Consider the following 114,247-nt stretch of genomic DNA (forward strand, 5'->3'; position numbering starts at 1 on the left):
CACGGGGAGAGCGTACGCCGACCGGCAGGCATCAGTTCGATCAGCTCTGCGAGGAGCTAGGCATTGAGCATCGCCTGACCCGCCCAAAACACCCGCAGACCAACGGCATGGTTGAACGCTTCAACGGGCGCATCGCCGACATCCTGCGCACCCATCACTTCCATTCCGGCGAAGAACTTGAGGCCACCATCCTGCGGTATGTCTGGCTGTACAATCACCAACTGCCACAGAAAGCCTTGGGGCATGTCAGCCCCATCCAGGCCATGAAACAATGGCAGCGATCACACCCCGAACTGTTCAACAGACGTGTTACCAATCAGCCGGGACACGACAGCTATGAAAACACGCAGCGCAGGGCTGTTTGAACGCGCGTTTGTGCGCGTTGCAGTGGTTCTGGTCGGTGTCGCGGGCCCGGTGCTGGCCCAGACCGATACGTTCGACCGGGTGATCGGTACCGTTGAGCAGACCCAGCGCGCGTCGGTGCAGTCGCAACAGCGCATCGACCGGCTGGACGACCAGACGCGGCAGATGCTGGAACGTTACCGTGCAGCGTTGTGGCAATCCCAGCAGCTCAAGGTCTATGCGGCGCAGATCGAGGAGCTGGCCAAGACCCAGGCCAGCGAGCGGGAATCGCTGCAGCGCCAGCTCGCGGAGATGGAGCGGGTCGAGCGCGAACTGTTGCCGCTGATGCTGCGCATGATCGAGGGTCTCGAATCGTTCATCGAGCTGGATTTGCCGTTTCTGCGCGAGGAACGCCGAGGTCGCATCGCCGATCTGCGGCGCATGATGGCCGATCCCGAGGTCGGTACTGCAGAAAAGTTCCGCCGCATTCTCGAGGCTTATCGCATCGAAGTCGAATACGGCAACACGCTGGGAGCCGAGCGTGTCGAGATCGACGGGCAGCTGATGGATCAACTGCATGTCGGCCGCACGGCATTGTTCGCGCTGGCGCTCGATGGCGATAATGCGTTGCGCTGGGATGCCAGCCGCGCGGCCTGGCAGCCGTTGCCATCGCGTTACATCCCGGCGATACGCAATGGTTTGCGTATCGCGCGCGAAACCGCGGCGCCCAGCCTGCTCGTGCTGCCGATGCCGACGGCGACGGCCGCATCTGGAGAAACGCCATGAAACGTCGGTTTCTCGTGATTGGTCTGATCGGCATGGGGCTCGTCACTGCGGCACAGGCCCAGCAACCCAAAGGTCTCGACGAGCTGCTCAAGCAGGTGCGTGAGGCGCAAGTGCAGTCCGGTCGCATCAACCAGGAACGGGAGCAGCGCTTTTTGCGCAATAAAAACGAACAAGCGCAACTACTTGCGCAGGCCGAGGCTGAGCTCGCGGCAGCCAAGTCCCGTGCTGATGCCGCGCGTGCGCGCTTTGACGCTGCACAGCGCGACATCGCCGCACTCAAGCAGCAGTTGCAGGAACGCGCCGGCGATTACATCCAGGTGAACGCCGCCGTACGCCAGCTCGCGGGCGAGTTTCGCGCGCTGGCGGCCGATTCGCTGGTCACTGCGCAGTTCCCTGAGCGCATGGCTTTTCTGGACAAACTCGCGCGCAGTCCGGATCTACCAGGCGTCGGCGAGCTCGAAGAGCTGTGGTTTACGCTGCTGCAGCAGATGACCGAGAGCGGCAAGGTCGCACGCTTTGCCGCCGAGATCGTCGATGAGCAGGGTGCGCGCCGCAAGACCGAGGTCGTGCGCGTGGGCACGTTTACGGCGATGGCCGACGGCCAATACCTCGCGGTCAGCAATGACGGCACCCTGCTTACGGCGCTGGCGCGCCAGCCGAGTGGCGGCCTGCAGCGTCTGGCCAAGGATTTCGCCGCCAGCGATGAGCCGGTGGCGCCGATATTGGTCGATCCTTCGCGCGGCAGCTTGCTGTTGCTCGAAGGCGAAAAACCAAGCCTTAGCGAGCGCATCCGCCAGGGCGGTCTGGTTGGCTACGTCATTATCGCGATCGGCGTTGTGGGCCTGTCGATGGCATTCGGGCAGATGATTTATCTGGAACTGGTGCGGCGACGCATGCATGCGCAGCTACGTGCGCTGCATGCTCCGCGTGACGATAACCCTCTCGGTCGGGTGCTGCGCGTGTTCAGCGATGATCCCACACACCGCGACGACGATCCTGAATTGTTGGAACTGCGTCTGTCCGAGGCGGTATTGCGCGAGATGCCGCCGCTGGAGCGTGCGCAGTCGATTCTGCGCCTGTTCGTTGCTGCTGCGCCCCTGCTGGGTCTGTTGGGCACCGTCACCGGCATGATCGTGACGTTTCAGACGATCACGATGTTCGGCACCGGCGATCCGAAGTTGATGGCCGACGGTATTTCACAAGCCCTGGTGACGACGGTGCAGGGGTTGGTCGTCGCGATTCCGTTGTTGTTCCTCAACTCGCTGCTGGCTACACGCGCCCGCGCGCTGGTGCAAATCCTCGACGAGCAGTCCGCCGGTCTGCTGGCGCAGCGGCTGGAGGCCGCACGTGCTTGAGCTGTTGCTCGACGGTGGTGTCTTGCCGATTGGCCAGTTCATGGCCGCTGGCGGATTCATGCTGTGGTGGATTTTCGCGGCAGCGACCGTGCTGTGGACGCTGATTCTGGAACGTTACTGGTTTTTCTGGCGCATCTGGCCGCGGCGTAAGGCCGCGGTGCGCGCGCTCTGGATGGCGCGGCCGGAGCGCAGCTCGTGGAGTGCGCGGCGTATTCGTTCGGCGCTGATCTCGGCGCAGGTGGCGTCGATGTCGGCGACCCTGCCGTTGATCCAGATGATGATCTCACTCTGCCCATTGCTGGGCTTGCTCGGCACCGTGACCGGTATGATCGAAGTATTCGACGTCATGGCGCTCAAGGGCACCTCCGACGCGCGGGCAATGGCAGCCGGTGTGTCGCGTGCGACGATTCCGACCATGGCCGGTATGGTCGTCGGTCTATCGGGTCTTTTGTCGATCAACCGTTTCCGCAAGCGGGTCAAGATCGAAACCGAGCGGTTGGGTGACGAGCTTGCTTATTCCGGATGAGGGGCCAAGATCGTGGAGATGACTCGCGTATGAAAGTCCACCGTCACGCCGCACCGCCGGAGGATACCGGCATCGATTTGACGCCGATGCTCGACGTCATCTTCATCATGCTGATTTTTTTCATCGTCACGACGACATTCGTGCGCGAATCCGGCATCAAGATCAACCGGCCGGCAGCGAAGACCGCGGTCAAGCAGGAGCAGACCAATATCCTGGTTGCGATTTCGCCGCAGGGTGAGATCTGGATCGACAAGCGGCGCGTGGACATTCGCGAGCTGCGCGGTCTGATCCAGAAACTCAAGTCGGAGAATCCGGAAGCTGCGGTCATCATCCAGGCTGACCGCGATGCCCGTGCTGGCCTGTTGGTCCAGGCGATGGATCAGGCGCGCCTCGCCGGCGTTCGCGATGTCGCCGTTGCTGCCCAGCAGCCATGAACCCAGCATGAGACCGGCGATCCAGCTCCGATTGGCGGTCTATCTCGCCGTTTTGCTGGGCGTGCTTGGTTGGATGCATGTGCGCACGCGCGCTCCGGCGCCGATCGACATCGTCGTCGGTGAGGGGCGCATCATGGTTTCAGGTGAGCCGCTGACGCTCGATGCGCTCGCATCCCATGTGTCACACGCGCGCCAGCATGATCCACGCCGCCAGGTGCGGATCAGCGTCGATGCCCGTGCACCGAGTATGGTGCTGATTCCAGTGCTCGAAACGCTGCAGCGCAGCGGCATCGGCTTGGATGAAATTCAGGTGGTGGCAGACCCGTGATGCGCTGGATCACAACGCCACTTGCGGCCTTGCTGGTCGCGTTCGCTCTGTTTCTGCTGATGCAGTGGCTGATCCGGCCGCCGCAGGAGCCGGAAGAGTTGCAGCGTGTTTTACCGGAGATCGAGATCGTGCGGCCGACACCAGAGGCCGAGCAGCAGCCGGATTTCGCGAGTCCGGATGCCGCGCCGCCACCGCCGCCGGCAGCTCCGCCGTCTCTCGCACGTCCCGATCTGCCTGCACTGGAGATTCCTGCAATCAATGCCGTGCCGCTCGATGTCGGCCCGATCGCAGTGCCCACACAGCTGTCCGGTGGCGGCCCCAAGCTTGGCAGCAGTGGTGCGTTCGGGGGATTCGTCGGTGGGCGCGGAAGCGGCGCCGGAGGCGGCGCGGGAGGGGGGGGATACGGCACCGGTCAGGGCTTCAAGGGGCGCACCTTGATTCCGTTGTCGACGGCACGCCCGCAGATGCCGGAATGGGCCTGCAAACAGGGCATTCGTGGCTGGGTCGAAGTCGTCTTCACAGTCTTGCCGGACGGCAAGGTCACCAACGTCCGGCTGGTTGACGCCGATCCGCGCGGGGTCTTCGAGGCAGCGGCGATCGAAAGCGTCGCGCACTGGATTTATCCATCGTACCCCAAGGCTCGCGAAGTCAAACAGCGCGTCGAGATGGATCCGGCCGACTGCGCATACAACTGGCAATGAGAGGATTCCGGGGTTTTTGCCTGTGGACTGTGTTGCTGGCGCTCGCGCCAGTGGCGGCCATACGCGCCGAGCAATACCGCAGCGAGACCCGCGAGCTCGATCAGGTGCCGGCGCCCGTCGAGCAAAAGAGCACCGAAGAGCTGCTGCGCACGACGACCGATCCGTATGCCAAGGCTTTGCTGCTGCGCGATCTCGCCGCGCAGGCCGCGCAGAGCGGCAACGTGGCCAAGGCAACTCAGTATCTGGAGCAGGCGCTGGCGACCAAAGCGTTGTCGGGCCTGGCCGTACAGCAGATGCGCGAGCAGTTGTCGCAGCTCTATCTGGCGAGTGGTGATTACCAGAAAGTGATCCCGCAGCTCGAGGCGCAGGTCAAAGCCGGCAACCCGCCGCCAGAGATTCTGATGGCGCTGGGATCGGCCTATCTGCAGCAGAAACGTTACAAGGATGCCTTGCCGTTGTTGCAGCAGGCAATGCAGCAAGCGGCTGCAGCCAAGCGTGTGATCGATCCTTCGTGGCGGCGTGCGTTGGCGGCCGCACTGCTCGCCACCGGACGCGACCGTGAGGCCTTGCCGCAGCTCGAGCAGCTTCTGAAGGAAGATCCGAGTCAGCGTGACGATTGGATGCGTCTGGTCGCGATTTACATCAAATCCGGTGACAAGGCGCGTGCCGCGGCGGTGCTCGAGATCGCCGGGCGTCTGGGTTTCCTGCAAAGCCGTGAAGAGCGGCTGCGTCTGGTCACGCTCACCGCCCAGCTTGGGGCCCCATTCGAAGCGGCCTCGACCCTGCAGACGATGATGGAACGGCGGGAGCTACCCGCCGACGCGGACAACTGGAAACTGCTTGCCTCGCTATGGATCGCCGCGCGTGAATCCTCCCTGGCGTTGCGCGCGCTCGACGAGGCGCTACGCCTGGCGCCGTCGGCACAGCTGTATCAGCAGCGCGCGCAACTGCACATGGATCGCGAAGAATATCCAGAGGCCGCGCGTGCGCTCGAAGCGGCGATCCAGCGCGGTGCCACGGATGGTGCGACGCTGATGGCGCTGGGCATGGCGCGTTACCAGCAGGCCGACATCGAGGGCGCCTTGCAGGCATTCCGGGATGCCCAGGCGCATGCTGGTTCGCGCAAGCTCGCACAGGAATGGATCAAGTATCTCGAATCCGGCAAGGCACGCGAGCAGGCTTTGGCCGCTGCATCCGAGCGGCGCCGCCGTGATGAGGAATCCATCCGCCTCGGTGGCCGGCTCGGCGGTGCGCCGATTGCGGTCGAGGCTTTGAAACGCTCCGCGGATGCTCCCCGCGCCCTTGCCGGCGGGTTGACACCGATCGGCGCCGAAGCCGCCGGCAATGCCGACGGCACGATTCCGCCCTGGACCGGAGGGCTTGCGCGCAACGACTGGCCTGCGGGATTCACCAAAGGACAGCGCCTGCAGGACCCGTTTCCACAGGACCGACCCTTGTTCACCATCACCGCGGCCAACGTCGCTCGCTACCGCGACCGTCTGAGTCCCGGACATCAGGCCTTGTTTGCGCGCTATCCGAGCTACTCGATGCCCGTCTATGCGACGCGGCGCAGCGTCAGTTATCCGCAGGCGATCTACGAGGCGAGCCAGGCCAACATCGGCCGCGCCAAGCTGCTCGGCTCGGATGCCTTGTCTGGCGCGAGACTCGGCGTGCCTTTCCCCAAACCGCAGTCCGGTGTCGAGATCATGTGGAACCACCGCACGCGTTTCCGCGGCAACTCGGTGGAAGTGCAGACCACGCAGGCTGTCGTCCCGCCCCGGGGCTCGCCGCAGTATCTCAAGCAGACCGAGCGTGTGTATTTCCGTTACGGCAACATCGCCGATCCGGTCGATCTGTCCCAGCAGAACATCCTGCTTTACTACCTGACCTGGTTCGGCGCGACGCGCAACGAGGTCGATTTTCTTGCGCTGGTTCACGAGACGGCGAATTCGCTCGAGGATGCGCGCGACATCTGGGTGCTTCCGCCCAAAATCCGGCGCATGTTTCGTATTCCACCGGTGGGGTACGACCAGCCGTTCCCGGGCGCGGAAGGCCTGATGTTCATCGACATGCTCGATATGTACAACGGCGCTTTCGATCGTTACGTCTGGAAGCTGATCGGCAAACGCGAGCTTTATATCCCCTACAACGGCTTCCGCATCAGCGATGGTAGCCGCACATACGCCGAGCTGCTCAAGCCCTACCATTTCGAGCAGTCGGCGACCCGCTACGAGCTACACCGCGTCTGGGTGATCGAGGCGACCGAGCGCGGTGGCAAGCGGCACAGCTTCGGCAAACGCACGTTCTACGTCGACGAGGACAGCTGGAATATCGTGCTGGTCGAGAACGAGGATCACGCCGGACAGTTGTGGCGGTTCCAGGAAGGCCACCTGCTGCCGTTTTACGATATCCAGGCGGCCAATACCGCGCCGATGCTGGTGTACGACCTCAAGGATGGGCGCTACTTCGCGAGCCGGCTCTCCGCCGAGGACGATCCACCACGCTACGATGTGCCGATGCGCGAGGGTGATTTCTTGCCGGCGGCCGTCAAGGCCAAGTATGGAAAATGAGAAGAACCGAGGGGGCGGATCGGTTGTTCACGCGGCGCCGGGGGGCTGCCGGCGGGCGGTGCGCCAGGGACGGCGGCCGGGGATGTCGAGCGGATTCCAGTGCAATTGTCTGACCAGCTTGGAGACAGGCAGGGTATGGTGTGCCCGTTCCGCTGCCCGGCTGCGCCAGAATGGGCCCGATCCACGCCATGCGTCATATAGCGCGCGCAAGTAAGCGATGCGCGCAGCGGAATCACCAGCCAGCAAGGCCTTGAGCAGCGTCAACGATGCGTGACCGAGCAACGGTAACGGCAGCAGCGCCGACGGCATGTTCTTGATGTAGGTCCAGAGCAGGTTGCGGTAGCCGTGGTAAATCGCAAAAGGATGAACGCCGTGCGAGGTGGACGTGCTGCTGGCATGCAGGACGCAGGCATCGGCCACGTGCCAGCAGCGCAGGCCACGCAAATTGGCGCGAAAGCACAGATCGACATCCTCCGCGTAACAAAAGAAGCGTTCATCGAAACCGCCGAGCGCGAGGAAATCGCGGCGACGGATCATCAGCGCCGCACCGCATACGCTGAACACGGGGCCGCTTGGAATGCGTTCGCGTCGTTCCAGATAGCGTTTACGCCAAGCCACGCCGAGCGCGGACACCTCGTCGCCCGTACCATCGAAGCGGTGCCGGTCGTGTGCACATAGCTGGGTGCAGCCGAAAATGGCATAGTCGGGCCGACGCTGCGCCTCGGCGAGTAGCCGTTCGAGCCAGCGGCGTAGCGGTATTGCGTCTGGATTGAGCAGCACGATCCACTCGGTGGATGCGCGTTCTACCGCCCGGTTGTTGGCAGATGCGAATCCCAGATTGGTATCGGAGCGAATCAGTTCGACACGATCAAACGCGGCGCAGATGTCTGCGGAGGCATCAGTCGAGGCATTGTCGATGACCAGCGTCGCAAATCCCTGCACTGATTGCCGTGCCAGGCCGCGCAGCGCGCGTCCGAGCCATGGTCCGGAGTTATAGTTGACGATGACGACCGTCACCGTGGTCGCATCGATGTCATTGCGACCGGCTGTCCGTGCATCCGCAGCAGTCATCGGTATGCCGCCCATCGACGAAGATCCGGGGCCGCACGGCGACATGTCGAATCAGGACACCCGCCGGGCCAGACCCAGCCGCTCGCCGCGATAGCCACGCGCCTGGATCGCGCGGCACCAGTCACGGTTGTTCAGATACCACTGCACGGTTTTTCGCAAACCGGTTTGGAATGTCTCGCGTGGTTTCCAGCCGAGTTCGCGCTGGATCTTCGAGGCATCGATCGCGTAGCGGCGGTCGTGGCCGCGACGATCCTCGACAAAAGTGATGAGCCGATCATGCGGCCGGTGCGGTGACTGCGGGAGCATTTCGTCGAGCAGCGTGCAGAGCTCTCTGACGAGGTCGATGTTGCGTTTCTCGTTATGCCCGCCAATGTTGTACTGCTCGCCGATGCGGCCGCGCTCGAAGACGTCGCGCAGAGCGCGGGCATGGTCATCCACGAACAACCAGTCGCGCACGTTGGTGCCGGTGCCGTACACCGGTAGTGGTTTGCCCTCGAGCGCATTGAGGATCATCAGGGGGATGAGTTTTTCCGGGAATTGATAAGGCCCGTAGTTGTTGGAACAGTTGCTCGTCACCACTGGCAGGCCGTAGGTGTGGTGCCAGGCGCGGACCAGCAGATCCGAGCTGGCCTTGCTCGCCGAATACGGCGAGTTGGGTGCATACGGTGTCGTTTCGGTGAAATAGCCGGTGTCTCCGAGCGAGCCATAGACCTCGTCCGTGGAGACGTGGTGAAAGCGGAAGGCGGCGCGGGCGTCGGCGCCGAGCTGCTGCCAGTACGCGAGCGATGCCTCGAGCAGATGGAACGTCCCGATGATATTGGTCTGCATGAAATCGGCAGGGCCATCGATCGAGCGATCGACGTGCGACTCGGCGGCGAGATGGATCACTCCGTCCGGCCGGTGTTCGCGGAACACCCGTTCGAGCGCGCTGGCATCGCAGATGTCCACGCGTTCGAAGGCATAGCGCGGATTTTGCGGTGCATCTTCCAGGGACTCGAGGCTGGCGGCGTAGGTCAGCTTGTCCACGTTGACGATGCGGTAATCGCTCTCGCGCAGCAGATAACGGATCAGTGCCGAGCCGATGAAACCAGCGCCACCGGTGATGAGCAGGGTCTTGGACATGGATTCTCGTTCGTTTACGGAAGTGTGCGACTAAAAACCGCGGCGAGTCGGGTGCGCGTGAATCGACGGGTATCACGATTCCCGGGGCATCCTATTTGCGCTTGTAGAGGTCGTCGAAGCGCACGATATCGTCCTCGCCCAGATACGCGCCCGACTGCACTTCGATGACTTCCAGCGGGATCGTACCCGGATTTTCGAGCCGGTGACGGTGTCCGAGCGGGATGTAGGTGGACTGGTTCTCGGTGAGCAGGGTCACGGTGTCCTCGCAGGTGACACGCGCGGTTCCGCGCACGACGACCCAGTGCTCGGCGCGGTGGTGGTGCATTTGCAGCGACAGTTTGTGTCCGGGGTTGACGCAGATGCGCTTGACCTGGAAGCGCTCGCCCGACGAGATCGTTTCATACCAGCCCCAGGGGCGATAGCAGCGCGGAGGGTCGTCGGCCTCCTTGCGTCCTGCTTGCTTGAGTCGTTGGACGATGGCCTTGACGTTCTGGGCCTCGTGCTGGGTGGTGACCAGTACGGCGTCCGCTGTCTCGACGACGATGTGATCGCTGACCCCGACCAGCGCCACCAACCGGCTGCTGGCGTGCACCCTATTGTTGTGCGCACGTTCGACCATTACATCGCCCTGCAGCACGTTGCCATCGGCATCGTCGGCGGGCAGATCGACAAGAAAGCGCCAGCTGCCGACGTCGTCCCATCCGGCATCGAGCACCACCAGCGCGATGCGGTCGGTTTTTTCCATCACTGCATAATCGATGGACTCGCTGCGGCAGGCCGCAAACGGTGTTGTGGCCAGGCGCACGAAGTCGAGATCGCACTGGGCCTGGGCGAGCGCCTCACCGCTGAGCCGATGCATCTCCGGTTCCAGCCGCTGCAGCTCGGCGAGGAACGTGGCTGCGTCGAACAGGAACATTCCCCCGTTCCAGTAATAGCCCCCTGTGTCGAGATAGCGCTGTGCCGTGCTGGCATCGGGCTTCTCGACGAACCGGACGACCTCGAAAAGTTTATCGCCGAGCGGCCGTCCGGTCTGGAGATAGCCATAACCGGTTTCCGGGCGGGTAGGGGTGATGCCGAAGGTGACAATGCGGCCGTGCGCGGCGGCCCGTGCGGCGGCAACCGCACGCTGGAAGGCCGCCTGCTCTGCGATCGCATGATCCGCAGCCATCAGGAAGACCTGCGTGTCCGGTCCGTATTCGCGTGCCGCAAAGTGGGTTGCCACGGCTGCAGCCGGGGCGGTGTTGCGGGCCGTGGGTTCGAGCAGGATGCGGGCATTGCCGATACCGGCCTGCCGCAGTTGCTCGGCGACGATGAAACGATGCTGCTCGTTGCAGATCACCAGCGGCGGCAGTGCGCCGGGAATGGCCTGTGCACGCAGCGCCGTGTCTTGCAGGAGCGAGCGTTCGCCCAGCAACGTGAGGAACTGCTTGGGATAGTGCTCGCGCGACAGCGGCCACAGCCGGGTACCAGAGCCGCCGGCGAGCAATACGGGGAGGATGTTGTGCGTCGAATGGGTCATGCCTCACCCCTCGGGATCCGAGGTTCGTGCCGAGGAAACGTATTTTGAGGATGGCCGCGCGGGCATGCACGCGCCATGCGGCGGTGTGTGTCCCGCGCGGCGGATAGTTCAGGTGCGCGAGATCGCGTCGATCGCCGCGAGCAATTCTTCGGTTCTGCGTCGCATCAGCTCGGTGTCATCGCGGGCTTCGACGTTCAGGCGCAGCACTGGTTCGGTGTTCGAGCCGCGCAGGTTGAAACGCCAGTCTGCGAACTCGATGCTCACGCCATCGGTGTGATCGATGGATGCGGCGGCGGGGGCGTATCGCCGTTCGATCGCGGCAATGACATCGCCGATGTCGTGCACTCTGCGGTTGATCTCGCCGCTTACGGGATAGCGGCGCTGGCGTTCGCCGACCAGGGCCGATAGCGCTCGCTCGCTCGTGCTGATGAGCTCGGCGACGAGCAGCCAGGGAATGCTGCCGTTGTCGCAATAGCCGAAGTCGCGGAAATAGTGATGGGCACTCATTTCGCCGCCGTAGATCGCGTTCTCCGCGCGCATGCGTTCCTTGATGAAGGCATGTCCGGTTTTCGACTGGATCGGCGTGCCGCCGGCGGCACGCACCAGCTCGATCGTGTTCCACGTGAGCCGTGGGTCGTGAATGATCTTGCCGCCCTCCTCGCGCGCGAGGAGGGCGCAGGCGAGCAGTCCGACGATGTAATACCCCTCAATGAAAGACCCGGTTTCATCGAACAGAAAGCAGCGGTCGAAATCACCATCCCAGGCCACACCCAGATCCGCGCGGTGCGCGCGCACCGCCTCGGCGGTCACGCTGCGGTTTTCTGGCAGGAGCGGATTGGGAATGCCGTGGGGAAAGCGGCCGTCAGGCTCGTGATGCAGCTTGATCAGCTCGAACGGCAGCGCTGGTTCGAGGGCGTCGATCAGCGGACCGGCCGCTCCATTACCGGCATTGACGACGATGCGCAGCGGTTTGAGCCGGGTGCGATCGAGATAGCCGAGCAGATGGCGCACGTAGGCATCGCGGAACGAGACGGCTTCCATGCGCGGTGTTGTCGTGGGCGCGCGTGCATCGAGCGCGGCGACACGGCGTTCGAGATCGCGCAGGCCACTGTCGCCGGAGACTGGCACGGCACTGGCACGGACCAGCTTCATGCCGTTGTAGTCGCTTGGATTGTGGCTTGCGGTGATGGCGATGGCGCCATCGATCCCCGGTTGCTGGGCGGCCCAATACACTTCCTCGGTGCCGCACAGACCGAGGTCGAGCACGCGCACGCCGCGGGCGATGAGCCCATGGGCGAGGGCCTGCAGCAGGCCTTCGCCGGAAGGCCGCACGTCGCGCCCGAGAGCGACGGTGCGCGGGTGGAAGTGCTCGGCATAGGCGATGCCGAGCCGGTAGGCAAGGTCCGTATTCAGTTCGTCCGGGACCCGTCCGCGGATGTCGTAGGCCTTGAAGCAGGGCAATGACATGGGGCTGGTGGGTTTGGGATGCGCGAGTTGCGGTTTCAAGCCGCGGCGCGGCGTGTCGCGAGCAGATCGGAGAGCGCGCCAACGAGATGTACGTTGCTGGCCAGCACGTTGCCGCTCGCAAGGGGATCATCCCCGCCATCGAGCGCGCGGACGACGCCGCCGGCCTCCTGCACGAGCACGATCCCTGCGGCGATGTCCCAGGCTTTGAGGTTGAGTTCCCAGAAACCTTCCAGCCGGCCGGAGGCGACGTAGGCGAGATCGAGCGATGCGGCACCGGCCCGGCGCACGCCGGCGGTATGCGCGGCGATGTTGTGCAGCATCGGCAGATAGCGGTCCAGATGTTCCTCGCGCAGCGGCACGCCAGTGCCGATCAGGGCCTGGGTCAGTTCCCGGCATGGACTGACGCGGATTCTGCGGCTGTTGAGCACCGCGCCCTGGCCGCGGCTCGCGCAATAGAGATCCTGCGTGCACGGCGCATAGATCACCCCGTGCTCAAGCCGGTTTTTCACCCTTACCCCGATCGATACGGCGAAATGCGGGATCCGGTGCAAGAAGTTGGTCGTGCCATCGAGCGGATCGATGATCCAGGTGACTTCGCCATGGCCTTGTGCGCCCTGTTGCGCTCCGGATTCTTCGGCGAGGATTCCGTGATCCGGGTAGGCCTTGCGGATCGTGCGGATGATTTCGGCTTCGGCGCCGCGGTCGACCAGGGTGACGAAATCGTTGCGGCCCTTGCGTTCGATCGCGAGCTGATCCGCCCGCTCGAAGTGGCGCATGATGAAGGTGCCGGCCGCACGCGCGGCCATGACGGCGATGTTGACCAGCGGATGCATGGCGGGCCAGAAGACTCGTTGGAATAAGGAGCAGGGGGCGGCAGGCCGTTAGAATACCGTATGTACGCTCCGCACACCGCGGTCATCCATGCCGCCGGTTTCGCCCATCCCACGCCATGACCGCCGAAACTCCGTTCGACCCGCTGTCGCGCATGCGCATCGTGCTGGTGTCCACCCAGCATCCCGGTAATATCGGAGCGAGTGCGCGCGCGATGCTGACGATGGGTTTGACCGATCTGGCCCTGGTCAAGCCGGACCGTTATCCGCACCCGCAGGCCCGGGCCACTGCCGCGCACGCCTTGTCCGTGCTCGAGCGCGCCCGCGTCGTCGAACGCCTGCAGGATGCCGTCGCCGATTGCGGCTGGATCGTGGGTTTATCCGCGCGTCCGCGTCATCTGGGGGATGAGCCGCTGCGACCTTGGCAGGCGGCCGAACGGGCCATGGCACTCGCCCCCGAGGCACCCGTCGCGTTTGTTTTTGGCTGCGAACGGACCGGTCTCACCAACGAGGAGATCGATCAGTGCCATGCCACGGCCTTGATCCCGGCCAATCCGCATTACAGCTCGCTGAACCTGGCGCAGGCGGTACAGGTGATGGCCTACGAGCTGCGCCGCGCAGCGCACCCGGAGAGTCCCGCCGTCGCAGCCAAGAAGAGACATCCGTGGTATGCGCCGCCGTCCGCCGAGGAGATGGAGCATTTCTACGCGCATCTGGAGCGGGTTTTGCTGTCCACTGGCTTTCTGGATCCGGGCAATCCGCGCATGCTGATGCGCCGCCTGCGCACTTTCTTCAACCGCGCATCGCCCGATCGCAACGAGCTCAACATCCTGCGCGGCATCCTCACCTCGGTCGAGAAGCCGAAGACCCGACGTGCCCCGCCTCCATGACAAAACCGTGTGCGCCGGCAATCTGGACTTAAATGGTCTAATATAAACCTTGCGGTTCCACTGACGAGATTCACTTCATGTTTGCCCGCATCCGTGAAGACATTGCCAGCGTATTCGAGCGCGATCCTGCGGCGCGCACGACCTGGGAAGTGCTCACGTGTTATCCGGGTCTGCATGCGGTGTGGGCGCACCGGGTCAGCCACTGGCTGTGGACGCATGGGTTCAAGTGGCTGGCGCGGCTGAACTCGAATCTGGCGCGCTGGCTGACCGGCATCGAGATCCACCCTGGTGCGCGGATCGGCCGCCGGCTGTTCATCGATCACGGCATGGGTGTGGTCATCGGCGAAACGGCCGAGATCGGCGATGACGTGACCCTCTACCAGGGTGTGACCCTCGGCGGTACCAGCTGGAACAAAGGCAAGCGTCACCCGACGCTCGGCAACAACGTCGTCGTCGGCGCCGGGGCCAAGGTGCTCGGCCCGTTTACGGTCGGCGATGGTGCCCGCATCGGCTCGAATGCGGTCGTCGTCAAGGAAGTGCCGCCGGGAGCGACGGCGGTGGGTATCCCGGCGCGCATCACGCGCGAAAACGTTCCTACCGAGTCGATGAAGGCGATGGCACAAAAGCTCGGATTCGACGCCTACGGCCTGACGCGCGACATGCCGGACCCGGTTGCCAATGCCGTATCGGCGATGCTCGCGCATATCCAGCAGCTCGACGAGCGGGTGACTGAACTGTGCCGGGCGCTGCACCGGCTCGACTCGCGGATGCCGGAGAATGGCCTGCCCAAGCTGGAGCTACCGGAATTTTGCTCACAAGCGACCAAATCCGACGAATAAATCTGCGGAGGGATGATGAGGATTCTGGTGGCGGGTGGTGCCGGCTACATCGGCGCGCATATGTGCAAATGCCTGCATGAGGCCGGGCATACGGTCGTCGTGCTCGACAATCTCGCCACCGGTCATCGCGCGGCGGTGAAATGGGGGACGCTGGTCGAGGCTTCGGTGGCCGATACTGCGGTCGTCCTGGAAACCTTGCGCAGCCACCGGATCGATACGGTGATGCACTTTGCCGCGAGCTCCCTGGTTGGCGAATCGATGGCCGCGCCGTATGCGTATTACGAGAACAACGTATCTGCGACCTTGCGTCTGCTGCAGGCGATGCGGGCATCCGGTGTGCAGCGGTTCGTGTTTTCATCGACGGCTGCCGTGTACGGGCAGCCGCGGTCCGATGTGATCGATGAAAACCATCCCCGTGACCCGATCAATCCCTACGGCAGGTCCAAGCTCGCCGTCGAGCTGATGCTCGAGGACGCTGCGCGCGCCTACGGTTTGTGCGTCGCTGCCTTGCGCTATTTCAACGCCGCTGGCGCCGAGCCCGCTGCCGGCATCGGCGAGTCGCACCAGCCCGAGACCCATCTGATTCCACGCCTGCTGCGTTGCGCGGCCGGCGAGGCCCTGGAGGTCCAGATTTTCGGTACCGATTACCCGACCCCGGACGGCACCTGCATACGTGATTACATTCATGTCACCGATCTGGTCGACGCACACCTGCGCGCGCTGGAGTACATCACTCGCCAAGGTGGTTTCCATGCCTTCAATCTGGGCAATGGCGAGGGCTACAGCGTGCGCCAGGTGGTCAAGGCCGTCGAGGATGTCATCGGCCATACCCTCGACATTCCGGTGGGGCCACGCCGTGCCGGTGATCCTGCGATCCTCGTCGCCAGCAGCCGCAAGGCGCGCGAGGTCCTGGGCTGGATGCCGCAGTACCCGGACATCCGCCGCATCGTCGCCGACGCCTGGGCCTGGCACCGCGCACCGGCGTACTGACCATGCCCGTTTATCTCGACCACAACGCGACTACGCACCTCGACGCGCGTGTGCTCGAGGCGATGCTGCCGTATTTGACCGGCCCGTACGGCAATGCGTCCTCGCTGCACCGGTTTGGCCGAGCCGCGCGCGATGCCGTCGAACGGGCGCGGGAGCAGGTTGCGCAGCTGGTCGGTTGCCAGCCGGGTGAGATTATCTGGACATCCGGTGGCACCGAGTCGAACAACCTGGCGATCAAGGGCGTCACCGCAGGTATGGCGCCCGGCGTCGTGTTGTACGGGGCGACCGAGCATCCGGCGGTCATGGAGGCCGCCCAGGCGCTGAAGTTGACCGGCTGGACGGTCGAACCGATCCGCGTCGATGCTTCGGGGCGGATCGATTGGCCGACGTTCGAGGCCCAGTTGCGTGCGCATCGTGTGCAGCTGGTTTCGCTGATGCGCGCGAACAACGAAACCGGCGTGATCCAGGACGTCGCCCGCGCCGCCGGCCTCGTGCACGCCGCCGGTGCCTGGCTGCACGTGGATGCAGTGCAGGCGGCCGGCAAGATTCCGGTGGACTTCCAGGCGCTGGGCGCCGACCTGATGAGTCTGTCCGCGCACAAACTCTACGGGCCCAAAGGGATTGGGGCGCTCGTGCGCAAGGCCGCAGTGGATCTGTTTCCGCTGCATCACGGTGGTCCGCAGGAACGCGGTCTGCGCGGTGGGACCGAGAACGTCGCCGCCATCGTCGGTTTTGGCGTAGCGGCCGAGCTCGCCCGGCAAGAGCTCGAGGTACGCACCCGGCATCTGCGTGCGCTGCGCGAGCGCCTCGAAGCCGGTTTACGCAGCCTGCCGGGTGTGTGCATCTTCGGTGCCGACGCCGAGCGTCTGCCCAACACCGTGCAGTTTGCACTCCCGGGTTACGACGGCGAGGCCTTGTTGATGCAGCTCGACCGCCGGGGTTTTGGTGTGTCCAGCGGCTCGGCCTGCGCGAGCGGCAAGGGCGAGCCCAGCCATGTATTGCTGGCCATGGGGGTGCCGCGCGAGATCGCCCGCGGGGCCATCCGCGTCAGCCTCGGCCGTGAGAACAGCGAGGCCGACATCGACGGATTCCTGGCCGCGCTCAAGTCACTCGCTGCGGAGCGCGCATGATTTATCTCGATCATGCCGCGACCACGCCGCTGGATCCGCAGGTGCGCGAGGCCATGCTGCCGTGGCTCGACGATGCCGTGGGCTACGGCAATCCCGCTTCGGACCATGCGCTCGGTCGGCGCGCATGGGCAGCGGTCGAACACGCGCGCGCGCAAGTGGCCGCGCTCGTGGGCGCGATGCCCGCAGAAATCATCTGGACCTCGGGCGCGACCGAGTCGAATAACCTGGCGATCAAGGGCGCGCTGGAATTCCGCGGGCACGCAGGTGCGCATCTCGTCACCAGCCGTATCGAACACAAGTCGGTCGTCGATACGTGTCGTCATCTCGAGGCTCGTGGCGTGCGGGTGACCTGGCTCGTGCCGGAGGCCAATGGCACCATCGGTGTCGAGCAGGTGCTCGCCGCCGTGCGTCCGGAAACGGTGCTCGTCTCACTGATGTGGGTGAATAACGAAACCGGCGCGATCAATCCGATCCATGAGCTCGCGCCGCATCTGCGCGAGCGCGGTGTGCTGCTGCATGTGGATGCTGTCCAGGCGGCCGGCAAGCTGCCGATCGATCTCGATACGACACCGATCGACCTGCTCTCACTCTCGGCGCACAAACTCCATGGACCCAAGGGTATCGGCGCGCTGTTCGTGCGCAAGCGTCCGCGCGCCCGTCTCGCTCCGCAGATTCACGGTGGCGGACACGAGCAGGGCATGCGTTCCGGCACGCTGGCGACGCATCAGATCGTCGGCATGGGCTGCGCCTGTGCGCTCGCCGCGCAGCGTCTGGCGACGGATGCGCCGCATCTGGCCGCGCTGCGCGAGCAGTTGTGGCAGCGGCTGCGGGTGCTGCCGGGTGTGTACCGCAACGGCGACCCTGCGCACAGCGCACCGCATATCCTCAACCTGAGCTTCGAAGGGGTCGAAGGTGAGAGCCTGCGCGCACGCCTCGGCGATCTCGCCATCTCCAGCGGTTCGGCCTGCTCGTCGGCCACGCGTGAACCCTCCTATGTGCTGCGTGCGCTGGGGCGCGATGATGAGCTGGCCGGCGCGTCATTGCGCTTCTCGGTCGGGCGCACGACCACGTCGGAGGACATCGACAGGGCTGCTGCCCGGGTGCTGGCCGAGGTCGGCGCGCTGCGTGCGCTATCACCGCGGTGGGGCACATGAACGAAACCGACAACGTATACGCTTATCCGCAGGCCGTGTGGATGCGGTTCCGCGATCCCCGGCATGCGGGGGTGCTCGAAGGTCACGACGTCAGGCGTGTGTATGCCCGCACACCGGCGGCGTCTGCCGTGATCGAGTTGAGCATCGCCGTGGGGCCGCCGCTGCGGGTGCGGTTTCGTGCCCATGGCTGTCCCTATACGATCGCCGTCGGCGAATGGCTCGCCGAAACGCTCGAGCGCGAGGGGTTGGCCGATCTCGACCGCTGGCAGGCCGGGTCGATCCGTCAGGCGCTTGAAATTCCGGAGGAGCGGACCCATTGTGCGCTCATGGGCGAGGATCTGATCCGCGCCCTGGAGTCGGTTGTGAAGTCATCTCACCCGTCATCATGAGTATCCAATTGACCGAAAGCGCCGCCCGGCGCATCCGCCAGCAGCTCGAAAAGCGCGGGAGTGGTCTGGGTTTGCGCGTCGGCGTCAAGAAATCGGGTTGTTCCGGCTACGCTTACACGCTGGACTACGCCGATGCGGTCGAGGCCGACGACGCGGTCTTCGAACAGCACGGTGCCACCGTCGTCGTGCGCCGCGCCGACCTGGCTGTGCTCGACGGCATGACCCTGGACTTTCAGAAGCAAGGGCTCAACGAAGCCTTCAAGTTCATCAATCCGAACGCCAAGGCATACTGCGGCTGCGGCGAAAGCTTTACCACCTGAGCTGACCGGATTGACAGCCGGGTGCGGCGCTGCCGTCACCGCTCGATGACACCGATCGATGATAGGGTTCCCTTCCGCGACGTCAACGTGGGGGAGAGCCATCGTGCGCGCGTATTCCAAGCTGCGCTACGCGGCGCTGTATCTATTGTCGATGAGTGTGATGGGTGTGCTGGCCCCGGCTGGAGCGGCCGTGCCCGAGCGCGAGGCGGCCCGCCTTCAGGACGAGCTGAGTCCGGTCGGCGCCGTGCGGGCAGCAGGACAGCTCAGGCAAGCCGAGGTCCCCCGAAGATCCAAGCGCGGATTGAGCGATCTTGCCGACGAGTTCGAGGAGATCGTCGATCCGCCAACCCGCGTAGGCGCCTGGCCCGATCTCGCGGATACCGCACAGTTGCGCTCCGAGGCGCCCCTGTTTGCGATCACTGCGGCGACGCTCAATCGCTACCGTGACTACCTGACGGCGAGCCATTTCGCACTGTTGCAGACCAACCCGAATACGTTCTTCATGAACGTGTATCCGTCGCGACGTACGGTGCGTTGGCCAGAGGCGATCGAGCGTGCGACGATTGCCAATGCGACGCGCTGCACGCTCGAGGGGACCGATACTCCGGTCGGATGCCGGCTTGGTTTTCCGTTCCCGATTCCGCAGTCCGGCGCCGAAGTGATCTGGAATCACAAGCTGCGTTGGCGCGGTGATGCGATCTCGCAGATCAATAGCCAGCTCGTCGTGCGCCCCGACGGCAATCACAGCATCACGCGCCTGGCCGAGGATTTCGTCTTCGACTACGCCAACCTCGCGAATCCTGGGCGGCTCGATCGGGAGCGGCGCAGCATCTACCGTTATCTGTCGCGCGTGCTGTCACCCCCGCGCATCGCCGGTCATGCGGTGCTGATCCATGAACGTAGTGGCGTCGGCAGTTATGGCCGGATGGCCTGGCAGTACCGGCCTGGTGATCCCCGCCAGCGGCGTGCACCCGAGGCTGCCTTCGATCAGGTCTACGAGGGTGCCGACGGACTGCAGTTTTTCGACCAGATCGACGTGTTCAATGGCGCGTTGGAGCGCTACGACTGGACGCTCGTCGGCCGGCGCGAAATCTTCGTGCCCTACAACGCGGTGCTGCTCGACGATGCCAGTTCGCGGCCGGAGGAGATCGTGCATCCGACCCATCTGAACCCGAAAGTTCTGCGCTACGAGCTACATCGGGTCTGGGTGGTGGAGGCGACCCTGCGGCCGGGGCAGCGGCATGCCATCCGCAAGCGGCGTTTCTACGTTGACGAGGACAGCTGGACGATTCTGTGTGTGGACATGCTCGATAACTACGGTGACGCCTACCAATTTCAAGAGGCGCACATCGTCTATGAGCCGCAGATGCAGCGCCCGCGATTGGTCGCGAACGTCATCTACAACCGGGAATCCACGCGCTATCTGGTCAGCGGCTTGCGCCTGGACGGCCCGCCGGTCGATGCGCCGGCGTTCGCTCCCGGGCATTTCGAGCCGGCGACGCTGGTGAGCCGGGGTTCTGCGGCGACGGCGAAGCGCTGACCGGGCGCAGGCTGGGTCGGACATCCATTGCCGCGCTGCAGCAGCGGCGGCTATAATCCACTGATTTCATTGGCCCTGCCGGAGACCTCGGCGGGCTTTATCTTCCTTTTGCTTTTGAAGGAGTTTCGTTGTGTCGGTCGAACGTACCCTCTCCATCCTCAAGCCGGACGTCGTCGCCAAGAACCAAATCGGTGCGGTGATTTCCTATATCGAAAAAGCGGGTCTGAAGATCGTCGCCGCGCGCATGCAGCATCTGACCAAGGCCGAGGCCGAGGGATTTTATGCCGTACACAAAGAGCGCCCGTTCTTCGCCGATCTGGTGCGTTTCATGACCAGCGGCCCGGTCGTCGTCATGGTGCTCGAAGGCGAGAACGCCGTCGCCAAGTACCGCGAAATCATGGGCGCCACCGATCCGAAAAAGGCCGCGCCCGGAACGATCCGTGCCGACTTTGCATCCTCGATCGACGAGAACGCCTGTCACGGTTCCGACAGTCTCGAAAACGCGAAGATCGAGATTGCCTATTTCTTCCGCACCACCGAGCTGTGCCCGCGCACGCGCTGACGGGCAGCCACCCACCGAGTCATCCGGCATGACGCACGCAGCGATCGAAGGCAGTCCAGCGGCAGTGGCCGGACCCGCTCCAGCCGCTTCGCGGTCTGCCGACCGCTGCACGAATCTGTTTGGCCTGGATCGTGAGCAGCTGCGCGCACGCTTTTCCGAAATGGGAGAGGCACCCTACCGGGCCCACCAGGTGATGCAATGGATCTATCGGCGTGGCAAGGCGAGCTTCGATGAGATGTCGAATCTCTCCAGGACGTTGCGCTCGCGGCTCGCTGCGCAGTTCGAGATCCGCACGCCGGAGCTGGTCACCGAGCAGGTGTCGGCCGACGGGACCCGCAAATGGGTCCTGCGGCTGGATGGCGGCAACGCGATCGAAACCGTCTATATCCCGGAAGAGGGTCGCGCGACGCTGTGCATCAGCTCGCAGGTCGGTTGCGCGATGGATTGTTCGTTCTGCGCGACCGCACAGCAGGGTTTCAACCGTAATCTGACAACGGCTGAGATCATCGCCCAGGTGTGGTTTGCCGCGCGTACGCTCGGTGGCGATTTCCAGAACGAGCGCGTCATTTCCAACATCGTTTTCATGGGCATGGGCGAGCCGCTGGCCAACTACGGTGCCGTGTTGCCCGCGATCCGCATCTTGCTCGACGATTTCGGCTTTGGCCTGTCCAAACGCCGGGTGACGGTCTCGACTTCCGGCCTGGTGCCGTTCATCGACCGCCTGCGCGAGGATGTGGACACCGCGCTCGCCGTTTCCCTGCATGCGCCGAATGACGCTTTGCGTGACGAGCTGGTGCCGATCAATCGCAAGTACCCGATTGCCGAGCTGCTCGATGCCTGCCGCCGTTATACGGCAGGCAAGGATCGCAAGACGCACATCGTCTATGAATACGTGATGCTCGATGGCGTCAACGACCAGCCCGAGCATGCACGCCAGCTCGCCAAGCTGCTCGGCGGCATGTCGGCCAAGGTGAATCTGATTCCGTTCAACCCGTTTCCGCAGACCCGCTACCGGCGCTCCAAGCCGGAGGCGATCCAGGCCTTTGCCAAGATTCTGCGCGACAAGCACATCCTGACGACGACGCGCAAAACCCGCGGCGACGACATCGATGCGGCCTGCGGGCAGCTCGTCGGCCGGGTGCAGTCGCGGCAGAAGAACCGGCTGGGCGGTATCCCAGTGGTGGTGCGATGATCCGCAGGCCGCTGACGCGCGCGCTGGTCGCATCCCCGCCTGACGGCGGGGCCCCTGCTCGGGCGCTTGCGCGTCCCTGCGGGCAGCTCGTCGGCCGGGTGCAGTCGCGGCAGAGGAACCGGCTGGGCGGTATTCCGGTGGTGGTACGATGATCCGCAGGCTGATGCGCGCGCTGGTCGCATCCTCACCCCGTGGCGCTGTGGTGGTGCTGCGCGCGGTCTGGATCGCGGGTCTGCTCGTGCTCGCAGCCTGCAGCGGTGCCGGCGTGCGCAACGACAAGGACGCCGCGCGCATCAACACGCAGCTCGGGATCAATTACGCGCAGCGCGGGCAGTATGCAGCGGCTCTGGAGAAGCTCAAGCGTGCGCTGGCGCAGGATGATGCATTGCCCGGCGCACACGCCGCCATCGCTTTCGTCTATCAGAACATGAACGAGTCGGCGAAGGCGGAAAGGCACTATCGCCGCGCGCTGGAGCTGCAGCCCGATGATCCGGCACTGAAGAACAACTTCGGGGTCTTTCTGTGCAGCCGCAAGCGCAGCGAGGAAGCAGAGCGCCTGTTTCTCGAGGCGGCGCGCGATCCACGCTATGGCACGCCGGAGGCCGCCTGGACCAATGCCGGTATTTGTCTGAAGACCCAAGATCCCGGAAAAGCCGAGCGTTACTTCCGCGAGGCATTGCAGATCAAGCCCGATTATCGCGAGGCCCTGGCGCAGATGGCCGGCATCGCGTTCCGCCAGCAGGACTATTTACGTACGCGCGCCTTTTTGCAGCGTTACGATTTGAACAAATCCGCGACGGCCGAGTTGTTGTACATGGCCGTGCGGACGGAAGCCGCATTGGGCGACCTGAGTGCCGCGAAAGCATTTGCGCGGCGGCTCAAGCTCGAGTTTCCCGAGTCGGAAGAGGCCGCATCCACATTCCTGAATCTCGAATGATCACCGAAACGCCGGACGCTCCCTCGTCCACCGATGTCCCGCCACCGCCCTCACCGCCCCCCAGTCCGGGAGCGATGATTCGCGAGGCGCGCGAGCGTGCGCGCCTGTCGCTGGAAGATCTCGCAGCGCACACCAAGCTGGCGCGCAGCACGCTCGAAGCACTGGAGTGCGACGACTACACCGCGCTGCTCGAGCCGGTGTACGTGCGCGGTTATTACCGCAAATGCGCCAAGGTGCTCGAGATCGATGAGGCGCGCCTGATTGCGGCATACAGCGCACGCGTGTCACCCAAGGCCCCCGAGCCGCCTTCGAAACTGCGGCTTGCCTCCGGAACCGAGCTCGGCTCATCCAGTCGGCTGCCGGTGTCGATGGCGGTACTGGCGGCATTCGTCGCCGTCGTCGTCTGTGCGTTGTTGTGGTTTGCGCGCGACGGTTTCGAGCAAACCGTGCCTTCGGCGCCGGTGGTGACGCAGGATCACGCGCCCACTCTGCCGCCGACGCCGGTACCAGAAGTGCCGGCGACCGGTGCCACGAGCGGTTCGGCCGATGCTCCGGCGCCCGTGGTCGAGGCCGCGGGTGCGCAGCAGGACACGCCACAGCCCGCCGCTGCGGGCGCGCCTGCACCGACGGTTGCGCCTGCGAGCGGGACTGTACGCCTGCGCTTCATCCAGGACTCCTGGGTGCGCATCGACGATGCCACCGGCAAGACTCTCGTCAACGACATGCGTCGTGCAGGGACCATACAGGCTTTCGACGGTGCACTGCCGCTTACCGTGTTTCTCGGCAATGCCCCCGGCGTGCAGGTCGAGTACGAGGGGCGCATCATCGATCTGACCCCGCACGTGCGCAGCAACAACACCGCGCGTTTGGTCGTGCCGCAATAGGGGCAAGGCGATGGCGATGACCAGTCATCACCGGATCCTGCGCCGCAAGTCGCGGCCGCTGCGTGTCGGTCGCGTCACCGTCGGCGGCGATGCGCCGATCGCGGTGCAGACGATGACCAACACCGATACCGAGGATGTGTCCGCGACGGTGGCGCAGATCAAGGCCTGTGTGAAGGCCGGCGCCGACATCGTGCGCGTTTCGGTGCCGACGCTCAAGGCAGCCGAGGCGTTTCGCGAGATCAAGAAACAGGTCGGCTACGTGCCGCTGGTGGCCGACATTCACTTCAACTACAAGTGCGCGATCGCCGCGGCCGAAGCCGGTGCGGACTGTCTGCGCATCAATCCCGGCAACATCGGCGGCGATCGCAAGGTTGCCGAGGTCGTGGCCTGCGCCAAGCACCACGGGATCCCGATCCGCATCGGCGTCAATGCCGGCTCGCTGGAGGCCGATCTCCAGGAGAAATACGGCGAGCCCAATGCGGACGCATTGGTCGAATCGGCGCTGCGGCACATCGAGATCCTCAAGCGCCACAACTTCGAAGACTTCAAGGTCTCGCTCAAGGCGAGCGAGGTCTTCATGACGGTGTTCGCCTACCGCAAGCTGGCGACCATGATCGACCAGCCGCTGCACCTTGGCATTACCGAGGCGGGCGGCGCGCGTGCCGGGGCCGTGAAATCGGCGATTGGCCTGGGCATGTTGCTCGCCGAGGGCATTGGCGACACGATCCGCGTCTCGCTTGCCGCCGATCCGGTCGAGGAGGTCAAGGTCGGCTGGGACATCCTCAAGGCTTTGCATCTGCGTAGCCGCGGCATCAATCTGGTGGCTTGCCCGTCGTGTTCGCGACAGAACTTCGACGTGATCAAGGCGGTGCAGGAGCTGGAGTCGCGCTTCGAGGACATCGACGAACCCCTCGATGTGGCCGTGATCGGATGCGTGGTCAACGGCCCTGGGGAGGCGCGCGAAGCGGCCATCGGCGTCGCCGGCGGCTATCCGAATTCGATCTTCGTCGACGGCAAGATCCAGCACAAGGCGCACAATGCCGAGCTGGTTGATGTCCTCGAGCGCCTCGTGCGTGAGAAAATCGCGCAGCGGCGCGCCGCGCGTGCCAATGGCGGCGAAGCGCAAGAGACGCGGGCAGCGGATGCCACGCGCCCATCCGATACCCAACGATGAACAAATTCCAGTCGGTCCGCGGCTTCAACGACGTGCTGCCGCCGGACACCGCGCTGTGGCAACACCTGCACGCGGTGGCCGCGCGTACGTTTGCATCCTATGGTTACGGCGAGATCCGTCTGCCGCTCGTCGAGCATACGGCGCTGTTTGCGCGCTCGATCGGCGAGGTCACGGACATCGTCGAAAAAGAGATGTTCACCTTCAAGGACCGGGAAGGCGACAGCCTCACCCTGCGCCCGGAGGGTACGGCCGGCACGGTGCGCGCAGGTCTGGAACACGGGCTGCTGCACAATCAGCAGCAGCGGCTGTGGTATGCCGGGCCGATGTTCCGCCACGAACGTCCGCAGGCTGGGCGCTATCGCCAGTTTCACCAGCTCGGGGTTGAAGCCTTTGGTATGGCGGGTCCGGACATCGATCTTGAAGTGATCGCACTATCAGCCCGGCTGATGCGCAGCCTCGGCATCGGCGGGTTGACGCTGGAGCTGAACTCATTGGGCAGTGCGCAGACACGCACGGCGTATCGCGCAGCGCTGGTTGAGTTCCTCGAGCGTTACGAATCGTCGCTCGACGCCGATTCGCGGCGCCGCCTGCGCAGCAACCCATTGCGCGTGCTCGATTCAAAGGATCCGCAAACCCAGGAGATCCTGCGCGAGGCGCCGACACTGCTCGATGCGCTCGACGATGCGTCGCGGGCGCATTTCGACGGTTTGCGTCAGGGACTCGAGGATCTTGGGATCGCGTACACGATCAATCCGCGTCTGGTGCGCGGACTCGATTACTACAGCCGCACCGTGTTCGAGTGGACCACCGATCGGCTCGGTGCGCAGGCAACGGTGTGCGCCGGTGGGCGTTACGACGGCCTGGTCGAGCAGCTCGGCGGCGCGCCGACACCGGCGGTGGGTTGGGCGAGTGGCGTGGAACGCCTGATCCTGCTGATGAAGGCGCAGGGTTTGACAGCGCCGGATCCGGCTCCCCATGTCTATCTGTGTGCACTCGGAGAGGCTGCGCAGCGCCAAGCGCAGCGTCTCGCCGAGCGCCTGCGCGATGCCTTGCCCTGGTTACGCCTGGCGGTCAATGCCGGTGGCGGCAAACTCGCTGCGCAGCTCAAGCGCGCCGACCGCAGCGGTGCGGCGCTGGCCCTGATCCTCGGCGAAGCCGAACTTGCGGCCGCCAGCATTCAAGTAAAATCCCTGCGTGCGGCCCACCGCGAGGCCAGAGAATCCACACCCGAACAGCAGCAGGCCGTGCCCTTGGCGGAACTGCCGCAGCGGCTTTCCGGTCTGCTCGAAGCAGAACACTTGATGAGAAACCACCCGTGACCACGCATTTCGAAGACGAAGACCAGGCCGAACGCCTCAAGCAGTGGTGGAAAGAAAACTGGCTGGCGCTCGCTGGGGGTCTGGTGATCGGTCTTGCGGCGATTTTCGGCTGGGAAGCCTGGCAGTCGCATCAGGACCGTCGCGCTCAGCAGGCCTCACGCATGTACGAGGATCTCAAGAAAGCGATCGCCGATGCCCGTGCGCAAGAAGCCGTGCGCATCGGCGATGCGCTCGTCGCTGAATACGCCGGCACCCCTTATGCCGCCGGTGCGGCCTTGTTTCTTGCCGCCGAGGCCTTCAAAAACGGCAAGCCGGACGAAGCCTTGGTGCGTCTGCGCTGGGTGCGCGAGAAGGCGTCCGATCCGGGGCTGCGGCAGGTTGCGCGCCTGCGCGAGGCACGAGTGCTCTGGCAGCAGAACCAGCTCGATGCCGCGCTGCGCTTGCTCGACGGCGACATGGGTGAGTTCACCGCGCTCGCCGAGGAACTGCGCGGTGACATCCATCTCGCGCAAGGCGATCGCGCCGCTGCACGCGCGGCTTATGAGAAAGCCCTGACCGCAACCGCGGAAGATCCGGCGGCGCGCGCGGGCCTGCAGCGCAAGATCGACGATCTCGCCGACGTGGTGCAGTCGTGAGACCGGGCGTGCTGGTTCGTGTGCTGCTCGTGGCGGCGCTCGTGGGGAGCCTTGGCGCCTGTTCCAAAGACGGCAAGGTGCGCGAGCCGGCCGAGTTGCAGGACATCGTCAATCCGCAGCTGCGTTTATCCACGGTGTGGACGGCGCGCGCCGGCGAGGGGAGCGGCAAGTACCGTGCATCGCTGGATGTCACCGTCGCCGAGGATGCGGTCTATGCCGCCGAGGTGGGCGGTCGCGTTTATGCCTTCGATCCCAACACTGGTGCCCGCCTGTGGGTGACCGACACCGATGCCCGCGTGATTTCCGGGCCGAGCGTGTCCGGCAATGCGGTGCTGGTCGGGACGATGGAAGGCGAGGTCATTGCGCTCAAGCGCGCGGATGGTGCGCCATACTGGCGCAGCACGATTTCCAGCGAGGCGCTGGCCACGCCGGTTGGCGATGGCAACCTGGTCATCGCCCGCGCCGGCGATGGTCGTGTCCACGCACTGTCGGCGGTCAGCGGCTCTGCGCTGTGGATGTTCGAGCGCACGGTGCCGAGCCTGACCTTGCGCGGCCTGGGCAAGCCGGTGATCGACGGGAATCGGGTGTTCGTCGGCATGGACAACGGCCGCGTCGCGGCGCTGCGCATGGCCGATGGCCAACCGATCTGGGAGCAGGCCGTCGCTGCGCCGAGCGGGCGCAACGAGCTCGAGCGCTTGACCGACATCGATGGCGCGTTATTGCTCGATGGCGGCGAACTCTACGTGGCCAGCTACGGCGGTGAGGTGGCCTGTCTCGATGGCGATACTGGCCAGGTGCTGTGGCGGCGGGCAGTGAAGAGTTACACCGGCCCGACCCGCATCGGCGATATCATCGTCGTGAGCGACGAGTCCGGCGTGGTCTGGGGGCTCGACGCCACGACCGGTGCCGCGGCCTGGAAGAACGAAGACTTGAAGTACCGGCGGTTGTCGCCGCCGGCGGCTTTTGCCGAGCGCATCGTCGTCGGAGACTATGAGGGGTATTTGCACTGGCTGGACCCGAAGGACGGCCGTCTTGTTGCGCGTGCGCGCGCGGGCCGCGATCCGATCCAGGCGGTGCCGGTGGCGGATGGGGCGTTGTTGTATGTACTCGATACCGCCGGCCGGCTCGCGGCCATCCGCGCCGACTGACCGATTTTGCCCACTGGCGCGAGGCGGGCTCAGGCCCGCCTTTTTCGTTGAGCGTGCTTTGCGGACAATGCACCGATGAGCGACAAACTCCCCACGATCATACTCGTCGGCCGCCCGAACGTCGGCAAGTCGACGCTGTTCAACCGCCTGACCGGGACGCGCGATGCGCTGGTCGCCGATCTGCCGGGACTCACCCGCGATCGCCAGTACGGCACGGCGGTGTTTGAGCACCGTGCCTTCGTTGTCGTCGATACCGGCGGATTGATGCCGGAATCCCAGGATCCCCTCGCCGCACTGGCCGAAGATCAGGCCAGGCTCGCGCTCGACGAGGCGGATCACGTCCTCTTCGTCGTCGATGCGCGATCTGGATGTACGCCATCGGACGAGGCCATCGCGCGGTATCTGCGCAGGCTCGGCAAACCCTTGACGCTGGTCGTCAACAAGGCGGAGGGTCAGCCGCCGGCGCAGGCCGCTGCCGATTTCTTCCGGTTGGGTTTGGGTGAGCCGCAAGCGGTCTCGGCCGAACACGGCCACGGTCTGCCGGCGTTGCTGCGGCGCGTGCTGGCGGATCTGCCGGTCGTCGCGGCCGAGCCTGCGGATGAGGACGGCGTCGTACGCGTGGCCATCGTCGGCCGCCCGAACGTCGGCAAATCCACGCTGGTGAACCGCCTGATCGGCGAGGAGCGGCTGCTCGCCGCCGATGTGCCAGGGACGACACGCGATGCGATTGTCGTGCCGTTTGCGTACGAAGGGCGTCCTTACCAGCTGATCGATACTGCTGGCGTGCGTCGGCGCGCGCGCATCTGGGAGGGTGTCGAGAAACTCTCGATCGTGAAAACACTGCAAGCGATCGAACGCGCGCATGTGGTCATCGCCGTCGTCGATGCACAGGCCGATATCGGCGAACAGGATGCCCGCCTGATGGGCCTGATCGCGCAGCGCGGCCGTGCGATGGTGCTGGCGGTGAACAAATGGGATGGCCTTACCCCCGATGCGCGCGAGCAGGTGCGCTACCAGATCGGCCTGAAGCTGCCCTTCCTGGACTATGCGCCGACGCTTTTCATCTCGGCGCGGCACGGCTCGGGTCTGGGCGAACTGATGCGCGCGGTGCAGGCGGCTTACGACTCGACGATGCGCGAGCTGCCGACAGGGGAGATCAACCGGGTACTGGAACAGGCGGTCGAGGCGCATCCGCCTCCGGCGGTGCTCGGCCGGCGCATCAAGCTGCGCTATGCCCACCAAGGGGGTCGCAATCCGCCGCGCATCGTCATTCACGGCAACCAGACCGAGAAACTGCCGGCGGCGTATAAGCGTTACCTCGCGAACCGTTTCCGCGAGGCCTTCAACCTCACGGGTGTGCCGCTCCTGCTGAGCTTCAAGACCGGCGACAACCCATTCAAGGACAGGCAGAACACACTGACTGCGCGCCAGATCAAGAAAAAACGGCGGCTGATGGCACACGTCAAGCGCTGAGCATGCCCGCACGGCTCAGGCATCGAACGGCCACACCCGGGGGATGATCGCGACCGCGACGCCCCACAGCAGCAGTTGCAGAGGAATGCCGACCTTGAGGAAATCGGTGAAACGGTAACCGCCCGGGCCGAACACCATCAGATTGGTCTGATAGCCGAGCGGTGTCGAAAAACTCGCGGATGCCGCCATCATCACGGCGTAGACAAAGGGCAGAGGGCTAACGCCGAGCTCTTCAGCTGCAGCCATACAGATCGGGAACATCAGCACTGCCGCGGCGTTGTTGGTGATCATCTCGGTGAGCAGCATCGTCATCAGATACGCCAGGGCCAGAACCCACAGCGGATTCTCACCGGGAATGGTCAGCAATAACCCTGCGATCTCGGCGGCGGCGCCGGTGACTTCGAGCGCCTTGCCGAGCGCGAACGAGCAGGCGATCACCAGCAGCACCTGGGTGTCGATGCTCTTGCGGGCAGCCGTGACGCTGACGCAGCCCAGTGCGACACTGGCCGCGGCGCCGAGCAGGGCCGCGGTCACCATCTCGACCCAGCCGAAGGTCGCGGTGAGAATCACGGCGGCGAGAATCCCCCAGGCGCGCAGGGCGTGGTCGAAACGCGGAACCTCGGAGTCGGCGACGTCGCTGACGAGCAGAAAGTCTGGAGAGTGCCGGTGCCGTTCCACCCAGACCGGACGCGCTTCGAGCAGCAAGGTATCGGCGGGCTTGAGCACGACGTCGCCCAGGCCGCCGCGCACGCGTTGGCCGTCGCGGGCGACGGCGATGACGGAGGCGCCGTAATACGTGTGGAAACGGCTGTCGCGCAGGGTTTTGTTGATCAGCGGGCAGCGGGTCGAGATCACGACCTCGACGAGCTTGCGCTCCGGGTACTGTTTGGCGATCGCGGCATCGTTGCCATTGAGCGGGGTGCGCAGGCCGCGGATGCGTTGCAGCTCGACGATGGCATCGACATCGCCGGCGAACACGAGACGGTCGTTGCCCAGCAGGCGTTCGCTCGACCCAACCGCCGGAATGATCCGACCCTCGCGCTCGATTTCGATCAGGAACAGGCGGCCCAGGTGGCGTAACCCGGCCTCGGCGATCGTTTTGCCCACCAGTGGCCCGTCGTTCTCGACGATCATTTCGACCGTGTACTCGCGGGGGTTCTCGAAGGCGCTGGTGCCGGGTTTGCGCTCCGGCAACAGGCGCTGGCCGATCGTCATCATGTACAGCATGCCGACCAGCGCAGTCGGGATGCCGATCCAGGCAATGTCGAACATGCCCAGATCGGGATTGCCACGGCTGGTCCACAGGCCGTTGACGACGAGATTGGTCGAGGTCCCGATGAGCGTGCAGGTGCCGCCCAAAATGGCGGCGTAACTCAGCGGCATCAGCAGCTTGGAGGCAGGGAACTGGTTGCGCTTGGCCCAGGAGAGGATTGCCGGCAGGAAGGCTGCAACGATCGGTGTGTTGTTGATGAAGGCCGACAGGCCGACGGTAGGCGCCATGACCCGCAGCTGCGCGAGCGACAGCCGCCGTGGGCGTCCGAGCAGCTTCTGAACGACGAGATCGATCGCCCCGGTATCACGCAGTCCGGCGGCGACGACATACATCGCGGCAACGGTGATCATGCCCTCGTTGGAAAAACCACCGAGCGCCTGCTTGGGATCGAGCACGCCCAGCGCAAGCAGCGCGAGCATGGCCAGAATCAGAACCAACTCGGCGGCCAGTTTTTCGCTGATCAGCAATGCGAGGGTGAGAAAAAGTACGCCCAGCGTGATCCAGGCCTGTAATTCCATGGGTAGAGACGTGGTGGTGACGTAAAAGTCGGTGGCAAGACCGGCGCGTTACGATAACAGCTCCGCTGGGTTGTGCCCTATGCATCCGGACACTCAAGCCCTCTGCATCGACCAGACGCGGGCGAGTTCCGGCGGGTCGGATCGGCGGTCGAGCCGATGGATCAAGAACAAACAGCCGGCCGCGGAAATCACGGTTGCGCTCGCAAACAGCGCGCGATATCCCGCATGCTCGGCGAGCCATCCGCCGCTGATGGTGGCCGCGCCATGGCCAAGCACCAGCGCACAGGCCAGCAGCGTATAGTCGGTGCTGGCGTGATCGGGAGCGCAGGCGTCCATCATCAAGGTGAACAGCGCGACCACGGCCATGCCGCCGAGGAGATGTTCGGCGACGCAGGCGATGGCTACACCGGACAGTCCGCCGATTCCGAAGCTGGTGAGGGCATAAACAGCCAGCGCGCCGGCCTCCAGCAAGCCGGCAACCAGCAGAGCCGTGCGCCGTCCCAGGCGCCAGGTGAGCCAGCCGCCGAGGGCCGCGCCCGCCAGCGTGGCCGCCGAGCCGAGAGTGCCCTTGATCAGTGCGATTTGTTCCTTGCCCATGCCCATGTCGTGCAGATAGGGGCCGACCATTCCAGACCCCATCGAATTGCCGAACTTGTAAACGCAGATCAAGGCGATGAACGTCGGAATCCCAGGGCGGCGCAGGCGCATCCACCAACCGGCCATGAGCTGTCGCCATGCCGGTGGGGCCGCGCCGGGGCGATGCGCAGGCGGTGTGCGCAGACCAAGCACCGGGATCACCGTGCAGGCCAGCAGCCCCGCCATGGTCAGGCACATCGCGGTCCAGCCGTATCGTGCAAAAACCCACAGCAGCAAACCGCCGCCCAGAATCATCCCGAGCCGATAGCCGCCGACTTGCAGGCCATTGCCGAGGCCGCGCTCGACGGGTGAGAGCAGCCTCACTGCAAGTCCGTCGGTGGCGATGTCCTGGGTTGCGGCGATGAGGTTGAACACGAACAGGACGAGCAGTAAAAGACCCAGGGTGCCGGTGAGATCGAATGAGCCGATCGCCAAGGCAACGGCCACCGCGGCGAGCTGCAGCACCAGCAGCCACTGTCGGTATGTGCCGATATGGTCGACCAGCGAAGCCCACGCAAACTTCAGTGCCCAGGGTGCGAACAGCAGCGAAGTCGCTCCGATCGCAGTCAGCGACAGGCCTTGCTCACGTAGCAGCACCGGCAAGGCCTGGGTAAAGAACCCGTAGGGCAGTCCCTGGGCCAGATAAAGACTGCCCAGCAGCCAGGCTTTGCCGGCGGGGCTCATGTCGCTCTCGTCTCCACACGGGTCATTCGCGGCATGACCGGCTCGGAATGATGATGCCAAGTTCCTTTATCATGCGCGCAGGGCACGCGCTCAGAGACAGCGCCACGCAAAACGACCGATCGCGGGGCTCTCGAGCACGATACGATCACGCGGTTTGAGCGGTCCAACGCCCTTGGGTGTGCCGGTGTAGATCACATCGCCCGGCGCCAGCGCCCAAGTCTGCGACAGGATATGGATCTGGCGTGCCACCGGAAACAGCATGTCCCGGGTACGGCCGTGCTGGCGCAGTTTGCCATTGACGTGGCAGGTGAATTCGATGGCCTGCAGATCTTGCTCGAGATAGGGTTGGAAGCTGCCCAGGGGCGCGGCGCCGTCGAAGGCCTTGGCCAGTTCCCAGGGTTTGCCGTGGGCTTTGAGAGTGGTCTGCAGTTCGCGCAGCGTCAGGTCCAGGCCGAGTGTGATGCCGCCGACCCAGTTCAATGCATCGTCCAGCGGAATGTCGCGTCCGCCGCCGGTGAGCTGCACGACCAGTTCGGCTTCATGGTGGACCTCGCCGCGACCACGCGGCAGCACGATCGGCTCACCCTCGGGCACGACGCAGCTTGGTGGTTTCATGAAAACGACGCAGTCGCCGTCGGCGGCGTGTCCGAGGTGGGCCAGTTCCTGTACATGCTCAGCGTAGTTCTTGCCGATGCAAAAGATGCGGTTGATGCGCATGGCTGCCAGTCGCCGTAAAGAACAACGGCTGCCGAAGCAGCCGTCATTCGGATCACGTTGGATCTCCCGTTAGATGCGTTCTTCGATGCCGAAGTCCGCAAAGCCTTTCTTCCTGAAATTCTCGCGGAACATGTCGCGCAGCTTGATGGCCTGCGCGTCATAGGCCGCCTTGTCGGCCCAACCGTTGCGCGGATTGAGCATTTCGCTCGGCACGTCGGGGCAGGCCGTGGGCATTTTCAGATTGAGGATCGGATGCGTCTCGGTGGGTACGTCGTCGAGTTCGCCATTGAGCGCGGCATTGAGCAGGGCGCGCGTCATACGGATCGAGATGCGCTTGCCGACGCCGTAGGGCCCGCCCTGCCAGCCGGTGTTGAGCAGGATGCAGCGGGCCTTGTGCTGCTGCATTTTCTCGGCGAGCAGCCTGGCATAGACGTTCGGCTTGTGCGCCATGAACGGGCCGCCGAAGCAGGCCGAGAACGTCGGTGTCGGTTCAGTGATGCCGACCTCGGTGCCGGCGACGCGCGCAGTGAATCCCGAGACGAAGTGGTACATCACGTCCTTGGGTTCGAGGATCGCGATCGGCGGCAGCACGCCGAAGGCATCGGCGGTGAGCAGGACGATGGTCTGCGGATGCGGCCCGCGTCCATTGGGCATGACGTTCGGATTGGCGCTCAGCGGGTAGCTGAAGCGCGTGTTCTCGGCGATCGAGGCGTCGCTGAGATCGAGCTCGTCCGGGTGGCACTCTTCCATGCGCTTGCCCGGCAACGGTGGCACGTTTTCGATGATCGTGCCCGGTTTGGACAGGGCCGCGGCGATGACCGGCTCGGCCTCCTTGTCGAGGTTGATCAGCTTGGCATAACAACCGTCTTCGAGATTGCACAGACCGTTGTCGGACCAGATCGTCTCGTCGTCACCGATCAGGCGGCGGTTGGGATCTGCAGAGAGAGTGGTTTTGCCGGTGCCGGACAGACCGAACAGGATCGCGGCGTCACCTTTTGCGCCGACGTTGGCCGAGCAATGCATCGACAGGCGACCCTCGAGCGGTAGCAGGAAGTTGCCAACCGTGAAGATCGTTTTCTTGACGACACCGCAGTAGTCGGCGCGCCCGGCGACCAGGCAGATCTTGTTGCGCGTGTCGATGACGATCGCGGCTTCGGATCGGCAGCCGTCGCGTTCGGGTTCACACCAGAACGAGGGGACGTTGAGCATCGTCCAGCGACGTGCATCGGCATCTTTCACGCCGATCAACCCTTTCGGGAACATGTTGTGGGCGAACATCGCGTGTGTGGCGTATTCGCCGACGAAGCGATAGGGCACGGCGAACTCCGGATCCGAGCCCATGAAAACGTCTTGCACATACAGCGAGGCCCGCTTGGCGTTGAGGTGATCGACCACACGCTTGAGCAGGCCTTGGTACTTCTGCGGATCGTAGGGGTTGAGGTCGGCCTTGAACCAGATCTGATCGGCGACCTCGGGCCACTTCACGGCATACGTGTCTTTGGTGCGGCGGCCGGTGCAATCCGGATCGGTGTAGTAGACCAGCGGGCCGTTGACTCCGAGTTTGGTCGGAAAGGCTTTCTGCTCATTCGATGGTCCGTCGCGACGGACCCGGCCACGGTCGTTGGCGATGGCCTCGTGGAACAGCTCTTCTTTCGAGAGGTTGTATTTGTAAGTGACGGTTTTCAGTCCGAAGAGCTTTTCAAGATCAGCCTGGAAGGTCATGCACACACCTCAAATGGCGGGGAAGCCGGTAGGGTCCGGGCCCAAAAGAAGCGCAAATGGTAAGGAGGGGGGGGCGGGGAGGCAAGCGCCAAAGCGCCGGATCCGGTGGTCCGGCACGACAATGACACTGACCCCTGTGAAGGGCGGCGCTCAGCCGGTTTCAGGCAGCTTGAAGCCGGCCACCGATTCACGCAGCTTGATCGACAGGGCGTTGAGTTCCTCGACCGCGTTCGCCGTCCGGTTGGCCGACCCCGAGGTCTGGATGGCGATGTCGCGAATGACCTGCATCGTGCCGGCAATCTTGGTCGCCTGTGCGGATTCTTTGCGCGCGGCGGCAGAAATCTCGGTGATGAGCCGGGCGAGTTCCTGCGACGAGGTCTCGATCCTGGTCAGCGCCTGGCCCGCTTCCTCGGCGCTCTTGGCGCCGACGACCACGTTCTGCGTCGAGCGCTCCATCGAGATGATCGCCTCGTTGGTGTCGGCCTGAATCGTCTTGACCAGGGTTTCGACCTGGCGCGTCGCGTTGGCTGCGCGCTCGGCGAGGCGCTGGACTTCGTCGGCGACGACCGCAAAACCGCGGCCCGCCTCGCCGGCCATTGCCGCCTGGATCGACGCGTTGAGCGCGAGCGTGTTGGTCTGTTCGGCGATGTCGTTGATGAACTCGATGATGTTGCCGATTTCCTGTGAGGATTCGCCCAGGCGCTTGATGCGCTTGGACGTGTCCTGGATCTGTTCGCGCAGCGCGGTCATTCCCTGGATCGTGCGGTTCACCGTCTCGGCGCCGTTGTGCGCGATTTGCACCGATTGCTGCGCCTGCTGTGCCAGTTTCTCCGCGTTTGCGGCGACTTGCTGCATCGACTGCGAGGTGGCGGTGATGGTGTTCGTGACCGCTGCGATTTCTTTGGCCTGGCGCTCGGAAGCCTCATTCATGCGCAACGCGGTTTCCTTGGTGCTGGATGCGGCGTTGGCGATTTCCACCGAGGTCGAATTGATCGTGCCGACCAGGTTGCGCATGTTCTGCACGGTGTAGTTGATCGAGTCCGCGATTGCGCCGGTGAAGTCTTCGGTCACCGTCACGTCCACGGTCAGGTCGCCGTCGGCGAGATTCGTGATTTCATCGAGCAGCGACAGAATCGCCTGCTGCTGCTTGGCGTCGCGCTCTTCGGCAAAGCGCAGGCGCGAGCGTGTCGCGCGCACGGTGAAGACGATGAACGCGACCAGCAGCACGATGGCCAGACCGCCAGAGACGGCGACGACGATCGGCAGGATCACCTGGCGCACGCGGGTGTCGAGCAGGCGCTGCTCCAGCGCCTTGGCGGTGGCGATGACGTTGGCGGCGACACCCTGCAACTGGCCGGCGGCGATCTGCAGACGGTCGACCGCCTCGGCGTTCTCCAGCAGCGATTCGCTGGCCGTGACGACCTGGGCGAAACGTTCACCGGCCTCCCGCGCCAGCGGGCCGACTGCGGGATCGGCGAGCAGCTGCTGGTTGATCTGCATAAAGTTGCGGACCTCGGCGTCCAGTGCCTGGATCGTTGCCGCGGCATCGCGACCACGAGTCAGCACCGCGCGGGCTTCGGTGGCGATGCGTTCCAGACGTACCAACTGTGCAATGGCCGGATTCTGTCCGCCACGGCTACCCAGGCGCTCGGCGATGCGTTCGTAGATTTTGAAGACGTCGTCGCCACTGTCGGCATGGATCGCCTGGACGATCATCCCGGCGCTGGATGCAGCCTGGCGCCAGGCCTGTTCGCCGTCGAGCACGGTCTGCACCGTGCTTTTCATCTGGTTCCACGCATTGGCGACTTCGGTGACTTCCGGCTGTACCACCGCCGGCGCCGCGGGGATGCCGGCGTCGTCGTCACCCTGGATCAGGGCTTGTACCGAGAGGTCGAGATCCTCGACGCGCGCCGACAGGGTCAGGAAGTCGGGCGTCAAGCCGCGCGTCGCGGTTTCGCCGACATCGACGATCTGGCCGATGTCGTTGGAGATCTGCCGTGCGATCTCGACCCAGGTTTCATCGCGCGTATCGGTGCGCTGGATCGAATAAAAGCCGGCCATCGCGACCATCATGAGGATCACCGCGGTGATCAGCGTCGCCAGTTCGCGCCGGCTTCCCCGGACTCTTCTTTTTTCTGCCATGACTCCCCCTGGTACCAGCCAGCGTTCAGCGGCCGAGCACGATATTGATCTTGGCCAGCAGATCGGCCTCCTTGACCGGCTTGACCAGATACTCCTTGGCGCCCTGGCGCAAGGCCCAGACGCGGTCGGTTTCCTGGCTCTTGCTGCTGACCACGATCACCGGGATGTGCGCGGTCGCCGGATCCTTGGACAATGTGCGGGTGGCCTGGAAACCGTTCACGCCGGGCATGACCACGTCCATGATCACCACGTCCGGCTTTTCTGCGCGGACCCGCGCGATCGCATCTTCGCCCGTGGTGGCTTCGGACACGATGTGCCCCGCTTTCTGCAGCATGCCGCGCAGGTTCTGAACGTCGGTGGGCGAGTCATCTACGATCATCACGCGTGCCATAGTGTTTTCCCTTCCGCCGCGGCGGAGGCCTCCGGAAAGAATCGATTGGTTGCGGACTTTATACCAAGGGATGCTGCACGAGCCAAAGGGCGTGTTTTCAGCCCCGGCTGGCGGTGAAGACCTCGCGCCCCGCATGGAAGGTGCGCAGCACCCGTCCGTGCAGGCGGCGGCCGATGAAGGGGCTGTTGCCACCGGCGCTGTACATGCGGTCGCGGTGCAAGACCCAGCGAGCCTCGGGATCGACGAGAACCAGATCCGCCGCCTGTCCGACGGCGATGCGCCCGCCGTCGATGCCGGCGATCGTCGCCGGCGCGCTGGTCAGCCGCGCGAGCGCCTGCAGCGGTGTCAGCCAGCCTTCATGCACCAGCGCGAGTGAGAGCGGCAACAGGGTTTCCAGCGCCGAGATGCCCGGCTCGGTCATCGGGAAAGGGTTGATCTTGGCGTCGGCCTCGTGGGGTTGATGGTCCGAGCAGATCGCATCGATGACCCCGCTTTTGACTGCTGCGCGCAGCGCATCGCGGTCCGCGGTCGAGCGCAGGGGCGGTATCACGTGGCAGAGCGGATCAAAACCGTCCACATCGGCATCGGTCAGGTGCAACTGGTGCGCGGCGACGTCCGCCGAGACCGGCAAGCCGCGGCTGCGTGCCGATTCGATCAGCTCGGCGCCGCGTGCGGTGGACAGTCGGCAGAAATGCACGCGTGCGCCGGTGTCTTCGACCAGCGAGATCCAGAACCGCAGCGATGCAACCTCGGCGGCGACGGGGATCGGCGCCAACCCCAGGCGCGTCGCGACCGGGCCTTCATGGGCACACCCGCCGGCCGCGAGCGCCATGTCCTGCGCAAAGACGTGTACGGTCAGATTCAAGCCCTTGGCGTATTCGAGGGCGCGGCGTGCGATGCGCGAATCCGGCATCGGGCCGTAGGCGTTGCTTGCGCCGACGGCGCCCGCGGCCTTGAGTGCGGACAGTTCGGCGAGCGCTTCGCCTTTGAGATCCTTGGTCAGTGCGGCCAGGCCGTGCACGGTGACGCCGCCGTGCTGCTGGGCGATGCGCTGCAGACGGATCAGCATCGCCGGGGTATCGATCACCGGCTGGGTGTCGGGTGGGATCACGACGTGGGCGATGCCGCCGGCCTGTGCCGCTCGTGTCTCGGTCGCGAAGCTGGCCTTGTGCGTCTGCCCCGGCTCGCGGAAGCGCGCGCACAAATCGACCAGTCCCGGGATTAACCAGCAGCCGCGCGCATCCACGGCGCGGGTACTGGCATCGGCGACCGCGCCTTCGCCGATCGCGGCGATGCGCCCGTCGCGCAGCAGCACCGGCACGACCGCGTCGAAGCCGCTCGCCGGGTCGAGCACGCGCGCGTTGCGGATCAGCACCGGTCCATCGCTTGCGGCGGCCGTGCGCTGCGCGATCGCCGACCATTCTTTCATTTTCGGGACCCGGCTCATCGCGTGCTCCGGCGCCGTGGGCGTGTGCGCACACTGGCTTGGCCGAGAATCATCGCCATCACCGCCATGCGCACGGCGATGCCGTGGCGGACCTGTTGCAGAATCAGGGACTGTGGACCATAGGCGACGTCGCCCTCGATTTCGACGCCGCGGTTGATCGGCCCCGGGTGCATGATGATGGCATCCGGACGCAAGGCACGCGCCCGTGCGCGGGTGAGTCCGAAATCGCGGTGGAATTCGCTCATCGACGGCAGGTAGGCGCCGAGCATGCGTTCCTTCTGTAGCCGCAGCAGGATCACCACATCGACACCGTCGATGCCCTCGTCCATGTCGTGGTGTACGCTCACGCCCATCTGCTCGATGCCGGCCGGGACCAGCGTCGGTGGCGCGACCACGCGGATGTCGGTCGTTCCCAACGCCCGCAGGCCGTGGATGTCCGAGCGGGCGACGCGCGAGTGCAGCACATCGCCGACGATGGCCACCCGCAGCTTGCGGAAACAGTCGATGTCCGGACCTTTGTAGCGGCGGATGGTGAACAGATCGAGCAGCCCTTGCGTGGGGTGGGCGTGGCGCCCGTCGCCGGCATTGAGAATCGCAACGCCCGGCGCTGCATGCTGCGCGAAGAAATGCGCGGCGCCGGATGCTTCGTGGCGCACGACGAACATGTCGACCTGCATCGCCTCCAGCGTCTTGAGGGTGTCGAACAGGGTCTCGCCCTTGGAGGTGCTCGACGCGGCGAGCTGCAGGTTGAGCACGTCGGCCGACAGGCGTTTGGCTGCGAGCTCGAACGTCGTGCGCGTGCGTGTGCTCGGCTCGAAGAACAGGTTGACGACCGTGCGCCCGCGCAACAGCGGCAGCTTCTTGTCCGGGCCGCGTAGAGAGTGCTCGAGTTCCTCGGCGGTATCGAGGATCTCGGTCAACAATTCGGCGCCCAGACCCTCGAGCGTGAGCAGATGACGCAGGCGGCCACGGCTGTCGAGTTGGAGTTCGGGACTCATGCTGGGCGCGTATTCTGGACTTTTGCCGGGCGCAACGAAAGGCGCGCCGGCAGCGATCCTGCGCAGCCGGGCGCAGCCGACGCATGTCGCTTACCCGTGCACATCCAGCCACTGTTGCAGGATCACCCGTGCCGCCTGGATGTCCCGATCCCCTTTGCGCACGCGCCGCGTCATCCGTCCGCTGGAGCGGGCCTCGCGCAGCCAGTCGTCGGCGGCACGTGAGCTGTAGCGCTCGTCGATCAGATGTACCGGCAGGTGCAGCCGCTCACCGAGTTCGGCGGCGAAGCGACGGGCAGCAGCGGTGATGGACTGCTCGGCACCCTCTTCGTCGAGCGGCAGGCCGACGATCAGCGCGCGCGGACGCCACGCGGAGACGAGCCGGGTGATCGCCACCCAGTCGCCCCTGGCAACCGTCGCCAGGCCGCGCGCGGTGCGTGTCACGCTGTCACCGACGGCGATGCCGATGCGCTTCTCGCCATAATCGAATGCCAGATAGATCATGCCGGCAGTTTCCGGATCCAGATCCTCGGGGGCCACCCCGGTCTTTCCAGTCGGCAGCGACTGGCTGCGTGGTGGGGTCGTTTTATGCGTGTCCGGCGGCGCCGGTGAGCTGCGTGACATCGACGCCGAGCAGCCGGGTCGCCGCCTGCCAGCGGTCGCGCACCGGGGTGCGGAACAGGATTTGCTCGTCGACGGGGGTATGCAGCCAGGCGTTGTGCAGGATTTCGTCTTCGAGCTGGCCTGCCCCCCAACCGGCATAGCCGAGCACGACGAAGTAATCCGCCGGCCCTTCACCCCTGCCGATCGCGCGCAGGATGTCGCGCGAGGTCGTGATGTACAGTCCGCGCGCCAGGGTCATGCAGGATTCCCAGCCGCCCGGCTCACGGTGGATCACGAAGCCGCGCTCGGGCTGGACCGGACCCCCCCAGTAGACGAAGGCCTCGCGATCGACGTTCTCATGCTCCAGGCCCATCTGCTCCATCATCTCGACGAGCCGCAGATCGGTCGGGCGGTTGATGACCAGGCCGATCGCGCCGCTGTCGGTGTGCTCGCACAGCAGCGAGACCGTCTGGCGGAAGTTCTCGTCCTCGAGGCTAGGCATCGCGACGAGGAACTGGTTGGCGAGGAAGACCGCGGATTCGCTCATGCCTCCAGTATCCGCCGCATCGCAGGAGAGTCAAGACGGGTGCGGCCCCGCTGATCGGGCGCCACGCTGCGGCCCGGCAGGAGGGAGGTGACGCAGGATCGCCACCGTCGCGGCGCCGGTGACGAGCCCGAAGACGAACGCAGCCGTCAGCAGGGGCGGCAGCAGGCGCAGCAGCCCCGGGTGCGGGATGAAGAAGCCGTAGGCCACGGCGAACTGCCCGCTCATGTGGGCCAGCGCCGAGAGAACCGACAGGCCCAGCGCCGACAGGCGCAGCGACGGTCGGGCGGCGTTCCAGAGACTCGCGAGTGCCAGCACGGTCAGGCTCGCAACGGCGCCGGCGGCGGACAGCCAGAAGCCGGGGGCCATGAAACTGCCGACGAGCAGGCTGCCGACGAGCACGCGCAGACCTGCGACCCACACCGCCAACCGCAACGAATGGCGCAGCAGTACGATCAGCGTGATCACGTTCGCGAGTCCCGGTTTGACGCCGGGCACGGGCGACGGCAAGCCGGCTTCCAGGACGTGGATTACGATGGCGAGCGCGGCAAAGCCGGCGACGAGCCGGTCTTCGCGGTCGGGTGTCAGTGCCGATGGCGGCGTTGGCATCAGAAGCTCACCGCGTCGACAGATGCCTCGGCATCGCCCAGAAGGCTGATACTGACCCGGTTGGGCAGGCAGGCTGCGGCATCGCCGCCATGCGACAGCCAGCCGCTGTGCACGCAGACTTTGTTGCGGCACGGGCTCGCGATGAAGCGCACGCGGCCATTTTCGATACGCAGCCGCGATGGGCCCAGGCGGCCCTCGACGAGGATGTCGCGGTTGCCATCGAGGGCGTAGCGGCCACTGGGCTGGCCGGCGATGCGTACCTCGAATTGCGTTGCCGCCATCGCCGGCTGCCAGAAATGTGCGTAGGTGGCGCCCACGGCCGCCGCTGCAAGGCCGATGGCGATGACATCTGCGCGTGTCACGGCACGGTTTTGATGTGCAGGCCGTCGATGAATGTCACGCGCGGTGCCAGCGCAGCAGTGATCTCGACGTCGCCCTCGGCTGTGACCACGAACGCCTGGTCGATGCCCAGGGCGCGGGCCACTTCGCGCCAGTGTTGGGGGCCGGCAACGAACAAGGCCGTACTCGCTGCATCGGCGAGCGCGCCGTTTTGTGTGACGACCGTGACGGCCTGCAGACCCTGCGCCGGTTGCCCGCTGTGCGGATCGAGCAGATGGTGGTAGCGGTGTCCATCGAACTCGAAATAACGCTCGTAGTCACCGCTGGTGATGATCGCCTCGTCACCCGTCGATTCCAGTGTTGCCAGCAGGCGGTGCCGGTCGTCGGGGCGCGGGTGACGGATGCCGATGCGCCAGGCACGGTTGCCGCGGCGGCCGCAGGTGCGCAGATTGCCGCCAGCATTGACGATGGCGTTCGCATAGCCTTCGCTGCGTAGATGGTCGATGGCGCGATCGACGGCATCGCCCTTGGCGATCGCGCCGAAATCGAGCCAAACACCCGGCGCGGGGCCATAGGCATGGCCGTCGGGCGGCAGCGGCGGTGCCTTGGCGAGTGCGGCGACGGCTTGATTGAGCGCGACCGGATCGGGCGGGGTGCTGCGGAACTGCGTCTCGTCGTGGAATCCCCAGAGTTCGACGAGGCGGCCGATGCGCACATCAAAACGGCCAGCGCTTGCACTGCTCAGTTCGGCGGCGCGCGCGAACAAGGGTTGCATCGTCGCGGGGATCGACACGCGCTCCTGCGCGAGCCGGGCATTGAGCGCGGCCAGCTCGCCGTCGCCCCAGGCCCGCCAGCGTCGTTCGTAGTCGGCGAGGAGCCCTTCGAGGCCGGTCAGCGCGCTTTCGGCGGCTGCACGGGACTGTCCCTCGTCGAGATACAGCGAAACCGAAACGAGCGTACCCATGGCCAGCCATTCGCGCACGACGAGGCGGTCGTCGTTGTCCGGCCGGGGCCGTAGCGCGAGCCAGGCGAACAGCAGGGCAAGACCCAGCCCGAGAATCAGGCGACGCAGAAAAAGGCGCAGATGGGGGGACTCGGGCAATCTCATGTCCAGTGACGGGGATCGCTATGCGGCGCGATGTTTTGTGACATTGGTTACTGCAACCGGTGCTCGATCGCGGCGATGACCGCGCCGCCGATGTCGAGGCCGCAGGCGGCGTCGAGTTCGCGCGCGCAGGTCGGCGAGGTGACGTTGATCTCGGTGAGGTAGTCGCCGATGACATCGAGCCCGACGAAGATCAGCCCGCGCTCACGCAGCGTGGGGCCCACCTGTTCGGCGATCCAGCGATCGCGTGCCGTCAGGGGTCGTGGTTCGCCCCGACCGCCGGCGGCGAGGTTGCCGCGCGTCTCGCCAGGCTGCGGAATGCGCGCCAGTGCATACGGCACCGGTTCGCCATCGATCATCAGGATGCGCTTGTCGCCGTGCACGATCTCGGGGATGTAGCGCTGGGCCATGATGTGGCGGCGGCCATGAGCGGTCAGCATCTCGATCACCGAACCCAGGTTCAGGCCGTCGCGCGGGATCCGGAAGATACCGGTGCCGCCCATGCCGTCGAGCGGTTTGTAGATGACGTCGCCGTGTTCGGCATGGAAGGCGCGCAGGATCTGCATGTCACGGGCGATCACCGTCGGCGCACAGCACTGGGCAAACCAGCTGATGAAGACTTTTTCATTGGCGTCGCGCAGTGCACGCGGGTGGTTGACGACGAGTGCCCCCTGTTCCTGCGCGCGTTCGAGGATATAGGTGGCAGTGATGTATTCCAGGTCGAACGGTGGATCCTTGCGCATCAGGATCGCATCGAATCCGCCGAGTGGCCGCTCTTCGGGCTTGCCCAGCGCAAACCAGCGTGTGCGATCGTCGAAGACCTCGATGGGATGCGCACGCCCCATTGCGACGCCATCGCGCAGCCATAAGTCCTGCATTTCCAGGTAGTGCAGTACCCAGCCGCGCTTCTGGGCGGCGAGCATCAGCGCCAGGGTCGTGTCCTTGTGGGGTTTGATCGTGGCGATGGGGTCCATCACCACGGCAAGTGTGCGCGTCATGGTCGGGATTGCAGAGGGCTCATGCCGCCTGTGGTGCTGACGGGGCCAGCGCGCGGGCGGCTTCGATCTCGCGTGCGGCGGCGAGCGCGGCGAGGCGTGCGACGACGCCGTAGGCGTAGAAACGGTTCGGGCGATCGTCGGGTCCGCAGGCCGGGTCGGGATGACTGCAGCAGTTGTCGAAGGCCAGCGGCTCGAAGCGCATCCCCGGCGCATTGAGGTTTTCCTGGTTGCCGCGCTGTGAGTTCAGACGGTAAAAGCCGCCGACCACGAACTGGTCGATCATGTACACGACCGGTTCGGCCGTCGCGCCGTCGGGTCCGAGTTTCTCGAAGGTATAGACGCCCTCCTGGATGATCGCGCCGGTGACTTCGCGACCCTCCTTGGCGCTGGACATATGGGTGCGCGTCCTTCGATTCATGTTGCGGATGTCGTCCACGCTGCGCGCCGTCATCACCGCCATGCCATAGGTGCCGGCATCGGATTTGACGATGACGAACGGCTGCTCCTGAATTCCATATTCCTTGTATTTGGCCGCGATGTCTTCGAGCAGCAGTGCGACGTTCGCTTCCAGGCATTCCTGGCCTTCGCGTCTCTGGAAATTGATCTGCCCGCAGTTGCGGAACAGTGGATCGACGAACCAGGGATCGATGCCAAGCAAGTGGCCGAACTCCTTGGCCACCTCGCGGTAGAAGCCGAAGTGGTTGGACTTCTGCCGCGCATGCCAACCCAGGCTGAGCGGAGGAATCACATCCTGCTTGAGTCCGCGCAGGATTTCCGGGATGCCCGCGGACAGATCGTTGTTGAGCAGGACTGCGCATGGATCGAAATCGCCGACGTGCACGCGATCGCCCGTGCGTTGCAGGGGTTCGAGGCGCAGGGTGCGGCCGGAAATCTCGAGCCGAAGATCGGTGGGGGCCTGCAAGTCCGGTAGCAGCGAGCCGACGCGCACGTGAAAGCCGGCCTTGCCGATCAAGTCCACGAGCGTGGCGACGTTTTCGAGATAGAACCTGTTGCGGGTATGGTTTTCCGGCACCAGCAGGATGCGCCGGGCCTTCGGACAGATGCGCTGGATCGCCGTCTGCAGGGCCTGCACGCACAAAGGTTCGAATGCGGGATTGAGGTTGTTGAATCCGCCGGGGAACAGATTGGTATCGACGGGCGCCAGCTTGAAGCCGGCGTTGCGCAGGTCCACCGAGCTGTAGAACGGGGGCGCCGTCTTCAGCCACTGTGTACGAAACCAGGCTTCGATGTCGGCCGAGCGCTGCAGCAGCAGCGATTCCAGCTTGAGCAGGGGGCCGGTTTGCGCGGTGGTCAGGCGGGGTACGGGGGTGTGCATGGAGGGTGTGTGCCGGGGGGCTATGCGTGATTTTCGAGCCTGCATGGTAGCGCAGCACGCGGTGCGGGGCGGTGTCGGCTGTGAAGAGCGGCCGCGACTGTGCTAAAACGCGTGCAGTTGGGGATTGCGGAAACGTCATGGAGGAGTGAGTGTCCACGCAGCCGATAGCCAAGGTGATGGTCATCGACGACAGCCAGACCATCCGGCGTACTGCCGAGACGCTGCTCGCGCGCGAAGGTTACGAGGTGATCACCGCCCAGGATGGCTTCGAGGCGCTGGCGAAGATCGCCGAGCAGGCACCCGACCTGATTTTCGTGGACATCATGATGCCGCGACTGGACGGTTACCAGGCCTGTGCGCTGATCAAGGGCAATCCGCGCTTTGCGCGCACGCCGGTGATCATGCTGTCGTCCAAGGACGGTCTGTTCGACCGCGCGCGCGGCCGTATCGTCGGCTCCGACGAATATCTGACCAAGCCGTTCACGAAAGACGAACTGCTCGGTGCGGTGCGCGCGCACATCAAGAAATAAGGCAGGCGGCACCAGGGTAACGGTAACGGGGAGAGCGATGAGCGCGGATTTGAGGGCCCTGCGTGGCGATCCTTTCGAGCAATTGCTGGCGCTCGAGGCCCGTCTGCGCGCGGCGCGCATGGACGCTGCCGCCGGCGAGGCACAGAGCTGGACGGGCCTGGGGTTCCGTCTCGGTCAGACCTGGCTGGTGGCCCCGCGCGACGACGTGCGTGAAGTGATCCCGCCGCCGTCGACCACGCGGGTGCCCAACGCGCGCGGCTGGATGCGTGGTCTGGCCAACGTTCGCGGCGAGCTGCTCGCGATCGTCGATCTGCCGGCGCTACTCGGATTGCCGCAGGCCGAGCATCAACGCATGCAGCGCGTGCTCGTGCTCAATTCCAGGCGCAACCCGGTCGGCATGCTGGTCGACGAAGTCGCCGGCTACCGTCAATTCACACCGGGAGAGCAGCGCGCCGAGATGGCCACACAGGCGGGGCCATTTACGCCCTTCCTGCTGGGCGCCTTTGTGCGCGAAGGCCAGCCTTGGCTCGTGTTTTCGCTGCACAAGCTGGTGCAGGATGAATCTTTCCGCTCGGCCGCGCTATGAATGCACGACTTCGTCCGCAGCTGATCGCAGGCATCCACTGGGTGCGCGGCGAACTCGAACAGAGCATCGCCCGCGCACGCACGCTGATCGACCATTACGCCGAGACGGGCACCGATCCATTGCAGTTGCAGCAAGCGTATGTCGAGCTGCATCAGGTCCGCGGCACTGCGGTGATGATCCAGTGCTACGGTCTTGCGATCGCCGCCGGCGAGATGGCGGCCGCTCTCCAGGACCTGAGCCAGAACCGCATTGCCGAGCCACAGCCGCTGTACTCGGCATTGCTCGGCGCGACGATCCAGCTCAGCGACTATGTGCAGGCACTCGCCGAGGGCACTACCGACTGCGTGCTGGTGCTGCAGCCGACGATCAACGAGCTGCGTCTGGCCCGCGGCCAGCCGGTGCTGACGGAAGCCGAATTGTTCGTCCTGCAGATGCAGGGTCTGGACAAGCGGCTGCCCGCGCCTGGCGCGCCGGTTGCCAGCGTTAGCGAAGGCATCCAGAGAGAGGCACGCCGGCTGCTGGCGACCTTCCAGGCTTCTCTGCTGGCCTGGATTCGCGGCGGGGCCGATGCCAAGACCGGCGCCGCGCGCGTCGGCAAGATCGCTGAACTGATCGCGCAGCAGGCCACCGATGCCGCGGTGCACCAGCTCTGGCGCATCGCCGCCGCGGCCATCGAGGCTTATCTCGGCCGCGGCATCCGCGATGCGCTGGAACTCATGCGCTTGTTCGGACGGCTGGGTGTGCAGCTCAAGCTGCTGGCCACGTCGGGTGAATCCGCGGCTGCTGCGCAGATGGGCGATCTGCCCCTGCAGCTGTTGTTCTTCGTGGGGCGTTCGACCAGCCGCGGCACGCGGGTACAGGCACTGCGCACGGCTTTCGATCTGGATCATCAGCTGCCCGACCCGGCGACGCTGGATCAGTTGCGCCGCCGCATCCATGGCCCCAATACCGCGCTGCTGGTCAAGGTGGCCGAGGAGATTCGTGCCGAATTCGCACGGGTCAAGGACCAGATCGATCTGATCGTACGCACCGGTAGCGGCGATGGTGCGGCGACCGTCGCCGGGCTCAAGCGGATCGCTGACACGCTGTCGGCCTTGGGGCTTGGCCGCCTGCACCAGGTCATCGTCAACCAGTCGCGGATGCTCGCCGGCGGCGAGGCGCAGGGGAGTATCGACGCATCGGTGTGGATGGATCTCGCGACCTCGATTCTGCGCGTCGAGAACGACCTCGAGGATGCCCTGTTCAGACAGATGCAGCATGCCGACGATCCGGCGGCGCTGGACATCTCCACCGACGTTCCCGCTTCGCGCGATCTCGCCGAGGGCCGCGAGGCGCTCTACCGTGAGTTCTTGGTCAACCTCGCGCGGGTGAAGACGGCCATCGATGCTTATCTCAAGAGCAGCGGAACGGCTGCGTTGCCCGATGCCGTGCTGCTGATCGACGAGATCGCCTCGGGTTTCGAGATGCTGTCGCAGGCGCGCGCGGCCGAGCTGATGCGGCGTCTGCGGCGGTTCGCTGCCGGGCGTTCGCTGGTTCGGCTGCGCGAGGATGCCGGGCGCGCCGAGCGCTTCGCCGATGCGGTCGCAGCCGTCGAGTACTACATCGAGTCGGTGCGTTCGGCGCTGCCGGGTGCCGATGCCATTCTCGACGATCTGACCCGCGCCCTCGACGCGCTCGAAGCGGGGCTGGAGGCCGGCGAACCCGAGACGGTGGCTCCCCCGCCAGCGGCGGTCTCCGAGCCAGCGCTGACTGCGACCGCATCGCCTGCCGCGGCGGCCGCCGGGGAGGATCCCGAAATCCGCGAGATCTTCCTCGAGGAGGCAGCCGAGGTGCAGGCCACGGCGCGCAATGCTTTTGCCGCCTGGAGCCGCGATCCGCAGAACCGCGACGCGTTGACCACCTTGCGCCGTGCCTTCCATACGCTCAAGGGCAGCGGTCGCACGGTCGGTGCGACCGAGATCGGCGAGTTTGGCTGGGCGATCGAGAACATGCTCAATAAATGTCTCGACGGTTCGGTGACGATCAGCCCCGGCATCGTCGAGACCGTGGGCCGTGCGCTGGCGCTGCTGCCCGCCCTCGTCGAGGCGTTCCGCACACACGCGCCGTCGCCCGCCGATGCGGCCAGTGTCGCCGAACATGCACGCGAATACGCCGCCGGGCGGACGCCGGGTGCCGAACCCGAAGCGGACATGGTGCAGGTGTTCCGCGACGACGCCAACGAAAAACTCGCCAGCGTGGCGGCGTGGCTCGACGAGCATACGCAAGAGGGTGAGGTCGCGCCGGATGCCGGTATCGTCCGTGCCTTCCACACGATACGCGGCGCGGCCCGCATCGTCGAAGCCTCGGCATTGAGCGAGCTCGCCGGGGCGCTGGAAACCTATCTGGATCATCTGGCCGAGGCGCGGCTGCGTTTTGATGCCGACAGCCTGCAATTGCTGCGCGAGAGCACCGCCACCCTGCGTGCATGGATTGCCGAGGTCGGTACTCCTGCGGTCGCACGGCAGGATGCTGCGCCCTGGCTGGCGCGCATCGAGACCTTGCGCAGCAGTGTGCTGCCGGAAGGCGCGGCCCAGGCCAGCGCCGAACGCGAGCTCCACGAGATTTTTGCCGGCGAGGCGTTCGACCTCGTCGCCAAGATCGAGGATCAGCTGCGCGGCTGGGCGCAGGCACCAGACAACGTACGGGCCGCTGCGGAGCTCAAGCTACTGAGCCACACCTTGCTCGGTGCCGCGCAGATGTCCGGATGTAGCGGCATCGCCGAAGTGGCGCGCGCGCTGCACCGCGCCTTCGACGGCGCGGCACAGCGTGCGCTGGTGCCCGAAGCGGAGGCATTTACGCAGCTGCTCGCGGTCTGTGAGGGGCTCTACCAATACCTCGACCGTTTCCGCGAGGGCCGTCTGCAGGGGGACGACGACGGCTGGGCAGCGCGTGTCGAGGCTCTGGACTGGGCGATGTCGCTGCCGGCATTCGCCGCGGCTGCACCTGCGGTAGCCGCCCCGCCGCCGCAATCCGAGTCCATCGAACTGACTTTCGATGCGCTGCAACTGGACGCGCCGCCCGCGGTATCGGCATCGACCGATCCGCTGCAGTCTGCCCCCGCTTTGGAGGCCGTCGTACCGCCGCCGCTCGCATCCGGTGATGCGGAACCGCTGCCGGAGCGGACGATCGGATTGGCCGAGGAGAGCATCGAGATTCCGCCGGTCGAGTCGCCGGAGATGGCGACCGACGGAGTCGATGCCGAGCTGCTCACGGTGTTCCTGACCGAGGCCGAGGAGTTGCTGGAGAGCCTGGATCAGAGCAGCGCGGCGCTGGAGCGCGATCCGCACAATCTTGCCCTGCTCGCCGAGATCAAGCGGTTGCTGCACACCTTCAAGGGCAGTGCCCGGGTCACCGGGTTGCGTACGATCGCCGAGGTTGCCCACCGGCTCGAAACCCTATTCGAAAACCTCGAGGCCGGCCGTGTGCCGCCGGGCACGCATTTCTTCGCACGTGTACAGAACGCGCTCGACGGTTTGCAACTGGCGCTCGATGACATCAAGCGTGGGGTCATTCCCGAGCCACTGGCATTGCTCGATGAGCTGGCGCTGCCGCTCGCCGCCGAACCGGCGGTGCCGGCCGCTGCACCGCCGGCGCCGCAGGCACGGCCAGAACCGGCGCGCGCGTTGCCGGAAGGTCTCGACCTTGAACTGGCCCAGACTTTCGCCGGCGAAGCCGAAGAATTGATGGACATCCTGGAGTCCGCACTGCAGCGCTGGCAGGCCCTGCCGGGTGATTTCACGCCCGCGCGCGACATGCTGCGCGCCCTGCATACCTACAAAGGGGGCGCGCGCATGGCCGGGCTCGTCGCGATGGGCGACGCCGCGCACGAACTGGAGTCGCTGATCGAGGGTCTGGAGTACGCCGGCGAGCTGGATGCCGGTGCCCTGCGCGTGGTGGCTGCGGCCGTGGCGGAGCTGCGCACGCTCACCGACCGGCTGCAGCGTGGCGAATACGACACCCTCGTCGATGCGGCTCACGAAGTGCAGGCCGACGAACGATCACCCGCGCCAGTGCTTACGTCCGTCACAGCCGGTGCAGATGCGCCAAGGCAGATCAGTCGCGCGCAGCCGGAGTCTGTGCCCGTGCCCGTCGAGCCTGCGTCACCGCCGGCCGGCGTCTGGGATCCCTTGCTGTTCTGGCGGCCCGAGCAGGAGGAAGAAGGGCTGGCTGCGCAGCGCCGCGAAACCGCGCGCGTGCCGGTCGAAGTCCTCGACCGCCTGCTCAACGAGGCGGGCGAGATTTCGATCTACCGTTCGCGTATCGAGGAGCACAACACCGCGATCCAGGCCCAGCTCGAAGACATGGCGCAGGCGATTCAGCGTGTGCGCGACCAGCTGCGTCAGCTCGACATCGAGACCGAGGCGCAGATCGCCGCCCGCGGTTTTCATCAAACCGAGGGAGCCGACCGTTACGCCGGCGAATTCGATCCGCTGGAGATGGATCGCTATACGCGTATGCAGGAGTTGTCGCGTGCGCTCTCGGAATCGATCGGCGACCTCGCCGCCGTGCACGCGTCGATCGACCAGCTCGCCAGCGAGCAGACGACGATCCTGTTGCAGCAGGGCCGTGTCAACACCGAGGTGCAGCAGGGCTTGATGCGTACGCTGATGGTGCCTTTCTCGCGCCAGGTGGCGCGCCTGCAGCGGGTCGTCCAGCAGACGGCGATGGAGCACGGCAAACGCGTCGACATCGTTTTCGATGGTGTCGAGGCCGAGCTCGACCGCAACGTGCTCGAGCGCATGACCGCTCCGCTGGAGCATCTGCTGCGCAACGCGGTGATACATGGGATCGAGCCGCCGGCACAGCGCGAGGCCGCCGGCAAGCCGGCGAACGGGCGGCTGACGTTACGGTTGTGGCGTGAGGGCAGTCAGTTGTTCATCGAGCTGGCCGACGATGGTCGCGGGCTCGACCTCGCCGCAATCCGCGAGACCGCGATCCGCCGCGGTTTGATGCCCGCCGATGCCGAGATCACGGACGACGAGGCAGCGCAGTTCATTTTCGTTCCTGGGTTCTCGACCGCACGGCAGCTCACCCAGGATGCCGGTCGCGGCGTCGGCATGGACGTCGTCGCCGCCGAGGTCAAGCAGCTCGGCGGCAATATCGAGCTGGCATCGGAAACCGGCAAGGGGGCGCGGTTCAAGCTGCGCCTGCCGCTGACCCTGGCGATGTCGCAGTCGCTGCTGGTCGGCGTCGGGCACGAACTGTATGCGGCACCGCTGGCGAGCATCGAGGGCATCACCCGCGTGCCGCGCGAGCGGCTCGACGCCTATCTCGCCGACGACGGACCGGAGCTCGAATACGCGGATCAGCACTATCGCGTGCACCATCTGGCGGATCTCGTCGGTCTGCCACGGGAGGGCAGCGGTGACGGCAGGACCGCCCATGCGCTGCTGGTGCGCATGCCCGAGAGTATCGGCGGCGAGATCAGGCGCGTTGCCGTCATCGTCGATCAGCTGATCGGCAGCCGACAGATCGTATCCAAGGCAGTCGGGCCGCAGATCAGCACGATTCCCGGCATCACCGGCGCGACCATTCTCGCCGACGGCCGCGTCGTGCTCATCCTCGACATCGCCACGCTGGTTCAGGACCGCACGCGTCGCGCCCTGCGGACCCAGGTGATGTCGGCGCAGGGGGAGCCACTCGCCGAGGCCCAGCGCACGCTGATCATGGTCGTCGACGACTCGATCACAATCCGCCGTGTCACCGAACGTCTGCTCGCCAAGCATGGCTACGCCGTGATCACGGCCAAGGACGGCCTCGATGCGATGGCGCAGCTGCAGACCGAGCGCCCGGATGCGATCCTGCTCGACATCGAGATGCCGCGCGCCGATGGTTTCGAGGTGGCGACCTTCGTGCGCAACAGCGCACCGATCGCACGCACGCCGATTCTGATGATCACCTCGCGTTCCGGCGACAAGCATCGCGAGCGCGCCGCCGCGATCGGCGTCGACCGTTACCTGATCAAGCCTTATCAGGAGGACCAGTTGCTCGGTGAACTGAGCGCCGTCCTTGAGGAGCGTCGGGCATGAACCGGGAGCAGGTGTACGCCGTGTTGATGGCGCTGCACGAGGACGTGTTGCTGTTGCCCAATGCTGCGGTCGCCGAGGTGCTGGCGCGCGATGCGCTGCAGCGTGGCGATCGCGGCCATGAATGGCTGCTCGGGCACTGCGAATGGAACAACCGGCGTGTGCCGGTGGTCCGCTTCGAGGTTCTCAACGGCGGTCGTGACGCCGGCGATCCGCGTCGCGAGCGGATTGTCGTGCTCAATTCCGTGGGCCGGCATCTGCCATCCGGACAGCTGGCCATCGTCACCCAGGGTTATCCCCACCTGGTCACGCTCAATCGCGCAGCCATGCAGCCGGTCGAGCTCGACGCTGCGGACCGCAGCGACCTCGTGCTCTCGCGCGTGCGCATCGCCAATCAGGTCGCGCTGATTCCCGATCTCGAAACGCTCGAAGCCGAGATCGCGCACGCCCAGCGGGCTTGATCCACGATTGCGCCGGTGCCGCGCAACGTTTCCCCGACATGAGCGTGCGCGACACATTCGGGACGGCGACGCCGGTGTTTTTCGCCGGAGTGTCGATCGCCGCCGCCATCACGACGATGCTGCTCAAGGCCCTGGCGTGGTGGCTGACCGGTTCGGTCGGTCTGCTGTCCGACGCGCTGGAAAGCCTGGTGAATGTGAGCGCGGCCGCGGTGGCCCTGTGGATGCTGCGCATCGCCGCGCGGCCGCCGGACGATGAACACGCCTACGGACACGGCAAGGCCGAATATTTCGCCAGCGGTTTCGAAGGCGCGATGATCGCCGTCGCGGCCGTCTCGATCATCTGGACGGCTGTGCCGCGCCTGCTCGATCCGCAGCCCTTGCAGCAAACCGGCATTGGGCTTGCCGTGTGTACCGTGGCTGCCCTGATCAATGCGGCGGTGGCGCGTGTGCTGCTCGCCGCTGGCCGCCGGCACCGGTCGCTTGCGCTCGAGGCCGATGCACGCCATCTGCTGACCGATGTCTGGACCTCGGCAGGCGTGATCGCCGGTGTGGCGCTGGTGGCAGTCACCGGTTGGCTCGTGCTCGATCCGCTGCTGGCGCTCGCGGTGGCGGCCAACATTCTGTGGACCGGTTGGCGGCTGCTGCGCGAATCAGCGGCCGGGCTGATGGATGCCGCCTGGCCGCACGCCGAGCGCGCGCAACTGGAGGCGATCCTTCAGCGCTGGCGCGCCGAGGGTGTGGATTTCCATGCCGTGCGCACACGGCGCGCCGGCGCCCGCCATTTCGTGTCGTTCCATGTGCTCGTCCCCGGAGCCTGGAGCGTGCAGCGCGCGCATGATTTGGTCGAACGCATCGAGGCTGCGATCGCCGACGAGCTTTCGCCGGTGAGCGTGTTGACCCACATCGAACCGATCGAAGATCCGGTCTCCCACGACGATGCGCATCTCGATCGCCCGGCGCCCGCCGGTGCTGCGTTCGACCGCACGCCACCGTGAATGGGGCGCTTTGCGCTTCAAAACGGCGCTCTTGCCGGGGCGTGTGCCGCCGATCGTGCAACGGTCATGAAAAAGGCCGCGGGCGCAAGCCCGCGGCCCGGCAAACGCCCGTATGCAGGCGTTATCCCTCCCTCGCAGCTCGCCGGCGGTCCGATCCGCCAGGCGGGCGCGTGGTATACCTGCAGCGCGGATCGTCCGTCCCGGGAGCGCTGCAGTGAATGCAGGTCAGACGCAGAAGCAGAACATGCAGGATGTGGATCGCCTGATCCAGGCTTTCTACACGGCGGCATTCGAGCATCCATGGCAGGATTTCCGCCCGCACACGCTCCAGGCGCTGTGTCAGTGGAGTGGCGCGCGGGCAGCAGCCTGGTTGACCCGGAGCGTCAGCGATCTCCCCGGCGAATACGCGGCATGGCCGTCTGGCGTGGGCCCAGGGCGCGATGCCGTCGCCGGCATTCGCTTCGATTCCGGCGTGCGCGAGGTGGAGCTCGATCCGGTTCCGCCGCATTGGTGCCCGGCTGCGGAAACGACGGACGGCTGGGGGCTCGCGCTGGCGATCGCGCATCGCGACACACCGATGCGCAGCGTATTCGCCCTGGTGTTCGGCTCTGCGCAGCGCCCGCCGCGCGAGCTTTTGCGCCGCGCCATTGGGCATCTTGCGCAAGCCGGTACGCTCGCGCTATTGCAGTTCATCCGGCGCGACGAGTGGTTGCAGACCCTCGGCCGATTCTCGCGCGGGTGTGCCGCGCTGATCGATGCGCATGGCGGGATTTATGTCGCAAGTCCGCGTTTCACCGAATTGATGCAGACCGAGCTCCGCAGCGGGGATCACGGCCGGCTGCCGTTTCCGCTGCCGGTCGATCTCGCGGCAGCGGTTGCGTCCGACTTTAGCGTCGGCGCGCTGCATTTCCGCATCCGCCGGGAGGGGGATCTTTATCTGCTGCATGCCCGCCGCCCCCACCCGCTCGACGTTTTGTCGCCGCGTGAGCGGGAAATCGCCGGTGCGCTGGCCGCCGGCAAGACGTTCAAGACCATCGCACGGGAGTGCGATATCGCGAGCAGTACCGTTGCCAATCACGCCTCGCGGATTTACAAAAAACTCGGTATTTATCGGCGCGAGGAGCTCGTCGGCCTGCTACGCCGGTCGGCACCGCCACCGACCAAGACCGTATGAAGAGCCCGGCGCGCTTTTCTGGGCGCGCCTGCATCCGCGACAATGCATGGCCATGGCCGCCATCCTCACCGTCCGCGATCTGCGCAAGCGCTATCCCAAGGTCGTCGCCGTCGATGGGGTGAGCTTCGAGGTCGAGGAGGGGATTTGCTTTAGCCTGCTCGGTCCAAATGGTGCCGGCAAAAGCACGACCGTGGAGATGCTCGAAGGCATCTTGCCGCCGAGTGCGGGCGAGATCCGGTTTCGTGGCCGTCCGCTCGATGCCACCTACCGTGAGCGCATCGGCATCCAGTTCCAGAACACCGCGCTGCAGGATTTCCTGACCGTGCGCGAGAATCTGCGCTTCTTCCGGGCGCTCTACCGGCACGGTGCCGATATCGACGAGTTGATCGAGGTCTGCCGTCTGCGCGAGTTTCTGGATCGCGACACCCGCAAGCTCTCGGGCGGGCAGCGTCAGCGTCTGTTGCTGGCGATCGCCCTGGTCAACGATCCCGAGCTGCTGTTCCTCGATGAGCCGACCACGGGTCTCGATCCACAGGCGCGGCGCAATTTCTGGGAGCTGGTGCGCAGCATCAAGGCACGCGGCAAGACCATCGTGCTGACGACCCACTACATGGAGGAGGCATATCTGCTCAGCGACGACATCGCCATCATGGATCACGGGCGCATCATCGCGCGCGGTTCGCCGCAGCAGTTGCTGTCCGAGCATTTCGATGACAGCGTGCTCGAATTGCCGGTTAGCGCCGTCGCCGGTAAATCACTGGCGCTTCCGTTGCTGCAGCGCGGAGAATGGGTCGAGATCATCACCGCCGACGTTGGCGCTGCCGTGCGCAGTCTGCTTGCCGCCGACGTGCCGCTCGACCGGCTGCGTATCCGGCCGCGCACGCTGGAGGATTTGTTCCTGCAGCTCACCGGCAGCGAGTTGCGCACATGATCAGCCTGCGTCGTCTCGCCGCGATGGTGCAGGCGCGCACGCTCGAGTTCGTGCGCGATGTCTCGGCGCTCGGCTGGAATCTGCTGCTGCCGGTGTTCATGGTCGCCGGCATGGGCTTCATTTTCTCCGGGCCCGGCCGTCCGCTGTTCACCGTCGGCGTCGTCGGCGCTGGCTCGCTATCTGCTGCGGATCATGCGTTTCTCGGTACACCGCAGGTGCGTTTCTACGCCGAGGACGATGTCGCATCGGGTCTGCCCAAGGTGCAGCGCCATCGCATCGACATGCTGCTCGACGTGTCGGCTCAGCCGGTGCGTTACTGGATCAATGCGCAGTCCTCGAAAGGACGGCTGCTGGAGAAACTGCTCAAGGCCGACGATCCGACGGCGCAGGCACAGACTGTCAGCGGCCCGCAGATCCGTTATGTCGACTGGCTCGCCCCCGGCATTCTCGGCATGAACATGATGTTCTCGTCGCTGTTCGGCGTCGGTTACGTGATCGTGCGCTACCGCAAATCCGGTTATCTCAAACGGCTGAACGCGACACCGCTGCGCGCCGCCGAATTCATCATCGCGCAGCTATTGTCGCGGCTGGTGCTGATCGTCGGCATCACCGTCGCCGTTTTCGTGGTCTGCGACCTGTTCCTGGATTTCCGCATGGAAGGCAGCTACGGGGATCTGCTGCTGGTGACGGTGCTGGGCGCGATGTCGATGATCGCGATGGGTTTGATCGTCTCGGCGCGCTTCACCAGCGAGGAACTCGCCGGCGGGCTGCTCAACGTCTTGTCGTGGCCGATGATGATCATCTCCGGGGTATTCTTTTCGATCGAAGGTGCGCCGGAGGTGGTGGTGTGGCTCGCCCAGCTGTTTCCGCTGACGCACATTCTCGAGGCCGCGCGTGCGATCATGCTCGACGGTGCTGGCCTGACCGATCTGGCACGTCCGCTGCTGGTGCTCGGCGGCATGACCATCGGTTTTCTCCTGCTGGGTTCGATCCTGTTCCGCTGGACTCCCGAGTGAAGCGCTGATTCCGCCCATGACTGCCGACCCTACCCCGCTGCCTGCGACGATCGACTATCCCCACGGCATCGTCTGTATCGATACCTTGCAGGAACGCTGCGGCCTTGCGTGTTGCTACCTCGTCGGCCGCGACGGCGAATACGCCTTTATCGAGGCCGGTACTTCACCGGGCGTTCCGCGGCTGCTCGCGCTGCTCGATGCGCGCGGCATCCCGCGCAGCGCCGTGCGGTATGTGATACCGACCCATGTGCATCTGGACCACGCCGGTGGCGCGGGTCTGCTGTTGCGTGAATTACCCGATGCCCGTCTGGTCGTGCATCCGCGAGGGGCACGACACCTGGTCGATCCTTCCAAGCTGATCGCCGGTGCCAATGCGGTCTATGGCGTGGATGCGGTGCGGCGCATGTACGGGGAAATCGTGCCGGTGGCACAGGCACGCGTCATCGTCGCTGACGATGGGCTGCGTCTGCCGCTCGGCACCTCGGAGCTGTTATTCATCGATACGCCCGGCCATGCGCGCCATCATTTCTGTGTCTGGGATGCCGTTTCCCGCGGTTTTTTCACCGGCGATAGCTTCGGTCTGTCTTACCGCGAGTTCGATGGACCCCATGGGGTGTTTCTGATACCGACGACGACGCCGGTGCAGTTCGAGCCGGAAGCCTGGTCGCAGACGATCGAGCGCTTGCTGTCCTTTGCGCCGCAGTGGATGTACTTGACCCATTTCGGCCGCATCGGCGATGTCGCGCGCCTGGCGGACGAGCTGCGCGCGGCGCTTGCGCGCTACTGCGCGCTGGCGCGGCGTTATGCGCAGGCTCCGGACCGGCACGCCAAGCTCGTCAATGCGCTCACCGCCGACGCGCTCGCACGGCTCGAAGAGCTGCGCTGCCCGCTCGCTGCCGACCGCGCACGCGCCCTGCTCGCGTTCGACATGGAGCTCAATGCGCAGGGGCTCGAGGTCTGGCTCGAGCGCGGTATGGGGTGATGCGGCCTTGCGGGCGGGATGACCGGTCGTCAGATCCCGTCCCGGACGATCTCGTCGGGTTGGAGCAGGGGTAGGGCCACCGTTCCGCTCACCTCGAGGGGCGCGAGCAGCAGGTCGCGCGACCAACTGATCGGGTATTGCGCATGGAAGCCGTAGATCAGCAGCGCCAGCTCGTCGTTCTCCGCCAGACGCTCGGCAATGCCGTTCATCTCGATCGTGTGTGCACCAAAGCCGCGCAGCGGGGTGATCTGGTCATCGATGATGTCCCAGCGCTCGGTTCCGGCCTTGCGATGGCCGATGGCGAAAAACAGGATCGGATCACAGGCGGTGTGCAGCGGCGGTAGCGGGCACTCGTCCAGGCCGAGCCCGCCGACGGGAGAGATCTCCACCGCCAGCAGCGGGATGCCGGCGACGATGGCTCCACCGGAAGGCGCGGTGTAGAGCGGCTGCGTCGCGAGCAGCGCCTCGCGTATCGCGTTGCCGAGCACCGAGCCGGCGGCGCCGAGCACTCCCGATAGCTGGGGTGTGCTCGCATCGATGGTGAACACGGTGCCCCCACGCTTGACCTCCCGCACGGCGATTGCATCCTCTTCGGCCAGACTTATGCACACGTGACTGCCGGTCGAGAGCGCCGCATCGACCGCGCCCCGCTGGCCGCGCAGTTTTTCCTCGAACCAGGCAAACTGGACATCGTCGAGATCGAGGCTGCCGCAACGACGTGTGCCGCCGGTGTCCTGAAAATTCGGGAAAGAGATCGCGGCGTAGAACGGATCGAGTGCGTCCTCGGCGCCGGGGATCGACGTCAGACTGACGGGCAGGATATGACCGGACTGATGCGTGAGCAGACGCACGTCGCCGCCGGCACGTTTGAGGCACTCATAGTTGGCAAGTGCTTCGTTGAAATTGAACAGCGTGTCCCGGAAGCCCTGCGTCAGCAGCACGTCGGCCGGTGGCAGCGGCGTCGGCGGCACGGCGCGTGGATCGGGAACCGCGCCGGGGAATGCGAAGTTTTGTTCGCCGGCCGGCACGCCGTCGCAGAAGTAGCGCAGGCTGTGATAGCGGAAGAAGTTGAAGCCGGGTTCCGGGAATTCGTTGGTCGATGCCCCCTCGACCAGCGTTTCACGGATCACGGGGTCGGTGTCGAGCTCCGAGCCCGCCTCGCCGCCGGCTGACAGCGCCAGCGCGTAGCCGGATTTGATGACACCGTGGGCGTTGAGCGAATAGGTGAGGTCGTGCCAGGTGATGTCCGGCGCCATCACGCGCAGGCGGTGCTTGGGATCGGCGCCATGCAGCAGGAACTGGTACCCCCCGCCGTAGGAGCCGCCGTAGGCACCGACGTACATTTCGCCATTGCCGCGACGGCGCAGGCCCGGCAGGTTCTCCGCCCAGTCGAGGACGGCGATCAGGTCGTGACCCTCGAAGTCCGGCGACAGCACGCGCACGGTGCCGCTCGATTCGCCAAAGCCGCGCTGATCGATCGAGATCACGTAATAACCGGCATCGCGCAGACGCTGCGCGAACGGGCTGGGTTCGGTCATGCGGCTGCCACCATAGCCGTGGCCATGCAGCACCAGGGGGTAGGTCTTGCCGGCTTCGAGTCGGGTCGGCTCGAAGACCTGGAAGACGACGGTGTCGCCGGTCTGGGCGACGCTGATTTCCTGACGGTAGATCGTCCCGTCCCGGGTTTCGGTGACGGCGACACGGGGCGGGGTTTCATCCGCCGGCAGGGCGGCGCCACCACCGTTGCGGGAGCCGGAACCGCCGTCGCAGGCGGACAGCAAAACAACGCACGTCACCAAACAGACACGTATCCGCTGCATCGCGGTTTTTCCTCCATCGTTGTATCCGGACCGCTGGCACGCCGCACGACGGGCCGCGGTCCGATCCGGCAGCAGACTAAACTGGCCCGGTACCGTCCGTCAAGGAATAGTAACAATCGCTCTGCTGCCATGGGTATGGCGTGTCCAGTCACTGCAGCGGTGAACCGTTTTACTCGCGTGCCCGATGCGCTTCACGGATCGCCTTGAATTCCGAGCCGCTCTTCCACTGCGGCCAGGACTCGGAGTTGGCGACGATCCAGCCGACTTCCATGAGCAGGCGCATGTCCTGCGCGGCGCCGCTTAAGTCCCAATCCGGTTTTATCTCATCGCTGGGCGCGTGGTAGTCGCGGGTCGTGTAGATCTGGCGCTTGTGCGCGCCATAGTCGGCTGGCTGGCCGATGAATTCGCTGCCACCGTCGGCGTAGAGCGCCGGCACGCCGACCTTGGCCAGTTCGAAATGATCGGAGCGGTAGTAAAAGCCCTTCTCCGGTTCGGCGTCGGGTGTGATCACGCGGCCCTGTTGCGCCACCACATCGGCGAGGATGTCTTCGAGCGTGTTCTGGCCGATGCCGATGACCTGGATGTCCTTCGTCGGTCCCCACGGATTTAAGCCATCCATGTTCAGTGCCGCGACGGTTTTTTCGATCGGGTAGAGCGGGTGCGTGGCGTAGTACTTGGCGCCAAGCAGGCCTTGCTCCTCGGCGGTGACCGCAAGAAAGAGCACCGAGCGCCGCGGCGGCGTCGGCAGCCGGGCGTAGGCTGCGGCGATTTCGAGCAGGCCGGCCGTGCCGGTGGCGTTGTCCAGCGCACCGTTGAAGATCTGGTCACCGGAGAGATTTTCGTCGCGGCCGAGATGATCCCAGTGCGCCGTGTAGATCACGTGCTCGTCCGGATGCGTCGTGCCAGGCAGACGGGCGACGACGTTGTGCGACTGTACCTCGCGCAGGGTGTTGCGGATGGTGCAGCGGGCCTGGCCGTTGAGCGGTACCGGCTTGAAGTCGCGGCGCACGGCGGCGGTTTTCAGTGCATCGAAATCCTGGCCGGCGGCCCGGAACAATTCGCGTGCCTTGTCCAGGCTGATCCAGCCCTGAACCGGGACGTTGCCCTGGTTACGGTCGGCCGTGGCGAGCTGGAACTGCTCGCCACTCCAGCTGTGCTCGACGACACTCCAGGGATAGCCGGCCGGCCCGGTCTCATGGACGATGAGGGCGGCGGCGGCACCGAGCCGGGACGCGATTTCGTACTTGTAGGTCCAGCGGCCGTAATAGGTCATCGCTTTGCCGCGGAACATCGACGCATCGAGCCGGCTCGGATCCTGCGCATCGGGAACGGCCGGATCATTGATCAGCATGATCAGGGTTTTGCCTCTGACATCGACGCCCTTGTAGTCGTCCCAGCCGTACTCCGGAGCCTGTACGCCGTAGCCGACGAAGATCAGCTCGCTGTCGGCGATGCGGATCTCGGGGACGGCGCGCGAGGTCGTGGCGACGTAATCGCGGCCGTGCTCCAGGTGCAGCCGGTGCGATCCGACGCGCAGCGACAGATCCGGCGTGCCGGTGATGCCGACCAGCGGCACCTTCTGCACGTAGGTGCCGTCGGGATTGCCTGGCGCAAGACCCATGCTCCTGAACTGCTCGACCAGGTAGGCCACGGTTTTTTCTTCCCCCGGGGTGCCGGGCAGGCGGCCTTCGAACGCATCCGACGCCAGCACCCGCACGTGTGCGAGCAAATCGTCTGCCGTGATGCTTGCCAGCGCGGCGGCGTCCGGCGCATGCGGTGCACTGACGGGCTGGGGCAGCGCCACACAGGCGCCGAGAGCGGCCGCGGACAGGACGATGGCACAGCGGGAGGATGAAGAGGACGTCATCGGCATCGGCGGATCTCCGGGCATCGGCGCGAATGTGTTGTCATGGCCCGAGCCAACGCTTGAGCCAGGCCTGCACGGCTTCGTGCCACTGCACGCTGTTCTGCGGTTTGAGCACCCAGTGGTTTTCGTCGGGGAAGATCAAGAACTCGCTGGGGATGCCGCGGCGCTGCAAGGCGGTGAAGGTGGCGATGCCCTGTTCTGGCGGCACGCGGTAGTCCTTCTCGCCGTGAATCACGAGCATCGGCGTTTTCCACTGCGTGACGTGTGCGGCGGGATTGTGTTTTTCGTAGTTGGCTGGATTGAGGAAGTAAGGTCCGCCGTGCTCCCATTCGTCGAACCACAGTTCTTCGGTGGTGTAGTACATGCTGCGGTTGTCGAAGATGCCGGCATGGCTGACCAGCGCCTTGAAGGCATCGGGCCACTGGCCGGCGATCCAGTTGATCATGTAACCGCCGTAGCTCGCGCCGAGGGCGGCGGCGCGATCGCCGTCGAGAAAGTCGTAGGTCTTCAGGGCATGGGCCCAGCCTTTCTGCAGATCGACCAGCGGTTTGCCGCCCCAGTCGCCGGAGATCGAGTCGGTGAAGGCCTGGCCGTAGCCGGTGGAGCCGTGGAAGTCAATGAAGACCACGGCGTATCCCCAGCCCGAGAACACCGCCGGATTCCAGCGGTAATGCCAGCTATCCCCCATGCTGCCCTGTGGACCGCCGTGGATGATGAAGGCGACCGGATAGCGCTTGCCCTTGCGGTAGTTCCACGGCTTCATCACATAGCCGTAGACGGGCTCGTCGTTCCAGCCGGCGAACCGGAACTGTTCGTACTCACCGAAGCGCACCTGCGCCAGCGCCTCGGCATTGTGCCGGGTCAGCCGCTGCGCCGGGCTTGCATCGTGCGCCAGCCAGTACAGATCAGCCGGCTGGGTCAGGGTATCGAAGGCATAGACGATGCCGTCGGCGCCGACGGAGAAACCACCGACATGACCATCCCCGGTCAGGGCGGTGGCACGGCCGCTGGCGATGTCGATCGCAAACAGCCGGTGACTGCCGAGGTCGTCCGCCATCGTGTACAGCGTGCGGCCGTCGTGGGAGAAACGAAGGCCGTCCGCGGAGCGGTCCCAATCCGGTGCCACCTCGCGGGTATCGCCGGTCTTGAGATCGCGCAGCATGATCGCGAGGCGGTCGGCCTCGAAGCCGGGGCGTTTCATCGCACGCCAGGCGAGATAGCGCCCGTCCGGCGAGAACACCGGGCCGATGTCCATGGCCGCGTTCGTCGGGGTCAGGTTCTTGGGTGCGGCCGAGCCATCCGCAGGAACCCACCACAGATCGAGATTCGTGCTCCAGGCCTCGGTCGTTCCGGCGATGCGTGCGGTGAACACCAGATGCTTGCCATCGGGCGAGAAGGCGTATTCGCTGGCATCGCCAAAAGGTTTGGATGGGGTATCGCCGTCGATGCCGCGGCTGACGTGGACCGGATCGACGGCCTTGCCATCGGCGCCGAGCCTGAGCGTGAACAGCTGCGAGCGGGTGCCGTCTTTCCAGCTGTCCCAGTGGCGGATGAACAGCTTGTCGAAGTGCATGCCGCTGCGCTTGCGCGCGTTGCGCTCGTCCAGCCGTTTCTTGCTGCAGGCCAGATCGGGGCAGTCGGGGAAGACATCGATCGAGACGGCGATGCGCTGGCCGTCGGGGGACAGCGCGTAGGTGTTCACCGGCAGGGCAAGCTCGGTGACCGGCTGGGCATCGCCGCCGCTGGTCAGATCGAGCCGCCAGACCTGGCTGCTGCCGCTGCGCGTCGACAGAAAGTAGAGCCAGCGCCCGTCCGCCGACCAGCGCGGATCGCTGTGATTGCCGGGAGCCCGGGTCAGCGGGCGCGGTTCACCGCCAACGCTCGGCACCAGCCACAGATCGAGCATGCCTTTGTTGTTGTCCCAGTCCGTGCGGCGCAGCGTGTAGGCCACCCAGCGGCCGTCCGGCGAGAGCTGGGGATCGGACACGCGCTCGAGGCGCACGAGATCCTCGGCGGTGAACGGGCGCGGGTTGGATGGATGAGACGCGGACATGGCGGTCGTGGCGGCGACGAGGCACAGGCCCGCCAGCATACGGGCAATCATCATGGATAAGACTTTCGAAGCGGGCCGTCATGGTAGCCGCATCGATGCCGGATGCGGTTGAGGAAAACCCCGCAGGACGCCCAACCCCAGAACGAAGACGCCCCGCAAGGGCGGGGCGTCTCGGGAAACACACGCTCGACGGGCGGTCAGTGCCGCATGCGTCGGCGCACCCACAGGCCCAAGAGCAAGGGCAGGGCCAGTGCCAGGCCGAACGCACCACTGCCGAAACGGCCGGCGTCCCTGGGGCGGTCGCCACCTCCCGATGCGCCTCCACCGGTATCGCCGTCTGCGGATGCGCAGACGTCGTTGCCGACGACGCGGTAAGTGCCGACGGCGGCGGCGGAATCGACCGTCAGGCCAACGCCGTTGACCGGGTTGGTCGTCTGGCGGATCGAGGCGGCGATGTTCGACAGCTCCTGGCCGGTCTGGATGTTGAGCACGGATTTATCGAGCACCAGCCGGATCGTGCCATCGGGATCGAAGCCGCTGCTGGCATCGAGCTCGCCGAGTTCTTCGAACAGCCCGACGCCGCCGACCGCGGGGATGGTGCCGATGGTCGATTCGGTGGAGTCGCGCAGCCCGTAGATGAAGCGTGGCGCGCCTTGTACGGTGTCCATCGCGACGAAGTAGTTGTTGTCGTCACCGCTGATCTTGAAATACGCATACCAGCGGTAAGCGGGAATCGGCTGCGGATCGAGGTTGTCCACCTTGATCGTGAACACGATCTTGCCGGGTGCATCGCTTGGTTCGGCGATCCACAGCTGGCGCAGATCGTCCTGGCCGGTGGGCGTGCCGTTGCCGGTCTGCCCTGCCGGGCTGGTCGCTTGGGTCAGGCCTGGCAGCAGGCAGCTGCGTTCGCTGGAGGGGGGCGGCAGTCCGGCGTCGAGCAGCACGGTCAGCGGGCGCGCGAACATCGGCTGGAAGGCGGCGATCGCCGCCGGCACGCCGGCCGGCGAGGGCGCATAGTCGAGCACCGAGGCGTCATTGCCGACCAGGACGCGGATGTTGTGCACCGGCGTGCCGACACCGGGGAAACCGATCGCCGCATGCGGGACGAAGAAGCGGATCACGTCGCCGCTGCGTTCGGCGCTCGACGCCACGGCGGTGTTGCCGGGGCCCGCCTCGGGGATGCTCACCCCGTCGGGGTCGGCGAGAATCGCGGTGACGAAGGGTACGCCGGCGACGTTGTAGAACAGGCTGTACAGCAGCGATGGTGAGGCGCTGAAGCCATCGCCGGCGGCGACCCGCAGTTGCCAGAGGAATCCCGGCTGGCCATTCGCCCCGACCGTTTCGGTCACACTCAGCGCCACGGCATCGGCCGCGGCGTCCGGGAGCAGCGGATCGTCATCGCCATCGATCAGCAATTGCTCGCCGCCCGCGCTCGGATTGCCGGCCTTGGACACGCCCAGGGCCTCCAGGGCAGCGGGGATGTCGAGCAAGCCGCTGCCGTAACCGACGTGGATGGTTCCGCCGGGGATTTCGGGATCGGGTTCATAACCGTCGCCGATCTTGCGCGCCGTGCGGCGGATCAGCTCCTCGAGCTGGGCCGGCGTCAGTTCCGGGCGCGCCTGCAGGATCAGGCCGAGCGCGCCGGTGACGTGCGGCGAGGCCATCGAGGTGCCGGTGATCGTGCCATACCACGGCTGCCAGTCGGTTTCGGCGGCATTGTCGTCGCCGCCCGTGCAAATGACCTGACTGGGTGCGCCCTGCAGGCAGGTGGAGGTGATCAGGGTGCCGGGGGCGGCGATTTCCGGATAGGTGTCCGGCTCCCCGGACTTGCCGCGGCTCGACGAGCTGTTCAAGGGGCCGTCGCGCAGGCCGCTGCCCTTGTCATCGTAGTTGGCCACGCAGATCACGCCCGGCGTCGGATCCTTGCAGTAGGACGAGGTGCGGTCGGCGCTGCCGTCGCCGCCGTCGTTGCCGGCGGCGAACACCATCGCGATGTTCTTCTCCTGCACGATCGCCTTGATCAGGCAGGCCTGGGTCGAGCCCGGATCGTAGGGCGTGCCCGGCTCGATCTCGCCGTAGGAGTTGTTGACGGCGCGTAGCGGTGGATCAAAGGTGTCGGCGTTGTCGAGGATGTGCTGATAGGCGTTGACCGCCGACAGGACCAGCAGGCCGGCACCATTGCCCCAGTGGATGATCGAGGCTTCCGGCGCGATGCCGGCATAGGTGCCGCGCACGTTCGGCGCGGCGGCGTCCACCGGATAGCCGCCGTCGGAGGCGGCGCCGCTGCCGGCGACGGTGCCGGTCACATGCGTGCCGTGACCGCCGCCCGGGGCCTCGCTGTCGGCCTCGCCGACATCCACATAGCTCGGACCGATGCCGGTGAGGAAGTCGACCAGCCGGAAGTTGTGCAGGATGCGCCCGGCGAAATCCGGATGCGTGCCGAGCAGGCCGCCGTCGATGACGCCGAGGGTGATGCCGCGGCCGGTCAGCGGCCGGCCTTCACGGTCCAGGTAAGGACCGCCGGAGACCGCTTCCTGGGCGACGCGCACGCCGGTCGCCCACGGCCCGGTGTCACCAAAATAACGCAGCGGACGGTTGTGTTCGATGCGCGCCACCAGCGGGCTGTCGAGCAGCCTGCGGAACGCGAGCGCCGGTCCGGATGCGAACACCGAGCGCGCGTAGCGGCGGAAATCCGCCACACGGGTCAGGCCCAGGCTGGCGAGCAGCGCGTCGTGCTGCTTGTGCGTGCCGGCTTTGAATTGCACGAAGGCGCCATACGTGGCGTCGGCGGCCAACCCGGCGAGATCGCGCTGGACCGCGGCGTCCATCGTCGCCGTGGCTTCGGATGTGTCGCTGCCGATGGCGCACGGGTCGGCCGGTGCGCCGGCTTGTCCTTGCACGAACCCAATGGTCAGCGTCGTCGTCGCGCCGGCGACCGCGAAGGGCACGACATCGACGCGGATCTGGTCGGGTAGATCGGTGAGCAGGATTTGGGAGGCTTCATCGGCCGATGCGGTCGCAGAGGCCCCGAGCAGCTCGCCGGTCTGCGCGTCGCGGATGTACAGGTCGAGGTCGTCGGCGCCGCTCGGCGAGTCGGTGTCGAGCTGGAAGCGGATGGCCAGATTCGGGTTGGCCTGCCGGAACGAGGCCGGCAGATCCAGCGTGAGGTCGAAGTGATCGCAGATCGCGCCCTCGCCATCACAGACCGGATCGCCGGTGGCGGCGCCGCTGGGATTGGAAACGAGATACGGCCCGCCCTGGGCGACGATCGGATCGCTGGTTGGGGTCAGGGTGCCGCTGGGTGGTTCGAAGGCGGCGATGGCGCTGGAAAAACAGGCGAGCGCGCCGGCCAGCAGCCAGACGCGGCGTCGGTCGGGTGACAGCATGCTGAATCCTCCCCCGAGGGTTGGTATCGGAACGATCTGATACTTTTAGTCTAATCAATCCGACTTGGATGCGCCCTGAAGGATGTCCCGTATGGCGACGTCCGTTTCCAGGGACAGGAGCATCCGCCGACTGTGAGGTGCGGAAGTTTCCTGTCGGTTTCTCCTGCCGATCCTTATCGGCGCAGGCGGGTTGGGGGTAAGGCCTCAGCACCCAGCGGGATGGCATTGCCTATACTGCCGCGCGCAGATGTCTTTTTCGCGCGCATCTCGGTTTGCGCGCGGCTCGCCTTCAACCCGGGCGCCCTTGCGGGGGCGTTCTGCTCAACGACCCAAGACCACTGATGACGACTGCAGGCGCTGTGCGTTCGGACGATTTCCTGGGGCATCCCAAGGGTTTGTACATCTGCTTCTTCACCGAGATGTGGGAGCGTTTCTCGTTCTACGGAATGAAGGCTTTGCTCCTGCTGTACATCCTCAAGTACCACCTGTTCGGCGACGCCGCCGGATACGATTTGCTCGGCGCCTATGGCGGCCTGGTGTACGCCATGCCGGTGATTGGCGGTGTGCTCGCCGACCGTTATCTCGGCATGCGCAAGGCCGTCGTCTTCGGCGGCGTTCTGCTCGTGCTCGGCCATCTGGGCATGGCCTTCGAGGGCGAACAGGCGCGGATCGTCGGCGGTCAGGTCGTGCGCGACGAGGCCGCGCTGCAGGTGTTCTACCTGTCGCTGGCGCTGATCATCATGGGTGTGGGTTTCCTCAAGCCGAACATTTCGACGATCGTTGGCAAGCTCTATGCCGAAGACGATCCGCGGCGCGATTCCGGCTTCACGCTGTTTTACGCAGGCATCAATGTCGGCGCCCTGTTCGCCAGCCTGATCTGTGCCTACCTGGGTGAAACCTACGGCTGGAAGTATGGGTTTGGTGCTGCCGGGATCGGTATGGTCGCGGGGCTGGGTGTTTTCCTGTGGGGGCAGCGCTATCTGGGCGGTCATGCCGAGCCCCCCGATGCCGCCCGGCTGCGCGAGCGGATCGCCGGTGTGTCGCGCGAGGGGTGGATTTATCTGGGTGGGGTCGCTGGCGTCGCCGTGATCTGGCAGTTGATCCAGCGCACCTGGACTGTGCACGGTGCGATGCACGTGATCGCCCTGGCTTTCAGCGTCTGGTTCGTGTGGTTTCTGGCCACGCAATGCACACGTGCCCAGCGCGGCCAGATGATCGCGCTGGTGGTGCTGATTTTCGCGGTGCTGGTGTTTTTCACGCTCTACGAGCAGACCTACGGATCCTGGATCACGTTCACGGACCGCCTGCTGACCCAGGATTTGTTCGGCGCGGTCGGGTCTGCCGACGGCGAGCGCTGGCCATGGGCGATGTTTGCGCTCGCGTTCAGCCCGGTCTGGATGGTGATCGCCCTGCGCGCTGCCGATCGGGGCCGTCTGGGCCTTGCGCATGGCATGGTAATACTGATGGCCCTCGGGCTTGCGCTGGGTTTCGTGCACGATGTGATCCTGGTGCCGCAGACTGCGGGTTCGCTGACGTTCCTCGGTGCCTTTTTCATCGTGTTGCTCGCGCCGCTGTTCGCCTGGCTGTGGCCTTGGCTGGACCGCCGCGGGTGGAACCCGAGCACGCCGCTGAAAATGGTTATCGGGCTGGCCGCGGCGGGTATGTCGTTCCTGCCCTTGATGGCGGCGGCCGAGGTTGCCGCGCAGGGTGTTGCCGCCAGCGTCTGGTGGCTGGTGCTGGCCTACCTGTTGCTGGAGATTGGCGAGGTGTGCCTGTCGCCGATCGGTCTATCGGCCGTGACCACGCTGTCGGTTGCGCGCGTCGTCGGCGTGATGATGGGCGCGTTCTGGCTGGCGACCGCCTATTCCGAAGTGCTCGCCGCGCAGTTCGGCAAGCTGGCCTCGATCGAGATCCCGGACGGCGCAGCGCTGGACATGGCCGAAGCTGCAGCCAAATACGAAAGCCTGTTCGCGACGATGCTGTGGATCGGGCTGGTGGCGGCGGCAGTCGTTCTGGTACTGACGCCGCTACTCAAGCGCGCCATGCACGGCGTGCGCTGAGGCGGAGCAGGCAGGCCAGCAGCATCAGCAGGCTGGCGCCGGCCGCGCCCCCGCCTCCGCTTCCGTTACCCGTTCCGCCGCTATCTGTTCCGCCGCCGGGGTCGTGCGCACACCTGCCGCTGGGTGGGGTGTCGGCGTCCCGACCATCGAGGCTCAGGCAGCCGCTGCCGGTCGGATCCAGGTGCGCCTTGAGTTGTGCGCTGGGATTGCTGCCTGCCACCCAGGCCACATCCAGACGACCGAAGAAGTCGCTACCCCCATTGTTCTGATCGCCCGCACAGGCGGAATCGCCACCGGAGAGCACACCCACCAGGCGTTTGTTCTGGTCGTAAAGCCCAGATCCCGAGGAACCGCCTTCGGTGGCCCCGCGTGCCCATTCAACCTGCCAGGCGTTGACACGCATCCCGCCAACGCAGGCTGCTGAGACACCGCCAATGCAGACGTCGTCCGCACGCGTGGCCGGGTTCGTGTAGGTGCTGATTTTCTTGTCGTCGCCTCCGGGATGGTGAATGACGACGCCGGATCGCGGGACCGTGTCGCTGCGCGCGTTCCACCCGGCGTAGTGCGCAGCGAACGTAGGCGGCGGCGCTGATGTGAGCTCGAACAGCGTGAAATCCGAAGCGCTGTCGGCGGCCAACCAGGTCTTTCCGCGCAGATTCTGGTTCACTGGGCCGTCGGCGCCGGATCCGCAGTCCGGTTTCTGGACGTTGAAATAGGCGATGGTGCGGGTGACGGTGCTGGGGGTGATGCCGCAGTGGTTGGCCGTGAGCACGAGCGGGCGGCCATCCTCGGCCGTATTGTTGACCAGCGTGCCGCTGCACAGGGTGCTGTTGCCGATCGTCAGCAGTACGGCTGCGCGGATCTGCGGCCGCCAGGCATCGCCGTCGGGGCAGGCGACATCGATTTCGCAGGCACCGGAATCGCCGAACTGACCCTTGGGGCGCACCACGGGGAACAACGGCCGGTATCCATGGAAAGCCTCGGCCACCGTCACGGCGAAGTCCTGCTGCACGGTGTCGGGCATGCGCGCTTCGAGTACCGCTTCCGCACCGCGCACGAGCGGCGTGAGCAGCTCGCTGTCACCATCGCTGCGTAAAGGACCCTGTACATCACGGCCGTCGGCGGAGTACAGCCATAGTTGCGTCGCTGGTGGCAGGCGCAGATCGACAAGCCGCAGGCTGAGCGAGTGCGCACCGGCAGAGGCGATGCGCAGACGCCAGCGTGCGAGGCCGGGAGCGGGTGTATCCCACAGACCGTGGCGCACGTCGGTGTTGAGCGGTTCGGCGATTGCGTAGCGCAGGGGCTCGTGCTTGACGGCGTCGATGGCATCGGCGACGGCCGCATCCGGCAGCGTGAGTCGCGGCACGGGTGCCAAGGTGGTGGTGTCCGGGACGAACGCCAGGGCTGTGCACGGCAGCAGCACGCTGGCGATCCAGCAGGCGATCCGCATCCTGCGTTCTCCGAGAGGATCGATTTTCGACTATAACCGGTGTGGGTCGATGCCGGCCACGCCGTCAGTCCGCAGGCCCATCGACGATCGTCAGGCGGGGACCTTCGGCAAGGCGCAGCGCGGCGTCGCGATGGGCGAGCTGCAGGACGACGGTGGCGATGGCGCCCCCTTCGGTATCGACGGCATCGACGATTTCGCCGGCTGGGACGGGTGGCTCCTGCGCCACGACCTCGGCACCGGGAGCGGGGGCGCGGCCCTCGATGCGCGCGACGAACATGCGCCGCTTGAGCTGGCCGAGATAGTGCAGGCGGGCGACGATTTCCTGGCCGGTGTAGCAGCCCTTGTCGAACGCGATGCCGCCGAGCAGATCGAGATTGGCCATCTGCGGTATGAAGCGATCGCGGGTCTGCGCATGGACGACCGGCACGCCGGCGATGATGTCGGCGTGCCGCCAGGCCTCGAATCCGCACAAGGGGGTCCAGACGGCGGCGAGTGCATCGATGGCCGCATGCGGACCGACGATGCTGTAGCGTGGCGTCTCGCCAAAGCGGCGTGTGACGATCAGGCCGCGTGCCGGGTCGCGGGCACATGCCAGTACCTGCTCCGGCGCGGGTAGGCCGGCATCGCCGAGCAGGCGTGCCGCCGCAGCGCCGATCAATCCCATTGCGGACAGTCCATCCGCCGGTTCGAGCCGCACCTGACTGCGGAGCACGAACAGGCGCAGGCGTGCGAGCGTCGCATCCAGGATCGAACGGTGCAGCTCGATGAGCACCGTTTCGTCATCCGCGATCAGGTGCATCACGGCGAGCATGCGGCCCTTGGGGCTGTTGTAACTCGACAACTGCGCCCGTGCGGCATCGAGCCGGCGCAGATCGCTGCTGAGTTGCCCCTGGAGAAAAGCGCGGGTGTCGGCGCCGCTGACGCGCAGATAGGCCAGTTCGGACAGACGAAGGGCGACGGTCGGGTTCATTGCTCGCGCACCGCAAAGTTTGTCACACTATTGTCGCTTCAGCGATCCAGTTATCCCCGTGTCGGCCCGCAAAGATCCTCCGAGCGATTCCTTGGCATCGCGCGCCCCGCGCGACGCGGTGCCATTGGCCGAGCTGCTCGAGCAGCAGCGCAAGCCGGTCCCGGAAATCGGCGGACGCACGGACGGCCCGGAGCCGACGCGCTACGGCGACTGGGAAAAGAACGGACGCTGCATCGATTTCTGACGAGCGCTTCACGTCCCCCACCGACGCAAGAATCCGAGGGAGCCGGAATGAGTACGAAATCGTCCGCGGGCCAACGTCCGCTTTCGCCGTTCATGCTGGGGCTGTATTACCGGTTTCAGTGGACTTCCCTGCTGTCGTTCACGCACCGCCTCACCGGGGTCGGGCTTGCCGTCGGTACGCTGCTGCTTGCCGGCTGGCTGGTCGCACTGGCTGGCGGTCCGCAGTCTTACGCGGCTTTCAGCGCCCACATGAGTGCGTGGTACGGGCAGGTTCTGATGTTCCTATGGACCTGGGCGGCGATGTACCACCTCGGCAACGGCATCCGCCATCTGTTCTGGGATATCGGCAAGGGCTTCGACCTGAAAACCGCCGAGCGATCCGGCTATGCCGTCGTCGCATTCTCGCTCGTTGTGACCGCCGCGGTCTGGGTCGTTGCCTACTACGTCTGATCAGGAGATTGTCGATGAGCCTGCGTTCTCCGCTGGCGCGCGCGCGCGGCCTGGGCTCGGCCAAGCAGGGCGTGCATCACTTCTGGGCCCAGCGCATCAGTGCGCTCGCACTGATTCCGTTGATGTTGTGGTTCGTGTTCTCCGTGGCCCAGCTCGCCACCGGCCCGGCGGATTTTTACGCCGTCCGGCACTGGGTATCGGCACCATCGGTGGCCGTGACCCTAGTGCTGTTTCTGGCCGCGGCACTCTATCACTCGATGCTCGGCGTGCAGGTCGTCATCGAGGACTACATCCATGCCGAGGGCATGAAGCTCACCGCACTGGTGCTGTCTAAGTTCCTGCACGTCATCATCGCGGCGGCGAGCATCTTCGCGGTGCTCAAGATCGCGCTCGCCTGACCAGGACCGGAAGAAAAATGGCTGCTTACGAGATCGTTCATCACGAGTACGACGCGATCGTGGTCGGTGCCGGCGGCGCGGGTCTGCGCGCGACGCTGGGGCTGGCCGAGGCCGGCTTGAAAACGGCCAATATCACCAAGCTGTTCCCGACGCGCTCGCACACGGTGGCGGCGCAGGGCGGCATCTCCGCGGCGCTCGGCAACATGGGGCGTGACGACTGGCGCTGGCATTTTTACGACACCGTCAAGGGCTCCGACTGGCTCGGCGACCAGGACGCGATCCAGTACATGACGCGCGAGGCGATCCCCGCGATCATCGAGCTGGAACATTACGGCGTGCCGTTCTCGCGCACGCCGGAAGGCAAGATCTACCAGCGTCCGTTCGGCGGCATGACCACCGAGTTCGGCAAGGGTCCGCCGGCGCAGCGCACCTGTGCGGCCGCCGACCGCACCGGTCATGCGATACTGCATACGCTCTACCAGCAATCGCTGAAGTGCAAGGCGCAGTTCTTCATCGAGTACTTCGCGCTCGATCTGTTGATGGACGACGACGGCAGTTGCCACGGCGTCCTCGCCTGGGATCTTGCGACCGGTCAGTTGCACCGTTTCCGCGCGCACATGGTGATTCTCGCCACCGGAGGCTACGGGCGCGCCTACTTCTCGGCGACCTCGGCGCATACCTGTACCGGCGATGGCGGCGGCATGGTGCTGCGCGCCGGTCTGCCGTTGCAGGATCTGGAATTCGTGCAGTTCCATCCCACCGGCATCTACGGCTCCGGCTGCTTGATTACTGAAGGGGCGCGCGGCGAGGGTGGCTATCTCACCAATGCCAAGGGCGAACGTTTCATGGAGCGTTACGCGCCGAGCGTCAAGGATCTGGCACCGCGCGACATGGTGTCGCGTGCCATGGCCACCGAGATCCGCGAAGGGCGCGGCGTCGGTCCCGAGGCCGACCATATCCACCTGCACCTGGAACACCTCGGACCCGAGGTGCTGCATACGCGCCTGCCCGGCATTTCCGAGTCGGCGAAGATTTTCGCCGGTGTCGATGTCACCAAGGAGCCGATCCCGGTAGTGCCGACCGTGCACTACAACATGGGCGGCATCCCGACCCTCTACACCGGCGAGGTGGTCACGCTCAAGGACGGCAATCCGGACAGCATCGTGCCGGGCCTGATGGCGGTGGGCGAGGCGGCCTGTGTGTCGGTGCACGGCGCCAACCGTCTGGGGTCGAATTCGCTGCTCGATCTCGTCGTCTTCGGTCGCGCCGCGGCGATCCAGACCGCCAAGCTGGTCGAGCCGGGACGGCCGCACAAGAAAATTTCCAAGGATTCGGAGGAGCGGGCGCTGGCACGGCTCGATCGACTGCGCCATGCCAAGGGCGGCACGCCGACGGCCAAGATCCGGCTCGACATGCAGAAAACGATGCAGAAACACTGTGCCGTGTTCCGCGATGGTCCGCTGATGCAAGAGGGCATCACCAAGCTCAAGGGCATCATCCGCTGCTTCCGCGACGATGTGTCCGTTTCCGATCGCTCGATGATCTGGAACTCCGATCTCGTCGAGACGCTGGAGCTGGACAATCTGCTCGGCCAGGCGCTGCTCACGATCGTGTGTGCGGAGAACCGCAAGGAATCGCGCGGTGCCCATGCGCGCGACGACATCAAGGAGCGCGACGACGTCAACTGGCTCAAGCACACGATCGCCTGGCGCGTGGGTGACGAGGACGTCAAGATCGACTATCGCCCGGTGCACATGCAACCGCTCGACGACGAGGTCGAGCATATTCCACCCGTCGCGCGCAAGTATTGAGGCTCGTCTCTCGGGCGGCTTTGCCCGGTTTCCAGGGAATCCGATCATGGCTCAGTTCACGCTTCCCCAGAATTCGAAGATCGACAAAAAGGCCGGCAAGACCTTCAAGGCTCCGAGCAGTGCCAAGAACATCAAGACGTTCAAGGTTTACCGCTACGACCCCGACAGCGGCGCCAACCCGCGCATCGACACCTACGAAGTCGATATGGACAGCTGCGGGCCGATGGTTCTGGATGCGCTGATCAAGATCAAGAACGAGATCGATGCGACGCTGACCTTCCGCCGCTCCTGCCGCGAGGGTATTTGCGGTTCCTGCGCGATGAACATCGACGGCACGAACACGCTCGCCTGCATCAAGCCCTGTGACGAGATCAAGGGAGACGCAAAGATCTACCCGTTGCCGCACATGCCGGTGATCAAGGATCTCGTCCCGGATCTGACGCATTTTTATGCACAGCTCGCGTCGATCGAACCCTGGCTCAAGACCGATTCTCCGGCACCGACGCGCGAGCGTCTGCAGTCCGAGGAAGACCGCGCCAGGCTCGATGGCCTCTACGAATGCATTCTCTGCGCCTGCTGCTCGACCAGCTGTCCGAGCTACTGGTGGAATGCCGACCGCTACCTGGGGCCGGCGATCCTGCTGCAAGCCTACCGCTGGCTGGTTGACTCGCGCGACGAAGCCACTGGCGAGCGTCTCGATGCGCTCGAGGATCCGTTCAAGCTGTACCGCTGCCACACGATCATGAACTGCGCCAAGACCTGCCCCAAGGGTCTGAATCCGGCCAAGGCGATCGCCGGGATCAAGCAGATGATGGTCGAGCGGACGCTGTGACTCCATCACCGCCGCCGGCATCGCCGTGGTGGTTGGCGGGGCGCGGTGGTTCAGCGCGGGCAGGCTGTGGGCGACACGCCCACTCGCCGGGGGTCGACGGCTGAATCCCCCGGGCGGCGGCACGCGCTGAATACACCCTCTCGGCCCTTGGTGTGCGCAACCAAGGCCCAACGTCCGTGAACAGGCACGACCGCCTGCGTCCACGGCCCTGACCCGCAACAGGCGTTGCGATCTGTCTGCTGACTAGACGCCGAGTGTCGGATCGGCGGACACCGTCCGCTGCGTCCTCGAAATAAATCTCTTAATAAACAATGATTTGAGTTTGCGCTGCCCCGGCACGGGGTTTGCGCCATGGGGTGGTGTATCCCATCGAGGAGTTCGCCCCATGAAGCAGTGTTTGTTGTCATCGATCTTGCTTGGGAGCGTGGTCGCGTCCACGGCGCACGCGCATCCCGGCGCCGACAGCTTTCTCGGCGCGAGCCTCGGCCATGCACAAGTCGCCGGCGGAACCGCCGGCGGCGACAGCCAGGGCTATAAGTTCTTCCTCGGTTCGCAGGGCCGCCTGTTCGGCGGCGAACTGGGCTGTGTGAACGTCGCGGAACTCGGCGGCGGTCCCAACCAACGGCAATCCCCAGGGCGTGGTCCGCAAGACGTCCGGCCTCAACGCCGGCACTTGAGCCTGACCCCGTGAACCTTGAGGGTCGTCGCTTTGGCATCGTCGTGCCACGACGTCCGAGGGTGGATGTGGACAACCTCACCGACGCGTTGTATCCCCATCACCTCAGTGCATTGCCGAACCCGGGCGCAACGTGCGCGGGGTGTCGTCCTTCGGATTCTCAACGTCCTCCACCCCGGGGTCGGTGCGCCCGAAGAGTACAATCGATGCTGGACTCAGACCGATGACTGGGGCCGATCGGTCGTCCACGGATAGAACGTCGGCGGTTTGTCGGCAGATGCGCCTGTCGAGTCGGATTTTGCACAGAACGGAGGGTTTGACGACGGTGAACATCACCGAAGGACGCCTGCGCTGGCTGTTGCGCCGGGGCATGAAAGAGCTGGACGTGCTGATGGAGCGCTATTACGCAAGCCGCTATCACACGGCACCGCGCGAGGAAAAGGCTGCGTTCCTGCGCCTGATCACGCTGGCGGAGGATCCGGACATCTGGGCCTGGATCATGGGTTATGCCGAACCGCCGGATGAGTACGCCGCACTCATCGCCCAGCTCCGCACTCACCGGTGATGGCAACCATCGATTTGAACTTGCGTCCGTCGATGCGGGTGTGGCGGGCCGCTTTTGCTCTGCATCTGGTTTGTCTGCTCCTGCTCGTCGCCGCGCAGCCGCCGACGCTGCCGTTGCTGATGCTGGCGATGATGGTCGCGGTGTCATGGTGGTGGGTACGCCGGCATGCAGCGCTGGGCTTTGGTCCGCGTGCGCTCGTCCGGCTGATCGGGCATGCCGATGACCGCTGGACTCTGCAGCGAGCCGATGGCACACGCATCGATGCCGTGCTGCTGGGCGATTCCATCGTCCGCGGACCGGTGCTCGTGCTGCGCTTTGCGGCCGATGACGGGAAGCGCGCCGTGCGTCTGATCGGTGGCGACGAGCTGTCCACCGAGGCGCTGCGCCGGTTGCGTGCGCATCTGTCCACCGCATGAGGCCGTAAAGCCGCTTCAGTTGCGTCCGGGCAGGATGGTCGGTGCGGCCTCGGCCAGGGTATCCGGGTAGTCCAGCGTATAGTGCAGGCCCCGGCTTTCACGGCGCGACAGGGCCGAGCGCACGATCAGATCGGCCACGGTCACCAGATTGCGCAGCTCGACCAGATCCGGGCTGATGCGGTAGTTACCGTAGTACTCCTGGATCTCCTGCTTGAGCAGTTCGACGCGGTGGCGTGCACGCTCCAGACGCTTGGTCGTACGCACGATGCCGACGTAATCCCACATGAAGGTGCGCAGTTCCAGCCAGTTGTGGGAGACGACGACGTCTTCGTCGGAATCGCGTACACGGCTCTCGTCCCACGGCTGCAGCGGTCCGGGCAGCGGCCGGCCGCGCAGCGTGGCGATCAGGTCCTGGGCTGCGGCTGCGGCGAAGACCAGGCATTCGAGCAGCGAATTCGACGCCAGGCGATTGGCGCCGTGCAATCCGGTGCAGGCGACTTCGCCGACTGCGTAAAGACCGTCGATGTCGGTACGCGCGGCGAGGTCGGTGACCACGCCGCCGCAGGTGAAATGCGCGGATGGCACGACCGGAATCGGTTCGCGCGTGATGTCGATGCCAAGCTCAAGGCAGCGTGCGTGGATGCTCGGGAAATGATTGCGGATGAAGTCGGCCGGTTTGTGGCTGATGTCGAGCAGGACGTACTTGATGCCGAGGCGCTTCATTTCGTAGTCGATCGCACGGGCGACGATGTCGCGGGGTGCGAGTTCGGCACGGGGGTCGAAGGCCGGCATGAAGCGATCACCGGGGCTGCCATCCGCGTTCGGCAGGCGCAGGACCGCTCCCTCACCGCGCAGCGCCTCGCTGATCAGGAAATTCCGTGCCTGCGGATGGTACAGGCAGGTCGGATGGAACTGCATGAATTCCATGTTCGCGATGCGGCAGCCGGCGCGCCAGGCCATGGCGATGCCGTCGCCGGAGGCACCATGCGGATTGCTGGAGTAGAGATAGACCTGGTTGGCGCCCCCCGTCGCGAGCACCACCGCGCGCGCCGCGACCGCCTCGACGCCGCCGTGTGCGCTGTCGAGCAGGTAGGCGCCGAGCGCCCGGCGCGTTTTGCGATCGACGATGAGATCGACGGCGATCGTGTGCTCGCGGACCTGGATGCCCGGGTGCGCTGCGACCAGCCCCGACAGAGTCGTCTCGACGGCCCGGCCGGTGGCGTCGGCGGCGTGGACGACGCGGCGGTGGCTGTGTCCACCCTCGCGCGTCAAGTGCAATCCGTTGCCGCTGGGGTCGTCCTCGTCACGGGTGAATTCGACGCCCTGATCGATCAGCCAGCGGATGCAGTCCGGACCGCGCTCGACGGCGAAGCGGACGGCGCGTTCGTCGCACAGCCCGGCGCCGGCGACGAGGGTGTCGCGGATGTGATTCTCCAGCGAATCCTCGGCATCGAGCACGGCCGAGATGCCCCCCTGTGCCCACAGGGTGCTGCCGCTGGTCAGCGGCCCTTTGGACACGACGGTGACGGCGACGCCGGCCTGTGCCAGGCGTAGCGCGCAGGACAGGCCGGCGGCACCGCTGCCGATGACCAGGACATCGGGTGCATCCATTCTCAGGCATCCGGGGGTTGTTAGAATGCATGGATTATTCGTGATCCGCGCCCGTTCCGGCTACGGTCCGGGGCCGGCCGCAGGGGTTCCACAGGGATCTCAAGCTTCGCCCAGCGGCGCGGTGTACCGCGTCAAGGTCTTCAATGTCCGGCAATAACATCGACGAACAGCTGGTGGAACGCGCGCAGCAGGGCGATCAGCGTGCGTTCGAGCTCTTGGTGCGCAAATACCAGTACAAGATCATGCAGCTGGTCGGGCGGCTGGTCGGAGAGGCGGAGGCTGCCGATGTGGCCCAGGAAACCTTCATCCGCGCCTGGCGCGCCTTGAATGGTTTTCGCGGGCAGTCGGCTTTTTATACCTGGCTCTACCGCATCGGCATCAACACGGCGAAGAATTACCTGGTTTCGCGCGGGCGGCGGCCGGCCGACCAGGACATCGACGTCGCCGATGCCGAACTTTACGGACATACCGAACATCTAAGCGATGTCGACACACCGGAGGCTGAACTATTGTCGGAGGAGATTCGGCGCCGTGTCGCCGAAACCATCGCCGCGCTGCCGGCGGATCTGCGCAAGGCGATCACGCTGCGCGAGCTGGAAGGCCTGTCTTACGAAGAGATCGCCGAGGTCATGGATTGCCCGATCGGCACCGTCAGGTCGCGGATTTTCCGTGCCCGTGAGGCGATCGATGCCGCGCTCAAGCCCCTGCTCGAATGAATCTCCGCCGTGGAACCGTCCGGTGCGTCGTGCAGGCGTGTGGAACTTTTGCCCGATTCCGTGGTTATCCGTTTAACGTCGTATCGAGGTGACTCGATGACTAGAGATTCCCTTTCCGCCCTGCTGGACGGCGAATGTAGTCCGCAAGAGCTGGACCGCATTCTCGAGGAAATGGAACGTTCCCCCGAGCTCAAGCTGGCGTGGAGCCGCATGTGTCTGGTGCGCGATGCGCGGGAGGGGGTGCGCGTGCGCAGAACGCAGGTATGCATCTGTGCGGACGTGATGTCGCGGCTCGAGGCGCGGCCGGCGCCAGTAACGGAAAAGATCGTTCCGATCGGACGCCGCCGCTGGCGTGGATACTGGAAGCCGCTTGCCGGGCTGGCCGCTGCGGCCTCGATCGCTGGCGTTGCGCTGACGTTCGGTCTGGGCGAGCGCGCGAGCGACGCCGTTGCGGAATCCGGTTTTTCGCCACCGCAGGCAGGCAGCGCGGTGTTTGCGCCAGTGTCCGGATATCGCCCGCGATACCTGCAGACTGTTGCCGCTGGCGGCAGTGAGGCCCTGCGGCGCGCCGAGATCGCCGACGAGCTACGCGCTTACCTGATCGAACACAGCAACACGCTCGCCGACCGCGGGATGGGAGCCACCCTGTCCTACGCCCGTTTTGCTGCGCACAGCGTCGGCGAGCCGGTTGCCGAACCCCTGCCGGCCGAGCTTGACGGAGGCCAGCCTTGAGCCGGGCCGCGTGGGTGGTATTGCTGGCGGTGGCCGGCGGCAGCGCATGGGCAGGCGATCCGGCAGCGCTGCTGGTCGAGATGAGCGAGGCGGCACGCAAGGCCAACTATCAGGGTGTCATCGTTTACCAGACCCGGGATCGCATGGAGACTCTGCGCGTCGTTCATGGTGTGCAGGACGGGCACGAGTTCGAGCGTGTGCAGACCTTGACCGGTGCGCCGCGCGAGGTGCTCAGGCGCGACGGCAAGGTCATCTGCCTGCTGCCCAAGGACCGCAAGATGACGATCGACCAGCCCACGCCCAAGGGCTTGTTTCCGCCACTGTCGGCCGAGCGCGTCGCGCAGCTTGCCGAGGTCTATGAGTTCCGCGAGATCGGCGAGGAGCGCATCGCCGGACGTCGTTGCACCGGGCTCGCGATCCTGCCCAAGGACCGCTACCGCTATGGTTACGAGATCTGGGCCGACACCCAGACGCGCGTGCCGCTGAAGGTCAACCTGGTCGGGCGCGAGGGCACCGTGCTCGAGCAGATGATGTTCACCGAGGTCGAGTTCCCGGAGCGCATCGCCATGAGCGCCTTCGATCTCGGCGACGAGGACCAACGGATATCCCCGCCCCAGGCCGACGCTACCGCTCTTGCGGCCCAGCCGGGCGCATCGGCCGGTCCGACCTGGCGCTTTCGCCAACTGCCGCCGGGATTCCGCGTGACGATGCGCAGCCTGCGGCCGACAGCGGATGGCAAGGGGTTCGTCGAGCATGTGCTGCTGACCGATGGCCTGTCTGCGGTTTCGGTCTTCAGCACGCACCGCGCGCTGCCGATGCCACCGTTCGAGGGACAGTCGCGCATGGGTGCGGTGCACGCGTTCGGGCGTATGCTCGGCAGCGTGCACATTACCGTGGTCGGCGAGGCGCCGCCGGAGACCGTACGCCTGATCGGTGAGAGCCTGCAGCCGCCGGAGACAGCTCCGCAGCCGGCTGCCGACTCGCCCTGAAGCGCCCCTAAAAGCCCGGACGGCATTTCCGTGATCGAGGAAAAAGCCATCGTCACCCGCACCGATGACGATGCCGTGTGGGTGCGCGCCCTTGGTCCGGAGACCTGCCCGCGGTGCGCCGAGGGCCGCGGCTGCGGCGGCGGTGTGCTCGGCCGCCTGATCGGACGGCGGCGGCCGGACGTCCTCGTGCGCGGCGTCATCCCGGGTTTGCGCGTCGGCGATGCCGTGATCGTCGGGATCGAGGATGGTGTGGTGATGCGCGCCGCGCTATGGGTGTATCTCGTGCCGCTGGCCGGCATGGTGCTCGCGGGCGCTTTCGCCCAGCAGGTGTTGCAGGCGCACGATGCGCTTGTCGCTGCCTTCGGCCTGGTCGGACTGGCGGGCGGGTTTGCCTGCACCCATGCCGCCGGTCGGCGCGCGGCGGCATCGCCGGCCTATCGGCCGCTGCTGCTGCGCCGTGCCGCCGCCAGGGCGGCCGATTGCGCGCGCCTGGCGCGCCTGGCCGACTGAACATGCTGCGGGTTGGCTGCGGTTTGAATTTCCGCGGCAAATCCTTTGAAATCCGCGCTCGACGTTAATTCTTGCGCAGGTCGGGAGTCGATCATGTCGCCAGTCGCCCGCAGCCTGCGGTGCCTGATGCTCTCTGCCATGTTGCCGCTGGTTGCCTGCGGTCGCGGTGGGGCGCCGGCGCCCGCGGTCACCGGCTATCCGGATTTTGCCGATCTGGTCGAGCAGGTGTCGCCGGCCGTGGTCAACATCAGCACGGTCGTAGATGCCGCGCCGGCCTCATCCGCGCAGGATGAGCTGCAACCGGATGCGCTGGAAGGCGCGCCGGAGTGGTTCCGCCGCTTTTTCGAGCGGCAGTTCGAGAACGAACGGGCCGAGGAAGGTCTGATGCCGGATCAGGAATCGCTCGGGTCCGGGTTCATTCTCTGGGAGGATGGCTACATCCTGACCAATTACCACGTCATCCGTGGTGCCAAGGAGGTGATCGTGCGCCTGCTCGACCGGCGTCAGTTCACCGCCAAGCTGGTTGGCAGCGACGAAGCCAGTGATCTTGCGTTGCTGCACATCGATGCCAAGAACCTGCCGGTGGTCAAGCTCGGCGATTCACGCAAGCTGCGGCCGGGGCAATGGGTGCTTGCGATCGGCTCTCCGTTCGGCTTCGATTATTCGGTGACTGCCGGCATCGTCTCGGCCAAGGGGCGCGCCCTGGTCACCGAGCAGTATGTGCCTTTCATCCAGACCGACGTGGCCATCAACCCCGGCAACTCCGGCGGACCATTGTTCAACCTGGCCGGCGAGGTGGTCGGCGTCAATTCGCAGATTTACTCCCAGTCCGGGGGGTATCAAGGCGTATCGTTCTCGATCCCGATCGATGTCGCCGCCAAGGTGGCGCGCCAGCTCCGCGACACCGGTACGGTTACGCGGGGATGGCTCGGTGTTGTCGTCCAGGAGGTGGATCGCGATCTCGCCCAGCAATTCGGCATGGACAAGGCCGAAGGCGCGCTGGTGGCACGCGTGCTGCCGGACAGTCCCGCCGAGAAGGCCGGTCTGCGTGAAGGCGACGTGATTCTGCGTTACAACGGCGAGCCGCTGCCGAGTTCCTCGAGCCTGCCCCATATGGTCGGCATCACCGATCCAGGCGAGATCGCGACGCTCGACATCGTGCGCGGCGGCAAGCCGCTGACGCTCAAGATCGAGGTCGGCACGCTGCGCGCCGAGCCGCCGCCGGGGGCCGCGCCACCGCCGGCCACTCCACCCGGCGAGAAGCTCGGACTGAGCGTGCGTCCGCTGACCGACGAGGAGCGCCGCTTTGCGCAAGTCGTCGGCGGCGGGCTGATGATCACCGAGGTGCGCGATGGGCCTGCCGCCCGTGCAGGTGTGCGCCCCGGCGATGTGTTGATCCAGCTCGCCGGTCAGGAAGTCGACAGCGTCAGCCGTTACCGCGAGGTCGTGGACCGGCTGACGCCGGGCCAGACGGTGGCGGTGCTGGTCCAGCGCCGCGGTGCGCCGCTGTTCCTGGCGCTCGACGTCCCTGCGCCGGCACCGGCCGGATCACCATGAGTCCGCGTCGTTACTTGCTGCTCGGCCGACCCGGCTGTCACCTCTGCGAGGATTTCGCAGCGGCGCTGCACGCATATCTCGGTGACGCCGCCACGGTCGAGCATGCCTGTGTCGATGATCGTGCCGAGTGGCGCATGCGCTACGGCCGGCGGATTCCGGTTTTGCTCGACGAGGCCGGCACGGTGGTGGCGGAAGGCCATTTCGACCCGGCAGCGTTGCGCAGCGGCGGGCAGGGGAGCGCCCGGTCGCCCAAAGGCGCGGCGTGGTCCTGATCGTTCGGTATACTTCGCGGCCCTCCGGGCCACCCCATGAAGCAAGACAACATCCGCAATTTCTGCATCATCGCGCACATCGACCACGGCAAGTCGACCCTCGCCGACCGGTTCATCCAGCTCACCGGAGGGTTGGAGCAGCGCGAGATGACCGAGCAGGTGCTCGACAACAATCCGATCGAGCGTGAACGTGGCATCACGATCAAGGCGCAGGCGGTGCAGCTGCATTACCGCGCCAAGAACGGCGAGCTCTACCAGTTCAACCTGATCGACACCCCCGGGCATGTCGATTTCTCTTACGAGGTGTCGCGCTCGCTCGCGGCCTGCGAGGGCGCTTTGCTCGTGGTCGATGCCTCGCAGGGAGTCGAGGCACAGTCGGTCGCCAACTGCTACACGGCGATCGAACAGAATCTCGAGGTGCTGCCGGTTCTCAACAAGATCGATTTGCAGAATGCCGAACCCGAGCGCGTCTGCGAGGAGATCGAGCAGATCATCGGCATTCCTGCGGCCGATGCCCTGCGCATCTCCGCAAAGACTGGTCTCAACGTGCCGGATTTGCTCGAGGCCGTCGTGCACAAGCTGCCGCCGCCCAAGGGCGATCCGGATGGCTGCCTGCAGGCGCTGATCGTCGATTCCTGGTTCGATAACTATCTCGGTGTGGTGTCGCTGGTGCGCGTGGTCAACGGCTCACTCAAGAAGGGTGAGAAGATCCGCGTCATGTCCACCGGACGCGACTACGAAGTCACCATGCTCGGTGTCCACACGCCCAAGCGCGTGTTCAAGGACCGACTCGACTGTGGCGAGGTCGGTTTCGTCGTCGCCGGCATCAAGGACATTTTCGGAGCGCCAGTGGGTGATACGCTGACGCTGGCTGCGCGTCCGTGCGATGCGCCGCTGCCCGGTTTCCGGCAGGTGCAGCCGCGCGTCTTTGCCGGCATGTTCCCGGTCGATGCCGATGATTTCGAGGACTTCCGCGAATCACTGCAAAAGCTGCGCCTGAACGATTCCGCCTTGCAGTTCGAACCGGAGAATTCGACCGCTCTGGGCTTTGGCTTTCGCATCGGCTTTCTGGGCATGCTGCACATGGACATTGTCCAGGAGCGGCTCGAGCGCGAGTATGGCCTCAATCTGATCACGACGGCGCCGTCGGTCGTTTACGAAGTGCTCAAGACCAATGGCGAGGTCATCCGCATCGACAATCCGGCCAAGCTGCCAGAGCCGGGATCGATTGCGGAGATCCGCGAGCCGATCATCAGCGCGCGCATCCTGATGCCGCCGGATCATGTCGGTGCGGTGATGCAGCTGTGCATGGAAAAACGCGGCGTGCAGAAGAACCTGCGCTATCTGGGATCGCAGGTCCAGATGGAAGTGGAAATGCCGCTGGCCGAGATCGTGCTCGACTTTTTCGATCGGCTGAAAAGCGTTTCCCGCGGTTTTGCCTCGTTCGAATACGAGTTCTTGCGTTTCCAGGCCGCAGACCTGGTCAAGCTCGACGTGCTCGTCAACGGCGACCGCGTCGATGCGCTGGCGAGCATCGTCCACCGCGACGCGGCGTATCCGCGCGGCCGCGATCTGTGCGAACGCATGCAGGAAGTCATCCACCGCCAGATGTTCGACATCGCGATCCAGGCGGCGATCGGCTCCAAGATCATCGCCCGCACGACGGTCAAGGCCCTGCGCAAAGACGTGCTCGCGAAGTGTTACGGCGGCGACGTCAGTCGCAAGCGCAAGCTGCTGGAGAAGCAGAAAGAGGGCAAGAAGCGCATGAAGGCGGTCGGCAACGTCGAGATTCCGCAGGAGGCTTTCCTCGCGGTACTCGGGGTCGACCGGAAAAAGTGAGGGACATGGATATCCGCGCAAATGCGCAAAGCTGCCCGGCGCGGGATTTGTGCGCCGTGGCGTCCAGACCAGCATCGGACCGTCGCCAATGAACGACTTTCACATCGACTTCGCCGTCATTCTGACCGCCCTGACGCTGTTCACCGGCGTGTTCTGGGCGCTGGAGAAATGGGTGCTGGCGCCGCGGCGCGCCGGTCGTCCCGACGCACGGCCCAACGGTTTCATCGACTTCTGCCAGTCGTTCTTTCCGGTGATCCTGATCGTGCTGCTGTTGCGCTCGTTCGTCGTCGAACCGTTTCGCATCCCCTCCGGCTCGATGATCCCGACTCTGCTCGTCGGGGATTTCATCCTCGTCAACAAATTCGCCTACGGCCTGCGCGATCCGGTGTTTCATTACAAGTTCGTCGAGGTGGGCAAACCGCAGCGCGGCGACATCGTCGTGTTCCGCTGGCCGGTCGATCCGAGCAAGGATTTCATCAAGCGCATCGTCGGCCTGCCGGGCGATCACATCGCCTATCGCGACAAGCGTCTGTACGTCAACGGCGAGCCGGTGTCGCTGGAGCCGGCCGGTGTCTATACTGCGCCGGGGTTGCCGCCGCCGGGCGTGGTTTACCGGCTCACGGAAAACCTGACCGGCGTCGAGCACCACGTGCTGGTCAACCCGGCGCGGCCGGCGGATGATTTCGAGTTCGTCGTACCACCGGGCGAGTATTTCGCGATGGGCGACAACCGCGACGGTTCCGACGACAGCCGCCGCTGGGGAACGGTGCCGGAGCGCAATCTGGTGGGCAAGGCATTTTTCATCTGGATGTCCTGGGATGGTGACCGCATGCGTATCGACTTTTCGCGCATCGGCATGCGTATCCGCTAGGACTTACGGTGTATCGAGGAGAACAGGGGATCGATATGCACACGCGCAACCGTCAACGGGGTCTGGGCTGGTTTGGCCTGCTGTTCGTGCTGGCCGTGGTCGCCTTCGTCGCGATCGTCGTCGTCAAGTGTCTGCCGATCTATCTCAACCAGATGAAGATCGCCAGTTCGATCAACAAGGTCGCCGCCGATCCGGGGAACGGCCAGGCGGAGATCGGGGAGCTGCGCAAGGATTTGCAACGCTACTGGGATATCGAAGACATCAAGTATCTCGAGCCGCGCGACGTCAAGATCAAACGCACACAAAGCGGCCGCTTCCTCAGCTACGAGTATGAAGCCCGCGAGCATCTGTTCTACAACATCTCGATCGTCATCTCTTTTGCCGGCGACGTGCCGCTGGCCAATCTCAGCACACAGTGACTTGAACGCATCGCTCGAAGTTTTGCAGGAGCATCTGGGGCACCGTTTCACCGACACCGGCCTGCTGGAACGTGCGCTGTCGCACCGCAGCCTGGGAGTGCGCAATAACGAGCGCCTCGAGTTTTTGGGTGATGCGCTGATCAACTTCGTCGCCGCCGATGCGCTGTACGCCGCCCGGCCGACGGCCGAGGAAGGTGCGTTGTCGCGGCTGCGCGCCAGCCTCGTGCGCGAGGCCGCGCTGGCGCGTATCGCACGCGACCTGGATCTGGGTGCGGTGATCCGACTGGGCGAGAGTGAACTCAAGAGCGGCGGTTTTCGCCGCGATTCGATACTGGCCGATGCCGTCGAAGCCATTCTCGGTGCGGTTTATCTCGATGGCGGTTTTGCCGCGGCACGGGCGGTTGCCCTGCGCTTGCTCCAGCCCTTGATCGCCGAGCTGCCGGATGCCGAGCAGCTCAAGGATGCGAAGACACGTCTGCAGGAATGGCTGCAGGCGCGCTCCCGCCCGCTGCCGCGTTATGAAGTCCTCGCCGAGGAAGGCCCGCCGCATGCGCGTCGTTTCCACGTCTGCTGTGTCCTGCCCGACACGGCGGAGCAGACACGGGCCGAGGGGCCGAGCCGCCGCAGCGCCGAGCAGCAGGCCGCCGAGGCGATGCTGCAGCGTCTCGAAGCAGGGGTGGCCGATGCGTAGCGGCGTCGTCACCATCGCGGGCCGGCCCAACGTCGGCAAGTCCTCGCTGCTCAATGCGCTGGTCGGGCGCAAGGTCAGCATCGTTTCGCACAAGCCGCAGACGACGCGGCACCGCATCCAGGGCGTACTGCATCGCGGCGAGGATCAGATCGTGTTCGTCGATACGCCGGGTCTGCACCGCCTGCAGAAGCGCGCGCTCAACCGCGCGATGAACGAGGCGGCGGCGGGTGCCTTGCGCGATGTCGATCTGGTGCTGTTCGTGGTCGAGGCCGGGCGCTGGACCGATGAGGATCAGGCCGTGCTCGAACGTCTGGCCGGTAACGCGGTGCCGGTCGGGCTCGTCGTCAACAAGATCGACCGTCTCAAGAACCGCGAGCTGCTGCTGCCCGAGCTGCAGCGCCTCAGCGCGATGCGCGAGTATGCGTTCGTGGTGCCGGTGTCGGCGACACGTCAGGAGAATCTCGCGCCGTTGATCGACGAGATTCTCCGCCATTTGCCGGAGGGGCCGCCGCTGTATCCGCCGGGGCAGGTGGTGGCCCATGACGATGCGTTCACCGTTGCCGAGATCGTGCGCGAGAAGCTGATCCACCATCTGCACGAGGAACTACCGTACGCACTCACCGTCGAGGTCGAGCACTACGAACGCGAGGGCAATCTCGACCGCATCAGCGCGGTGATCTGGGTCGAGCGTGAAGGGCAGAAAAAAATCGTCATCGGTGAGAACGGACAGACGCTGAAAAAAGTCGGCACGGCGGCACGGCGCGAGCTGGAGTTGATCTTCGGACGCAAGATTTTCCTCAAGCTCTGGTGCAAGGTGCGCGAAAACTGGAGCGACGATCCCAAGGCGCTGCGCCGTTTCGGTCTGATTGGGCACGACTGACCGGCGGCGGGGATGGCGCGGACCGTCCAGCTCGAAGCGGCCCATCTGCTCGCCGTGCGGCCTTACGGCGACAGCAGCCTCTTGCTCGAAGCCTTCACTGCGGCCCATGGGCGGATCGGGCTCATCGCGCGGGGCGCGCGCGCGCCCCGCTCCCGGCTGCGCGGCGTGCTGCAGCCGTTCGCACCGCTGCTGTTGTCGTGGCGCCTGTCGGGCGAACTGGGCACGCTCACTGGCGCGGAGGCGCAGGCGCCGCCGGTCTTGCTCACCGGCGAGCGCACGTTCTTCGGCTGGTATATGAACGAGTTGATTCTGCGCCTGCTGCAGCGTCACGACGCCCATCCGCGTCTGTATGCGGTCTATGCGGCGCTGCTGCCGGAACTCGCCGGCAGCGAGACGGATGCGGAGATCGCGTTGCGGTTGTTCGAGAAACGCCTGCTCGCTGATATCGGATACGGCTTGCATCTGGATGCCGATCTCGATCCTGCACGGCATTACCGCTACGACTGGGAGCGCGGGCCGGTCGTCGATTCCCAGGGCTATGCCGGAGCGAGCCTGATCGCGCTGCGCGACGAGCGTCTCGACGATGAGACCAGCCGCCGCGATGCACGGCATCTGCTGCGCGCGGCGATCCGCCGCCAGCTCGGTGGCCGCGAGCTGCAGGCCGCGGCGTTGTTGCGTCAGCTGCGTGGCACCTGAGTTGCGCTGCCGTAGGCTGGGCCGTCGTTAAGGCGATCGAGGCGCTGTCGGCTACAAGCCGCAGGCGCTACGCTGTGCGCGGGAAGACCAGCCAGGGGAGCTCCATGGACGTGATAGGGCGTGTCGCGCTGGGTGTCGGCGTTTTGCTGTCGCTGGTGGCCTGCAAAGACCGGGTGGCGGCACCACCGGCAGCGCCGGTGGCCACGCCGGCGGCGCTTGCGGCACATGGCGAGGAGTTCCGGCGGGAAGTCATCGAAGTCGTCGAAGGCATCTGGGTTGCAGTCGGATACGGAATCGCGAACTCGATTCTGATCGAAGGCGATGATGGCGTGATCGTCGTCGATACGATGGAAACCGTGGAATCGGCGCGCGCGGTGCTGGCCGAATTCCGCAAGCGCACGGACAAGCCGGTCAAGGCGCTGATCTACACGCATTCGCATCCCGACCATATCGGCGGCGCCGGTGTCTTTGCGGAGGGTGCTGGCGCGATTCCAGTCTATGCGCAGCGCGGGCTGGTCGCGAACATGGAGAAAACCTCGATCGAGCTGCAGACCGCGATCACCCAGCGTTCGTTGCGCATGTACGGAACGCAGTTGTCGCCCGAGGCCATGGTCAACGTCGGCATCGGCCCGTTTGTTGCGATGGGTCCCGGCAGCACGATCGACATGCTGCGGCCGACGCGCACCTTCGACGACACGCTCGAGGACACGGTTGCCGGTGTCCATTTCCAGCTCGTGCACGCGCCGGGCGAGACCGACGACCAGCTCTTCGTCTGGTTGCCGCAGCGGCGCATCCTGCTGTCGGGTGACAACGTCTACAAGGCGTTCCCGAATCTCTATACGATCCGCGGAACGTCTTATCGCGATCCGCGGGCCTGGGCCGACTCGATCGACAAGATGCGCGCGCTCAAGCCCACGGTCCTGGTGCCGAGCCATACGCGTCCGCTCGTCGGCGAGGCGCTGATCGCGCAGACGCTCACCGATTACCGCGATGCGATCCGCTACGTCTATGACCAGACGCTGCGCCTGATCAATCAGGGGTACACGCCCGACGAGATCGCATCCCGGATCAAACTGCCGCCGCATCTGGCCGCATCGCCGTGGCTACGGGAGTTCTACGGTACTCCGCAGTGGTCGGCGCGCAATATTTTCACTGGCAATCTCGGCTGGTTCGACGGCAATCCCTCGAATCTGCGGCCATTGCCGCCAGATGAGACCGCGTGGCGTATCGTTGAACTCGCCGGCGGGATCGATGCGCTCGCGCATCAGATCGATGCCGCGGCGCAGGCCGGCGAGCATCAGTGGGTCTTGCAGCTCACCGATTATCTGCTGCGCGTACAGCCGGACCATGTCGGGGCCCGGCAGGCGCGCATCGCCGCGTTGCGTGCGCTGGGCGGGCGCGAAGCCAACCCCAACGCCCGCCACTGGTATCTGACGGTGGCCGGCGAACTCGCCGGCGAGTTCGTGTTGCCCAAACGGATGCTCACCCCGACGCCGGAGATGCTGGCGCGCATGCCGCTGGCGCGCTTTTTCGACGGTATGGCGGTGAACCTGGATGCCGAAGCCAGCGCCGATACCATCATCGCCGTCGGTTTCGAATTCACCGACACGCCGGAACGCTACACCTACATCGTGCGCCGTGGCGTCAGCGAAGTCGTGCCGCAGTTGCGCGAGGACGCCGATATCGTCGTGCGTGTACCGGCGCAGGTGTTCAAGGAAATGCTGGCGCAACTGCGCCATCCCGCGCTGACGATCGCCACCGAGTTCGAGATCGTCAAGGGCAGCAAACTCGGTTTCGTGCGCTTCATGCGTCTGTTCGTACCCGTCGAGGACACATGAGCACGGCGGTGCGACCGTGCCTGCGCGGGGTTTTTAGGTGATGAAGCCGTAGCGGCGGCACATCTGCGCCAGCGCATCCCACTCGGCCTGGTGACGGTCCAGCGAGGGATGGCGGGTCACCGATGCGGGATTCGTCACCAGCGATGACACATGGCATTCCATGCCGAAGGGTAGGCCGGGGATGCCGTTGCGGCCTTCGGGGGAATCGAAGGCCGGCGCGCGCGGATCGGGAGGGTTGTCGAAATCCAGCGCATAAGCCATGTTCAGCGAGGTTTCGTTGCGCGGGCTCGTGCCGACCCAGTCCAGTCCCCAGCGCCAGCGGATCAGATTGATCACCGAATTGGGGTCGAACTGCAGGTGGCAGACGTGGCCCTTGCGGGCGCGCGGACCGATGATCACACAGGGGGTGCGGAACCCCAGCCGCCCGTCGTTGAATTCCGCCTCCGGGCCGGTGACCGGGGCAAAGGGCGGCACGACATGATCGTAGAAGCCGCCCCATTCGTCATAGGTCACGATCATCAGCGTGCGCTCCCAGTTGGGACTGTTGCGCAGCGCGTTGTAGATGCGTGTCAGATAGGCCTGGCCGTCGCGTACGTCGGCTTGCGGATGATCGTCCTGGGAGATTCCGAACGGTGACTCGCCGACGGCGGCGCCGAAGAACGGATCGAAGTACGACACCGCCGGCAGATTGCCGGTTGCGGCGTCGATGAGAAATTGGCTGAACGGTTTGGTGATCTCCAGGTACTTTGGCCCCCACAGTCCGGTCAGGGGCAGATCGGAGAAATAGTTGGCGCAGGGGATGCCGCGTTCGATCAGTTGGTCCCAGATCGTCGGCAGTGTCGATGGCGCCTGCTGCGCATAGGGCAGCGTGTTGGTGTTACGGTCGGTGGTGCCGGCGTGGATGTAGATGCGGTTGGGAAACGTCGACGACAGGATGCCGTGAAAGTAATGGTCGCAGACGGTGAAATGCTCGGCGACGCCGGCGTAGAACGGCAAGTCTTCGCGGCGGTAGTAACCGACCGGGAAACGGTCCTGCGGGTTGCTCGCCGTGCCTTCCGTGAGCAGAAAGCCGTCCATCGCGCCATTGTTCAGATGTACGCGGCCGTCCTCGTAGCCGTGCGCGGGGTCGGCCCAGCCGCAGCCCTGGAAGCCGTAGGCCGGATCTTCGGCCAGCGGAAAAGTGGGAACGAGCTCGCCGAAGGCATTGCGGAATACGCGCTGCTGCATCGCCCGCGCGCCGGGAACCCAGCCGAGCATGTGATCGAAGGAGCGGTTCTCCATCATCACCTGCACGATGTGGTCGATGCCGCTGTCTTCCGGACGCGGCAGCACCGGCAGCCCGGCTCCGGCTGTCGAGACGCCGACGCTGTCGCCACACCCCGGCAGCGCAGCGGCGGCGCCGGCCGCAGCCAGACCGGCGAGCACGCGCCGGCGCTGCGGATTGTGGCTGTCGTTCCTGGTCTTGCGATGCATGTCGTCCTCCACCCGTGGTGCACCCATCATCGCGCCCGTACGTTGCAGGCGCTTGAAAACCGAAAGCCCGATGTGGCGGGCTTTGTGCGGCGATCAGCGCGGGATGCGCTGGAACACGCGCTGCCAGTTGTCTGTGCCGGCCGATTTGAAGACGTCCTGCCGGTTGGCGGCGAGAAACACGCCGCTCCAGTAGGCGTACTTGAATCCGTTCGAGTCGTAATCATCGGGACTGCGGTCGAGCTCGACGGCGCATTCTTCCAGTGTGAGGTTGGGGATGCGTTTCCAGTCCTTCCCCTGGCGCACGCTGCAGACGCGGCGGTCGGAGGCGGCGGGCCGTGGGGTCTGCGCGGGTGATGCGCTGACGGCGGCCGGGGTCATGTCCGTGGCCGCGCCATCGGCGTCCCGGCGGATCGCGGCGACGACGTCGCCGGCACCGGGGCCGGGCAGCGCAGCGGCAGCATCGAGCCTGCGCGCGAGTTCCGATTTCAGACCAATGGTCTGCCAGCTTCTGCCGCCGTCCGGCGACTGGTAGAAGTAATACCGGTCCGCCGACAGCAGGGTTTGCCCCCACAGGCTGAACTTGAAGCCCTGCTCGTTGTAATCGCTCACCCACTGCTCCAGGCCCTTGAGGCAGGCGTCGAGCGACCCGCTGCCGAGGGTTTGCCACTCGCCGGCGATGTAGGCCTTGCAGACCTCGGTGGCGGGTTCCTGGGCAATGGTCGTCGTGGCGGACAAACCCAGCGACAGCGTCAGACAGATGGCAACCGCAGTGCGCATGACGGACCCCCTGATGTCATCGGTCCGATGATAGCGAATCGGCGGCGGCGCGCGGCAGCGCAGTGCGTGCCGGACGCCGAGGCGTGACCGGGCGCTGGGTGGGCGATACGCCTGCTGTCTTGCCGATTTTGCCGGCTCAGCTCCGGTGGCGCAGGCGCCAGCAGCGGTGTGCGGGTGGTGGACGCTGGAAGTCGGCATCCAGCGTCTGCGCGGTGATGTCGTCGATTTCGGCGATGGTCTGGAGCGCGGCATCGAGCTTGAAGCCACGGCGGTTGGTCGAGAAATAGAGCGTGCCGCCGGCAGCGAGCAGCGCCAGGCACTGACGGATCAGGGTCGCGTGGTCGCGCTGGATGTCGAGTGTGCCTGTCATTTTCTTCGAGGTTGAGAACGTGGGTGGGTCGAGGAAGATGAGGTCGAAGCGGGATCTGGCGGGGTGTTGCGCCATATCGGCGAGCCACTGCCGGCAGTCGCAGCGGATCAGGGCGTGTGGCGCCAGGCGCTCGCCCGGTGCCGGCGGGTAGGGGTAGAGCGTCGCGCGCACGCCGTTGCGTTCGAGGTTGCGCCGGGCCCATTCCAGGTAGGTATTCGACAGATCCAGCGACAGGGTCTGTTGCGCGCCGCCACATGCGGCGTGCACGGTCGCGGCGCCGGTGTAACAGAACAGGTTGAGAACGCGTTTGCCCGCCGCCTCCTGCTGCAGACGCAGGCGCATGGGCCGGTGGTCGAGGAACAACCCGGTGTCGAGGTAATCGTCGAAATTGACCGACAGGCGGCAGCCGTGTTCGGTCACCTCGTGGAAAATTCCGGTTGCGGCCTGCCGCGTGTACTGGCCGTCCGCTTTCTGCGGGCGGCGCAGCTTGTAGTGGATCTGCGCCGGCGGGATGTCCAGCACGTGCTGGATCTGCGCCAGCGCTTCGCGCAGGCGTGCCTGCGCGCGTGCGGGCTCGATGGTCTTGGGCGCGGCATATTCCTGGACGTGCGCGTGCAGCTCGGGGGTGGCGTAGAGGTCGATCGCCAGCGCGTAATCGGGCAGATCGGCGTCGTAGAGCCGGTAGTTGGTGATGCCGTTGCGCCGCGCCCATTTGCCCAGATGCCGGAGGTTCTTGCGCAGGCGGTTGGCGAAATCCTCGCCGCCCGGATCCGGTGCGCTGCTGTGCACGCCGGGCCCGGTGCGTCCGGACGCGTCGCTGGCAGGCGCCGTGCCGGACTCGCTGGGCGCTGGTGCGTTTGCATCGGCTCCGCGGATGTTAAAGCCGAGCAGTTTGCAGGCGATGGCACCGTTGTACAGCGTGTGCCGGGCATCGGCGCGCAGTCCCAGCCGTAGCGCGAGGTCGGCGCGCGCGGTGAACAAAACCACGCGCCAGCCGCCAAAGCGTTGTTTGAGATGCACGCCGAGCAAGGAATAGAGCTTGATCAGCTCAGTTTCCGCGCCCAGGCGTTCGCCGTAGGGCGGATTGGTGACGATCAGGCCGGGCCGCTCGGCGGGCGGCAGGGCCGTGAGGGCGTCGTCCTGGCGCAGGGTGATGGCGCCGGAGAGTCCGGCGCGCTCGATGCTGCTGCGTGCAGCGGCGAGGGTGCGCGCATCGTGGTCGGAGCCGGCGATGGTCGGCAGACGGTGACGGCCTTCGCGGCGGCGTGTCTGCGCCTGCGCGTAGAGATGCTGCCAGAGCGCGGGCTGGTGTCCGCGCCAGGCTTCGAAACCCCAGCGCCGGCGCAGCAGGCCCGGCGCGACGTCGGCGGCGATCCACGCCGCTTCGATCAGCAGGGTGCCGGAACCGCACATCGGATCGAACAGGGGTTCACCGCGTGCGGCGCGCTGTGGCCAGCCGGCCCAGAGCAGGATTGCGGCGGCCAGGTTCTCCTTCAGGGGGGCTTCGGCGCCGTCGTGTCGGTAGCCACGGCGATGCAGACTGTCCCCGGATAAATCGAGGCTCAGCGTCGCCTGCTCGCGGTCCAGATGCAGATGGATGCGCAGGCCCGGGGCCACGGTATCGACATTCGGGCGGGGGTATCCCCGTGCGCGGAAATGATCGACGATCGCGTCCTTGACCTTGAGTCCGGCGTAATGGGTATGCCGGATCGCCGGCGAACGCCCGGCGACCTCGACGGCGAAGCTCGTCGCCGGATCAAACAGCTCGCTCCACGGCAGTTCCCGCGCGGCGGCATAGAGCGCCTCCGCATCCAAGGCGGCGAATGTGCGCAAGGGCAGCAGCACACGGCTCGCCGTACGCGACCACAGGCAGATCCGGTAAGCGCATTCGAGCGAGGCCTGCGCGGCTACGCCGCCGGTGCGGTCATGCACCGCGCTCGCACCCAGCGCAGCGAGTTCTTGGGCGAGCAGGGGCTCGACGCCGCGGGGGCAGGTGACGAAGAGAGACAGCCAGGACATGCGCCATTATCGCAGGCATGCCGCTCTAGCACGGGCGTCGGGCGGCGCGGATCAGTTGGCGTTCGAGGCGGTGGATGGCCTGGGCCAGGCGAGTTTCGTCTTCGCGGCGCAGTGCTCCGAAGCGCAGACCCACACGCACTCCGTCCTCGCGGACGCGGGTCGAGCGCACTTCGGCGGCGGTTTGCACGCTCGCGCCGGGCAATTGGACGTGCATGTGCAGGGTTTCGCCGATCTGCGGATCGATCATCGGTGTCACGATGGCACCGGCTCCGCTGACGGAGACGTCGAGCAGGCGCGTCGGATGCGTCGGGTGCTCGCGGCCGATCGCCGACGGCGGCAGGCCGAGCCGCGGCGGTAGGTTCAGGCGGAAGGCCGTGCGCCGTTCGAGCACGAAGACTTCTTCGGGAATGGCAGCGGCGAGCGACTCGATGCCCTCGATCAGGATCGTGCCGGTGTAGCGGCAACCAAAGCGCAGATCGCCGCCGTCGAGCCGTCCACGCACGGCGATGCGTGTGCCGGGCGGGGGCATCGGCATCGGTGTCGACGCTGGAGCATCGAGATGGAGACGACCGTGCGCGGCATCGACGGCGACGATCATGCTCGTGTGCCAATCCGCGCGTCCTTCGAAGCGTATCGACAGCAGACTGCGGTGCAGACGCAGGCGGTGCAGCAGCCCCACGATGCGCGCGGGATTGCGCAGGAGCACACCGTGCAAGTCCTCGGCGTGGTTTGCAGATGGTGCGGCGTCGTTCATGCCAGGCCCAGGGGCCGCGATCCGAGCGGAGCCGCCACACTGCCGGAGCGGGCATAGGTCGGAGTGCTGGCTGATCCATGCACGACGTGCAGCGCGCTGCGAATCTGCTGGCTGCGGGCATCGAGCAAGGCAGCATTGGCGCGATTGGCATCGTGGCACTGCGCGGCCAGCGCGATCAGCTCGCGCCAGCGGCAGGCGCAATGCCCGGAGGGATCGGCGCGCTCGATCCAGGCTTCGATGCGCTCGGCACCGGCTTGGCGACGCAGACGGTTGAGCGCGTAGCCAAGCTCGGCGAGGCGCTCGGCCGCGGCGGTTTTGGTGCAGGTCAGGCGTTCCAGGGCCTCGACATCATTGGCGAGCAGGGCCTCGCGCTCGTGCGCGAGTGTTGCGTGCAAAAGGCGCGTGCAGTCCAGATGCGCGGCCAGATTGTCGGCCAGGCGTTGCGGCAGGTCGGCGTGTGGATCCGGTTGTGTGTTCATCTCTGCGCGAGTTCCCATTCCATGCGGGCCAGCTTGGCCGCAATGGCGCGGGGGTCCACGCGGTAGCTGCCTTCGGCCAGGGCGCGCCGGGTCTCGGCGACACGGTGGGGGTCCACCACCGGGGCGTCGTGGACCGCGCGCTCGAGCTGTTGCAGCAAGACGGCGTCGTCGGTCAGCTGGACGGAATCGCTGCCGCGGGCACCGCCGATGCGTTCGCCGCCCGCCATCGCGCCGGGTTCGGCGGATCTGACGCGTGCGCTCGCGCTCGCCAGTTGCGGGCCATAGGTTTCGATCTTGTTGCTCATCCGGACGGCACTCCTGCGGCGTTTGCCACGCCCTGTATCGGCACGGCCCGCCGGTTCTTGAGCCTGTGCCCGGGCATGCAGGGCGGATGATTCGTCAAAAGCCCGACGCCCGATGACGCAGGGCCAGTCCAAACAAAGGCTTGCGTAGCGTTCACAGCCGGATTTCCACCACGCCCGCGGCCGTCACCGTGCCCTCGACGATGCGCTGCGAGCGATCATTGCGCACACGCACCCGCTCGCCGTGGCTGGCGTCGGAGAGGGCGGTGCCGGCGGCGCGTACCTCGATGCCGCCGCTGCGTCCGATCACCGTGACGGTCTGACCGCGGCGCACCAGGCGCGGCGGTTCCGCGTCGTAAGGGGTGAGCACGGCACCCGGCGGCAGCGTGCGGCGCAACACATAGCCTTCGAGCGCCTGGATGTCTTCGAAGTAGCCGAAGGGGAGTTGCATCACGTCGCGTTCCTGCACCCCCAGCAGGGTGGCCGAGAGCGGCTCGCCGCGCGTGCCCGTGCGGGTGAGTACGAGCACCGGACGCAGATCGCGGATGTGCACCGGGACATAGACGGTCCAGGCCGGATCGGCGCACCGCACGGCAACGCTCATATGGGCGCTGCGAGCAGCCGGGGGCGCGGCGACCGGCGCTTGCGCGCAGGCGGGCAGACGCAGGCGCGGATCGGGCACACTCGCGCTGACGCGTGCACTCGGCGGCAGTTGTGCCGATACTGCGGCGATCGCGACGGCGCTGATGCGCTCGAACGGCTCGATGTCCTGCGCGGCGGCGCACAGGGACAGTCCTGCACACAGCGCAGCGATACTGGTATTGCGTCGAAGGTCCGGATGTGGGTCCATGACCCCACCGATACAAGCCCCGTGCCAGGAATGGGGGGTGCACGGCCATGTGCTCCTGGGACCCGGACACACACTGATCTCGCTACAGATCCGCGCGGTGCTGCCGATACAGGCGCATGGCTTACGGACTCCTCGAAAGCATCGATCGCAGCACCCAGCTCGCCGGACACAACCGGCTGGCCCTGCTGCTGTTCCGGCTCGGTGTGCGTCAAATCTTTGGCATCAACGTCTTCAAGGTGCAGGAGGTGATCCGGCGGCCACCCTTGACGCCAATGCCGGGCGCGCACCCGTACATCGCCGGTGTCGCCGACGTACGCGGGCGCATCGTGCCGGTGATCGACCTGCAGCGCGCGATCGGCGGCGAGGCGCTGGGCGGCGGCGAGGCCGCGCACGTGATCGTCGCCGAGTTCAACCGCTCGACGCAGGGCTTTCTCGTCGATGGTGTCGAATGCATCGCCCATGTCGATGTCGCCCAGTTGCAGCTCCCGCCGACGGGCAGCGGCGAGGGCTATCTCACCGCGATCACCCGCCACGCCGGTCGTCTGGTGGAGATCATCGACGTGGAAAAGGTGCTCGCCGAAGCCGTCGGCGCGTCCTCGGAGCTATCCGCACGGTTGCGTGGCGCGGCCCGGGATGTCGATCTGGGCGGCCGCAGAATATTGGTCGCCGATGATTCGCGTGTCGCGCGTGGCCAGATCGAGCGCGTGCTGCGGCAGCTCGGTGTCGAGGCGATCCTGGTCGGCGACGGCCGCGACGCCCTGCATCGACTGCAACGCATGGCCGAGCACGGGCCGATCGAAGAGCAGGTGCTGATGGTGATTTCCGACATCGAGATGCCGAACATGGACGGCTACACGCTGACGACGGAAATCCGGCGCGACCCGCGGCTCAAGCATTTGTACGTGATGCTGCATACCTCGCTGTCCGGCGTTTTTAACAACGCGCTGGTGCAGCGTGTCGGCGCCGACCGCTTCATCGCCAAATTCAGCGCTGACGAACTGGCTCAGGGCGTCGTCGATCGCATCCGTACACTGATGCCGGCCTGACCCGCCGGGCGTGGCAGAGAGCGCCGCCTGCCCGCCGCTGGCACAGGACTTGCCCCAGGCTCGCCACTGGTTTCGTGGTGAGACGTCGATGGCCGTCAAGGATCCGTTGTTTGGTATTCATCCCGCGGCGCTGCAACTCCAGCGCCGGCGCATGGAGTTGATCGCGGCGAACATCGCCAATGCCGACACGCCGGGTTATCGGGCCCGCGATGTCGATTTCCGCGCAGTGCTTTCCTCGACCCAGGCACGCGCCGCCGTGCTGCGCACCCATGATGCACACCTTGGCGCGGCGTCTGCGGATATCGGTGGCGAGGCGGTGGGCTACCGCGTGCCGGTGCAGCCTTCCGCCGACGGCAATACCGTCGATGTGCAGATCGAACAGGCACAGTTTGCCGACGCCGCGCTGCGCTACCAGGCCAGCCTGCAGTTTCTGGATGCGCGCATCAAGTCGTTGCTGGGCGCGCTCTCCGGGCAATGACACGGAGCCTCGATCCCATGTCTTCGTTCAAGATTTTCGATATCGCCGGCTCTGCGCTGGCGGCGCAGTCGGTGCGTCTGAACACGGTGGCCAGCAATCTCGCCAACGCCGATACCATCGCCGGCGATGCCGAATCCGTTTACAAGGCGCGTCTGCCGGTGTTCGAGGCCGTTACCGAACCGGGCGCGCCGGAGGCATCCGGCGTGCGGGTGCTCGGCATCGTCGAATCCACCGCGGCAGCGCAGAAGCGCTACGAGCCCGGCCATCCGCTCGCCGATGCCGACGGCTATGTCTATGCGCCCAACGTCAATGTCGTCGAGGAAATGGTCAACATGATCTCGGCGGCACGCTCGTATCAGTCCAGTGTCGAGGTCATGAATACCGCCAAGGAGCTGGCTTTGCGTACCCTCACGCTCGGCCGTTAGGAGCCTGACCCATGCCCGCGATCGATACCACCTACGCCGATCTCGGTCTTGCGCTTGCGCAGCCTGCGGCCAGCAAAAAGACGATCGGCCAGGACGAGTTCCTGCTGCTGATGACCACGCAGCTCAAAAACCAGGATCCGTTCAAGCCGATGGAGAACGGAGAATTCCTCGGCCAGCTCGCGCAGTTCAGCACCGTTGCCGGTATCTCGGAGATGCAGACGTCGCTGCAGGCGCTCGCAACCGCGCTGAGCTCGAGCCAGATGCTGCAGGGCGCGAGCCTCGTCGGTCGCAGCGTGCTCGTGCCCAGCACGACCGGTTATCTGCCGGCGGACGGTGCGCTCGATGGCGCCGCTTATGTTCCCGCGTCCGGGCATGTCGTCGTTGATATCGTCGATGCCGCGGGGGCGGTGGTGCGTACGCTGGATCTGGGCACTCAGCCATCCGGATGGGCGCGCTTTTCCTGGGACGGCACGCGTGTTTCGGGCGAACGCCTCGACGCCGGTCGTTACACGCTGCAGGCGCGGCTCGTGCAGGGCGCCACGCAACAGTCGCTATCCACTTCCGCCGTCGGCCGCGTGCAGTCGGTGGCCACCTCGGACCAGCACGGTCTGGTACTCGAGCTGCTCGGCCTTGCGCCCGTTGCGCTGGCCGACGTCCAGCAGATTCTCTAGGAGGACAAATCCATGCCGTTTCGTGTCGCCCTCTCGGGTCTGAATGCCGCCTCGGCAGACCTCAACGTCACCGCCAACAACATCGCCAACGTCAATACGACCGGATTCAAGCGGTCGCGCGCCGAGTTTGCGGATGTGTTCCAGCTCTCGGCCTTTGGCCTACCCTCGACGGCAATCGGTGCCGGCGTGCGCCTGGCCCGCGTCGCCCAGCAGTTCGAACAGGGATCGGTGGAGTTTACGACCCACTCGCTCGATCTCGCGCTCTCCGGCGAGGGATTTTTCACGCTGTCCGACAATGGCGCGCTGGTTTATACGCGCGCGGGTGCATTCGGCACCGACCGCGACGGTTATGTCGTCAATGCGGCAGGTCAGCGGCTGCAGGTGTTTCCGCCGGTCGGCGACGGCGCGGCGTTCGATACGGCGCGCCTGACCGATCTGCGCCTGTCGACCGCCGACAATCCACCGCTGGCGACGAGCACGATCACGACCCACCTCAACCTGCCTGCGAACGCCAGTCCGCCGGTCACCACGCCGTTCGATGCGTCCGATCCGACCAGCTATAACCACACGACGTCGGTGACCGTTTACGACTCGCTGGGCGCTGCGCATACGGTGAGTCTGTACTACGTGCGCACCGCCACGCCGAACCAGTGGGAGATGTATGCGCGGATCGACGGCAATACCGTCGGCGGTCCCAACACGCTGGTGCTGTCGGATACCGGCAGCTTGATCACGCCGGCGACGGGGCAGTTCACGCTGCCGCCGTACTCGCCGGGCAATGGCGCGGCCGACCTGAACCTGACCATCGACAGTGCCGCGGTGACCCAGTTCGGTGACAGCTTCGGCATTTCGAGCCTGACCCAGAATGGTTATGCATCTGGCCGTCTGACCGCGATCGAGATCACACAAGAAGGCATCGTGCAGGCGCGTTATACGAATGGCCAGGCCACGCCGCTCGGACAGATCGCGCTCGCCAATTTCCCCAATCCCCAGGGCTTGCAACAACTCGGTGATACCACCTGGGGTGAGAGTTTTGCCGCCGGTGCCGTGATCCGCGGGACGGCCGGTGCGACCAACTTCGGTCTGATTCAGTCCGGCGCGCTGGAGTCCTCCAACGTCGATCTCACCGAGCAGCTCGTCAACATGATCACCGCGCAGCGCAACTTCCAGGCGAACGCGCAGATGATCTCCACGGCCGACCAGATCACGCAGACGATCATCAACATCCGATGAGGCAGCGCAAGAAGCGGGTCTGATCCCGGAGGATTCACCCGGCGCTAAGCGCGCATGGAGCGAACATGGACAGGGCCTTGTATGTCGCGATGACCGGCGCGATCCAGACGCTGAGGACGCAGACCGCGAACAGCCACAATCTCGCCAATGCATCGACGGTCGGTTTTCGCGCCGAGTTGATTGCGAATACACCACAGGCGGTCGCGGGCGCCGGATTGCCGACGCGCGTCAACGCACTGGCAGGCGGCATCGGCTGGGATGCGCGCAGCGGTGCGCTCCAGCAGACCGGCCGCGATCTCGACGTGGCTTTCGCTGAGGATGTCTGGCTCGCCGTGCAGGCACCGGATGGCAGCGAGGCCTATACCAAGGCGGGGGATTTGCAGATCGATGTCGTGGGCCAGTTGCGCACGGGCGCCGGCCATGCCGTGCTCGGCGACGGCGGCCCGCTGGCAATCCCGCCGCATGCGCAATTGCTGATCGGCGGCGACGGGACCGTGTCGGTGGTGCCGCAGGGCAATGGCGCCAACACGCTGGTCGCCGTCGGCCGCTTGCGCACCGTCGTCGCCCGGCCCGATCAGCTCGAACGCGGCGGTGACGGTCTGATGCGCGCCCGGCCCGGAGTTTCGCTCGCCACCGCACCCGGCACCGTGCTGATCTCCGGCGCGCTCGAATCCAGCAACGTCTCGTTGCCCGAGGCGATGGTCAACATGATTGCGCTCGCGCGTCAGTTCGAGCTGCAGACCAAGCTGATGCGCACGGTCGAGCAGAACGACGAGGCGGCGACTTCGCTGCTGCGCATGGGTTGAGGCGATGCAGGCAAAAAGCCTTGCCGGAATACCGGCGCGCGGATCTGGCCCGGAACTTGTAGGGCTTGATCAGAGGCGGATGCTCCGCCGGAGGCAGTCATGAACCAGGCACTGTGGGTGGCGAAGACCGGGCTCGATGCGCAGCAGACGCGCATGACCCTGATCTCCAACAATCTCGCCAACGTCAATACCACCGGTTTCAAGCGCGGCCGTGCCGCGTTCGAGGATTTGCTTTACCAGACCGTGCGCCAGCCCGGCGCCCAGACTTCGCAGCAGACGCAGGCGCCATCGGGGCTCGTGGTGGGCACCGGCACGCACGTCGTCGCCACGGAGAAGCTGTTCACGCAGGGCAATCTGCTGCAGACCAACAATCCGTTCGATCTGGCGATCAACGGCCGCGGTTTCTTCCAGGTGCAGTTGCCGGACGGCACGCTCGCGTACACGCGCGACGGTTCGTTCCAGATCGACGGCCAGGGTCAGCTGGTCACCGCGAGCGGCTATCCGGTACAGCCGGGTATCACGATCCCGAGCGGCGCGCAGAGCGTCACCATCGGTGCCGACGGCACGGTCAGCGTGCAGCTCGCCGGTGAGGCCGCGCCGCAGCAGCTCGGCAGCCTGACGATCGCGGATTTCATCAATCCGGCCGGCCTGCAGCCGCGCGGCGAAAACCTGTTCATCGAGACTGCCGCCAGCGGCGCGCCCCAGACCGGTGCCCCGGGGCAGTCCGGACTGGGGCTGCTGATCCAGGGGTCGCTGGAATCGTCCAACGTCAACGTCGTCGAGGAACTGGTCAACATGATCGAGACGCAGCGTGCCTACGAGATGAACTCCAAGGCGATCTCGACCACCGACCAGATGCTCGGCTACATCGCCAACAATCTGTGATGCGCGCGCTGGTCATATTCGCTGCATTCGCTCTTGCGGCCTGCTCGTCGGCGCCGCTGCGCGAGGACTATGCCGTGCCACCGGAGGCCATCGCCGCGCCCTCGCCGCCGGCCGACGGCAGCATCTACAGCAGCGCCCAGCACATCGCGCTCTTCGAGGACCGCAAGGCGCGCCAGGTCGGCGACGTGCTCACCGTGCTGCTGGTCGAGAAGACCGATGCGAAGAAATCCGCCGCGAGCAACACCCGCAAGGAGACTTCGGTTGGCATCGACGGTCCGACGCTGTTCGGCCGTCCGGTCACCGTCGGGGGCACGCCCGTGCTCGAAACCCGGATCGGTGGCGAGCAGGCATTCTCCGGCAGCGGCGGGGCCACGCAGTCCAACGCGCTCAGCGGGTCGGTCAGCGTGCTCGTCGTGCGGGTGCTGCCCAATGGCAACCTGCTCGTGCGCGGCGAAAAGCAGTTGGAGCTGAACCAGGGATCGGAAACCGTCGCCATCGAGGGCATCGTGCGGCCGGCGGACATCGCCGGTGACAACACGGTGCGCTCGGATCGTGTCGCCAATGCGCGCATCTACTATGCCGGTCGCGGCGCCATCGCCGATGCCAATACCCAGGGCTGGCTGGCGCGCTTTTTCGCCTCGCCGTTTTTCCCATTCTAGGAGACAGGCATGGACAGGAGAGCATGTCGGTTCGGTTCGCTGCCACGCCTGCTGTGCGCGCTGCTGCTCGTCGTGCAGGTCGTGCCGGGGCGGGCGGAACGGATCAAGGATCTGGCCGCGATCCAGGGGGTACGCGGCAATCCGCTGGTGGGTTACGGACTCGTCGTCGGTCTCGACGGCACCGGCGATCAGACCACGCAGGCGCCATTCACGACGCAGAGCCTCAAGGCCATGCTCAGCCAGCTCGGCGTCGTCGTGCCGCCGAATGTCAATCCGCAACTCAAGAACGTGGCGGCGGTCGCCGTGCATGCCGAGCTGCCGGCCTTCGCCAAGCCGGGGCAGGCCATCGACGTCACCGTCTCGTCGATCGGCAATGCCGGATCCCTGCGCGGCGGCAGCCTGCTGATGACTCCGCTCAAAGGCGCCGACGGTCAGGTCTATGCGATCGCGCAGGGCAATGTCATCGTCGGCGGACTGGGCGTCTCCGGCCAGGACGGTTCACGCGTTTCGATCAACGTTCCCAGCGCCGGGCGCATCCCGGGCGGTGCACTGGTGGAGCGCACCGTGCCGAACGGTTTTGCGGCGGCAACAGAACTCAAGCTCAATCTGCATACCCCGGATTTCACCACCGCTGCGCGGCTGGCCCAGGCGATCAATACGACGCTGCAGGGCGATTACGCGCAGGCGCTCGATGCGGTCACCGTGGCGGTGCGGCCACCCGCCGACCCGAACCAGCGCGTCGCCTTCGTCGGTGCGCTGGAAAACATCGAGGTGACGCCGGGCGAGGCGCCGGCCCGGGTCGTCGTCAATTCGCGTACCGGCACGGTCGTCATCGGCAGTCACGTGCGCGTGCTGCCGGCTGCGGTGGCACATGGCTCGCTGGCCGTGACCATCTCCGAGAAACCGCGCGTGAGCCAGCCGGCACCGTTTTCCGATGGCCAGACCGTGGTCGTGCCCAATACCGCGATCGAAGTCACCCAGCAGGGCCAGGGACACATGTTTCTGTTCGAATCCGGCGTGTCGCTCGACGATATCGTGCGTGCGGTCAATCAGGTCGGTGCCGCGCCCGGCGATCTCGTCGCGATTCTCGAGGCGCTCCGGCAAGCCGGCGCGCTGCGTGCGGAGCTGGTGGTGATCTGATGCGCACGGATGCGGTCACTGATTTTTCCCGGTTCGCAGCGCTGCGTGCCGCGGCGCGCGCCGACAGTCCCGAGGCCGTGCGCCAGGCCGCGCAGCAGTTCGAGGCGCTCTTGCTGCAACAAATGCTCAAGAGCATGCGCGCGGCCCGACTCGGTGATGACGTGCTCGGCGGCGAGCAGACCGAGTTCTACCGCGAGATGGCCGATGCCCAGCTCGCACAACACCTGTCCGCAGGCAAGGGACTTGGCATCGCCGATCTGCTGGTCCGGCAATTGACCCGCGGATCTACGCCCGATGCGGCCGAGTCTGCCGGACGCGTATCGCCGCCGACCACCGCGGCCACTCCTGCGCCGGTCTCGGCGCCGCGCGCCGGCAGCGAGGCTGAAACGCAGCGCAACAGCCGTCTGGCCGACTTCGTCGCCGATGTGTTGCCGCACGCCGAGAAAGCCGCCGCGGAACTGGGTATTCCTGCCAAGGTGTTGGTGGCCCAGGCGGCGCTGGAAACCGGCTGGGGACGCCATGCCATCCGGCGTGCCGACGGCAGCCCGGCCCTCAACTTTTTCGGGATCAAGGCCGATCAACGTTGGCAGGGCGAGGGCACCGAACACATGACCAAGGAGTACGTGGACGGGCAGATGCGCAGCGAGCGCGCGCGCTTTCGCGCCTATGGTTCGGTCGGGCAGGCATTTGCCGATTACGTGCACTTCCTGAAATCCCAGCCGCGTTACCGCGAGGCGCTACAGCATGGTGGTGATCCGCAGCGCTTCGTCGGCGGATTGCAGAAAGCCGGCTATGCCACCGATCCGCAGTATGCGCAGAAGATTCTGCGCATCGCCGAGGGGCCGGCGCTGCAGCGTGCCCTCGCCGCGGTCGCGAAGACCCGGACCCAGGCGGTGTAGTGCGATGGCCGACCTGTTATCGATCGGTGTTTCGGGCTTGCTCGCATACCAGCGTGCGCTGGATGCCGTCGGTCACAACATCGCCAACGCCAACACCGAAGGCTACAGCCGCCAGCGTGTCGAGCTGACCTCGCGCCCGGGCAGCGGAGCGGGGCATGGGTTCATCGGCAGCGGCGTGAACGTCACGACGGTCCGCCGGCTCGCCGACAGCCTGCTGTCGGTGCGCATGCAGGCGGATGCGTCGGCGCACGCGCGGCTCGAGGTGTTTTCCGGTTTTGCGGCGCGTATCGATGGTTTGCTGTCGGAGAGCGATACCGGGCTCGCGGCGCCGTTGCAGGCTTTCTACGATGCCGCCAATGCGCTCGCGCAGCAGCCCACCGCGATCGCGGCGCGACAGACGCTGATCGGCAACGCGCAGGCGCTGGCCGCGCGTTTCCGCGACCTCCAGGCGCAGCTCGATGCGATGGATGCGCAAGTCGATCAACGCATCCGCACGACGGTGGAGGAGATCAACGGGCTGGCCGGCGCGATTGCCGATCTGAACCGGCGCATCGCCACGGACTGGGGGCGTTTCGGTCAGCCGCCCAACGATCTGCTCGACCAGCGCGACCAGCTGCTGCAGCAACTGGCCGCGCGCATCGGTATCAGCACCGTCGCGCAGGCCGACGGCACAGTCAATGTTTACACCGCCAGCGGCCAGGCCCTGGTGCTCGGTGAACAGGGCACGGCCCTGGGCGTTGCGGATGATCCGTGGAACAGCGGGCGTTCCGACATCATCCACGGCGACGGTACCCGGATCACCGCCCAGCTCGGCGGCGGTGCGCTCGGCGGCCTGCTCGACGTGCGGCGCGAGATGCTCGATCCCACACGTGCCGAGCTCGGTCGGATCGCCGCGGCCGTGGTGCAGACGGTCAACACACAGCATGCGCAGGGCATGGATGCCTATGGCGCGCTCGGTACGGATTTCTTCGCCCCGTTGCGGGGCCTGGCCTACGCCGCTCCGGGCAACACCGGCAACGCCGCGATCACGGTCGGTTTCGAGGATGCCGGTGCGCTCGGTGATGGCGACTATCTGCTCGCGTACGACGGCAGCGCCTGGGCGCTGACCGAGCTGCGCAGCGGCCAGGCCATCGCGCTCACCGGCACCGGTACCGTCGCCGATCCGCTGGTCGGTGCCGGACTTGCGCTGACGGTCTCTGGCAGCGCCGCTGCCGGAGACCGCTATCTGCTGCGGCCAGCGGTTGCGGCCGCGGCCACGGTCACGGTGGCCATCCGCGACCCCGCGCGCGTGGCCGCGGCGAGCCCGCTGCGCGCCACCGCCGATCTCGCCAACACCGGCACCGCCACGGTATCCCCGCCGGCGATCGTCGATGCCGGCGATGCCGCCTTGCTCGATCCCGTCGAGATCCGCTTCATCGATGCGACGACCTACCAGATCAATGGTGCGGGCAGTTACACCCATACGCCCGGCACACCGATCCAGATCCACGGCTGGTCGCTGACGGTCGCCGGTACGCCCGCTGCCGGCGACCGTTTCACCGTACGTGCGGCCGGTCCCGACAGCGGCGACAACACCAACGCACGTGCTCTCGCCGCCCTGGGTCAGGCCGCGGTGCTCGCTGGCGGCACCCGCTCGGTGCTGCAGGCGCATACCGCGCTGGTGGCCCGCGTCGGCGTCGGCGCGCAGCAGGCGCAGATGCGCCTGGATGCGCAGACGGCGATCGGCGAACGCACCCGTGCCGAACGCGAGGCCACATCCGGCGTCAATCTGGATGAGGAAGCAGCGGATCTGCTGCGCTTCCAGCAGGCATATCAGGCGGCAGCGCGTGTGATCCAGGTCGCCGACACCGTGTTCCAGAGTTTGCTGCGCGCTGCCGATGGTTGATGCACCGGAGTGGATCGATGCGTGTCTCCACCGCTTTACTGCATCGTCTGGGTGTCGAACAGTTGCAGCGTCAGCAGCAGGCGCTGCTGCGCACGCAGACGCAGCTCTCGACCCAGCAGCGGATGGCCAGCGCCGCCGACGGCCCGGCCGATTGGACGGCGGCGATGGGAATCGACCAGTTGCTCGCGCAGCGCACGCAGTGGCAGGCCAACGCCCGCGCCGCCGAGCACCGGCTGACGCTCGAGGAAAACGCGCTGGCCGAAGGCATCGACGTGCTCGCCCGGGTGCGCGAGCTCGTGATCCAGGCCAACAGCGCGACTCAGTCGGCGCAGACGCGCGGGATGATCGCCCAGGAGCTCGTCGATCTGCGCGATCAATTGATGGCGATCGCCAACCGTGACGACGGTCAGGGTCGCTATCTGTTCGCCGGGTCGCGCGACGGTGCGTCACCCTTTGCCTGGAATGGACGCAGTGCCGATTACAGCGGGGACGAACAGGTGCGCCAGCTGCCGATCGGCCATGATCGTCTGCTCGCCGAGGGCGATGCCGGCAGCGAGGTGTTCATGCGGCTGCGCACCGGCAACGGTGTGTATGCAGTGGCCGCCGACGATGCCAATACCGGCGTCATCCACCTGCGTCAGGTGGCGACCTACGATGCGCAGTTGTGGGACGGCGGTGTGTACACGCTGCGCTTCTCGGGTGGCAGCTACGAGGTACGCGATGCCAGCGATGCCGTGATCCAGTCCGGCGCATACAGTCCGGGGAGTGCGATCCGTGTGCGCGGTGTCGAGCTCGCCTTTGCGGGAACACCGGCCGACGGCGACCGTTTCACGCTGGCACCGGCGCAGCAGCAGGACGTGTTCGCGCTCATCGACAAACTCGCGCGTCTGGTCGCTGCTGCGCAGGATGGCCCGGCTGCGCGGGCGGCATTCCAGACCGGGGTGCAGCAGGCGCTGCTCGAACTGGACACGGCCGAGGCACGGCTGTCGTCCGTGCGCACCGGCGCCGGTCTGCGCCTGGCTGCGGCGCAGCAGGCGCAGTCTGCGCTGGAGGCGGACCGCATCCAGGCGCAATCCGCACTCTCGGCGCTGCGCGACGTGGACATTGCCGAGGCAGCCAGCCGTTTGCAGCAGCAACTGCTCGCCGTGCAGGCGGCGCAGGCCGCGTACGTGCGCGTGCAGGGCCTGTCGTTGTTCGATTACCTGCGCTGATCCGGATCAGTAATCCACGGTCACGAACAGCGTATCGGTATATGCGCCGGGCGCGACGTTCTGTTGCGCCGGGATGCGGCCATAGACGGTGTAATTGCGGCTGACCATGAGCAGGTTCAGCGCATAGCCGTCGCTGATCGTGCCGGTGCCGCCGCTGCCGTCTCCCCAGACGATGGTGCGGCTGGCATTGCTGTAGAGATTGTAGGCGATCGTGCCGGCGATACCGCCCATGCGCCGCGGCGCATAGCTGCCGCTGCTGCCGGTGCCCAGACGGATCGTGTAGTTGACGGCGATGCTGACCACGGCAGTGCATGTGACGGTGATGGTGCCGGTGGCATCGGTAGGAGCAGGCGACGTCACCAGATAGCCGCCGAAGACGACCGGCGCCGTCGTCACCGTGCAGGTTTCCAGCAGCGCGTGTGCGCGCAGCGGCAGCAGCGCCGCACTAAGCAGCAGGAGCAGAGGGCTCGACGAGCGGATGGTCATGGCGCTTGCTCCGTGGTCACAGGGATGCAGACGATCTCCAACGGTGGCCGCAGGACGGTATCGTCCGCGCTCAGTGCCACTTGGGCTTCGCATCCTCCCTGAACCCAGTCTGCGCGCAGCCGATGACGGCCGGAAGGAGCGGCGACGACGGTTTCGCCGCGCAGCCCCACGAAGGCGGGTTCGTCGCCGCCGGTGACATCCGCACCCGCGGGCACGTCACGCCCATCCGGCAGCAGTAGGCGTAGCCGCCGCATCGGCCGTGCATCGCTCGTAAAGCGTACCCGCACGCCGCCGTAGCCGGGTGCGGCGACCCTGCGCTCGAAACCGTCGATGCGCCGTTCGATGCCGAAATCCGACGGTGCCACCGAGATGCGGTTGATCTGATAGGGGCGCAGGTCCGTCACCAGCAGCGGTGCGCCGGCGCGACTACGGCCGGAGGCACGGTTTTCGATCTGCACGTGAATCGGTTGCGGCGCATCGGTTTCGACGAGCGCGAACGGTCCATCGAGCGGGCGCGTCCACATGCGGTCATGGCCGAGCACGACGATGCCGGTGTCGATGCCCAGACGCAGGGCGTCATGATCGCCGTGCTCGACATCGGCATGGACCGCGCCACGCGTCGTGCGGTAATCCCCACCAGCGCTGATGCGGTCGATGAGTCCGCGATCGACCGTCGCGCGTGCCGACCAATCCAGTTCGTGCAGCGGGTTGCGTTGTGTGCCGATGCGCAGCAACGTGCCACTGTCACTCTGCTGTGCGAATCCATAGCTGCTCACCGTCGGTGAGCCGGCATAGGCCACGGTCAGTAGCAGGCTGTCGCCGGCGCTGTCGTGCAGATCCACGGTGCCGCCGAGATTCACCGACCATCCGGCGCCGATTTGCCGTGCATAACCAGCGCTGAGTATCGAAAGATGGCCGGCGGCACGCAGATCGTCGATCCAGCCGAGGCTGAGGCTGGCACCGCTGCGCAGGCGTCGGCTGGCGCGCACGAAGCCGCGACGCAGCGTGGCCGGCTCGGTTTCCCCGAGCCGCAGATAGTCGTCGCTGCCGACGAGGTATTGCGCCGCCAGGCTCCAGTCCCGGCCCTGGCGGTCGAGGCCGACGTAGAGCTGGCCACCGCGACCATCGCCGGCGCTTTGGGCGAGTCCGCTGCTGAGCACACCGACGCCCGGCAGCAGCAGCGCATAGCCGGCGCCGGCCATCTGCCGGTGGGTACTGGCTTCGACGTGGGTCTCCACGGTGAGATGGTCGGCGATGCCGTAGCGCCAGGTCGCAGCGGCAAAGCCGGCACCGTAATCGAGGCTGGAGAGCCCGTATCCGTGGCGTTCGAAGCCGGCCTCGAGGGTGTAGTCGCTCAAGCCCGGGCGCAACAGCTCGGGTGCGGCGTAGAACGCATAGCGGACGATGCGACTGCGGCCGAGCAGATCGGTGATGACGAGCTGGATTTCACCGGCGCCGGAGAGGACCGGCACCTCCGACAACTGGAAAGGTCCGGCCGGTACGCGGTCACGCGCGCGCAGCGTGCCGTCGACATAGACGTCGATCGCGCTGGGGAGGGCCGCGGCATCGGTGAGATCCGGAAGCGGGAACGTGACCAGATCCGGACGCAAGGAGAAATCGCGGCCCCACTGCACCCCGCCGAAGCGCAGGGAACGGCCGAAGACGCCGCCGCGGGTGATGCCATCGCCGACGTCAAGACGCGTCATGCCGACCGGGTCGTCGTAAGTCCAGTGCGTATCCAGGCGCACGATCGTGCTACCGGCATGGCGCAGGGTTTGCCGGAGCAGTCCGGCGCTGCCGAAAAGTCCGGCATCGATCAGCGCAGAAACATCATCGACCGAATCCGCATGCAGGTACTGGGCCTGCACTTGCATGTATCCGCCCGGTTCCGGTGTGACACGCAGCGGCGCCGGCTCGGTGTGCAGCGCGCGTGTCGTCGTACCGGCGATGCCGGAACGGTCCAGCGACAAAATCTGGCGGCAGGCATCGACGGCGAAGCGCAGACCCGCCACGCGATCGAGCGCGTGGTACCGGCGTCCGGCATGGACCAGGGGAGGTCCCGGCGGCGGCAACTGCAGGGCAGCGTAGACTTCCGGCGGTGCATAGAGTGTGCCATCCGGTGCACGGATGATGACCGCATCCTGTCCAGGATCGATCGGCGAGACGAGCACGCGCAGCAGCAGCGGCGTGGGATGATCCGGATGCAGCATCTGGACTGCGTCGCAGTCGTCGGCGAACCAGCCGTTCTCGGGCGCTGCGGCCCACGCGGCGCGCCACGCCACGGTCAGCAGCTCAAGGCCCAGACACAGCGACCACCACGCGCTCCGCGCCTTCATCGGTGTTCGCTTCGATTTTCAGGCGGGTGGGCACGGGCCCCTGGAGCGGGATGTCCCAGCGCCAGCGGCTGCCGGCCAGGATGTCGCGGAAGCCGTTGTCGGTATGCAGCAGACTCGCGCGCTGGGCATCGAAGACACGCAGTTGTGCGCGGCGCACATGCACATTGCCCTGGTTTTCGGCCACCAGATGCAGGCTGCGGCCGTCGAGTCGGGCCGACCAGCGCAGATCGCGGCGCAGCGGCTGTGTCGGCGCGACGTAGAGCGGCACACCCAGGCGCAGCAAAATCCGCAGACCGGTGGTGTGCACGGGTTCGGCACTCGGGATCTCGGTGATGTAGAGCCGGTAGGCGGATTCGACGGTCTGCGGCCATGCATCGAGCAGGCCGACGCGTACCACGCGCGATGCGCCGGGCGCGAGTTCCAGCAGTGGCGGGTTGGCGAGCAGTTCGGGTGCTGGTGCATAGACATCCTCGCCATCGGCATCCTGGGTCCAGCGCATCGCTTCGATCTGGAAGCGATAGCGGCGCGTATCGGTATTGGTGAGCGTCAGCGCCGCGCTGCGCTGATGGGCGTCGAGGTCGATGCGGACCGGGCTGACCGCGACCCCGCCGGATGAGGCCCGTGCCACGATCGCGGCGGCGAGCCCGATGCAGGCGAGCACCCATCCGGCGCGGTGAAACATCAGTAGTTGACGGTGATCGTGACGCTGTCGCTATAAACGCCGGCGGGCACGAACTGATTGCCTGGAATCACGCCATAGACCGTATGCGCCTTCAGCAGGCCGGTGCCGGTGTCATCGATGGTATCGGTGCCATCGGTCTCGCCCCAGTTCTGAGTCCGGCTGGCGTCGCGGTACAGCGCATAGCTGAGGGTTTCGGAGCCGGCGGCGATCTTCATCTTGCGCGTGGTCACGTTCGAACTGTTCTGTCCAGTCCCCAGGCGGACTTTATACGGTGTGCCCAGCGTGCATAGCACCGAAACCGTCGTGGTGGCGGCAAGATCGCCTGCAGACGGTGTGTAATTGCCGAAAGCCAGCGGCAGCGAGGTCACCGTGCAGGTACTCAGCACCGTTGCGCTGACACTCAGGGTGCCGGTTGCCTGCGCCGCGAGCACGGCAGAGGGCGATAGAACCGCCAATAGAGCGAGTGTGCGGATGATTGGACGAGTGGACATGGCGCCTCCTCACGGATATCGGTGCCGATACATTCCTCCCGCAGGCATCGTCTCGACAGGGGGTAGCAGACGAAAGGTAGATGCCAGGATCGGTAACGGCTGGTATGCCAGCGCCACGATGCGCGGATCTCTGCCATCCGCAGAAGCGGCAATAAAAAACGGCGCAGAGGGTTGCTCTGCGCCGGTGCTTGCGTTTCGAGGCTTCGCTTACAGAAAGCGTCCGATCAGTTCTTTCATGATCTCGTTGGTTCCGCCATAGATGCGCTGCACGCGCGAGTCACGCCACAGCCGGGAGATCGGATATTCATCCATATAGCCGTAACCGCCGTGCAACTGCAGGCACAGGTCGGCGATCTCGAACTGCTTGTCGGTGGTCCAGTACTTGGCCATCGCCGCCGTGACCGGGTCGAGTTTCTTGTTGAGCAGCAGCTCGGTGCATTTTTCGACCAGCACGCGGGCGAGCATCGCCTCGGTGCGCGCCTCGGCAAGCCTGAAGCGGGTGTTCTGGAAATCGATCACGCGTTTGCCGAAGGCCTTGCGGTCCTTGACGTATTGCGTCGTCATGTCGAGGGCGAGTTCCATGGCCACCACCGCGGCCCAGGCCACGATCAGGCGCTCTTGCGGCAGCTGTTCCATCAATTGCACGAAACCCATGCCCTCGGCTTTGCCGAGCAGGTTGGATCTGGGAACCCGCACGTTTTCGAAAAACAGCTCGGACGTGTCCTGCCCGTGCATGCCGATTTTTTCGAGGTTGCGCCCGCGGCGGAACCCTTGGACCTTGTCGGTCTCGACGACCACCAGCGAGATGCCCTTGGCTTTCTCGTTCGGATCGGTTTTGGCGACGAC

The 114,247-nt window shown here is 65.8% G+C and carries 107 protein-coding genes (1 of these 107 cut by a window edge); 68 read left to right on the top strand and 39 right to left on the bottom strand.

The window, feature by feature from the left end; all coding sequences use genetic code 11:
• The 8 genes from BMZ48_RS08635 to BMZ48_RS08670 form a co-directional block, all read left to right on the top strand.
• The coding region (locus tag BMZ48_RS08635) for an integrase core domain-containing protein (RefSeq protein ID WP_143383667.1) at window positions 1–365 on the top strand (365 nt) is incomplete at its 5' end.
• Window positions 337–1,128, top strand: a complete 792-nt coding sequence (locus BMZ48_RS08640; RefSeq protein ID WP_091533937.1) for a DUF3450 domain-containing protein — start codon at window positions 337–339, stop codon at window positions 1,126–1,128. The genes BMZ48_RS08635 and BMZ48_RS08640, both read left to right, overlap by 29 nt.
• Window positions 1,125–2,483 carry a MotA/TolQ/ExbB proton channel family protein gene (locus BMZ48_RS08645; protein WP_091533940.1) on the top strand — a complete coding sequence of 453 codons (1,359 nt, stop codon included), beginning with the start codon at window positions 1,125–1,127 and terminating at the stop codon, window positions 2,481–2,483. The genes BMZ48_RS08640 and BMZ48_RS08645 overlap by 4 nt, the downstream gene beginning before the upstream one ends.
• Window positions 2,476–3,009, top strand: a complete 534-nt coding sequence (locus tag BMZ48_RS08650) for a MotA/TolQ/ExbB proton channel family protein (protein ID WP_234981581.1) — start codon at window positions 2,476–2,478, stop codon at window positions 3,007–3,009. Before BMZ48_RS08645 ends, BMZ48_RS08650 begins: the two co-directional genes overlap by 8 nt.
• 29 nt (window positions 3,010–3,038) lie before the next feature.
• Window positions 3,039–3,443, top strand: coding sequence for an ExbD/TolR family protein (locus tag BMZ48_RS08655; protein ID WP_091533942.1), 405 nt, complete (start codon window positions 3,039–3,041; stop codon window positions 3,441–3,443).
• A 7-nt stretch (window positions 3,444–3,450) separates the two neighbouring features.
• A complete protein-coding gene (locus tag BMZ48_RS08660; protein WP_159431139.1) occupies window positions 3,451–3,771 on the top strand; it encodes an ExbD/TolR family protein in 321 nt (106 codons plus the stop codon).
• Window positions 3,771–4,472 (top strand): energy transducer TonB, encoded by a 702-nt coding sequence (locus BMZ48_RS08665; RefSeq protein ID WP_091533947.1) that lies wholly within the window; start codon window positions 3,771–3,773, stop codon window positions 4,470–4,472. The genes BMZ48_RS08660 and BMZ48_RS08665 overlap by 1 nt, the downstream gene beginning before the upstream one ends.
• Window positions 4,469–7,042 (top strand): DUF1329 domain-containing protein, encoded by a 2,574-nt coding sequence (locus BMZ48_RS08670; protein WP_091533950.1) that lies wholly within the window; start codon window positions 4,469–4,471, stop codon window positions 7,040–7,042. The genes BMZ48_RS08665 and BMZ48_RS08670 overlap by 4 nt, the downstream gene beginning before the upstream one ends.
• A 27-nt stretch (window positions 7,043–7,069) precedes the next feature.
• Here the strand turns inward: BMZ48_RS08670 and BMZ48_RS08675 are convergent, their stop codons facing one another.
• The 5 genes from BMZ48_RS08675 to BMZ48_RS08695 all read right to left on the bottom strand — a co-directional run bounded on the left by BMZ48_RS08675 (window position 7,070) and on the right by BMZ48_RS08695 (window position 13,054).
• Window positions 7,070–8,113 (bottom strand): glycosyltransferase family 2 protein, encoded by a 1,044-nt coding sequence (locus tag BMZ48_RS08675; RefSeq protein ID WP_159431140.1) that lies wholly within the window; start codon window positions 8,111–8,113, stop codon window positions 7,070–7,072.
• Window positions 8,114–8,164: 51 nt separating this feature from the next.
• Window positions 8,165–9,235 (bottom strand): dTDP-glucose 4,6-dehydratase, encoded by a 1,071-nt coding sequence (gene rfbB, locus BMZ48_RS08680; RefSeq protein ID WP_091533955.1) that lies wholly within the window; start codon window positions 9,233–9,235, stop codon window positions 8,165–8,167.
• Window positions 9,236–9,326: 91 nt separating this feature from the next.
• Window positions 9,327–10,754: a mannose-1-phosphate guanylyltransferase/mannose-6-phosphate isomerase gene (locus BMZ48_RS08685; RefSeq protein ID WP_091533956.1), complete on the bottom strand. Its 1,428-nt coding sequence runs from the start codon at window positions 10,752–10,754 to the stop codon at window positions 9,327–9,329.
• Window positions 10,755–10,862: 108 nt separating this feature from the next.
• Window positions 10,863–12,221 (bottom strand): phosphohexomutase domain-containing protein, encoded by a 1,359-nt coding sequence (locus BMZ48_RS08690; RefSeq protein WP_091533959.1) that lies wholly within the window; start codon window positions 12,219–12,221, stop codon window positions 10,863–10,865.
• 35 nt (window positions 12,222–12,256) lie between these two features.
• On the bottom strand, window positions 12,257–13,054 hold the full coding sequence (locus tag BMZ48_RS08695; RefSeq protein WP_091533961.1) for an inositol monophosphatase family protein: 798 nt from the start codon (window positions 13,052–13,054) through the stop codon (window positions 12,257–12,259).
• A gap of 116 nt (window positions 13,055–13,170) precedes the next feature.
• Between BMZ48_RS08695 and BMZ48_RS08700 the strand changes: the two genes are divergently transcribed.
• From BMZ48_RS08700 to der, 17 genes are all read left to right on the top strand, one after another.
• Window positions 13,171–13,941: an RNA methyltransferase gene (locus BMZ48_RS08700; protein ID WP_091533964.1), complete on the top strand. Its 771-nt coding sequence runs from the start codon at window positions 13,171–13,173 to the stop codon at window positions 13,939–13,941.
• Window positions 13,942–14,018: 77 nt separating this feature from the next.
• Window positions 14,019–14,780 carry a serine O-acetyltransferase gene (gene cysE, locus BMZ48_RS08705; protein ID WP_091533967.1) on the top strand — a complete coding sequence of 254 codons (762 nt, stop codon included), beginning with the start codon at window positions 14,019–14,021 and terminating at the stop codon, window positions 14,778–14,780.
• Window positions 14,781–14,795: 15 nt separating this feature from the next.
• Complete coding sequence (gene galE, locus BMZ48_RS08710) at window positions 14,796–15,770, top strand: UDP-glucose 4-epimerase GalE (RefSeq protein WP_091534218.1); 975 nt, start codon at window positions 14,796–14,798, stop codon at window positions 15,768–15,770.
• 2 nt (window positions 15,771–15,772) lie between these two features.
• Window positions 15,773–16,900: a cysteine desulfurase family protein gene (locus BMZ48_RS08715; RefSeq protein WP_091533971.1), complete on the top strand. Its 1,128-nt coding sequence runs from the start codon at window positions 15,773–15,775 to the stop codon at window positions 16,898–16,900.
• Window positions 16,897–18,054, top strand: a complete 1,158-nt coding sequence (locus BMZ48_RS08720) for a cysteine desulfurase family protein (RefSeq protein ID WP_091533974.1) — start codon at window positions 16,897–16,899, stop codon at window positions 18,052–18,054. Before BMZ48_RS08715 ends, BMZ48_RS08720 begins: the two co-directional genes overlap by 4 nt.
• Complete coding sequence (locus BMZ48_RS08725; protein WP_091533977.1) at window positions 18,051–18,443, top strand: iron-sulfur cluster assembly scaffold protein; 393 nt, start codon at window positions 18,051–18,053, stop codon at window positions 18,441–18,443. Before BMZ48_RS08720 ends, BMZ48_RS08725 begins: the two co-directional genes overlap by 4 nt.
• Complete coding sequence (locus BMZ48_RS08730) at window positions 18,440–18,763, top strand: HesB/IscA family protein (RefSeq protein WP_091533982.1); 324 nt, start codon at window positions 18,440–18,442, stop codon at window positions 18,761–18,763. The genes BMZ48_RS08725 and BMZ48_RS08730 overlap by 4 nt, the downstream gene beginning before the upstream one ends.
• A gap of 103 nt (window positions 18,764–18,866) precedes the next feature.
• Entirely contained in the window at window positions 18,867–20,303 is a 1,437-nt protein-coding gene (locus tag BMZ48_RS08735) for a DUF1329 domain-containing protein (RefSeq protein WP_159431141.1), read from the top strand.
• Window positions 20,304–20,433: 130 nt separating this feature from the next.
• Window positions 20,434–20,865: a nucleoside-diphosphate kinase gene (gene ndk / locus BMZ48_RS08740; RefSeq protein WP_091533988.1), complete on the top strand. Its 432-nt coding sequence runs from the start codon at window positions 20,434–20,436 to the stop codon at window positions 20,863–20,865.
• Between the two features lie 28 nt (window positions 20,866–20,893).
• A complete protein-coding gene (rlmN, locus tag BMZ48_RS08745) occupies window positions 20,894–22,057 on the top strand; it encodes a dual-specificity RNA methyltransferase RlmN (RefSeq protein WP_091533990.1) in 1,164 nt (387 codons plus the stop codon).
• A 148-nt stretch (window positions 22,058–22,205) separates the two neighbouring features.
• Entirely contained in the window at window positions 22,206–22,994 is a 789-nt protein-coding gene (gene pilW / locus BMZ48_RS08750; RefSeq protein ID WP_091533993.1) for a type IV pilus biogenesis/stability protein PilW, read from the top strand.
• A complete protein-coding gene (locus BMZ48_RS08755) occupies window positions 22,991–23,878 on the top strand; it encodes a helix-turn-helix domain-containing protein (RefSeq protein ID WP_091533996.1) in 888 nt (295 codons plus the stop codon). The genes pilW and BMZ48_RS08755 overlap by 4 nt, the downstream gene beginning before the upstream one ends.
• 16 nt (window positions 23,879–23,894) lie before the next feature.
• Entirely contained in the window at window positions 23,895–25,052 is a 1,158-nt protein-coding gene (gene ispG / locus BMZ48_RS08760; RefSeq protein ID WP_234981582.1) for a flavodoxin-dependent (E)-4-hydroxy-3-methylbut-2-enyl-diphosphate synthase, read from the top strand.
• A complete protein-coding gene (gene hisS / locus BMZ48_RS08765) occupies window positions 25,049–26,371 on the top strand; it encodes a histidine--tRNA ligase (protein ID WP_091533998.1) in 1,323 nt (440 codons plus the stop codon). Before ispG ends, hisS begins: the two co-directional genes overlap by 4 nt.
• Entirely contained in the window at window positions 26,368–27,006 is a 639-nt protein-coding gene (locus tag BMZ48_RS08770; protein ID WP_091534000.1) for a YfgM family protein, read from the top strand. Before hisS ends, BMZ48_RS08770 begins: the two co-directional genes overlap by 4 nt.
• Window positions 27,003–28,154, top strand: a complete 1,152-nt coding sequence (bamB, locus tag BMZ48_RS08775) for an outer membrane protein assembly factor BamB (protein ID WP_091534002.1) — start codon at window positions 27,003–27,005, stop codon at window positions 28,152–28,154. The genes BMZ48_RS08770 and bamB overlap by 4 nt, the downstream gene beginning before the upstream one ends.
• A gap of 75 nt (window positions 28,155–28,229) precedes the next feature.
• Complete coding sequence (gene der / locus BMZ48_RS08780; RefSeq protein ID WP_091534005.1) at window positions 28,230–29,627, top strand: ribosome biogenesis GTPase Der; 1,398 nt, start codon at window positions 28,230–28,232, stop codon at window positions 29,625–29,627.
• A gap of 15 nt (window positions 29,628–29,642) precedes the next feature.
• Here der and BMZ48_RS08785 read toward each other — a convergent pair whose 3' ends face one another.
• The 15 genes from BMZ48_RS08785 to gshA all read right to left on the bottom strand — a co-directional run bounded on the left by BMZ48_RS08785 (window position 29,643) and on the right by gshA (window position 45,686).
• Window positions 29,643–31,418, bottom strand: a complete 1,776-nt coding sequence (locus tag BMZ48_RS08785) for an SLC13 family permease (RefSeq protein ID WP_091534008.1) — start codon at window positions 31,416–31,418, stop codon at window positions 29,643–29,645.
• A gap of 93 nt (window positions 31,419–31,511) precedes the next feature.
• A complete protein-coding gene (locus tag BMZ48_RS08790) occupies window positions 31,512–32,738 on the bottom strand; it encodes an MFS transporter (RefSeq protein WP_091534011.1) in 1,227 nt (408 codons plus the stop codon).
• Between the two features lie 90 nt (window positions 32,739–32,828).
• A complete protein-coding gene (locus tag BMZ48_RS08795; protein ID WP_091534014.1) occupies window positions 32,829–33,455 on the bottom strand; it encodes a fumarylacetoacetate hydrolase family protein in 627 nt (208 codons plus the stop codon).
• A gap of 69 nt (window positions 33,456–33,524) precedes the next feature.
• Entirely contained in the window at window positions 33,525–35,177 is a 1,653-nt protein-coding gene (locus BMZ48_RS08800) for a phosphoenolpyruvate carboxykinase (ATP) (RefSeq protein ID WP_091534015.1), read from the bottom strand.
• Window positions 35,178–35,327: 150 nt separating this feature from the next.
• Entirely contained in the window at window positions 35,328–37,319 is a 1,992-nt protein-coding gene (locus tag BMZ48_RS08805; protein ID WP_091534016.1) for a methyl-accepting chemotaxis protein, read from the bottom strand.
• Between the two features lie 25 nt (window positions 37,320–37,344).
• Window positions 37,345–37,710, bottom strand: coding sequence for a response regulator (locus tag BMZ48_RS08810; protein WP_091534017.1), 366 nt, complete (start codon window positions 37,708–37,710; stop codon window positions 37,345–37,347).
• Between the two features lie 97 nt (window positions 37,711–37,807).
• On the bottom strand, window positions 37,808–39,139 hold the full coding sequence (locus tag BMZ48_RS08815) for a dihydroorotase (RefSeq protein WP_091534018.1): 1,332 nt from the start codon (window positions 39,137–39,139) through the stop codon (window positions 37,808–37,810).
• A 14-nt stretch (window positions 39,140–39,153) separates the two neighbouring features.
• Window positions 39,154–40,155, bottom strand: coding sequence for an aspartate carbamoyltransferase catalytic subunit (locus tag BMZ48_RS08820; RefSeq protein ID WP_091534019.1), 1,002 nt, complete (start codon window positions 40,153–40,155; stop codon window positions 39,154–39,156).
• Window positions 40,156–40,245: 90 nt separating this feature from the next.
• Window positions 40,246–40,656, bottom strand: a complete 411-nt coding sequence (ruvX, locus tag BMZ48_RS08825; protein ID WP_091534020.1) for a Holliday junction resolvase RuvX — start codon at window positions 40,654–40,656, stop codon at window positions 40,246–40,248.
• 82 nt (window positions 40,657–40,738) lie between these two features.
• Window positions 40,739–41,302 (bottom strand): YqgE/AlgH family protein, encoded by a 564-nt coding sequence (locus tag BMZ48_RS08830; protein WP_091534022.1) that lies wholly within the window; start codon window positions 41,300–41,302, stop codon window positions 40,739–40,741.
• A gap of 30 nt (window positions 41,303–41,332) precedes the next feature.
• Complete coding sequence (locus tag BMZ48_RS08835; protein WP_091534025.1) at window positions 41,333–41,908, bottom strand: Gx transporter family protein; 576 nt, start codon at window positions 41,906–41,908, stop codon at window positions 41,333–41,335.
• Entirely contained in the window at window positions 41,908–42,270 is a 363-nt protein-coding gene (locus BMZ48_RS08840; RefSeq protein WP_159431142.1) for a NusG domain II-containing protein, read from the bottom strand. Before BMZ48_RS08840 ends, BMZ48_RS08835 begins: the two co-directional genes overlap by 1 nt.
• Complete coding sequence (locus BMZ48_RS08845; RefSeq protein WP_091534030.1) at window positions 42,267–43,355, bottom strand: FAD:protein FMN transferase; 1,089 nt, start codon at window positions 43,353–43,355, stop codon at window positions 42,267–42,269. Before BMZ48_RS08845 ends, BMZ48_RS08840 begins: the two co-directional genes overlap by 4 nt.
• 47 nt (window positions 43,356–43,402) lie before the next feature.
• On the bottom strand, window positions 43,403–44,350 hold the full coding sequence (gene gshB / locus BMZ48_RS08850) for a glutathione synthase (protein ID WP_091534033.1): 948 nt from the start codon (window positions 44,348–44,350) through the stop codon (window positions 43,403–43,405).
• Between the two features lie 19 nt (window positions 44,351–44,369).
• Window positions 44,370–45,686 carry a glutamate--cysteine ligase gene (gene gshA, locus BMZ48_RS08855; protein ID WP_091534036.1) on the bottom strand — a complete coding sequence of 439 codons (1,317 nt, stop codon included), beginning with the start codon at window positions 45,684–45,686 and terminating at the stop codon, window positions 44,370–44,372.
• A gap of 176 nt (window positions 45,687–45,862) precedes the next feature.
• Here gshA and BMZ48_RS08860 point away from each other — a divergent pair, with 176 nt between their 5' ends.
• From BMZ48_RS08860 to BMZ48_RS08900, 9 genes are all read left to right on the top strand, one after another.
• Window positions 45,863–46,216: a response regulator gene (locus BMZ48_RS08860; protein ID WP_091534221.1), complete on the top strand. Its 354-nt coding sequence runs from the start codon at window positions 45,863–45,865 to the stop codon at window positions 46,214–46,216.
• Window positions 46,217–46,253: 37 nt separating this feature from the next.
• A complete protein-coding gene (locus tag BMZ48_RS08865) occupies window positions 46,254–46,802 on the top strand; it encodes a chemotaxis protein CheW (protein ID WP_091534039.1) in 549 nt (182 codons plus the stop codon).
• Entirely contained in the window at window positions 46,799–52,870 is a 6,072-nt protein-coding gene (locus BMZ48_RS08870) for a hybrid sensor histidine kinase/response regulator (RefSeq protein WP_091534041.1), read from the top strand. Before BMZ48_RS08865 ends, BMZ48_RS08870 begins: the two co-directional genes overlap by 4 nt.
• Window positions 52,867–53,328 (top strand): chemotaxis protein CheW, encoded by a 462-nt coding sequence (locus BMZ48_RS08875; protein WP_091534043.1) that lies wholly within the window; start codon window positions 52,867–52,869, stop codon window positions 53,326–53,328. The genes BMZ48_RS08870 and BMZ48_RS08875 overlap by 4 nt, the downstream gene beginning before the upstream one ends.
• 38 nt (window positions 53,329–53,366) lie before the next feature.
• Window positions 53,367–54,323 (top strand): cation diffusion facilitator family transporter, encoded by a 957-nt coding sequence (locus tag BMZ48_RS08880; protein WP_091534046.1) that lies wholly within the window; start codon window positions 53,367–53,369, stop codon window positions 54,321–54,323.
• 214 nt (window positions 54,324–54,537) lie between these two features.
• Complete coding sequence (locus tag BMZ48_RS08885; RefSeq protein WP_159431143.1) at window positions 54,538–55,497, top strand: helix-turn-helix transcriptional regulator; 960 nt, start codon at window positions 54,538–54,540, stop codon at window positions 55,495–55,497.
• A gap of 52 nt (window positions 55,498–55,549) precedes the next feature.
• The gene (locus BMZ48_RS08890; protein WP_091534051.1) at window positions 55,550–56,428 is read left to right on the top strand and encodes an ABC transporter ATP-binding protein; all 879 of its coding nucleotides are present in this window, start codon (window positions 55,550–55,552) and stop codon (window positions 56,426–56,428) included.
• Window positions 56,425–57,444, top strand: a complete 1,020-nt coding sequence (locus BMZ48_RS08895; protein ID WP_200769577.1) for an ABC transporter permease — start codon at window positions 56,425–56,427, stop codon at window positions 57,442–57,444. The genes BMZ48_RS08890 and BMZ48_RS08895 overlap by 4 nt, the downstream gene beginning before the upstream one ends.
• A gap of 16 nt (window positions 57,445–57,460) precedes the next feature.
• On the top strand, window positions 57,461–58,426 hold the full coding sequence (locus BMZ48_RS08900) for an MBL fold metallo-hydrolase (RefSeq protein WP_091534054.1): 966 nt from the start codon (window positions 57,461–57,463) through the stop codon (window positions 58,424–58,426).
• Between the two features lie 29 nt (window positions 58,427–58,455).
• Here BMZ48_RS08900 and BMZ48_RS08905 read toward each other — a convergent pair whose 3' ends face one another.
• The 4 genes from BMZ48_RS08905 to BMZ48_RS08920 all read right to left on the bottom strand — a co-directional run bounded on the left by BMZ48_RS08905 (window position 58,456) and on the right by BMZ48_RS08920 (window position 67,552).
• Window positions 58,456–60,222: a CocE/NonD family hydrolase gene (locus tag BMZ48_RS08905; protein ID WP_234981585.1), complete on the bottom strand. Its 1,767-nt coding sequence runs from the start codon at window positions 60,220–60,222 to the stop codon at window positions 58,456–58,458.
• Window positions 60,223–60,415: 193 nt separating this feature from the next.
• A complete protein-coding gene (locus BMZ48_RS08910; RefSeq protein WP_091534225.1) occupies window positions 60,416–62,119 on the bottom strand; it encodes a M28 family metallopeptidase in 1,704 nt (567 codons plus the stop codon).
• Between the two features lie 34 nt (window positions 62,120–62,153).
• Window positions 62,154–64,220 carry a S9 family peptidase gene (locus BMZ48_RS08915; protein ID WP_234981586.1) on the bottom strand — a complete coding sequence of 689 codons (2,067 nt, stop codon included), beginning with the start codon at window positions 64,218–64,220 and terminating at the stop codon, window positions 62,154–62,156.
• Between the two features lie 143 nt (window positions 64,221–64,363).
• Window positions 64,364–67,552: a S8 family peptidase gene (locus BMZ48_RS08920; RefSeq protein WP_091534060.1), complete on the bottom strand. Its 3,189-nt coding sequence runs from the start codon at window positions 67,550–67,552 to the stop codon at window positions 64,364–64,366.
• Window positions 67,553–67,893: 341 nt separating this feature from the next.
• On the opposite strand from BMZ48_RS08920, the gene BMZ48_RS08925 reads away from it, so the two are divergent.
• Window positions 67,894–69,612 (top strand): peptide MFS transporter, encoded by a 1,719-nt coding sequence (locus tag BMZ48_RS08925; RefSeq protein WP_091534063.1) that lies wholly within the window; start codon window positions 67,894–67,896, stop codon window positions 69,610–69,612.
• On the opposite strand, the gene BMZ48_RS08930 is transcribed toward BMZ48_RS08925, so the two are convergent.
• Window positions 69,584–71,062, bottom strand: a complete 1,479-nt coding sequence (locus BMZ48_RS08930) for a trypsin-like serine peptidase (protein WP_091534066.1) — start codon at window positions 71,060–71,062, stop codon at window positions 69,584–69,586. The genes BMZ48_RS08925 and BMZ48_RS08930 overlap by 29 nt on opposite strands.
• Window positions 71,063–71,126: 64 nt before the next feature.
• Window positions 71,127–72,032 carry a CAF17-like 4Fe-4S cluster assembly/insertion protein YgfZ gene (ygfZ, locus tag BMZ48_RS08935; RefSeq protein WP_091534069.1) on the bottom strand — a complete coding sequence of 302 codons (906 nt, stop codon included), beginning with the start codon at window positions 72,030–72,032 and terminating at the stop codon, window positions 71,127–71,129.
• A gap of 91 nt (window positions 72,033–72,123) precedes the next feature.
• On the opposite strand from ygfZ, the gene BMZ48_RS08940 reads away from it, so the two are divergent.
• From BMZ48_RS08940 to BMZ48_RS08975, 8 genes are all read left to right on the top strand, one after another.
• Window positions 72,124–72,276, top strand: a complete 153-nt coding sequence (locus BMZ48_RS08940) for a DUF1674 domain-containing protein (protein ID WP_091534229.1) — start codon at window positions 72,124–72,126, stop codon at window positions 72,274–72,276.
• A 47-nt stretch (window positions 72,277–72,323) separates the two neighbouring features.
• Window positions 72,324–72,725, top strand: a complete 402-nt coding sequence (gene sdhC / locus BMZ48_RS08945; protein ID WP_091534072.1) for a succinate dehydrogenase, cytochrome b556 subunit — start codon at window positions 72,324–72,326, stop codon at window positions 72,723–72,725.
• 14 nt (window positions 72,726–72,739) lie between these two features.
• Window positions 72,740–73,123, top strand: a complete 384-nt coding sequence (sdhD, locus tag BMZ48_RS08950) for a succinate dehydrogenase, hydrophobic membrane anchor protein (RefSeq protein ID WP_091534074.1) — start codon at window positions 72,740–72,742, stop codon at window positions 73,121–73,123.
• Window positions 73,124–73,140: 17 nt separating this feature from the next.
• Window positions 73,141–74,934 carry a succinate dehydrogenase flavoprotein subunit gene (gene sdhA / locus BMZ48_RS08955; RefSeq protein WP_091534077.1) on the top strand — a complete coding sequence of 598 codons (1,794 nt, stop codon included), beginning with the start codon at window positions 73,141–73,143 and terminating at the stop codon, window positions 74,932–74,934.
• A 46-nt stretch (window positions 74,935–74,980) separates the two neighbouring features.
• On the top strand, window positions 74,981–75,766 hold the full coding sequence (locus tag BMZ48_RS08960; RefSeq protein WP_091534079.1) for a succinate dehydrogenase iron-sulfur subunit: 786 nt from the start codon (window positions 74,981–74,983) through the stop codon (window positions 75,764–75,766).
• Between the two features lie 385 nt (window positions 75,767–76,151).
• A complete protein-coding gene (locus BMZ48_RS08965) occupies window positions 76,152–76,457 on the top strand; it encodes a hypothetical protein (protein ID WP_091534081.1) in 306 nt (101 codons plus the stop codon).
• Between the two features lie 310 nt (window positions 76,458–76,767).
• Window positions 76,768–77,007, top strand: coding sequence for an FAD assembly factor SdhE (locus BMZ48_RS08970; protein WP_091534232.1), 240 nt, complete (start codon window positions 76,768–76,770; stop codon window positions 77,005–77,007).
• Complete coding sequence (locus BMZ48_RS08975; RefSeq protein WP_091534083.1) at window positions 77,007–77,423, top strand: protein YgfX; 417 nt, start codon at window positions 77,007–77,009, stop codon at window positions 77,421–77,423. Before BMZ48_RS08970 ends, BMZ48_RS08975 begins: the two co-directional genes overlap by 1 nt.
• Window positions 77,424–77,438: 15 nt before the next feature.
• Here the strand turns inward: BMZ48_RS08975 and nadB are convergent, their stop codons facing one another.
• Complete coding sequence (nadB, locus tag BMZ48_RS08980) at window positions 77,439–79,034, bottom strand: L-aspartate oxidase (RefSeq protein WP_091534085.1); 1,596 nt, start codon at window positions 79,032–79,034, stop codon at window positions 77,439–77,441.
• Between the two features lie 143 nt (window positions 79,035–79,177).
• Between nadB and rpoE the strand changes: the two genes are divergently transcribed.
• From rpoE to BMZ48_RS09045, 13 genes are all read left to right on the top strand, one after another.
• Entirely contained in the window at window positions 79,178–79,750 is a 573-nt protein-coding gene (gene rpoE, locus BMZ48_RS08985; RefSeq protein ID WP_091534088.1) for an RNA polymerase sigma factor RpoE, read from the top strand.
• Window positions 79,751–79,846: 96 nt separating this feature from the next.
• The gene (locus tag BMZ48_RS08990; protein ID WP_091534090.1) at window positions 79,847–80,482 is read left to right on the top strand and encodes a sigma-E factor negative regulatory protein; all 636 of its coding nucleotides are present in this window, start codon (window positions 79,847–79,849) and stop codon (window positions 80,480–80,482) included.
• Window positions 80,479–81,471 carry a MucB/RseB C-terminal domain-containing protein gene (locus tag BMZ48_RS08995; protein ID WP_143383669.1) on the top strand — a complete coding sequence of 331 codons (993 nt, stop codon included), beginning with the start codon at window positions 80,479–80,481 and terminating at the stop codon, window positions 81,469–81,471. Before BMZ48_RS08990 ends, BMZ48_RS08995 begins: the two co-directional genes overlap by 4 nt.
• A 30-nt stretch (window positions 81,472–81,501) precedes the next feature.
• A complete protein-coding gene (locus BMZ48_RS09000) occupies window positions 81,502–81,981 on the top strand; it encodes a SoxR reducing system RseC family protein (RefSeq protein ID WP_159431144.1) in 480 nt (159 codons plus the stop codon).
• A 93-nt stretch (window positions 81,982–82,074) separates the two neighbouring features.
• On the top strand, window positions 82,075–83,538 hold the full coding sequence (locus tag BMZ48_RS09005; RefSeq protein ID WP_091534097.1) for a DegQ family serine endoprotease: 1,464 nt from the start codon (window positions 82,075–82,077) through the stop codon (window positions 83,536–83,538).
• Complete coding sequence (locus tag BMZ48_RS09010; protein WP_091534099.1) at window positions 83,535–83,810, top strand: glutaredoxin family protein; 276 nt, start codon at window positions 83,535–83,537, stop codon at window positions 83,808–83,810. Before BMZ48_RS09005 ends, BMZ48_RS09010 begins: the two co-directional genes overlap by 4 nt.
• A 36-nt stretch (window positions 83,811–83,846) precedes the next feature.
• Entirely contained in the window at window positions 83,847–85,649 is a 1,803-nt protein-coding gene (gene lepA, locus BMZ48_RS09015) for a translation elongation factor 4 (RefSeq protein ID WP_091534101.1), read from the top strand.
• Between the two features lie 88 nt (window positions 85,650–85,737).
• Window positions 85,738–86,520 carry a signal peptidase I gene (gene lepB, locus BMZ48_RS09020; RefSeq protein WP_091534103.1) on the top strand — a complete coding sequence of 261 codons (783 nt, stop codon included), beginning with the start codon at window positions 85,738–85,740 and terminating at the stop codon, window positions 86,518–86,520.
• A 35-nt stretch (window positions 86,521–86,555) separates the two neighbouring features.
• Window positions 86,556–86,939: a DUF4845 domain-containing protein gene (locus BMZ48_RS09025; RefSeq protein ID WP_091534105.1), complete on the top strand. Its 384-nt coding sequence runs from the start codon at window positions 86,556–86,558 to the stop codon at window positions 86,937–86,939.
• Between the two features lies 1 nt (window position 86,940).
• Window positions 86,941–87,630 carry a ribonuclease III gene (gene rnc / locus BMZ48_RS09030; RefSeq protein WP_200769578.1) on the top strand — a complete coding sequence of 230 codons (690 nt, stop codon included), beginning with the start codon at window positions 86,941–86,943 and terminating at the stop codon, window positions 87,628–87,630.
• Complete coding sequence (gene era / locus BMZ48_RS09035; protein WP_091534111.1) at window positions 87,623–88,510, top strand: GTPase Era; 888 nt, start codon at window positions 87,623–87,625, stop codon at window positions 88,508–88,510. Before rnc ends, era begins: the two co-directional genes overlap by 8 nt.
• A gap of 12 nt (window positions 88,511–88,522) precedes the next feature.
• A complete protein-coding gene (gene recO, locus BMZ48_RS09040) occupies window positions 88,523–89,206 on the top strand; it encodes a DNA repair protein RecO (RefSeq protein WP_091534113.1) in 684 nt (227 codons plus the stop codon).
• Window positions 89,207–89,310: 104 nt separating this feature from the next.
• Complete coding sequence (locus BMZ48_RS09045) at window positions 89,311–91,044, top strand: alkyl/aryl-sulfatase (RefSeq protein WP_091534116.1); 1,734 nt, start codon at window positions 89,311–89,313, stop codon at window positions 91,042–91,044.
• A 33-nt stretch (window positions 91,045–91,077) separates the two neighbouring features.
• Here the strand turns inward: BMZ48_RS09045 and BMZ48_RS09050 are convergent, their stop codons facing one another.
• The 7 genes from BMZ48_RS09050 to flgA all read right to left on the bottom strand — a co-directional run bounded on the left by BMZ48_RS09050 (window position 91,078) and on the right by flgA (window position 98,068).
• Window positions 91,078–92,517, bottom strand: coding sequence for an alkaline phosphatase family protein (locus BMZ48_RS09050; RefSeq protein WP_091534234.1), 1,440 nt, complete (start codon window positions 92,515–92,517; stop codon window positions 91,078–91,080).
• Window positions 92,518–92,610: 93 nt separating this feature from the next.
• Window positions 92,611–93,294 carry a hypothetical protein gene (locus BMZ48_RS09055; RefSeq protein WP_091534118.1) on the bottom strand — a complete coding sequence of 228 codons (684 nt, stop codon included), beginning with the start codon at window positions 93,292–93,294 and terminating at the stop codon, window positions 92,611–92,613.
• Between the two features lie 136 nt (window positions 93,295–93,430).
• On the bottom strand, window positions 93,431–95,683 hold the full coding sequence (gene rlmKL / locus BMZ48_RS09060; RefSeq protein ID WP_091534121.1) for a bifunctional 23S rRNA (guanine(2069)-N(7))-methyltransferase RlmK/23S rRNA (guanine(2445)-N(2))-methyltransferase RlmL: 2,253 nt from the start codon (window positions 95,681–95,683) through the stop codon (window positions 93,431–93,433).
• 25 nt (window positions 95,684–95,708) lie between these two features.
• Entirely contained in the window at window positions 95,709–96,437 is a 729-nt protein-coding gene (locus BMZ48_RS09065; RefSeq protein WP_091534124.1) for a flagellar brake protein, read from the bottom strand.
• The gene (locus tag BMZ48_RS09070; RefSeq protein WP_159431145.1) at window positions 96,434–96,916 is read right to left on the bottom strand and encodes a flagella synthesis protein FlgN; all 483 of its coding nucleotides are present in this window, start codon (window positions 96,914–96,916) and stop codon (window positions 96,434–96,436) included. The genes BMZ48_RS09065 and BMZ48_RS09070 overlap by 4 nt, the downstream gene beginning before the upstream one ends.
• Window positions 96,913–97,221, bottom strand: a complete 309-nt coding sequence (flgM, locus tag BMZ48_RS09075; RefSeq protein ID WP_091534129.1) for a flagellar biosynthesis anti-sigma factor FlgM — start codon at window positions 97,219–97,221, stop codon at window positions 96,913–96,915. Before flgM ends, BMZ48_RS09070 begins: the two co-directional genes overlap by 4 nt.
• Before the next feature lie 151 nt (window positions 97,222–97,372).
• Entirely contained in the window at window positions 97,373–98,068 is a 696-nt protein-coding gene (flgA, locus tag BMZ48_RS09080; RefSeq protein ID WP_091534131.1) for a flagellar basal body P-ring formation chaperone FlgA, read from the bottom strand.
• A 116-nt stretch (window positions 98,069–98,184) separates the two neighbouring features.
• Between flgA and BMZ48_RS09085 the strand changes: the two genes are divergently transcribed.
• The 12 genes from BMZ48_RS09085 (at window position 98,185) to flgL (ending at window position 109,406) form a co-directional block, all read left to right on the top strand.
• Entirely contained in the window at window positions 98,185–99,114 is a 930-nt protein-coding gene (locus BMZ48_RS09085; RefSeq protein WP_091534133.1) for a chemotaxis protein, read from the top strand.
• An 88-nt stretch (window positions 99,115–99,202) separates the two neighbouring features.
• Complete coding sequence (gene flgB, locus BMZ48_RS09090; protein WP_091534136.1) at window positions 99,203–99,592, top strand: flagellar basal body rod protein FlgB; 390 nt, start codon at window positions 99,203–99,205, stop codon at window positions 99,590–99,592.
• Window positions 99,593–99,609: 17 nt separating this feature from the next.
• Window positions 99,610–100,017, top strand: coding sequence for a flagellar basal body rod protein FlgC (gene flgC, locus BMZ48_RS09095; RefSeq protein WP_091534138.1), 408 nt, complete (start codon window positions 99,610–99,612; stop codon window positions 100,015–100,017).
• Between the two features lie 11 nt (window positions 100,018–100,028).
• On the top strand, window positions 100,029–100,688 hold the full coding sequence (locus BMZ48_RS09100) for a flagellar hook assembly protein FlgD (RefSeq protein WP_091534141.1): 660 nt from the start codon (window positions 100,029–100,031) through the stop codon (window positions 100,686–100,688).
• A 12-nt stretch (window positions 100,689–100,700) separates the two neighbouring features.
• Window positions 100,701–101,921: a flagellar hook protein FlgE gene (flgE, locus tag BMZ48_RS09105; RefSeq protein ID WP_091534143.1), complete on the top strand. Its 1,221-nt coding sequence runs from the start codon at window positions 100,701–100,703 to the stop codon at window positions 101,919–101,921.
• 65 nt (window positions 101,922–101,986) lie between these two features.
• Complete coding sequence (locus BMZ48_RS09110; protein ID WP_091534146.1) at window positions 101,987–102,727, top strand: flagellar basal body rod protein FlgF; 741 nt, start codon at window positions 101,987–101,989, stop codon at window positions 102,725–102,727.
• 99 nt (window positions 102,728–102,826) lie between these two features.
• Entirely contained in the window at window positions 102,827–103,612 is a 786-nt protein-coding gene (gene flgG, locus BMZ48_RS09115; protein WP_091534149.1) for a flagellar basal-body rod protein FlgG, read from the top strand.
• Window positions 103,612–104,271 (top strand): flagellar basal body L-ring protein FlgH, encoded by a 660-nt coding sequence (gene flgH / locus BMZ48_RS09120; RefSeq protein WP_091534152.1) that lies wholly within the window; start codon window positions 103,612–103,614, stop codon window positions 104,269–104,271. Before flgG ends, flgH begins: the two co-directional genes overlap by 1 nt.
• A 9-nt stretch (window positions 104,272–104,280) precedes the next feature.
• Window positions 104,281–105,411, top strand: coding sequence for a flagellar basal body P-ring protein FlgI (locus BMZ48_RS09125; RefSeq protein WP_091534154.1), 1,131 nt, complete (start codon window positions 104,281–104,283; stop codon window positions 105,409–105,411).
• On the top strand, window positions 105,411–106,310 hold the full coding sequence (gene flgJ / locus BMZ48_RS09130; protein WP_091534157.1) for a flagellar assembly peptidoglycan hydrolase FlgJ: 900 nt from the start codon (window positions 105,411–105,413) through the stop codon (window positions 106,308–106,310). The genes BMZ48_RS09125 and flgJ overlap by 1 nt, the downstream gene beginning before the upstream one ends.
• 4 nt (window positions 106,311–106,314) lie before the next feature.
• On the top strand, window positions 106,315–108,195 hold the full coding sequence (gene flgK / locus BMZ48_RS09135; protein WP_159431146.1) for a flagellar hook-associated protein FlgK: 1,881 nt from the start codon (window positions 106,315–106,317) through the stop codon (window positions 108,193–108,195).
• Between the two features lie 17 nt (window positions 108,196–108,212).
• Window positions 108,213–109,406, top strand: coding sequence for a flagellar hook-associated protein FlgL (gene flgL / locus BMZ48_RS09140; protein ID WP_159431147.1), 1,194 nt, complete (start codon window positions 108,213–108,215; stop codon window positions 109,404–109,406).
• A gap of 6 nt (window positions 109,407–109,412) precedes the next feature.
• On the opposite strand, the gene BMZ48_RS09145 is transcribed toward flgL, so the two are convergent.
• The 5 genes from BMZ48_RS09145 to BMZ48_RS09165 form a co-directional block, all read right to left on the bottom strand.
• Window positions 109,413–109,892, bottom strand: a complete 480-nt coding sequence (locus tag BMZ48_RS09145) for a Csu type fimbrial protein (protein ID WP_091534163.1) — start codon at window positions 109,890–109,892, stop codon at window positions 109,413–109,415.
• On the bottom strand, window positions 109,889–112,228 hold the full coding sequence (locus BMZ48_RS09150; protein ID WP_091534166.1) for a fimbria/pilus outer membrane usher protein: 2,340 nt from the start codon (window positions 112,226–112,228) through the stop codon (window positions 109,889–109,891). The genes BMZ48_RS09145 and BMZ48_RS09150 overlap by 4 nt, the downstream gene beginning before the upstream one ends.
• Window positions 112,185–112,910 (bottom strand): fimbrial biogenesis chaperone, encoded by a 726-nt coding sequence (locus BMZ48_RS09155; protein WP_091534168.1) that lies wholly within the window; start codon window positions 112,908–112,910, stop codon window positions 112,185–112,187. Before BMZ48_RS09155 ends, BMZ48_RS09150 begins: the two co-directional genes overlap by 44 nt.
• Entirely contained in the window at window positions 112,910–113,401 is a 492-nt protein-coding gene (locus BMZ48_RS09160; protein ID WP_091534170.1) for a Csu type fimbrial protein, read from the bottom strand. The genes BMZ48_RS09155 and BMZ48_RS09160 overlap by 1 nt, the downstream gene beginning before the upstream one ends.
• 207 nt (window positions 113,402–113,608) lie before the next feature.
• A protein-coding gene (locus tag BMZ48_RS09165; protein ID WP_091534175.1) for an acyl-CoA dehydrogenase family protein crosses the window boundary here: on the bottom strand, window positions 113,609–114,247 show its 3' portion. Its footprint extends 519 nt past the window's final position; the window shows 639 of its 1,158 coding nt (coding positions 520–1,158); its start codon lies off the right edge, out of view; its stop codon occupies window positions 113,609–113,611.

This window comes from Fontimonas thermophila, from assembly GCF_900113085.1.
Lineage (GTDB): Bacteria > Pseudomonadota > Gammaproteobacteria > Nevskiales > Nevskiaceae > Solimonas > Solimonas thermophila.

Bases quoted from the DNA above. Each gene is read 5' to 3' on its own strand.
- der (WP_091534005.1), top strand. From the start codon at position 28,230: ATGAGCGACAAACTCCCCACGATCATACTCGTCGGCCGCCCGAACGTC.
- BMZ48_RS08730 (WP_091533982.1), top strand. From the start codon at position 18,440: ATGAGTATCCAATTGACCGAAAGCGCCGCCCGGCGCATCCGCCAGCAG.
- BMZ48_RS08965 (WP_091534081.1), top strand. From the start codon at position 76,152: ATGAAGCAGTGTTTGTTGTCATCGATCTTGCTTGGGAGCGTGGTCGCG.
- BMZ48_RS08720 (WP_091533974.1), top strand. From the start codon at position 16,897: ATGATTTATCTCGATCATGCCGCGACCACGCCGCTGGATCCGCAGGTG.
- BMZ48_RS09025 (WP_091534105.1), top strand. From the start codon at position 86,556: ATGCACACGCGCAACCGTCAACGGGGTCTGGGCTGGTTTGGCCTGCTG.
- BMZ48_RS08845 (WP_091534030.1), bottom strand. From the start codon at position 43,355: ATGAGATTGCCCGAGTCCCCCCATCTGCGCCTTTTTCTGCGTCGCCTG.
- rlmN (WP_091533990.1), top strand. From the start codon at position 20,894: ATGACGCACGCAGCGATCGAAGGCAGTCCAGCGGCAGTGGCCGGACCC.
- flgL (WP_159431147.1), top strand. From the start codon at position 108,213: ATGCGTGTCTCCACCGCTTTACTGCATCGTCTGGGTGTCGAACAGTTG.
- ispG (WP_234981582.1), top strand. From the start codon at position 23,895: ATGACCAGTCATCACCGGATCCTGCGCCGCAAGTCGCGGCCGCTGCGT.
- sdhA (WP_091534077.1), top strand. From the start codon at position 73,141: ATGGCTGCTTACGAGATCGTTCATCACGAGTACGACGCGATCGTGGTC.
- BMZ48_RS08790 (WP_091534011.1), bottom strand. From the start codon at position 32,738: ATGAGCCCCGCCGGCAAAGCCTGGCTGCTGGGCAGTCTTTATCTGGCC.
- BMZ48_RS08860 (WP_091534221.1), top strand. From the start codon at position 45,863: ATGGTCATCGACGACAGCCAGACCATCCGGCGTACTGCCGAGACGCTG.
- BMZ48_RS08975 (WP_091534083.1), top strand. From the start codon at position 77,007: ATGGCAACCATCGATTTGAACTTGCGTCCGTCGATGCGGGTGTGGCGG.
- BMZ48_RS08990 (WP_091534090.1), top strand. From the start codon at position 79,847: ATGACTAGAGATTCCCTTTCCGCCCTGCTGGACGGCGAATGTAGTCCG.
- BMZ48_RS09100 (WP_091534141.1), top strand. From the start codon at position 100,029: ATGCCCGCGATCGATACCACCTACGCCGATCTCGGTCTTGCGCTTGCG.
- BMZ48_RS09160 (WP_091534170.1), bottom strand. From the start codon at position 113,401: ATGTCCACTCGTCCAATCATCCGCACACTCGCTCTATTGGCGGTTCTA.
- BMZ48_RS09070 (WP_159431145.1), bottom strand. From the start codon at position 96,916: ATGAACACACAACCGGATCCACACGCCGACCTGCCGCAACGCCTGGCC.
- BMZ48_RS08925 (WP_091534063.1), top strand. From the start codon at position 67,894: ATGACGACTGCAGGCGCTGTGCGTTCGGACGATTTCCTGGGGCATCCC.
- BMZ48_RS08795 (WP_091534014.1), bottom strand. From the start codon at position 33,455: ATGCGCATCAACCGCATCTTTTGCATCGGCAAGAACTACGCTGAGCAT.
- BMZ48_RS08805 (WP_091534016.1), bottom strand. From the start codon at position 37,319: ATGGCAGAAAAAAGAAGAGTCCGGGGAAGCCGGCGCGAACTGGCGACG.
- BMZ48_RS08865 (WP_091534039.1), top strand. From the start codon at position 46,254: ATGAGCGCGGATTTGAGGGCCCTGCGTGGCGATCCTTTCGAGCAATTG.
- BMZ48_RS08675 (WP_159431140.1), bottom strand. From the start codon at position 8,113: ATGACTGCTGCGGATGCACGGACAGCCGGTCGCAATGACATCGATGCG.
- flgG (WP_091534149.1), top strand. From the start codon at position 102,827: ATGAACCAGGCACTGTGGGTGGCGAAGACCGGGCTCGATGCGCAGCAG.
- BMZ48_RS09010 (WP_091534099.1), top strand. From the start codon at position 83,535: ATGAGTCCGCGTCGTTACTTGCTGCTCGGCCGACCCGGCTGTCACCTC.
- BMZ48_RS08895 (WP_200769577.1), top strand. From the start codon at position 56,425: ATGATCAGCCTGCGTCGTCTCGCCGCGATGGTGCAGGCGCGCACGCTC.
- BMZ48_RS09050 (WP_091534234.1), bottom strand. From the start codon at position 92,517: ATGCATCGCAAGACCAGGAACGACAGCCACAATCCGCAGCGCCGGCGC.
- BMZ48_RS08800 (WP_091534015.1), bottom strand. From the start codon at position 35,177: ATGACCTTCCAGGCTGATCTTGAAAAGCTCTTCGGACTGAAAACCGTC.
- recO (WP_091534113.1), top strand. From the start codon at position 88,523: ATGGCGCGGACCGTCCAGCTCGAAGCGGCCCATCTGCTCGCCGTGCGG.
- flgA (WP_091534131.1), bottom strand. From the start codon at position 98,068: ATGGACCCACATCCGGACCTTCGACGCAATACCAGTATCGCTGCGCTG.
- BMZ48_RS08690 (WP_091533959.1), bottom strand. From the start codon at position 12,221: ATGTCATTGCCCTGCTTCAAGGCCTACGACATCCGCGGACGGGTCCCG.
- BMZ48_RS08640 (WP_091533937.1), top strand. From the start codon at position 337: ATGAAAACACGCAGCGCAGGGCTGTTTGAACGCGCGTTTGTGCGCGTT.
- sdhD (WP_091534074.1), top strand. From the start codon at position 72,740: ATGAGCCTGCGTTCTCCGCTGGCGCGCGCGCGCGGCCTGGGCTCGGCC.
- BMZ48_RS08870 (WP_091534041.1), top strand. From the start codon at position 46,799: ATGAATGCACGACTTCGTCCGCAGCTGATCGCAGGCATCCACTGGGTG.
- nadB (WP_091534085.1), bottom strand. From the start codon at position 79,034: ATGGATGCACCCGATGTCCTGGTCATCGGCAGCGGTGCCGCCGGCCTG.
- BMZ48_RS08700 (WP_091533964.1), top strand. From the start codon at position 13,171: ATGACCGCCGAAACTCCGTTCGACCCGCTGTCGCGCATGCGCATCGTG.
- BMZ48_RS08920 (WP_091534060.1), bottom strand. From the start codon at position 67,552: ATGCTGTCACCCGACCGACGCCGCGTCTGGCTGCTGGCCGGCGCGCTC.
- BMZ48_RS08655 (WP_091533942.1), top strand. From the start codon at position 3,039: ATGAAAGTCCACCGTCACGCCGCACCGCCGGAGGATACCGGCATCGAT.
- BMZ48_RS09150 (WP_091534166.1), bottom strand. From the start codon at position 112,228: ATGAAGGCGCGGAGCGCGTGGTGGTCGCTGTGTCTGGGCCTTGAGCTG.
- BMZ48_RS09125 (WP_091534154.1), top strand. From the start codon at position 104,281: ATGGACAGGAGAGCATGTCGGTTCGGTTCGCTGCCACGCCTGCTGTGC.
- gshA (WP_091534036.1), bottom strand. From the start codon at position 45,686: ATGCACACCCCCGTACCCCGCCTGACCACCGCGCAAACCGGCCCCCTG.
- BMZ48_RS08900 (WP_091534054.1), top strand. From the start codon at position 57,461: ATGACTGCCGACCCTACCCCGCTGCCTGCGACGATCGACTATCCCCAC.
- sdhC (WP_091534072.1), top strand. From the start codon at position 72,324: ATGAGTACGAAATCGTCCGCGGGCCAACGTCCGCTTTCGCCGTTCATG.
- flgB (WP_091534136.1), top strand. From the start codon at position 99,203: ATGGCCGTCAAGGATCCGTTGTTTGGTATTCATCCCGCGGCGCTGCAA.
- cysE (WP_091533967.1), top strand. From the start codon at position 14,019: ATGTTTGCCCGCATCCGTGAAGACATTGCCAGCGTATTCGAGCGCGAT.
- BMZ48_RS09145 (WP_091534163.1), bottom strand. From the start codon at position 109,892: ATGACCATCCGCTCGTCGAGCCCTCTGCTCCTGCTGCTTAGTGCGGCG.
- flgC (WP_091534138.1), top strand. From the start codon at position 99,610: ATGTCTTCGTTCAAGATTTTCGATATCGCCGGCTCTGCGCTGGCGGCG.
- BMZ48_RS09110 (WP_091534146.1), top strand. From the start codon at position 101,987: ATGGACAGGGCCTTGTATGTCGCGATGACCGGCGCGATCCAGACGCTG.
- flgH (WP_091534152.1), top strand. From the start codon at position 103,612: ATGCGCGCGCTGGTCATATTCGCTGCATTCGCTCTTGCGGCCTGCTCG.
- BMZ48_RS08910 (WP_091534225.1), bottom strand. From the start codon at position 62,119: ATGCCGATGACGTCCTCTTCATCCTCCCGCTGTGCCATCGTCCTGTCC.
- rlmKL (WP_091534121.1), bottom strand. From the start codon at position 95,683: ATGTCCTGGCTGTCTCTCTTCGTCACCTGCCCCCGCGGCGTCGAGCCC.
- BMZ48_RS08660 (WP_159431139.1), top strand. From the start codon at position 3,451: ATGAGACCGGCGATCCAGCTCCGATTGGCGGTCTATCTCGCCGTTTTG.
- BMZ48_RS08665 (WP_091533947.1), top strand. From the start codon at position 3,771: ATGCGCTGGATCACAACGCCACTTGCGGCCTTGCTGGTCGCGTTCGCT.
- BMZ48_RS09155 (WP_091534168.1), bottom strand. From the start codon at position 112,910: ATGTTTCACCGCGCCGGATGGGTGCTCGCCTGCATCGGGCTCGCCGCC.
- BMZ48_RS08695 (WP_091533961.1), bottom strand. From the start codon at position 13,054: ATGCATCCGCTGGTCAACATCGCCGTCATGGCCGCGCGTGCGGCCGGC.
- BMZ48_RS09065 (WP_091534124.1), bottom strand. From the start codon at position 96,437: ATGAACGACGCCGCACCATCTGCAAACCACGCCGAGGACTTGCACGGT.
- rpoE (WP_091534088.1), top strand. From the start codon at position 79,178: ATGTCCGGCAATAACATCGACGAACAGCTGGTGGAACGCGCGCAGCAG.
- flgJ (WP_091534157.1), top strand. From the start codon at position 105,411: ATGCGCACGGATGCGGTCACTGATTTTTCCCGGTTCGCAGCGCTGCGT.
- BMZ48_RS08755 (WP_091533996.1), top strand. From the start codon at position 22,991: ATGATCACCGAAACGCCGGACGCTCCCTCGTCCACCGATGTCCCGCCA.
- BMZ48_RS08815 (WP_091534018.1), bottom strand. From the start codon at position 39,139: ATGAAAGAATGGTCGGCGATCGCGCAGCGCACGGCCGCCGCAAGCGAT.
- BMZ48_RS09005 (WP_091534097.1), top strand. From the start codon at position 82,075: ATGTCGCCAGTCGCCCGCAGCCTGCGGTGCCTGATGCTCTCTGCCATG.
- BMZ48_RS08685 (WP_091533956.1), bottom strand. From the start codon at position 10,754: ATGACCCATTCGACGCACAACATCCTCCCCGTATTGCTCGCCGGCGGC.
- BMZ48_RS08875 (WP_091534043.1), top strand. From the start codon at position 52,867: ATGAACCGGGAGCAGGTGTACGCCGTGTTGATGGCGCTGCACGAGGAC.
- ygfZ (WP_091534069.1), bottom strand. From the start codon at position 72,032: ATGAACCCGACCGTCGCCCTTCGTCTGTCCGAACTGGCCTATCTGCGC.
- BMZ48_RS08785 (WP_091534008.1), bottom strand. From the start codon at position 31,418: ATGGAATTACAGGCCTGGATCACGCTGGGCGTACTTTTTCTCACCCTC.
- ruvX (WP_091534020.1), bottom strand. From the start codon at position 40,656: ATGATCTATCTGGCATTCGATTATGGCGAGAAGCGCATCGGCATCGCC.
- flgM (WP_091534129.1), bottom strand. From the start codon at position 97,221: ATGAGCAACAAGATCGAAACCTATGGCCCGCAACTGGCGAGCGCGAGC.
- BMZ48_RS08835 (WP_091534025.1), bottom strand. From the start codon at position 41,908: ATGCCAACGCCGCCATCGGCACTGACACCCGACCGCGAAGACCGGCTC.
- BMZ48_RS09085 (WP_091534133.1), top strand. From the start codon at position 98,185: ATGGCTTACGGACTCCTCGAAAGCATCGATCGCAGCACCCAGCTCGCC.
- flgK (WP_159431146.1), top strand. From the start codon at position 106,315: ATGGCCGACCTGTTATCGATCGGTGTTTCGGGCTTGCTCGCATACCAG.
- BMZ48_RS09045 (WP_091534116.1), top strand. From the start codon at position 89,311: ATGGACGTGATAGGGCGTGTCGCGCTGGGTGTCGGCGTTTTGCTGTCG.
- BMZ48_RS08715 (WP_091533971.1), top strand. From the start codon at position 15,773: ATGCCCGTTTATCTCGACCACAACGCGACTACGCACCTCGACGCGCGT.
- BMZ48_RS08810 (WP_091534017.1), bottom strand. From the start codon at position 37,710: ATGGCACGCGTGATGATCGTAGATGACTCGCCCACCGACGTTCAGAAC.
- BMZ48_RS08880 (WP_091534046.1), top strand. From the start codon at position 53,367: ATGAGCGTGCGCGACACATTCGGGACGGCGACGCCGGTGTTTTTCGCC.
- BMZ48_RS08670 (WP_091533950.1), top strand. From the start codon at position 4,469: ATGAGAGGATTCCGGGGTTTTTGCCTGTGGACTGTGTTGCTGGCGCTC.
- gshB (WP_091534033.1), bottom strand. From the start codon at position 44,350: ATGACGCGCACACTTGCCGTGGTGATGGACCCCATCGCCACGATCAAA.
- BMZ48_RS08960 (WP_091534079.1), top strand. From the start codon at position 74,981: ATGGCTCAGTTCACGCTTCCCCAGAATTCGAAGATCGACAAAAAGGCC.
- flgE (WP_091534143.1), top strand. From the start codon at position 100,701: ATGCCGTTTCGTGTCGCCCTCTCGGGTCTGAATGCCGCCTCGGCAGAC.
- BMZ48_RS08890 (WP_091534051.1), top strand. From the start codon at position 55,550: ATGGCCGCCATCCTCACCGTCCGCGATCTGCGCAAGCGCTATCCCAAG.
- BMZ48_RS08645 (WP_091533940.1), top strand. From the start codon at position 1,125: ATGAAACGTCGGTTTCTCGTGATTGGTCTGATCGGCATGGGGCTCGTC.
- BMZ48_RS08930 (WP_091534066.1), bottom strand. From the start codon at position 71,062: ATGCGGATCGCCTGCTGGATCGCCAGCGTGCTGCTGCCGTGCACAGCC.
- pilW (WP_091533993.1), top strand. From the start codon at position 22,206: ATGATCCGCAGGCTGATGCGCGCGCTGGTCGCATCCTCACCCCGTGGC.
- galE (WP_091534218.1), top strand. From the start codon at position 14,796: ATGAGGATTCTGGTGGCGGGTGGTGCCGGCTACATCGGCGCGCATATG.
- hisS (WP_091533998.1), top strand. From the start codon at position 25,049: ATGAACAAATTCCAGTCGGTCCGCGGCTTCAACGACGTGCTGCCGCCG.
- lepB (WP_091534103.1), top strand. From the start codon at position 85,738: ATGAACGACTTTCACATCGACTTCGCCGTCATTCTGACCGCCCTGACG.
- BMZ48_RS08830 (WP_091534022.1), bottom strand. From the start codon at position 41,302: ATGAGCGAATCCGCGGTCTTCCTCGCCAACCAGTTCCTCGTCGCGATG.
- BMZ48_RS08725 (WP_091533977.1), top strand. From the start codon at position 18,051: ATGAACGAAACCGACAACGTATACGCTTATCCGCAGGCCGTGTGGATG.
- lepA (WP_091534101.1), top strand. From the start codon at position 83,847: ATGAAGCAAGACAACATCCGCAATTTCTGCATCATCGCGCACATCGAC.
- BMZ48_RS08820 (WP_091534019.1), bottom strand. From the start codon at position 40,155: ATGAGTCCCGAACTCCAACTCGACAGCCGTGGCCGCCTGCGTCATCTG.
- BMZ48_RS09055 (WP_091534118.1), bottom strand. From the start codon at position 93,294: ATGCGCACTGCGGTTGCCATCTGTCTGACGCTGTCGCTGGGTTTGTCC.
- era (WP_091534111.1), top strand. From the start codon at position 87,623: ATGCGTAGCGGCGTCGTCACCATCGCGGGCCGGCCCAACGTCGGCAAG.
- rfbB (WP_091533955.1), bottom strand. From the start codon at position 9,235: ATGTCCAAGACCCTGCTCATCACCGGTGGCGCTGGTTTCATCGGCTCG.
- BMZ48_RS08915 (WP_234981586.1), bottom strand. From the start codon at position 64,220: ATGATGATTGCCCGTATGCTGGCGGGCCTGTGCCTCGTCGCCGCCACG.